Source organism: Rhodococcus sp. 320_ES (assembly GCF_059691855.1).
Map to the genome: position 1 here is coordinate 570,113 of NZ_JCAWAG010000002.1, position 115,343 is coordinate 685,455.

Here is a 115,343-nt window from a genome sequence, read left to right on the forward strand (position 1 = left end):
CTACCAAGCACTTGCTTTGTAAAGGAGGACGATGACAGCCCCCGGCGACACGGTTCCCGCAGCGCTCGCCCGCATCACGCACGCGCACCCGGACGCCGACGCGGTGAACGACGGTGCAACCGTCCTGTCCTGGTCGGACCTGTCCGGGCGCGTGCTGCGAGCAGCGGCGGGGCTCGCAGCCCTCGGCGTGGAACCAGGAGACTCGGTGGCGCTCTGGACGCCGAACACCTGGCACTGGATCGTCGGTGCGCTCGCCGCCCACCACGCGGGCGCCGCGGTCGTTCCGATCAACACCCGCTACACCGGGCCAGAAGCGCAGGACGTCCTCGCCCGGATCCGCGCACGCGTGCTGATCGTCGCGGGCCCCTTCCTCGGCACCGACCGACTGGCCACTCTCGAGGTGGGTTCTCTCCCCGATCTCCGTGCTGTCGTGCGTGTTCCGGTGGAGCCGGGCGACTCGACAGGCCCGAACGAAGACAGCACCGGCCCGAGGGTGTCGGGATGGGAGGCGCTCGACGACCCGGCACTCGACTCTCGTCTGACCGACGCTCGCGAGCGCGCCGCGGCTGTGACTCCCGAGTCGGTGGCCGACATCCTCTTCACCTCGGGCACCACCGGTCGCAGCAAGGCCGTGCCGTGCACGCACGCACAGTCCCTCGCCTCGTCCGCGGCCTGGGCCGAGTGCGCGGAACTCACCCACGCCGACAACTACCTCGTGGTGAATCCGTTCTTCCACTCCTTCGGATACAAGGCGGGCATCCTCGCCTGCCTTGCGACCGGGGCAACGATTTACCCGCACAAGGTCTTCGACGCCGGCGCCGTACTGTCCGCCATCGACGAGCATCGCATCACGGTGCTGCCCGGCCCGCCGACGATCTACCGATCCCTTCTCGATCATCCCGACCGCGATTCCCACTCGCTCGAGTCGCTGCGCATCGCGGTCACCGGCGCCGCGACGGTTCCGGTGCCGCTGATCGAGGACATGCGAACCACGCTGTCGTTCGGCACGGTTCTGACGGCCTACGGTCTCACCGAGAGTGGCGGTTTCGCCACCATGTGCCGCTCCGGCGACGACGTCCTGACGGTGTCCACCACGTCCGGACGCGCGATGGCGGACTACGAGGTCGCCATAGACGACAGCGGGGAAATCCTGGTTCGCGGATCCGGCGTGATGCGGGGCTACCTCGACGACGATGCCGCGACCGCGGCCACGCTCGACGCGGACGGATGGCTGCACACCGGCGACATCGGCTCACTCGACGAGCGCGGCAACCTCCGGATCACCGACCGCCTCAAGGACATGTACATCTGCGGCGGCTTCAACGTCTACCCCGCCGAGGTGGAACAACGCATCCTGACTCTGAGCGCAGTGCGCGAGTGCGCCGTCGTCGGGATTCCCGACGCTCGCCTCGGCGAGGTGGGAGCTGCGTGCGTCGTGCTCGATCCCGACGTGGAGCCGCTCACCGAGGCGTCGATCATCGACCACTGCCGCGGCGCCTTGGCCAACTTCAAAGTGCCACGCTCCGTCGTGTTCTCGTCGGCTCTACCCCGAAATGCCTCCGGAAAAATCCTGAAGACCACACTGCGCAGGGAGCTGTCGTGAACGACACCGTGACCTACCGAGTCGAGGGGTCCATCGCCTTCGTGACGATGAACCGCCCGGACTTCCGAAACGCCCAGAACTCCGCCATGACGTATGCGTTGGACGCGGCCTTCGTCCGGGCGGTCGACGACGACGAGGTGTCGGTGATCGTCCTGTGCGGGGAAGGTCGGCACTTCTCCGCCGGGCACGACATCGGCACTCCCGGTCGAGACGTCGACACGCACTTCGAGAACAAGGCCTCGCTGTGGTGGGACCACGTCGGCCGCGCCGGCGGAGACCAGCGCTTCGCTCGCGAGATCGAGGTCTACCTCGGCATGTGTCGGCGGTGGCGCGAGATTCCCAAACCCACCATCGCGATGGTGCACGGCGCCTGCATCGCGGGCGGCATGATGCTGGCCTGGGTGTGCGACATGATCGTCGCGAGCGACGACGCGTTCTTCTCGGATCCCGTCGTACGCATGGGAATTCCCGGCGTCGAGTACTTCGCGCACCCGTGGGCGCTGGGGCCCCGCCGAGCCAAGGAGGCCTTGTTCACCGGCCGCCGTTTCAGCGCCGCCGAGGCCTACGAATGGGGAATGATCAACCGCGTCGTGCCCCGCGACGAGCTGACGGCGGCGACGACCGAACTCGCCGAGTCCGTGGCCACGATGCCGCGCATGGGCCTCGCCCTCGCCAAGAAGGCAGTCAACCAGTGCGAGGACCAGATGGGGATGCGCGCCGGGATGGATTCCGTCTTCGGCCTGCACCATTTCGCGCACTCGCACAACGCCGAGGTCCAGTCGGACTCGTTGGGCGGCATGGACGCTCGATCGATGAAAGGCAGTGCCACATGACGGTGTCCGAAGAAACCACCCTCGCCGTCGACGAGGCCACCGAGGCATTTCGCGCCGAGGTACGGGCGTACCTCGCCGACCGCGTTCCCAGCACTCCCCTGTCCTCGATGGACACCGAGGAGGGATTCGCCGCACACCGCGAGTGGGAACGCACTCTGTTCGACGACCGCTGGGCCGTCGTGTCGTGGCCGCCCGAGTTCGGAGGCCGGGACGCGACGCTCGAACAATGGCTGATCTTCGAAGAGGAGTACTACGCGTCGGGCGCTCCGGGTCGGGTCAGCCAGAACGGAATCTTTCTTCTGGCCCCCACCCTGTTCTCCTTCGGCACCGACGAACAACGTGAGCGCATCCTGCCCAAAATGGCCTCGGCCGAGCAGATCTGGGCGCAGGCGTGGTCCGAGCCGGGAGCCGGCAGCGATCTGGCCGGAATCACATCGACGGCCACCCGCACCGACGGCGGCTGGCTGCTCAACGGACAGAAGACGTGGAGTTCGCGGGCATCGTTCGCCGACATGGGATTCGGCCTTTTCCGCAGTGACAAGAACGCCTCACGTCACGCAGGGCTGACCTACCTGATGTTCTCGTTGAAAGCCGACGGCGTCACCGTCCGGCCGATCGCGCAGCTCGACGGTGAAGCGGGCTTCGCCGAGGTGTATTTCGACGACGTGTTCGTCCCCGACCACGACGTTCTCGGAGAACCAGGCCAGGGGTGGAAGGTGGCCATGAGTACCACCGGGAGCGAGCGCGGTATGTCGCTGCGCAGTCCCGGCCGCTTCCTCGGCACCGCCGCGAAGCTGGTCGATCTGTGGGCACAGCAACGTGATCCGCGTTTCGAGGCAGCCGTGGTCGATTCCTGGATCGCCGCCCGCGCCTACCAACTGCACACCTACGGCACCGTCACGCGTCTGCAGGCCGGAGGAAGCGTCGGCGCCGAATCGTCCGTGACCAAGGTGTTCTGGTCCGAGCTCGACGTCCGGATGCACGAGACGGCTCTGGACATTCTCGGACTCGACGCCGAGGTCGCAGCCGACTGGAACGACGGTTATCTGTTCTCGCTGTCCGGCCCGATCTACGCCGGCACCAACGAAATACAACGATCGGTGATCGCCGAGCGGCTATTGGGACTTCCGAGGGCGGGACGATGAGATTCGAGATCGGCGACGAGCGGCGTGCGTTCGCCGCGAGTATCGACAAGCTGACCGCGTCGGCAGACATGCCGGCGTCGGTCCGGTCGTGGGCTCGGGGGGAGCACCACGACGGTATGGAGCTAGTCCAGCGGCTGGGCGAGATGGGTGTGACCGGGTTGCTCGTGGACACCGCCGTCGGAGGGGTCGGCGGTGACACGGTGGACGTGGTCGTGGCGCTGGAGCGTCTCGGCTACGCCTGCGTTCCCGGCCCGCTGGTCGACACCGTCGCGGTCGCGCCCGGCCTTCTGGGCACCGGCGACCGCGCCGCTGCGCTGGCGGCCGGGACTGCGCTCGCCTCCGTCGCGTCGCCTTCCCACATGCCGCGGGCGGTGGACGCGGAGCAGTGCGACACCGTGCTGTATCTCGGGGACGACCACGCCGCGCTGGCCGAGGTGGTTGCGTCACACCCGTCGGTCGATCCGGCTCGCACGCTCTGCGACGTGGTGGAGGGCGAGCGCCTCGACGTGAGTGCCGCGCAAGTGCGCACCGCACGCGACCTCGGAGCCTTGGGCACCGCCGCGTATCTGCTGGGAGCAGGACTGCGGCTGCTCGACACGACCGTCGAATACGCCACGTTGCGTACGCAGTTCGGGAAACCGATCGGGTCGTTCCAGTCCGTGGCGCACATGCTCGCCGACACCAAGATCGCGCTCGACCTCGCCCACCCGCTCGTTCTGGGCGCGGCCCTGGCGATGGACACCGGTTCAGCGGCCTCCGCCCGCGACGTCTCGGCCGCCCGCGTCGCGTGCGCCGCGGCAGCGAACCGGGCGGCGCGGAGCGCCCTCCAGGTGCACGGCGCCCTGGGATACACGGCGGAGTACGACGTGTCGCTCTATCTCACACGGATACGGGCACTGGGCTCGGCGTGGGGAACGGTGAGCTGGCATCGCGGACGTATCGCGGATGCCCTGATCACGGAGCGTGCCTCGTGATCGGCTCCGACGGTTCGTACGAGTCGGAGGAACGCGCAATGCTCCGGGCGAGCGTTCGCGCGCTCGTCGGCAAGCATGCGATGTCCCCGGCAGCGTGGGTCGACTCGAAGGGAGATGCCGTCTACGACACCGCGCTGTGGACCCGTCTCGTGGAACAGATCGGTGGGGCGGCGGTGGCCGTGCCGGAGGAATTCGGCGGCGCTGGCGGCCGGATCGACGACACCGTGATCATGCTCGAAGAACTCGGCGGCGCCCTGGCGCCGACGCCGATGCTGGGCACCGCGATCGCGGCGGCAGCGGTCGATCTGTGCGGGGACGACCCCTCGCGTGCGCGGTTGCTCCCCCGATTCGCGGAGGGGGCCACCGGCACCGTCGTCGTCGACTCCGCGGCGGTGGTGGACCTTGCGGACGCGGACATCGTTCTCGGCGCGGTCGACGGCCGGCTCGTCGAATACGACCCGGCGTCGCTGTCGATCCTGCCGCTCGAATCCCTGGATCCGTCGAGGTCACTCGGTGCGATCGAACTGTCCGGGGCTGACGGCGTCGATCTCGGCCCGGCCGGGGAAGTGCTGAACATCGCGTGCCTGCTCGCCGCCGCGGAGCAGGTGGGGGCTGCGAAGCGCTGCCTCGAACGCACCATCGAATACACCTCGGCGCGTGTGCAATTCGGCCGCGCCATCGGCAGCTTCCAAGCACTCAAGCACCGGATGGCCGATCTCCACGTCGAGGTCGAGGCCGCGCGCGCTCTGGTCCACGACGCGTCGTCCTCGTTCCGCGGTACAGGCTGCGACGCCGGCGCCGTGGCCGCGGCGTCCGTCGCAGCGTCCGAGGCGCTCACCGCGGTGGCGGGCGAGGCGGTGCAGATGCACGGCGGCATCGGCGTCACCTGGGAACACGACGTCTCGTGGTACTTCAAGCGCGCCCACGGAAGCCGGTACCTCTTCGGTACGCCCCGCGACCGGATGAGCCGGCTCGTCTCGGTCGCGCTGGCGGATCGAAGCGCTTAGGCGTCGGCGCGCTCTCGGACGAGTTCGAGAGCGATGTCGATGAGCTGATCTTCCTGCCCGCCCACCAGCTTTCGCTTGCCGGCGCGCACGAGAAGCTCGGCGGCGGGGACTCCGTACCGCACGGCGTGACGCTCGGCGTGACGCAGGAAGCTGGAGTAGACCCCCGCGTACCCCATCATCAGCGACGAGCGGTCGAGCAGGCATTCGGTGGGCATCACGGGACGGACGACGTCCTCGGCCGCGTCCGCGATGGCGTAGAAGTCGACTCCGGTCTCGATCCCCAGTTTGTCGCAGACACCGACGAGCGCTTCGACGGGCGTGTTGCCCGCGCCCGCACCGAAACGTCGTGCGCTACCGTCGATCTGCGTGGCTCCGGCCCGGATTGCCGCGATCGAGTTGGCCACTCCCAGACCGAGGTTCTCGTGACCGTGGAAGCCGACGGCCGCGTCGTCCCCGAGCTCGGCGACCAGAGCCGACACCCGGTCGGACACCTGCTCGAGCACCAGAGCGCCCGCGGAGTCGACCACGTACACGCATTGGCATCCCGCATCTGCCATGATGCGGGCCTGCTTCGCCAGCGCCTCGGGCGGCGTCGAGTGCGCCATCATGAGGAACCCCACCGTCTCGAGGCCGCGCTCGCGGGCGAGTCCGAAATGCTGCACCGACACATCCGCCTCGGTGCAATGCGTTGCCACACGGCAGATCTCGGCGCCGCGGTCGTGCGCTGCGATGATGTCGTCCTTGATGCCGAGACCGGGAAGCATCAAGAAAGCGATGCGGGCCGACGTCGCGGTGTCCACGGCAGCGGAGATCAGATCGAGCTCCGGAGTGTGCGAGAAGCCGTAGTTGAACGACGATCCGCCCAATCCGTCACCGTGCGTCACCTCGATCACCGGAACGCCGGCCGCATCCAGTGCCGCGACGATGGACCGAACGTCCTCGACGGTGAACTGGTGGCGCTTGTGGTGTGACCCGTCGCGCAGGCAGGTGTCGGTGATGCGAATGTCGCGTGTCCCGTTCTCGGTCATACCGTCGTCCCCAATCGTGCGCGTGCCATGACGTCACCGACCGCGGTGGCCGCGGCGGTCATGATGTCGAGATTTCCCGCGTAGGGAGGTAGATAGTCACCGGCGCCCTCCACCTCGAGGAACACCGTCACCGTCGAATGCCCGCCGGACACGACCGAGGGGTCGTCGAACTGGGGGTCACCGAGCAGCCGGTAGCCGGGAACGAACGCCGCGGTCTGTGCGACCACCGCGCGGATGGATTGGGCGATCGCGTCGCGATCCGCGTCCTCGGGTATCGAGCAGAACACCGTGTCGCGCATGATCATCGGTGGATCGGCGGGGTTGAGAATCATGATCGCCTTGCCCCGCGCGGCGCCGCCGATGGTCTCCACTCCTCGGCGCGTGGTCTTGGTGAACTCGTCGATGTTGGCACGTGTTCCCGGTCCGGCGGACTTCGAGGCGACGGACGCCACGATCTCCGCGTACTCGACGGGAACGACGCGCGAGACGGCGTGCACGATCGGGATGGTTGCCTGGCCACCACACGTGATCATGTTGACGTTCTCGGCGTCGAGATGCTCGTGCAGGTTCGCGGCCGGCACGACGGCCGGACCCACGGCCGCGGGCGTGAGGTCGATGGCGGTGATGCCTGCGGCGGCGTAGCGGGGCGCAGCATCGCGGTGGATGTACGCCGAGGTGGCTTCGAACACGAAGTCGGGCTGCTCGCTCGACGCCAGCAGCGTGTCGACGCCGGTGTCGACGATCTCGAGGCCGGCCTTGCGCGCCAACGCCAAACCTTCGCTCTGCGGGTCGATTCCGACCATCCAGCGCGGCTCGATCACCTCCGAGCGCAGCAACTTGTACATCAGATCCGTTCCGATGTTGCCGCTGCCGACGATCGCAGCCTGTAGTTTCTGTTCACTGCTCATGACGTCGAACCTCCGGAGAAACGTAGGGACACCGAACCGAGAGGACCGAAGTCTGCTCGAACGTGCTGTCCGGCAGCGATATCGAGGGCCCGGGTGCACGACCCGGGCAGGACGATGTCGCCGGCACGGAGACGGACACCGTGACGGGCGACGGTGCGAGCGAGCCACGACACCGCATGGATGGGGTCACCGAGCACGGCGTCTCCGCGGCCCTGCGCCATGACGGTCCCGTCGATGGACAGGACGGCCTCCACGTCCTTCGGCTCGACCTCGGACAACGTCGCCCGGTCTCGGCCCAGAACGAAGCCGGCCGACGATGCGTTGTCGGCGATGGTGTCGCAGATTCCGATGCGCCAGTCGGCAATTCGGCTGTCGATCAACTCCAGCGATGCCGACACCGCGGCGGTGCTCGCCCTGACGTCGTCGTCGGTGCAGTCCTCTCCCGGCAGGTCGGCCCCCAGCACGAACGCGATCTCGACCTCGATACGCGGGCGGCAGAACCGGCCGATGTCCACGGGTTCGTCCTCGCGGAGTTCCATGTCGTCGAGGAGGTGGCCGTAGTCGGGCTCGTTGACGCCCATCATCTGCTGCATGGCGGGTGAGGACAGACCGACCTTGTGGCCGACGACGCGTGCGCCGTCGGCGACGCGGCGCCGTATGCCCAGCAGCGCGATCTCGTACGCGTCTGTCACGTCGAGAGACGGGTAGGTCTCGATCAGCGGCGGGATGGGCTGCCGAATCCGTTCGGCCACGGCCAGCGAGTGCGCGATTTCCTCGCGAACGGTCGTGGTCACCATCGTCAACTCCCGGTCCGTCGTCGTGAATACAAAAGTTCAGCGACGCTCACTATAGCGCCGGATGCCCCCATTTCTATAACGTGTTCTACATGGCAACCCCGATGGATTCAGGCAGTTCGGTGAAGGACGACACGTACGACGTCGTCGTGGTCGGCAGTGGAGCGGGCGGCATGACCGCAGCGCTCACGGCCGCGAACGAGGGATTGAGCGTCATCGTGGTCGAGAAAGCGGACCACTACGGCGGGTCGACCGCTCGATCCGGTGGGGCGATCTGGGTGCCGGGCAACCGCGCCCTGATCAAGGCAGGTCAACGCGACGAGCCGGGGGAAGCGCGCACGTACGTCCGGGCCATCGTCGACGACGGCGTCCCGGACGACCGGATCGACGCGTTCCTCGACAACGGTCCCGACATGATCGACCTGGTTCTGCGCAAGACCCGGCTGAACCTGAAGTGGATCAAGGGCTACTCGGACTACTACCCCGAAGCCCCCGGCGGTCGGGCACTCGGACGGTCCCTCGAAGCCGCACCGTTCGACGCCTCGGTCGAGGGCGCCGACCGTGCGTCGATGGAACCCGACTACTCGTCCGCGCCGCTCGGCGTGGTGGTCACCAGCGCAGATTACAAGTGGCTCAACCTGATGCGGGTCAACCCGAAGGGCCCGCTGCGCATCCTGCGCATCGGGGGTCGGTGGATCGTCGGCAAGGCGCTGCGCCGCGAGCTCGTCGGACGCGGACAGGCTTTGGTGGCCGGACTGCGCGAGGGGCTGGCACAGGCCGGCGTTCCGCTTCTGCTGTCCACTCCCATGACCGACCTCGTGATGGAGCAGGGCCGCGCCGTCGGAGTCGAGATCGAATCGGAGGGTCGGCCGCGGACGCTTCGAGCCCGCCACGGCGTGATCATCACCAGCGGAGGGTTCGAGCACAACGAGCCCATGCGCACGAAGTACCAACGGCAGCCCATCGGGACCCAGTGGACCGTCGGCGCCGTGGGCAACACCGGTGACGGCATTCGCATCGGCGAATCGGCTGGGGCCGCACTCGAATACATGGACGACGCGTGGTGGGGTCCGTCCATTCCGCTGCCGCGGGGACCGTGGTTCGCGCTCGCCGAGCGCTCGCTTCCGGGCTCGTTGATGATCAACGGTCGCGGCGCACGCTTCTTCAACGAATCCGCGCCCTACGTCGACGCCGTTCACTCCATGTACGGCGGGCCGCGCGGACAGGGAGAAGGCCCTGCCGAGAACATGCCCTGCTGGCTGGTCTTCGATCAGCGTTACCGCGACCGCTACATGTTCGCAGCCGTCTACCCGGGTGCGAAGCTCCCGCGCCGCTGGGTGGAGTCCGGAGTCATCAGCATCGCACCGACTGTGGAGGAACTCGCGGGAAAGATCGGCGTCTCGGCGGAGTCTCTGAGAAGCACGGTGGAGAGGTTCAACGAATTCGCACGAACCGGAGTGGACGAGGATTTCCACCGCGGTGACAGCGCCTACGACCACTACTACGGCGATCCGCGCAACAAGCCGAACCCGTCGCTGGCACCGCTGAGCAAGGGCCCGTTCTACGCGGTCAAGATGGTGCCCGGCGATCTCGGCACCAAGGGCGGCATCCGCGCGGACGCCAAGGGGCGGGCGCTGCGCGACGACTACTCCGTCATCGACGGGCTCTACGCCGCCGGAAACGCCTCGAGCCCGGTCATGGGTCACACGTACGCAGGCCCCGGGGCCACCATCGGACCCGCCATGACCTACGGATACATCGCGGCCCGCGACATCGCCGAGCGCCAACGCGCCGAGGTCGATCGCTGATCGACAGACAACGATCGGGTGCAGGAACTTTCGTTCCTGCACCCGATTGTCGTTGTTGCCCTTGAACTTCGGAGGTCAGCGTGGAACGCGCGGTTGTCCGAGACCGGCCGTGGCGATCAGTTCGCGCATGACCTCGTTGACGCCACCGCCGAACGTGATGACCAGATTGCGCTTGTTCTGCCCGTCGAGCCACGCCGCCAGCTCCGCGGTCTCGGGGTCGGACGGATCTCCGTAGCTGCCCACGACGTCGTCGGCGATGCGACCCACTCGCTGGACACGCTCGGTGGCGAACACCTTGGTGGCCGACGCATCCGCCACTCCGAGAGCGTCGTCGCCGCTCGAGGAGATCTGCCAGTTCAGCAACTCGTTCACGCGGTGCACGGCCCAGATCTCGGCCAGTGACCGCTTGACGTCCGGCCGGTCGGCAACGCCGACCTTCTCCGCCCATTCCCGCACGCGCGCATGAATTCCCGCGATTCGGCCCGACGGCCCGAGCATGACGCGTTCGTGGTTGAGCTGGGTGGTGATGAGCCTCCATCCGGCGTTCTCCTCGCCGACGCGCATGCTCGCGGGAACTCGCACACCCTGGTAGTAGGTGGTGTTGATGTGGTGCGCACCGTCCGGAGTGATGATGGGCGTCCACGAGAACCCGGGGTCGCGGGTGTCGACGATGAGCATCGAGATGCCCTTGTGCTTGGGAGCGTCCTTGTCGGTGCGCACCGCGAGCCACACGTAGTCCGCGTCGTGGCCACCGGTGGTGTAGATCTTCTGACCGTCGACGATGTAGTCGTCGCCGTCGCGCACCGCTCGGGTGGTCAGCGACGCGAGGTCGGTGCCCGCACCGGGTTCGGTGTAGCCGATGGCGAAGTGGACGTCACCGCGCAGGATGGCGGGAAGGAACTTGGCTTTCTGTTCCTCGGTACCGTAGGTCTGCAACGTGGGACCCACGGTCTGCAGCGTGACCGCCGGCAGCGGAACATCCGCTCTCGCAGCCTCGTTGACGAAGATCTGCTGTTCGATCTCCCCGAAGCCGCGGCCCCCGTACTCCGTGGGCCAGCCGACGCCGAGCCACCCGTCGGCCCCGAGCCGCGAGATCACGCGGCGGTAGGTCGGGCCGTGCCGCTCGGTGGCCAGCACCGCACGCTCCTGCGCACTCATCACCGTGCGGAAGTAGGTGCGCAGTTCGGTCTGTAGTGCGCGCTGCTCGTCGGTCAGATCGATGTACATAGCGCTCCGAGGGATTCGAGGGTGTCGGACGGGCCGCCCAGGTACCGGGCGATGTCTCTGGCCGAGGAAAAGAATCGATGCATCGGGTACGTGACGTCAGCGCCGGTACCGCCGTGGAGGTGGTGGCACTGCTGCATCATCTTCGGCAGCTCCGTCGATACCCAGTACGCGGCGAGCGCCGTGTCCACACGCGCATCCAGACCTTCCGAGACCCGCCAGGTGGCCGACACCGCCACCAGGTGAACGGTGCGGGCCACCACGTAGGCGTCGGCGATCTGCTGGGACACCGCCTGGAAGGTTCCGAGAGGTCGACCGAACTGCTCTCGCGCCGCGAGGTGGTCGGCGGTCAGCCGCAGCGCACCGGCAGCGAGACCGTCCGCGAAAGACGCAGTCGCGCAGCGCAGATGGTCGTTCACGACCGTGCAGTCGTCGCCGACCACGGCCGACGCGGGCAGGTGGACCTCGTCGAAGACGACCGTGGCCTCGGGCGCGCCGGTGGACGACCGCACCGCCGTGACGGACATCCCCGGTGTGTCTCGGGGTACCACCACCACCCCGGCATTCGTGGTGACCAGAATGGCCCGCGCCTGCTCGGCGTACGGCACAGCAATCTTCCTGCCGTGCAGCACGACTCCGTCTCCGGAGCGTTCCAGAGTGGTGCCGGGCCGATCGGGAACGGCGTCACCGACCTCGGCGACGGCGGCGGTGAGAATGTCACCGTCGCCGACCGCACGCAGGTCCGCCTCGTGCGACTGCGACGCCCCGTACGCCAGAAGCGGCAGCACCCCGCACGCCACGGTGGCCAGGCACGGTGTCCGTTCGGCGCGGCGGCCGAGGACGGTCAACACGGACGCGTAGGGAGCCAGGCCCAAGCCGTCACCGCCGAATTTCTCCGGAAGTGCGGAGCGGACGAGTCCGTGGTCGACGAGAGCCTTCCAGACGGACTCGTCGTACCCGTCCAATCCCGATGGGTCGGACGCTCCGAGTTTGGCAAGCACGCTCTCGGTCATCGCCGCGAGCGTCGTTTGATCCTCCGTGTCGGTGAAGTCCACGACTCAGCGGCTCTTCTCGAGCCGGTTCATCGTGTCCTCGTACTCGCTGACGAGGTCGGCCATCACCTCGGCCACCGGACGCACCGAATTCATGCGTCCGACGATCTGTCCTACCGGCATCGCGACGACGTCCGGATCCATGGAGGCATTGATCCGCTGGTGCGCCTGGCTGACGAGCAGGTTCTGCAGCGGCATCGGCAGGGGGGACGGCGCGCCGGGCTGATCCCAGGCGTCCGTCCACTTGGTCTTGAGGAGCCGAGCGGGCTTGCCGGAGTAGATCTTCCGGCGCACGGTGTCGCTCGAGGTTGCCCCGAGCATCGCCTCCTGGAACGCGGAGATTCCGTCGCGACGGATGCCGAGATCGTATTCGGACGTCGTGAGCCAGTAGGAGCCCATCCACACGCCCTCGGCGCCGAGCGCCAACGCTGCCGCGATCTGACGCCCGCTGCCGATCCCGCCGGCTCCGAGGACAGCCGCGCGGCCGTCCAGAGCGTCCACGATCTCCGGAATCAACACCATCGACGCGATCTCACCCGTGTGGCCACCGGCCTCGTACCCCTGGGCGATCACGATGTCGATGCCCTTGTCCGCGTGCCGCGTCGCGTGCTCCGGCTTGCCGGCGAGCGCTGCAACCGGGACTCCGTGATCGTGCGCCGCATCGACGACGTCGGCCGGGGGCGATCCCAGGGCGTTCGCGATCAGCTTGATGGGATGCCGAAACGCGACCTCCGCGTGCGACTTCGCCACCGAGTGCAGCCAGCCGAGAACACCGCCCGCCTCCGCCGGATCGTTCGACAGCGGTGGCACACCGAGCTCGCTCAGGGTGCGGTCCACAAAAGCACGGTGTTCGGCGGGAATCAGCGCATCGAGGTCGACGGCCGTGCCCTCCTGCGGCACGGTGGCGGGCATGACGATGTCCACGCCGTAGGGCTTGCCGTCGGTGTTGGCGTCCATCCAGTCGAGGGTGCGGTCGAGTTCCTCGGGATCGTTGAAGCGGACGCAGCCCAGGACTCCCATGCCCCCCGCCCGCGTGATGGCCGCAGCAACCTTCTCCGACGGCGTGAAACCGACGATGGGGTACTCGATGCCCAGCCGGCGTGCAAGATCGGTGTTCACAGCCATGATCAGCCTTTCGATGCCATGGTGGCCGACGCGAGATGCGCTCGTGCCGGGGTGGACTCGGTGACCTCGTGCGCCCAGCGGTAATCGGGCTTGCCCGAGGGTGATCGCTCGATGCGGTCGACCACCCACATGCTCCGGGGCACCTTGTAGCCGGCGATGTGGCCTCTGGCCTCGGCCACGAGCTCCTCGAAGTCCACCTCGACGCCCGGTCGAGGTTGCACCACGGCGACCACGCGTTGCCCGTACCGCTCGTCGGCCACTCCGACCACGAGGCAGTCCATGACACCGGGGTGCGCCTTGAGTGCGCCCTCGACCTCTTCCGGGAATACCTTCTCGCCGCCGGTGTTGATGGAGACGGATCCGCGGCCGAGCATCGTCACGGTGCCGTCGCTCTCGACGCGCGCGTAGTCACCGGGGATCGCGTACCGGACACCGTCGTACTCCCGAAACGACGCCTTCGTCTTCGCCTCGTCCTTGTAGTACCCGAGTGGAATGTGTCCGCGCCGAGCGAGAAGACCGATCTTCTCCGAACCGGGTTCGATCGGTTTGCCGTCTTCGTCGATGACCGAGTTGGCATCGTCGATGCGTACGCGAGGGCCGCCGTTGTCGACGGATCCCTTGGTGACGATGCCCATTCCGGCGAAACCGGTCTCGGACGACCCGATCGAATCGGTGAACATCGTGTTGGGGAACCGTTCGAGGTATTGCTCCTTGACCGACGGCGAGAACAGGGCCGCACTGCTGGCCACCGCGTAGAGCACCGACGTGTCGTACTTGCTGTCGTGGTGGTCGATCATCGGCCGGGCCATGGCGTCACCGACGAGCAGCACCACGTTCACCTTGTGCTCGGAGATGATCTCCCAGATGCGTACCGGGTCGAACTCCGCTGCCATGACGACCTTCCCGCAGGTGAACAGCGACTGCATCGACGCCCAGAACGTCGCGCCGTGGATCATCGGCGGAATCGGGAACCGGGTCAGGGCGGGGCTGCCCGCGCCGACACGGGCGAGCTCGTACTCGTCCGGAACCCGCTCCCCCGTCATGAAGTTGATGCCGCCGCCGAGCACGCGCCAGACGTCTTCCTGCCGCCACACCACGCCCTTGGGCATTCCCGTGGTACCGCCGGTGTAGACCATGAAATGGTCGTCGTTGCTGCGCGGCCCGAAATCGCGTTCCGGTGAGCCCTGCGCGGACGCGTCGTCATACGTGAACGCACCGAAGGAGTCGGTCTCGAGGTCGGTGCCGTCCTCGATGACGATCGCCGTGGTCAACTTGGGGCAGTCGACCATGCTCTGCTCGACGAGCCGGGCGTAGCGACGTTCGAAGAACACCGCCACCGAATCGGAGTTGTCGAAGAGGTACGCGAGTTCCTTGCCGACGTATCGGTAGTTCACGTTGACCGAGACGGCGCGAATCTTGTAGATCGCCAGTACGGCTTCGATGGACTCGATGTTGTTGCGGCTGTACAACGCAACCTTGTCGCCGGGTCCGACACCACGCGAAGCGAGGAAATGCGCCAGTCGGTTGGCGCGTTCCTCGAGCTGCGCGAAGGTGATCTCGCGACCGGTGTCCGCCGACACCACCGCGGTGCGTTCGGGTACCAGGTCCACGGTGTGTTCGATCAGGTCTGCGATTGTGAAGGCCATGATACTAAACTAGAACGTGTTCTCTTTTCTGTAAAGACCCGATTACGGCCTATCGGCCGGCGTTCATCAGGCCGTCCAGAGTCGGCGGCGAACCGGGAGCCGCGTTGTTCATCGGCTCCACCGCATACGTCCGTCCGTCCGGCCCCACGTACGTGCCCGACGGCGGCTCGTACGTCGTCGCGCCGACTCGCGGCTGCGGGGCCGGTGTCAACGAATTCGGATCTCCCACAGGCGGATTGGTCCCGAGGGGAACGTATCCCTCCTCGCTGCGGCAGATCTCCGGCGTAGGAGCTCGCCGCCCCGGAACCTCCATGCACGGGAAGTTTCGGACGCCACGAGTGAGAGTGTCCGTGTCCTGTGGGATCTTGCAGTACAGATCGGGCGGCGTGTCCAGCACTTCCAACTCGTTCGGACTACGGCGCTGATCGGCCGGTAGGTAGCCGGTGGTACAGGCAGGCGGCGCGTTGAACTGGAGGAGGAAGTCCACGTTCGCCGCACCGACGTCCTTGCCGCCGCCGACGACCGTGGTCTGAGCCGCCTCGAGTGGTGGCAACAACACCAGAAGTTGTTCCACGCCAGGGTTGTAGGTCAACAGCACGTCACTGACCGAGGAGAGATTCGCCAGCAGCAACGGCAGGGTCGGTCGCACCTGCTGGAACAGGTTGGTCGCCACCGCCGCTGCGCGAGGAGCTCGGTCCAGTACCGAGCGGATCGTCGGGTCGATGTCGTTCAATCTGGCGGTGAGGCCGTTCACGTCGGCGGCCCATTCTCGAATGGAGTCGCCCGTGCGGGCCTGCGTCTGCAGGACGGTTCCACCGTCTCGCAACAGATCGCGCGTCTGCGATTCGTTCTCCACCGCGCTGTCGACAAGGTCGGCGGTGGAATCGAGAATCGTGCGCATGTCCTCACCGCGCCCGCCGAAGGCTTGGGCGGACTCGTCGAGCAGACTGCTGAGCTTCTCACGTGGAACCGACGCCAGCAGCGCGTCCGCATCGTCGAGCAGCGGGCCCACCGGCACCGGCTGATTCGCGGCCTCGATCCGCACCACGTCGCCGTCCTTCAGGACGTCGGACGTATCGGAGTCGGCGGCCGGGACGAAGTCGACGTACTGCTCACCGACCGCCGACACACTGCGGACGTAGACCGTCGAATCCTTCGGAATGTCTGCGCCACTGTCGATCCGCAGCGTGGCGTGTACCGAGTCCGACGTCAGGTCCACGTCCCGGATACGACCGACCGTGGACCCGCGAACGGTCACGTTGCCACCCACGTAGATACCTGCGGCGGTGTCCATCTCGGCAACGACGTCGATGGTGCCGATCCCGAACATGGCCGGGAGCCGAACGATCCCGACGCCCATGATGGTCAACGAGATCACGGTGAGAATCGCGAAGAGGGTCAGCTGCACTCGAACGAACGGCGTCAAGGTCATGGGGTCGGTCCTGCCGGTGGCGGGGGCGGCGGGGGCAGAAGGGATCCGACCGCATCGGATATTCCTCGACCGATGGCGTCGCTCAGCTGTCCGAGCGGATCGATCAGCGGATCCGTGTTCACCGGCATCGGCACCGGCGGCGCACCGATCATCGCTTCCGGACCCACGGCCGCGGGACCCAACGGCGTGCCGGCGAGGAACCCGCTCTCGAGCCGGTCGACGGTGAGATCGAGGACCAGGAAGAGGTTGGTGTAGTCACCGCGAACGCCCTTGGGGATAGCCGACTGCGGTATGGGGAACGTTGCGAGGGTGTCCACGGCGTCCGGCAGGTTCTGGCCCGAATCGGCCAGATACTTCAGCGTGGTGCGCAACGCGGTCAGGTTGTCGATGAGGCTCTGACGCGAGGCGTCGCTGAAAGACTCTGCTGCCGAACCGAATCGAGCCGTCGCAGCCAGCGCCGCGGTGATCTCGGCCCGATCGTCGGCGAGCACGGTCAGGGCGGGCGCGATGCGATCGAGAGCGTTCTGCAGCGTCTGCTCCTCGCCCGCGAAGGTTGCCGACAGTCGATCCAGACCGTCGATCGTCCCGACGATGCGTGCACGTTGCGCATCGAGGGTGCCGACCAGGGTGTCGAGACCGGCGATCAGCGATCGCGCCTGCGCCGAGGTGCCGTCGAGTGCGTTCGACAGTTCCCGGGTGACGGTGTCGAGCTGATCGATGCCGCCGCCGTTCAACACGACCGACAGCGAGGACAGGGTCTGTTCCGTCGTGGGGTAGATCGCGGCGCGCTCGAGAGGGATCACGTCGCCGTCGGACAGTCTGCCGGTGGACGGCGTACCCGAATCCGGAGGCGCGAGTGCGATGTGTTGAGAGCCGAGGACGCTCGTCTGTCCGATCTTCGCGGTGGCGTCCGCCGGCAGAACCACGTCACCGTCGATTCGCACCGTCACCTTTGCGTGCCACCCGTCCAGTTCGATCTTGTCGATGGTGCCGACCGTGACGTCGTCGACCTGCACCGGAGAGTTCGGGGTGATCGTGCCGACGTTCGGCATCATGATGGTGACGGCGTACGAGCCGGCGTCGCGGCCTTCGGTGCCGGGCAGCGGGAGATCGACCAATCCCCCTCCGCCGCAAGCCCCGAGCAGCAACATGGCTGCGCTACCCATGGCGATGGAACCGGCCACCCGAGCGCGAGCGCCGATCACGGTGCACCCGGCATCAGGAGTTCGGCCAGACCGCCCGGCGGAGGAGGTGACGTCCGTGCCGTCCCCACCGGCATCTTTCCGTCGTCCGCGCGGGCCCCGCCGGGAGCCAGATCCGGTTCGCTGTAGAACAGCTGGTTCTCGTCCGCTCGCACCCCGGTGAATCCCGCGGTCGAGATCGGCGGGTAGTTCACCGCGAGATTGGACAGCACCGGGCCGAGGTACTGGGCACACAGATTCGCTCCCTGATCGGACGTCGCATTGGCCAGGCCGGTGATCGCACCGCACGCGAAGTCGATGGGGTTGGCGAAGTTCTGCAGAGCGAGCGAGCCCGCGAACGTTCCCTGCAGCGGCGAATAGATGTTGTAGTAGTTCGACAACGCCGTCGGCGCCGTGTGCAGAATTCTCTCGATCTCGTTCCGACGGTCGGTGAGCACCGTCGTGACGTCACCCAGAGTCGAGACCTGCTTGCTCAGCGCGTCCGTGTTCTCCGCGACGAAACGACGCACCTCCTCGAGCGCCGTGTCGAGGTCGGCGAGCGACGAGCCCAGCACCTCACCGCTGTCGTTCAGCGTGGAGGACACCGATGCGAGTCGGGTCTGGAAATCCTCGATCTGCTGCGAACTCTGCGCGAGAGTCGAGGTGAAGGTCTGCAGGTTTCGCACCGTCTCGAAGATGTCGCCACGATTCGCCGCGAGAGTGCGGGTGGACGCGGCGAGCGCGGTGATGGTGTCGCCGAGCTCGCGCCCCTTGCCGTCGAGCGTGTCACCCGCCGAGTCGATGAACTGCTCGAAGGCGCCGCGGGCTCCGTCGGCCGCAGGCCCGAGCGATTCGGTCAGCCGCTCCAACTGAGTCTTGAGGTCGTCCCATTCGAGCGGTACCGCCGTGCGGTCGAGCGGGATGTGGCTGCCGTGCGCCAGAGTCGGCTCACCGTCCTTCGCGGACGGAGTCAACTGGATGAACCGCGACGACACCAGCGAGGTCGCGACGATCACGGCTTTCGCGTCGGCCGACACGTCGACCGATCTGGCGACCTTCAGTTCGACATCGCTTCCGTCGCTGCCCTGGGTGATCGATGCGACCCGGCCGATGGCGACGCCGGCGACCCGCACCTCGTCGCCCTCGTACAGACCGGTCGTGGACGCGAACGTCGCGGTCAACGTGTAGTACCGGATGTACGGGATCGCGTACGTCCACACGGCGGCCACGGCGATGCATACGACGAGTACGGCCACCGCCACCGTGACACGAAAGCGGGTGATCATGGCGTACCGCCGTTCGGGACGATCTCGGGAATGGGCAGCGGCGGTTGAGGCAGTCCGAAGCCGGCGTTCAGCAAGGGCTGAAGATATTGCCCCGGAACCAGATTGGCCACGTACGCGTAGTAGAAGGGACCACTGGCCACCACGTCGGCAAGTTCTCCGGCGTAGATGCTCAGACCCGTCAGCGATGCGTCGATGTTGCTCTTCTTCTGCTGCAGGAGATCGGTGACACGGTTGAGGCGATCGAGGGCGGGAGCCAGCGTCGCCTCGTTGTCGGCCACCAGACCGGTGAGTTGCTGTGACAGACCCCCGACCTGCTCGATCAGAGCGGCGATCTGGGTTCTGCGGCCGTCGAGTTCTCCCAGCAGTGCGGCACCCTGCACGAACAGCGAGTCGATGCGATCGCTGCGCTTCGCGAGAATTGCCGTGACTTCCTTCGCGCGCTGCAGCAGGCGCGTCAGGTCGTCGTCGCGCGAGTCGATCGTGGTCGACAGTCGGGTGAGTCCGTCGAGGACTCCGGAGAGTTGTGGGTCGACCTGCTTCACCACGTCCGAGACCGCGTTCAGCGACTGCCCTACCCGGTCCGTGTCGATCCCCTGGGTCGCCGCCGTCAGGCCTTCGAGGGCATCGGTGAGCGAGTACGGAGATTCGGTGCGCTCCAAAGGAATTGTCTCACCGGCGCGAAGGCGGTCGTTGCCGTACGAGGACAGGACCACCGCGCGTCGGCCCAGCAGCGAGTCCGTGGCGATCTCGGCGGTGGTCGCATCGCCGAGTCGAACGTTCGAGTCGACGGCGAAGGTGACGTCGGCATTGCCGTCGACCAAGTCGATAGACGTCACCGAGCCGACGTTCACACCGGCCACGACCACCCGATCACCCACGATCAGACCACCGGCCTCCGCGAACACCGCATCGTGACGCGGATCGATGTCGAGATAGGGCAGCCGAGCGAGGTCCAGCCCCACCAGGACTGCACACACGCACAACGAGACTCCGATGACACCCATCCGCAGCGCACTGCTCGCCGCGATCTCCGCAGCACTTCTCATGGCGAACACCGCCCGCCGTACTGCCCGATCAGCTTGGCCAACACGGGTTTTCCGTCGAGACCGGTGAACTTGATGGAGATCTCGCACAGGTAGAACTGGAAGAAGCTGCCGTACACACCCGTTCGCGCCATCTTGCGGTAGTTCTCCGGCATGTCGTTCAGTTGCCGCTCCAACGTGGGGCGAGCGATGTCGAGTTGCTCCGCGAGGCGGTTCAGCTCGGAGACCGTCCCCGCGGCGGACGGGCGCACTCCGGTGAGGAGGTTCGTCAACTCCGCGGTGGCGGAGTCGAGTGTGCCGACGGACGCGCCGAGCGACTGCCTGTCCGCGGACAGACCGTCCACCAATCGGGTCAGCTCGTCGACCGTGCCCTGGAAGCGATCTCCGCGGTCGGCGACGGTCCCGAGAACCTTCTCGAGATTGTCGATCACCCGACCGATGACCTCGTCGCGGTCCGCGAGGGTTCCGGTGAGCGCGCCGGTGCTGGCGAAGAGACTTTCGACCGTGCCGCCCTGTCCCTGCAGAATCTCGAGCAGTGACGAGGCGATGACGTTGACACGGTCGGGTTGAATGGAACGCAGCAGCGGCTCGAACCCTCCGATCAGCGCGTCGAGATCGAGGGCGGGCGTCGTGCGATCGAGCGGAATGGTGGACCCGGGTGCGAGCGTGGCTGCCGACCCCGGCGCATCGAGCAGTTCGAGGTATCGATCGCCGGTGAGGTTCTGGTAACGGACGGTCGCGCGGGTGCTCTGGAGTAGCAGCGCCGAGCGGTCGACGTCGAAACCCACTGTCGCGGAGGTGGAACCGTCGTCCACCTTCACGCTTTTCACTTTCCCCACCGGCACCCCGGCGATGCGTACCGCTGATCCCGGGATCAGGCCCGACGCATCGGTGAACTCCGCGTTGTACGTCGTGGTCGATCCGAACGAGAACTGACCGAGCACGGTGGCCACCGCAGCGGAAATCATCACCATGACGACGGTGAACACGGTGAACTTGACGGCGGTGGAACGGCCGCGCCTCATTGGCCACCACCCGCCGGTATCACGCCGTAGAGGATGTCGAGCAGCGAGTTCGTGTTCACCTGCGGGGTGCGCTGGAGAGGATTGAACGGGTTGGCGTTGACGTCGGTGACGTAGTACGGCGCATGGTCCTCGAGATTCGGGTTGTCCAGACCGACACACTGGGGTCCACCGGTGGCCGCAACGCGCGGAAGGTTGTTCGCGGCGGTGTACGTCGATGTTCCCGGCAGCAGACCCGCTTGCAGTTTGATACCCGGCTGGCCGACGTAGGACGGTGCGCCCTCCTTGCCACTGAACGCGAATCCGTTGAACAGGCAGGGGAATTCGGGCGAATACTCGGCCAGGATCGCCGTCGTGGGCTCGAGTGTCCTCAATGTCTTGCTCAACGTGGGCGAGTTCTCCTCGAAGAGTGCGCCGCCCTCGTCGCCGAGACCGTGCAGTTTTGCGAGCGTCTCAGCGAGAGGCACCTTCTGATCGACGACGGTGTCGGCGACCCGTGTGGTGCTCGCGAGCAGCTGCACGAGATCCGGTGCCGCGTCGGCGTAGATGTTCGATGCCTTGTCGGCGCCGTCGAGTGCGGTCACCAGGTCACCCTGACTGGCGTTGATGTCGCGCACGTAGCGGTCCGCGGCCACGAGCGTCTCGCCCAGTCGGTCACCGCGCCCCCGCAGGGCTGTGGAGAAGGACGCGAGCACCTCTTTCAGCTTCTGCGGCTGCACCGATTGCAGGACCGAGGTCAGGTTCTCGAAGACGGTGTTCAGCTCGACGGTGACGTTGGTCGACTGCACGCGGGCGCCGGCGCGGATCGCGGTGGAGTCGGGCACCTGAGGGGGTACGAACGAGACGAACTTGGCGCCGAACACCGTCGTCGAGTCGATTCGAACCGGCGAGTTGGCGGGGATCTCCCGTGCGCGATCCTTGTCCAGCGCGAGGTACAGCTGCGCCCCGGACGGATCCTGCTCGATCCGCGTGACACGCCCCACGACGACGCCGCGCATCCGGACGTCGGCGTCCTCGTCGAGGACCAGTCCGACGCGGTCGGTGGAGACGACCACCTCGAACGTGCTGGTCGTGCCGCCCGTGTAGAGGAAAATTGCACCGGCGAAGACGAGGACCGTTCCGATCAGAACTGCGAGAGCCGCGAGCGTGCGAGACATGGGTCGGACCTCACCCCGCCAGATTGAAGTTGCCGGACCGGCCGTACACGGCCAGTGAGGTGAGCAGCGTGATCGTCACGACGACGATCAAGGACGTGCGCACGGCGTTGCCGACCGCGCGGCCCACACCGGCCGGGCCACCCGCGGCGTTGTACCCGTAATAGGTGTGGATCAGCATCACGGCGACAGCCATCGCCACGGCCTGAACGAAGGACCACAGAACGTCGGTGGGACTGAGGAACGTGGAGAAGTAGTGGTCGTACGTGCCCGCGGATTGCCCGTACAGCACGACGGTCGCGAACCGGCTCGCGTAGAACGAGGCGAGCAGCGCGAGCGAGTAGAGCGGAACGATCGCGAGCATTCCGGCGACCAGACGGGTGGACACCAGATAGGTCATGGATTCGATGGCCATGACCTCGAGTGCATCGACCTCCTCGGACACCCGCATGGCGCCGAGTTGCGCGGTCGCGCCGGCTCCGATGGTGGCGGCGAGTCCGATGCCGGAGATGACGGGGGCGGCGATACGCACGTTGATGAACGCGGCGAAGAAGCCGGTGAGAGCCTCGATTCCGACGTTGCCGAGCGAGTTGTATCCCTGCACCGCAATCGTTCCGCCGGTGAACAGCGTCAGGAAGCCGACGATGATCACCGAGCCACCGATGACCGCCAAAGCTCCGGTGCCCATGCTGATCTCGGCGATGAGTCGCAGGGTCTCCTTGCGGTAGCCCAACAGCGCGCGCGGCACCAGCCACACGGCGCGGGCGTCGAAGATGGCCTGATCACCGATCGAGTCGATCGCGCGCCGGGCGTTTCTGCCGGCGCGGACGGTCCGAGGAAAGCGCGCGGTGATGATCGCCACGTCAGTTGCCCGTCACTTGGATACCGATGGCGGTGATGATGACGTTGACCACGAACAGTGCCATGAACGAGTAGACGACCGTCTCGTTGACGGCTTCGCCGACCGCCTTCGCCCCGCCCTTGACGGACAGTCCGCGATGACATGCGACAAGGCCCGCGATGATGCCGAAACAGCCGGCTTTGATGATGGCCGTCACGAACTCTCCCACGCCGGTGAGCAGCGTGATGCCCGAGACGAACGCGCCCGGGTTCACGCCCTGCAGGAACACCGAGAAGATGTAACCGCCCAGAATTCCGATGGTGCACACCAGACCGTTGAGCATGATCGCCACGACGGCGGACGCCAGCACGCGCGGCACGGCGAGGCGCTCGACGGGGTCGATTCCCAGCACGCGCATCGCGTCGATTTCCTCGCGGATGGTGCGCGAGCCGAGGTCCGCACAAATGGCGGTGGCACCCGCACCGGCGACGATGAGCACCGTCACGATGGGTCCGACCTGTGTCACGGCGCCCAGCGCGGCTCCGGCCCCAGAGAGATCCGCCGCACCGATCTCGCGGAGAAGAATGTTGAGCGTGAAGCTCACCAACACGGTGAACGGAATGGCGACGAGGACGGCGGGCAGCGTCGAGACACGGGCCACGAACCACGCCTGATCGATGAACTCGCGCACGTTCAGCGGTCGGGTCACTGCGATCCGGAGAACATCACCCGCCAGTGCGAAGAATCCCCCAGTGCTACGCAGTGGTGTCACCAGTAGCGACTTCATCGGCATGAACAGACTTCCGTTTCGGCTGTCCCGCGGAACAGTCACGTCGAAGGGGTGTGGTCCGCGCCACACTATCGAGAACATGTTTTCGATGTCAATATGCGCTTCAACTGCATCATCGCGTGATTTTCTAGCACGTGTTCCAGTATGGTTGGAATGCACGGTTCGGAGACTTCCCCCTGTCTGCGACTGCCGTACGCGACTGTAACGCGTGTCATATCTTCGGTGGTACCGAACGCAGTCGATCCTCAGCTTCAGCACTCTCCACTTCAGACGGGAGCACCTCGTTATGGACGACGTCGTGTCCACACCCCAGCCTCGTGCGCAGCAATCCGGCATCCGCGAGATCGACTCAGGGACTCCGCTCTCCCGGTATGCGCGCGGATGGCACTGCCTCGGCTTGGCCGACCGCTTCCACGACGGCAAGCCGCACGCCGTCTCCGCGTTCGGAACGAAGCTCGTCGTCTTCGAGATCGACGGCCGGTTGCAGGTCCTCGACGCGTACTGCCGGCACATGGGAGGCGATCTGTCCCGCGGCGAGATCAAGGGCGACTCCATCGCATGCCCGTTCCACGACTGGCGATGGAACGGTGCCGGAAAGTGCACCGAGATCCCTTACGCCAAGCGGGTTCCGCGTCGCGCTCGAACCCGGTCGTGGATATGCGAGGAGCGCAACAAGCAGCTGTTCGTGTGGCACGACCCGGAAGGCATCGCGCCGACGGACGACGTGGCCATCCCGGTGATCGAGGAGGCCCTGTCCGACGAGTGGAGCGACTGGCGCTGGAGTGAAATCCTCATCGAGAACTCGACGCCACGCGAAGTGATCGACAACGTCGTCGACATGGCGCACTTCTTCTACGTCCACTTCGCGTTCCCCACGCGCTTCCGCAACGTCTTCGACGGGCATCTCGCGACGCAGTACCTGACCTCGAAAGGCCGAGCCGACGTGACGTCCGCCGGGAACTACTCCGGGGACAACACGACTCTGGATTCCGTTGCGACATACCACGGTCCGTCCTACATGATCAACACGCTGCATTCCGACATCGGCGGCTTCGCCATCGAGGCGATCCTGGTGAACTGCCACTACCCGGTATCGCCCGATTCGTTCCATCTCCAGGTCGGTGTCATCGTCAAGAAGATTCCGGGGCTCGAACCCGCGCATCAGGACAAGATCGCAGCGAAGATCGCGGACAGCTTCTCCACCGGGTTCTTCCAGGACGTCGAGGTATGGAAGACCAAGACGAAGATGGACAACCCGCTCCTGTGCGAGGAGGACGGTCCCGTCTACCAGCTGCGTCGTTGGTACGAACAGTTCTACGTGGACCGGGCCGACGTGACGGACGAGATGGTGAATCGCTTCGAATTCGAGGTCGACGTCTCCACGGCACTGGAGAACTGGGAACGCGAGGTGGCGGCCAACGTGGCGGCCGCGGCGGCAGCAAGCACGTGAACGACGACCGGTACGTCTACCTCGAGGAGGGATTTCGCGAGGTGCGGTGCCGCCGTTGCGCCACCGCCGTATCGGTGCGCAAGAGCACGGACGTGCAGACGTCCGTGCAGTGGAGCGGCTCCGCAGCCGAGGACTGCCCCGAGATCAGAGCCGAGGTGGCGCGCGGGCGACACCCCGGCCTGGTCGACGGGTGCGCGGAGATCCGCGCCACCGTGGCCGATGCGGTCGCGAACGGACGGATCGTGGTCACCGGACCGCTGTGACATCCGGACCGCAGTGACATCCGGACCGCAGTGACATCCGGACCACAGTGACATCCGGACCGCAGTGACATCCGGACCGCAGTGACCGTCAGCTCAGGGTCAGAGCAGCTTTCGGGCACGCCGCGACGGCACGCTTGACGCGATCTTCTTCCTCGGGGCTGTCCACCGACGCCGCGACCACCAGTTCGTCGTCGTCGTTCAGCGAGAAGGTGTCGGGCGCGAACTGCTCGCACACCCCGTTCGCCTCGCACAGATCCCAGTTCACCGTGATGTTCATCGAGAACCCACCTTCCGTCCGTCGTTGTCGCCATGACCGCTCGGTAGCGGATGACCAAGTGTCGCACCGGTTCTGCGACCCGAGAATATGCAGTCGGCGATCGAGAGGCCACTGACGTAGGACTCGGAGCAAATTCCCACCGCGCTGCGTCCCACCGCGTACAGACCGGGGATGCTCGCACCGCTCTCGTCCAGCACCGAGCCGTCCCGTTCGGACACCGACAGCCCGCCCAAAGTGATGACGGGACAGGGATATCCGGGCCGCACTCGTATCGAACAGTCGATCGCGTGCATCCGGCCCGGCCGCAGGGCAACGACGTAATCGGGGCTCTTGCCGAACGCGTCCGGGCGTCCGGCCGCGGCGTCGGCGCTGTACGTGTCGACCGCCGACTCGAGGACGTCGGGATCCATGCCGCACGACCGCGCGAGGTTGCGTACATCGTCGGCCGACCGCGCACCCACGGTCAGCATGTACACCGCCTGCAGCGCCTGGAACCACAAGCATTGTCCGAAAATCTGCGTTGCCGCCCGCCGCCTGATCGCCTCGTCGACGATCAGGTACGCCGTCGAATCCGGCTGTTCGGCGATGACGGATCCGATGGTTGCTCCGTACAGCGACTCGTTGCACAGTCTGCGCCCGGTCGCGTCGACCAGGATCCCGCCGACGAGGGCGAGCGGCGGATTGTAGAAGCGCCACGCGGACATTCGATTCATCCGGGCGACCGCTCCGCCGACCGACCGCCCCAAGGCGATGCCCGATCCGTCGTCCGCCATCGTGCCCAACGGCGATCCGCGACGGAAGGCCGGCGCAAGCTCGGTGACCGCCTTGCGGTCGAACGCGAATCCGCCGGCGGCGACGACCACGCCGCGGCGTGCGCCGTATCGCCTCGTGGTCGAGTGCGCCCGTTCGATTCCCTTGACCAGTATCTCGATCTTGCGGCCGAACGGTCGGTAGTAGAGGTTCCACTTTCGTGCGAACCCGGCGAGCCGGCGGTGAATCAACCGCCACGGCACGATCGAATCCTGTACCGCTCGGCACTCGAGGCCGATGACGCGACCGGAGTCGTCACGCACCAGCGCGGTCGCGACGGTGCTGCTGCGGAACTCGACCGGGCGCCGTGCGACAGCACTGCGCAAGCCGGCGAACAACGTCTTTCCCGATACGCCACGGCCTTTGCTCCGATGTCCGCGTGCGGCGGGGGGATGCTCGGACCGGTACGCGGGCACCGTCTCGTTGCCGGAGTAGTAGAGGAAGGTGTCGTTCGTGGGATACGACGTCTTGCGTGGATCGAACGATGCCTCGAAGGGAACACCCTCGGCGCGAAGCCATTCGAACTGTTCGACGCTGCCGTTGCAGAACGCCTCGAGAGTGTCCGGCGAGACGGCGTCGCCGACTTCGCGGCGCAGGTAGTCGAGCATCGCTTCGGGCGAATCCGCAACCCCCGCCGCACGCTGGATCGACGTTCCGCCGCCGGCGTAGACGACACCACCGCTGATCTCCGTGGCACCTCCCCCGCCGAACCGGTCCACGAGGAGCACCGCGGCGCCGCGGTCGCTCGCCTCGATGGCGGCACACGCTCCTGCGGCGCCGAACCCGACGACGACGACGTCGAATTCCTGGTCCCACGTCGGATCGACCATCTGTTGCTCCCTCCCGGGTCGGTTACGGAGGAGACATCCGATCGCTGGACCGCACCACCGCAAAAATGTAACGTGTTCTATATATGATTGCACGGATCTCCCCGCGCACGACCGGAACAGACGAAGGGACCAGCCGCCGATGACCGGGCTGAATTTCCACACGCTTCAGATCGCGGATGTCATCGCGGAAACGCCCGACGCCACATCCTTCGTGTTCTCCCTGACCGAACCGCAGCGGGCCCGGTTCGACTACCGGCCGGGTCAGTTCCTGACCCTGCGCATTCCCAGCGACCGAGGTCAGGTCGCACGCTGCTACTCGCTGTCGAGTTCCCCGCACACCGACACCGATCTCAAGATCACCGTCAAGAGAACTGCCGACGGGTATGGATCGAACTGGTTGTGCGACAACATCACCGACGGCGCGTCGATCGACGTGCTCGAACCGTCGGGCACGTTCACCCCTGCGTCGCTCGACGCCGACTTCGTGTTGTTCGCCGGTGGGTCCGGCATCACGCCGGTGATGTCGATCGTGAAGTCCGTCCTGGCGGCCGGTCAGGGGACCGTCACGCTCGTCTACGCCAACCGCGACGAGAAGTCTGTGGTCTTCGCCGAGGAGCTGGCCGCCATGGTCGCCGCCGACCCCGGCCGTATCACCGTTCTGCACTGGCTGGAATCCGTGCAGGGGCTGCCGACGCCGGACGCTCTCGACGCCCTGCTCGCCGGACGAAAAGTGGACACGGTCTTCGTGTGCGGTCCGAAACCGTTCATGAAGGTGGTGCGTGACACGCAGTGCTGGCGGTCGCTGCCGCGCGACGCGACCCGCATCGAACGATTCGCATCCCTCGGCGGCGACCCCTTCGAGGACGCGGTGGAATTCTCCTCGTCCGAGCCGGGTGATGCGGCACCGCAATCCGACGCAGCTACCACGCACGACGATGCTGTTGCACAGAACGATTCGACGGAACAGAGCGGCTCGACGACCGAGCTCACGGTCACGCTCGACGGCGAGACCCAGTCCCTCACCTGGCCACGCGAGAGCACCCTCTTGGCCTTCCTTCAGTCGAAGGGCATTTCCGCGCCCTTCTCGTGCACCGAAGGAATTTGTTCCGCATGCGAGTGCCGCGTCGTGGACGGCAAGGTGGAGATGGCAAACAATCAGGTCCTGGAGGAGGACGATCTCGCCGAGGGCTACGCGCTGGCGTGCCAGGCCCGACCGCTCACCGACGCGGTCACGGTCACCTACGACAACGAGTGAGTCGAGCGCGCCGACGGCTCACGCGGTAGTCCGAGAAGCTGTTCTCCCACCACGTTTCGAAGAATTTGGGTGCTGCCGCCGGCGATGCTGAGACAGCGCGTGAGCAGGTAGTCGTACATCTGCACGGACGATTCCCGCGTGGCTCCGATGCCGGCGGGTCCCAGCAGGTCCAGTCCGATGTCCGCCGTGTCCTGACGATGCTCGACACCCAGGAGTTTCTGCACGCTGGACTCCGCGCCCGGCCCATGACCGTGCACGCGGCGAAGCTGACTGCGACGCCCGAGCAGTGAGACGGACGTCCCCACGGCGACGGCTCTGCCCACACGCTCCGCCGTGACGGCGTCGCCGCGCTGCTCCGATGCGGCCCAGTCCTCGACGACGCGGCCGGCGTCGGCACCCATGGCGCGCGAATTGCCCATGGACACACGCTCGTTGGCCAACGTCGTGCGGGTCAGCGCCCACCCTCCGTCGACGTCACCCACGACGCACTCGTCGGGGACGATCACGTCGTCGAGGAACACCTCGTTGAACAAGGCATCACCGGTCATCTCCCGCAACGGCCGAACGGTGATTCCCGACGACGCCATGTCGACGAGGAAATAGGTGATACCGCGGCTCCCGGGACCACCCGTGCGAGCCAGGCACATGGCCCACTGCGCCGTGTGCGCGTTCGACGTCCACACCTTCTGCCCGTTCAGCGACCAGCCGCCGTCGACCCGCGTGGCGGTGGTGCGCAGCGACGCAAGGTCCGAACCGGCCTCGGGCTCGCTGAAGAGTTGGCACCACTCCATCTCCCCGCGCAGTGTCGGGGGTACGAAGCGCTCCCGCTGCCCATCGTCGCCGTGCACGATGATCGTGGGAAGTGCCCACGCAGCGATTCCCAGCTCAGGTCGATCGATTCCCGCGTCCACGAGCGCCTCGTCGATCGCCAACGCCGTCGCGGCATCGGCGCCCAGGCCGAAGGGCTCGGGCCACGCCGGCATCATCAGGCCCGCGTTGGTCAGCGCCGCGCGGCGATCCGACGGCGCGGCCTCCAGAACGTCGGCGATACCGCGGCGCGCACGGTCCAGAACCGCCTCGTCCACACCGACGTGGACGTCGGACGCGGTGCGCTCCACCGTGTCTGCTCCGCGGACGGCGAGATCCGCACAGAGCCGGGGCCAGGTCGACCCGTCGCCGTAGGGGGCAACGAGACCGAACATCTGCCGCAGCGCCGTTGCGCGCCGTAGGTAGCGGTGGGCGTCGTGCTCCCACGTGAAGCCGATACCGCCGAGCACCTGGATGCAGTCCTTGGCGGTCCGGATTGCGTTGTCGAAGACCAGCGCGGCGGCAGCGGCGACGGCAGCGCCGGCACCCTCGGAGTCACCCTCGGACGCCCGCGCGGCGTCCCAGGCCAGGGCAGCGGATTGCTCACGGAGACAGAGCATCTGAGCGCACAGGTGTTTGATCGCCTGGAACGACCCCACCGGTCGGCCGAACTGGATGCGCGTCGCGGCATAGCCGGCCGCGGTGGCGGTGCACCAGTCGGCGATACCGGCAGCCTCCGCCACCGCCATGGTCGTGGCGATGTTCCAGGGCACCCGAGGATCGACGTCCACCGCCCGATCCGCGGAGAGCCGCGCGTCGACGTGCACGGAACCGATCCTGCGGGTCGCGTCGTGCGATGCGACCGCCGTGACGACGGGTCCGTCGTCGCCGAGGTCCAGCACATACCAACGCGCAGTAGACGATCCATCCAGCAGAACGGGGAGCAGGACGGCGTGCGCTCCGGGCGCTCCGAGAACCGCCGGCACATCTGCGTCGACGTGTACCGTGCCGTCCGCCTGCGCGGTGCCGGTGACACCGGTGAGCGCGAGGGCGCACACCAGGTCGCCCGTCGTGATTCGTCGAGCCGCTTCGAGCAGCCCGTCCGAGAGTTCGCGGGCGCGAGCGAGAACCGCGCCGGCGATCACCGTCGGCAGCAGGGGTCCGGGTATCAGGGCCGACGCGCATCGTTCGATTGCCGTCGCCGCGTCGACCAGCGACCCACCGTCACCGCCCAGCTGATCCGGGACCGCGATGGAGAACAGACCCATCCCCGCCGCGCCCTTCCACATCTCGACGTGCGCCGTGTCCGGATTCGACTCGGCGGCTCGTCTCGACTCCGCGGCTTCCGTGGACACCGATCGCGTCCATGCCGTCACGGCATCGGCGAGATCGACCTGTTCGGTGGTCAGACCCAATGGCATGATTCTCCTGTCGTCAGCGCACCGAAAGGGGCTGCGAGACGGTGTGATCGGCGAGTGTGTGAAGTGCTGGGTTCTGGAATTACTGGGTTTTCGAATCAGACGGGCTCGAGGCCGGAGACTGCCCACGTACCGTCCACCCGAGTGAGGTCGACCGTGACACGAGATCCGGTGGTGGTGGGATCGGGCGTCTGAGCGCTCGTCGTCACCTGGTTCAGGAACAGAAGCACCGTCGCGGCGTCACCGTCGAGCGAGACGACGGAACCTCCGGCGACCGTGACCTCGGTATCGATGGACTTCTCCTTCGCCGACGGTGCCACCGCCTGCGCCACCAGCGTTTGGTACTCGTTGCGGAAGTCGCCGGTCAGACCGTCCGCCGCGGCGGCGAGCTGATCGTCGACGGTGTCGTGCTTGTAGGACAACATGGCCACGGCCTGATCCGACGCCACGCGCACCACGTCGCCGCGGCTGCTCTCGTCGGCGTCGAGACGCTGGTGCTGGAGCACCTGAAAGGTGAGGGCACCGGCGACGGCCAGCAGCAACAGAACGGCAGCGATGGTCACCAGCAGGGAACGACGCGGCTTCACGGCGATACGGGGGCTCACGGTACGAACTCCACTTTGTCGGCGGTGATTGCTCCGTCGACCTCGCACACCGTGATGCGGAAGCGGAAGCTGCGGGGCGCGGGTGTGGCCTCGTCCTTGTTGGACACTTCCGCGTCGGCGGCGACGAGGGCGGTGGCACAGTCGCCGTCGGTGGATTCGATGCCGGCGGAGACGACGGTGCCCGTCGAATTGACCCCGGCCTGACCCACCACGTCCACGAAGTCCGACTGCCGGTCCTGAAATTGGGCGAGGAAGTCGCCGGAAGCGCCGGCGAGGAGTCGATCCACGTCCGCGCGCGCGGTGTCGGCCTGCAGGGTGGTCATGTTGAGTGCGGTCTGGCGAGCACCGGCCAACAGTCGATCACGCAGTGCCGCAGCCTGTTCGGTCCGATGATCGATCACGAAGAGCCAGGCGGCTGCCCCGCCGACGACCAGCACGATCAGCACGTACACGGTCCACAGAACACCGCGACGAGTCGGCTTCCGACGACGCTTCGTCGGCGATTCCCCAGCGCTTTCGGATTTCCCAGCGCTCTCGGATTTCCCAGCGCTCTCGGATTCCCCAGCGTTCTCGGATTCTTCGTCCGTGGTCTCGTCGGCGTCAGGTGCCTCGACAACGAGATCCTCGGCAACGGTGTCTTCGGACGCCGAGTCTCCGGCCGATTCGGGCGCTCCGGCAGGCCGGGTCGCCCGTCGTCTCGTGCGCGCAGTCGCGGTGTCCATCACATCAATTCGTCGCCGGTGGGTAGGAGGACAGTCTTCAGTTCGGTGAACGCTTCGATCGAGCTCCGGCCGCCCTCACGACCGAGGCCCGAGGTCTTGAAGCCGCCGAACGGGGTGTTCGGCTCGACCTGGTACCCGTTGATCCCGATGTGCCCGGCACGAATGCCGCGGCTTATACGGAATGCGCGTTTGACGTCCGTGGTGAAGACAGTAGCTCCGAGACCGTACTCGGTAGCGTTCGCCAGCTCGAGTGCGTCCTGCTCGGTGTCGAACGGGATGACGGCGAGAACGGGGCCGAACACCTCTTCGCGGGCCAGTTCGGAGTTGTTGTCGACGTCGGCGAACACCGTCGGGCCGACGAAGTGCCCGTTCGCCAGATCACCCTGCAGGCGCTCTCCTCCGCAGACCAGGCGGGCACCGTCGTTCGCGGCGCGGTCGATCAGACCGGTGACCCGCTCGAGCTGACGTTCGTTGATCAAGGGAGCCGCCAGCGTGCCGGGCTCGAACGGGTCCCCGTAGCTGACCATGCCGGCGAACATCTGGGCGGAGGCGATGAACTGGTCGTACACGTCGCGCTGGACCAGTGCGCGCGTCTGGGCGACACAGGCCTGTCCGTTCAGGCCGACCGTGACGGTGCCCATGGTCGTCATGGCGGCGAGCCCCACGTCCGGGGCGTCCGAGAAGACGACGGCGGGCGACTTTCCGCCGAGTTCGAGGGAGACGCGCGTGAAGTGTTTTGCGGACGCTTCCACGATGCGCTGACCCACTCGCCGGCTGCCGGTGAAGGTGATCTTGTCGACGTCGGGATCGGTGATCAGCGCTTCGCCCGCGACCTCGCCGCGGCCGGTGACGACGTTGAGCACGCCTTCGGGTAGCCCTGCCTCCTGCAGCAGCTCGACCATGCGCAGAACCGCGAAGCTCGCGTACTCGGACGGCTTGAGCACCACCGTGCATCCGGTGGCGAGGGCGGGCGCGACCTTCTGCGCGTACAGCAGGAACGGTGCGTTCCACGGCAGGATGGCGGCCACGACTCCCACCGGCTCGCGGAACGTCATGGCCACGTGATCGCCGCCCTGGTATGCGGGCAGGGTCTCGCCGCCCAGCTTGTCGATCCAGCCGGCGTGGTGATCGAACGCGTCGGCAGCGACGTCGACCGAGCCCGCGTAGATCCCGCCGAAGCTGAGCGGTACTCCGTTGTCGAGGGCGAGGAGTTCGCGCAGGTTCTGAGCGTTGGCGCGCAGCAGTTCCGCGTAGCGATGCAGCAGCTTCCCACGCTCGCCCGCCTTCATCCGCGCCCAGCGGCCGTCGTCGAACGTCGCGCGTGCCGTGGCGACCGCCTGACGGACGTCGGATGCGTCCGCGTCGACGAACGAACCGATGGTCTCCCCCGTCGCGGGATGACGATGCGTCCACATTCCGCCCGAGGCGGATTCGTGCCATTTACCGCCCGTGAACAGGGCACCGTCGGTCAATCCTGCAGATTCGATTCGGGGAAGGAGTGTCAGAGTCATGGTTGTTCGAACGCGCCTCTCGACTGCAGGTGGACACGGCGTCGGAGTACGAATTCGACCGCCTGTGGTGACGCCGCTCACTGTAGAACCTGTTACTGTTTTGGGCAAGCACGCCGGCTCCGGAGGGAATTCGATGCACATCGCCTACACCCCAGAACAGAACCGTCTGCGCGGTGAACTGCGGCGGTATTTCGAGCAACTTCTGACACCCGAGCGACGCGAGGCACTGTCCTCTCAGACGGGTGAATACGGCACCGGAACCGTCTACCGGGACGTCGTCCGTGACATGGGCAAGGACGGCTGGCTGGCCCTCGGATGGCCCGAGAAGTACGGCGGCCGTGGACGACCCATGATGGATCAGCTGATCTTCGCCGACGAGGCGGCCGTGGCCGGCGCACCCGTCCCGTTCCTGACGCTGAACTCGGTCGCACCGACGATCATGCATCACGGAACCGAGGAGCAGCGGGAGTTCTTCCTGCCGCGCATCGCCGCCGGCGAGCTGCACTTCGCGATCGGCTACTCCGAGCCGGAGGCCGGCACGGACCTGGCGGCCCTGCGCACGACGGCGCGGATAGACGGAGACGACTTCGTCGTGAACGGCGCCAAGATGTGGACCAGCCTCATCGCCTACGCCGACTACATCTGGCTGGCGTGTCGCACCGACCCCGAGGCGAAGAAGCACCGAGGAATCTCGATGCTCGCGGTCCCGGCAGACACCGAGGGCGTCTCGTGGACCCCGGTCCACACCATGGCCGGGCCGGACACCAGCGCCACCTACTACAACGATGTACGTGTACCGCGCACGGCGCTGGTGGGCGAGCTGCACGGCGGCTGGGCGCTGATCACCGATCAGCTCAACGACGAACGGGTCGCGCTCACTCCGGCGGCCCCGGTGCAGCAGGCATACCGCGACGTTCTCCAGTGGGCCAAGGAGACTCGCCGCCCGGACGGGCGACGGGTCGCGGATTCGGAATGGGTCCAGATCGCCCTGGCCCGCGTCCACGCCAAGATCTCGTTTCTCGAAACCAAGAACTGGGAGCTGGCGTCGGCACCGGGACGCGTGCGCCCCGGTGAGGCGTCGGCATCGAAGGTGTTCGGGACGGAGCTGGCGATCGAGGCCTACCGATTGCTGATGGAGATTCTCGGGCCCACCTCGACGGTTCGGCAGGATTCCGCCGGCGCCCACCTGCGCGGCTCGATCGAGCGCCGTCACCGCGCCGCGCTGATTCTGACGTTCGGCGGCGGCACCAACGAAGTGCAGCGCGACATCATCGCTCGCGCCGAGCTGCGCCTGCCGGCGGCGCCGCGATGACCTACCGGAAGAGGGTGTCCTGACGTGGATTTCACGTTCGACGAGGCTCAGAACGACCTTGCCGCACTGACTCGTGACGTGGTCGCGAAAACGGTGGACGTCGGCCACCACGCGGCACTCGACGCCCTCCCCCACCGCATCGACAGACCGCTCATGACCGCGCTCGTCGACGCCGACGTCTGGGCGGCGTCGATCCCGACCGATGCCGGCGGCAGCGGTCTGGGCATCCTGCAGGAGTGCTCTGTCGCAATCGAATTGGGGCGCGGACTGGCCGCCGTTCCGTACACCACGTCGGCGGCGACGTGCGCCGGACTTCTCGTGCGGTACGGCGGTGATCAGCGGTTCCGGACGCTCGGTTCCGATGCGGCGCAGGGGCGTTGCGTGCTCGCACCCGCCACGGCCGAGGACGCGATGGAGGCCGACGACCGGCCCACCGTCACCGCGAGAGAAGTCGACGCCGGCTGGAGCGTCTCGGGCACCAAGGTCGCCGTACCGTTCGGCGCGGTCGCCGACGCATTCCTGGTGACGGTCCGCACCGACGACGCCGATCGCATCGTGGTCGTCTCCCGTACCGAACCCGGCGTGAGTGTCGTCCCGGTGCTGGCCACCGGGGCGGACAGCCCGGCGGTCGTGCACTTCGACGACGTCGTCGTTCCGACCGATGCGTTCCTGAACGCGGCCGCGCCGGTGGACCTTCCCGGGCTGATGCGTGAGAAGTCCACCGTCCTCGTCTGCGCAGTCCAACTGGGCGTTCTCGAGCGATCGTTGGAGATGGTGTCGGCCTACGCCGCGGAGCGTCACCAGTTCGGTCGACCGATCGGGTCGTTCCAGGCCGTCGGCCAGCGCCTGGCCGACGCGTACATCGACGTGGCAGCGGCGAGGTCGACGCTGTGGCGGGCGGCGTGGACGCTCGACGACACTGCGGACGATGCAACCGAGCGCCACGAGCTGACCCTGGCAATCGGTACCGCCAAGTTCTGGGCGGCCGAGGCAGGTCACCGCGTCGCGCACACGCTGGTCCACGTGCACGGCGGCGTCGGTATCGACACGTCGCACATCGCGCACCAGTACTTCCTCGCCGCGAAACACGGCGAATTCGCCCGCGGACACGCGACCGCCTCACTGCTCGAACTGGGACGTGAACTGGTCGCAGGTGGGTCGCGGTGACGGAGGCTCCCACGACGGTGGCCGACCTGCTCGCCCCGCTGCGAGAGGTGGAGGATCGCGGAGCATCGTTCGCCGACGGTCACCTCTCCTGGCGCGAACACCTCGACCGTGCGACAACCGCTGCGGCACTGCTTCTTTCGAAGATCCCGAATGACCGGCCGCCGCACGTCGGCGTGCTTCTGCCGAACGTCTCGTGGTTGTCCGTCCTGCTCGAGGTGGCGGCGATATCACCGCTCGTCCTCGTGGCGCTCAACCCCCTGCGCACTCCCGACGCGCTCGCGGCGGACGCCGCGGTCGGCGACTGCGCGGTGATCGTGACCGACAGCCATCATCGGCATCTGTTGTCGTCGATACCGGAGCACATCGAGATCGTCGACGCACCGACTCTGTCGGAATCGACGGAGCGAGCAGGCACCGAGTACCGGCCGCGCTCGGAGGATCTGTTCGCGTTGGTCTTCACATCCGGCACCAGCGGACACCCGAAAGCCGTGCGCTGCAGTCAGGGCAAGGTCGCCGGAGTCGGCCGCGTGCTCGCCGGGCGCTTCGGTCTCGGTGCGGGCGACACCGTGTACGTGAGCATGCCGCTGTTCCACTCGAACGCCATCCTCGCCGGGTGGGCCGTCGGCGTTGCCTCGACCGGCTCGCTCGCCGTCGCCCCGAAGTTCTCTGCGTCCGGGTTCCTGCCTGACATTCGACGGTACGGAGCCACGTACGCCAACTACGTCGGCACACCGCTGTCCTACGTCCTGGCGACACCGGAACGTCCGGACGACGCGGTCAACCCCCTGCGGCACGTCTACGGCAACGAGGGTCATCCGGACGACCTGGCGGCGTTCGCCGCTCGCTTCGACGTGACGGTCACCGACGGGTACGGCTCCACCGAGGGCGGCATCGCCATCCGCCGCACCGCCGACACCCCGCCGACAGCGCTGGGTCCGGCCGGACCGGAACTGGCGGTGGTCGACCCGGAGACCGACCAACGATGCGCCACAGCTCGATTCAACTCGTCCATGCGGCTGATCAACGCCGAGGACGCGGTCGGGGAACTGGTGAACACGTCCGGACCAGGCAGCTTCACCGGGTACTACGGCAACGACGCCGCAGACGCGGAACGGATGCGCGGCGGCTGGTACCGCAGCGGCGACCTCGCGTACATCGACGCCGACGGGTTCGTGTACTTCGCAGGACGCGTAGGTGATTGGCTGCGTGTCGGCGGCGAGAACCTCGGAACACGCCCCATCGTGTCGGCGCTGCGCGCGCATCCCGCCGTTCTCGACGCGGCCGTCTACGGCATCTCGGCCGAGCGCGTCGGCGACACCGTGATGGCAGCCATCGTCTCCGACGGCACCTTGACCGCGGCGGACCTGACCGACCTGGTGCACGACACCACACGGCTGTCGGCGAGGCAACGACCCGCCTACATCCGCCTCACGGAGCGGCTCCCTCGCACCGCCACGTTCAAGACGCTGACACGCCAGCTCGCAGCGGAGGCGCTCGACACCGACGACCCCGTGTTCCACCTCACCCCGGACGGATACCGGGCGCAACAGCCCGTTTCACAACACCCCGATTCACAACAGCACGACCACAGAAAGGCTCGACCATGACAGAGACTGCGACGACCGACACGGCGAACACGGAGACCGAGGAGCCGCATCTGCTGACGGAGCTGATCGGAAACACCCTCGTGGTCACCATGAATCGTCCCCGCTCGCGCAATGCCCTGTCCGCCGAGATGACGGAGCTGATGCGTCAGGCATGGGACCGCGCCGACTCGGACCCCGACGTACGCGTGGTGGTACTGACCGGTGCAGCCGGAACCTTCTGCGCCGGCGCCGATCTCAAGGCCATGACCTCGAATCATCCGGGCGACGGGTTCGGATCCGGTAACGACATGAGCGTCATCACCGCGTTGCTCAAGGGTCGCCGGCTGTCGGTTCCGCTGATCGCCGCCGTCGAAGGTGCTGCGATCGCCGGGGGCACGGAGATCCTCCAGGCCACCGACATTCGGGTCGCGGGCGAGAGCGCCAAGTTCGGTGTGTCGGAGGCTCGGTGGGGTCTGTTCCCGCTGGGCGGGTCGGCTGTGCGACTGGTGCGTCAGATCCCCTACACGGTTGCGATGGACCTTCTGCTGACCGGTCGGCACGTGACCGCCGAGGAGGCGTTGCGGATCGGCTTGATCGGGTACGTGGTGCCGGACGGTACTGCTCTCACGAAGGCGCTCGAGATTGCCGAAACCATCTGCGCCAACGGTCCTCTCGCGGTGAAGGCCATCGTGCAGACGGTGCGGGACACCGAGGGAATGCACGAGAACGACGCGTTCGCGATCGAAGCGAAGCTCGGAATCGAGGTCTTCAAGAGCGCCGACGCCAAGGAAGGCCCGCGCGCGTTCATGGAGAAGCGCAAGCCCAACTTCACCGGCAAGTAGCGGCCGCCCCTCACCGCGCAGCGTTTTTCGGTCGCTGCGCAGTGAGGCGGCCGCGTGTCAGATCGCGCGCTCGCGGTCCTTCCAGTACGGCTCCCGGAGCTTGCGTTTGTACAACTTGCCGTTGGGATCGCGCGGCATCGTGTCGATGTAGTCGATCGTCTTGGGCCGCTTGTAGGTGGCCAGACGCTCCGCCGCGTAGTCGAGGATCTCCCGCGTCAGGGTGTCGTCACCCGTGACACCGGGCACCGTCTCGACGACGGCCTTGATCTCCTCGCCCCAATCGGCGTGCGGGATACCGAACACGGCGACGTCGGCGACCTTCGGATGCAACGTGATCTCGTTCTCGATCTCGGCCGGGTAGATGTTGACCCCACCCGAGATGATCATGTCGTTCTTCCGGTCGCACAGGAAGAGATAACCGTCCTCGTCGAGGTACCCGATGTCGCCCAGGGTGAACAGCTCGCCGATGCGCGACGCCTCGGTCTTCGCCTTGTCCTTGTAGTACTCGAACGACGAGCCGTGCATCTTCATGTACACCTGACCGTGTTCTCCCACAGCGGCTTCCGTGCCGTCGTCACGGTAGACGGCCACGGTGGAGTTGGGCCACGGAAGTCCGACCGAGCCCTGCTTGTTCATCCAGTGCTCGGCGTCGATCACCGTGCCGCCGCCCTCGGTGGCGGCGTAGTACTCGGTGACCACCGGGCCCCACCACTCGATCATCCGGCGCTTCACCTCGTTGGGGCACGGCGCCGCGCCGTGGATCATCACTCGCAGCGATCCGACGTCGTACTTCGAGCGGACCTCCTCCGGCAGCGCGAGCAGTCGGGTGAACTGGGTCGGCACCATGTGGCTGTGCGTCACCTCGAGCTGATCGATGAGGCGCAGCATCTCCTCCGGGTCCCACTTGTCCATGAGAACCACGGTGTGCCCGAGCTGGATCGAGATCGTGACGAAGTTCAGCACTGCCGTGTGATACATCGGTGAGCCGCACAGGTGAACGTGACCGTCGTGCGGTGTGATGCCGAACAATGCGAAGAAGCCCTTGGAGGCGGCCGGCACATCGTGCGGATCGGCTCCGGTCATCGGCCGGCGAACGCCCTTGGGTTTGCCGGTGGTGCCGGAGGTGTAGAGCATCGGGGCGCCCAGCGTACGGGTGTCCGGACCGGTGGCCGGCTCGTCGGACCCGAGTTCTGCGAGCGGGGTGAATCCGTCGATGTCGCCGACGCTGTACCGGAATTCGGGAGCAGGGGCGATGTCGCCTCCGGCCGCCGCGACGATCGCGGCGTCCGCGAACCGTTCGTGTGCGAACACGATCCGCGCTCCGCTGTCCTGCACGATGTAGGCGAGTTCCGGACCGGTGAGATGCCAGTTGGCGGCCACCACGTACAGCCCGATCTGCATGGCCGCGAAGTGCACGGCCACCATCTCGATGCTGTTGGGCAGCACCAGGACCACCGCGTCACCCGGCGTCAGTCCCTTGGCCTGCATACCGCGCCCGTAACGGTTGGCTGCGGCGACGATCTCGCCGTACGTCGCGGTCCGACCCGACGGGTCGACCACGGCCACCCGATCGGGGCTGTGTTGCGCGATGTTCCACAGACCGAGCACATCGCTGTCCACCCCTGCTGTGCTCACTGCAGAACCGTCCACTACCGAACCGCTCATCTCGCTCCCTCCGTCCGCCGAGCGCTGCTGCACGGCCCTGCAAACATAGAACGCGTTACAGATATTGGGCAACCGTCATCGTGATCCGACGCAACAACGACCTCGGTCCGAACTACGGCCTTGCCCATAATTCTGCAACCTGTTCTACTTCAGAGATGACCTCGACAACGGATGTCGTACCCACAGTCGATCAACCGGTGCTTCGCGCGCCGCTGCGCAACGCATTCGACTACACCCGCTCCACCGGACCCGTGCTGGGTGCGTTCTTCACCGCGCTGCGCGAGCGGCGCGCGATCGGAGTCCGCGGATCGGACGGACGGGTGCATGCGCCCCCGGTGGAATTCGATCCGACCACCTACGACGCCCTCACCGAGATCGTCGACGTCGGTGACGCGGGGACGGTCGTCTCGTGGTCGTGGCAGCCCGATCCCCCACCCGGACAACCACTGTCGGCGCCGTTCGCGTGGTGTCTGATCCAGCTCGACGGTTCCGACACGACGATGATGCATGCGCTCGACGTCCCGTCGTCGGACGCGGTGTCCACCGGCATGCGAGTGCGCGCCCGATGGGCACAGAACACCACGGGCTCCATCCGCGACATCGAATGCTTCGAACCCGAGGCCGGCGCCCCCCGTGCAAAGCCGGAGAGTAGCGACTCGCAGCTCGAACCCGTCACCGGAATCATCACCCCGGTCGACGTCACGTTCGATCACTCCGCGTCGGAGCAGGAGAGCGCATACCTGCGGGGGTTGAAGGACGGCAAGGTCATCGGCGGTCGCACGCACGCGGGCGGCAAGGTCTACGTCCCGCCGCGCACCGTGAGTCCCGCCGACGGCAAGCCCACCACCGAGCTCGTCGAGTTGTCGGACCACGGAACCGTCACCACCTACTGCATCGTCAACGTGCCGTTCCTCGGCCAGCGCATCACCCCGCCCTACATCGCGGCCTACGTACTGCTCGACGGCGCCGACATCGCGTTCCTGCACCTCGTCCTCGAATGCACGCCCGAGGAGGTCCACATGGGAATGCGAGTGCAGGCCAAGTGGAAACCGCAGGAGGAGTGGGGTCACACCCTCGAGAACATCGAGTACTTCCGTCCCTCCGGCGAACCCGACGCCGACTACGAGTCCTTCCGACACCACCTGTGAGGCATGAATCGATGAGAGAAGTTGCGGTCGTCGGCTACGCCCACGCACCCCACGAGCGTCGCACCGCCGGAACCACCAACGGCGTCGAAATGCTCGTCCCCGTGTTCCAGTCCCTCTACGACCAACTGAACATCACCAAGTCCGACATCGGGTTCTGGTGCTCCGGATCGTCGGATTACCTGGCCGGCCGGGCATTTTCGTTCATCTCCGCGATCGACTCGATCGGAGCGGTGCCACCGGTCAACGAGTCGCACGTCGAGATGGACGCGGCGTGGGCGCTCTACGAAGCATGGGTCAAGATCGCCACCGGACAGGTGGACACGGCCCTCGTCTACGGCTTCGGAAAATCGTCGGCCGGTCCGCTGACGAGCATCCTCTCGTTGCAGACCGACCCCTACGTGGTCGCGCCGCTCTGGCCCGATTCCGTCTCGATGGCCGGCATGCAGGCTCGCCTCGGTATCGAGGCGGGACGCTGGGACGAACGCGCCATGGCCGACGTGGTGGCGGACAGTCGCCGCCAGGCTGCCCAGCGACCGGGAGCGCAGCTCGCCGGTGACGACGAGCGCGGCGGCGGATACTCGACGGATCCCGATGTGCTTCTGCAACAACCGCTTCTGAACGATCCGCTACGACGCCACGACTGCGCGCCCATCACCGACGGGGCCGCCGCCATCGTCCTCGCGGCCGGCGACCGGGCACGATCGCTCGCGTCGAATCCCGCGTGGATCACCGGCATGGAGCACCGCATCGATTCGGCCGAGATCGGTGGGCGCGACCTTCTCGCGTCCCCGTCGACGTCCGCGTCCGCCGCAGCGGCGACCGGTGGTGACATGGGATTCGATCTCGCCGAGCTCCATGGCCCGTTCAGTCACCAGCAGATCATCCTGCAGGAGGCCATCGGTCTCGATTCCACCACCGTGGTCAATCCGTCCGGCGGACCGCTGAGCGGGAATCCGATGTTCTCGGCGGGTCTGGACCGCATCGGGTACGCCGCACGTCCGATCCTGGACGGGTCGGCCGGCCGCACACTCGCGCACGCAACGGCGGGGCCGCTCCTGCAACAGAACCTCGTCGCAGTCCTGGAGGCACGCGCATGACCGACAAACACCTGGCCGCCGTTCTCGGAACGGGACAGACTCGCTACGTCGCCAAACGCCTCGACGTCTCGATGGCGGCACTGTGCCGCGAAGCAATCGACCGCGCGCTCGTCGACGCCGGTGTGACCATGGCCGACATCGACGCGGTCGTCATCGGCAAGGCGCCGGACCTGTTCGAGGGCGCCATGATGCCCGAACTCGCAATGGCGGACGCACTCGGCGCCGTGGGCAAGCCGCTGCTCCGTGTGCACACGGCGGGCTCGGTGGGTGGATCCACCGCCTGCGTGGCGACCTCGCTGGTCGAAGCCGGAATCCACCGCCGCGTCCTGACGCTGGCGTGGGAGAAACAGTCCGAGTCCAACGCCATGTGGGCACTGTCGCTTCCGGTTCCCTTCACGATGCCGGTCGGCGCCGGCGCAGGTGGCTACTTCGCTCCGCACGTGCGCTCCTACATCCGCAATTCGGGTGCGCCGCTTCACATCGGCGCCATGGTGGCCGCCAAGGATCGCGTCTGCGGCAGCAGGAATCCGTTGTCACACCTGCAGCAGCCCGAGGCCACCGTCGACAAGGTGATGGCGTCGCAGATGCTGTGGGACCCGATCCGGTACGACGAGACCTGCCCGTCCTCGGACGGCGCGTGTGCCATGGTCATCGGCGACGACGCCGCCGCGCAGGACGTACTCGATTCCGGCCGCAAGGTCGCGTGGATCCACGCGACCGCCATGCGGACGGAACCGACGACGTACTCCGGGCGTGACCAGGTCAACCCACAGGCCGGCCGGGACGCGTCGGCGGCGTTGTGGAAGGCCGCAGGCATCACCTCACCGATCGACGAGATCGACGTCATGGAGATCTACGTACCCTTCTCCTGGTTCGAGCCCATGTGGCTCGAGAACCTCGGATTCGCGGAACAGGGCTCGGGGTGGAAGCTCACCGAGTCCGGTGCCACGGGGCCGGACGGCTCGCTGCCGGTCAATCCGTCCGGCGGCGTGCTGTGTTCCAACCCCATCGGCGCGTCCGGCATGATCCGGTTCGCCGAATCTGCGCGCCAGGTCATGGACCGTGCCGACGATCACCAGGTCGCCGGAGCCAAGAAGGCTCTCGGACACGCCTACGGCGGTGGGTCGCAGTACTTCTCGATGTGGGTGGTCGGATCCGACCGACCCGCCACAGCTGTCTCCTCCTGAAGTCCCCACCCACTCGAAAGGTCCAGCATGGGAACGCCCGTCATCGTCGAGGCAGTCAGAACACCGATCACCAAACGTCGAGGCGGCATGTCCGGCCTCCACGCCACCGAGATCCTCGGACGTGTCCAACGCGGCATCGTCGACCGCGCCGGAATCGACCCGGCACTCGTCGAGCAGGTCTCCGGGGGTTGTGTCACCCAGGTCGGCGAGCAGGGCAACAACGTCACCCGCACTGCATGGCTGCACGCCGGACTACCCTGGACCACAGGCTGTTTCACCGTCGACGCCCAGTGCGGCTCGGCGCAGCAGGGTACGCACCTCATCGCCGGTCTCATCGCCACCGGCGCCATCGAGATCGGAATCTCCTGCGGAATCGAGTCGATGACACGAGTTCCCATGGGCTCCAACGTCGGTGAGAACGCCGGTCCTCGCCGGCCGGAGTCGTGGAACATCGACCTACCGAACCAGTTCGAAGCCGCCGAGCGTATCGCCCGCCGCCGCGGTCTCACGCGCGCCGACCTCGATGCCTTCGGACTCCGTTCGCAGCGCCTGGCCCAACAAGCATGGGCCGAAGGACGTTTCGACCGTGAGGTGCTGCCGGTCGAGGCTCCGGCGCTCGACGAGAACAAGAACCCGACGTCCGAGATGGTCACCGTGTCACGCGACGAAGGACTCCGCGAGACCACGGCGGAGGGACTGGCCAATCTGAAGCCGATCATGGACGGCGGTGTGCACACTGCGGGCACGTCGTCGCAGATCTCGGACGGCGCCGCCGCGGTGATGCTGATGGATCTCGACCGGGCGAAGGAGCTGGGGTTGACTCCGCGCGCTCGCATCGTCGCGCAGTGCCTCGTCGGAGCCGAACCCGAGTTCCATCTCGACGGTCCCGTGCAGTCCACCCAGCGGGTGCTCGAGCGCGCGGGGATGAAGATCGGCGATCTGGACCTGTTCGAGGTCAACGAGGCCTTCGCGTCGGTTCCCCTGTCGTGGAACCAGGTTCACCAGCCCGACTGGGACCTGGTCAACGTCAACGGGGGCGCCATGGCTCTGGGCCACCCGGTGGGCAGCACGGGCGCACGGTTGATCACCACCGCGCTGCACGAGCTCGAGCGTCGTGGCGGTTCCACCGCGTTGATCTCCATGTGTGCCGGCGGCGCCCTGTCGACCGGCACGATCATCGAACGAATCTGACGGTCGGTCAGAGCCAGGTGTCGGTGGACGCGGTGGTCAGGAAGTCCTGAAGATCACCGCGCCATCCGGCCGGCGTGTGCCGTCCCGGCTCCACCGCGGTGTACTGACCTCGGTAGAACAGCAACGGGCGGCCACCGGAGGTGTCCGTCATCGCGTGGACGCGGCCGATCACGATCACGTGGTCGCCGCCGTCCGCCGTGCGTTCGACCGTGCAGTCGATGTGAGCGAGGGCGCCGCCGAGTGCCGGTGATCCGAGGTCGGTGGGCGACCAGTCGACGCCGGCAAACTTGTCGGGCTCGGGAGATCCGAATCGCGCGCACAGAGACTGCTGTTCCTCGGCGAGGACATTGACGCAGAAATGACCCGTGCGCTCGATCGCCGCCCAGGACCGCGATTTCGCTCCCGGGCAGAACATGATCAGCGGCGGATCGAGCGACAGGGCCGAGAAGGACTGGCACGCGAAACCCACCGGGTTGCCGTCGTCGACGGTGGCGATGATCGTGATGCCGGTGCAGAACCGACCGAGGACCGATCGGAAGGTCCTCGGGTCGATGTCTGCTGTCATCCGCGGCTGAGGCTGAAGTCGTGGCCCCACAGGCTCACGGCCGTCGACTCGCGAGCAGTCCACTGATCGTCGTCCACTTGCCTGCCCTCGCAACCGAATTCGATGTCGAAGCCGCCGGGCGTCTTCATGTAGAACGAGAGCATCAGATCGTTGACGTGCCGACCGAGCGTGGCCGACATCGGCACCTTCTTGCGCAGCGCACGGTCGAGGCCGAGTCCTACGTCGTCGGAGTTCTCGACCTCGATCATCAGGTGCACGATGCCGCTGCTGGTCGGCATCGGCAGGAACGCCAGGGAGTGATGGCGCGGATTGCATCCGAAGAAGCGCAACCACGGCGTGGGTCCGTCGGCTGGACGGCCGAGCGCCTGCGGCGGCAGCCGCATCGAGTCACGTAGCCGGAACCCGAGGACGTCTCGATAGAACGTCAGGGACGCCTCGTCGTCGTCGGTCGACAGAACCACGTGGCCGAGACCCTGCTCCCCGGTGACGAACCGGTGACCGTACGGACTGACGAGGCGGCGATGCTCGAGCGCGGCTCCGTGGAACGCCTCGAGCACGTTGCCCGACGGATCCTCGAAACTGATCAGTTCGTCGACACGACGGTCGGCGAGCACCTCGGATGTGGCTTCCTTGTAGGGCACTCCGGCGTCGTCGAGCCGGCGTCGAACGTCTTGCAGTTCGGCCTTGTTCGCCGTTTCCCACCCGGACTGCACGAGGCGATCCCTCTCGCCGGGAACGATGACGAGGCGGGCCGGAAAATCGTCCATCCGCAGATACAGCGCACCGGGTACGGAGCCCTTGCCCTCGACCATGCCCAGAACCTTCAGACCGTACTGACGCCATGCGTCCATGTCGGTGGCCTCGATACGGAGGTACCCGAGGGAGGAGATGGTCATCGCTTGCCTTCCAGGTAGTTCAGGGTGAGAGCGTTGAACTCGTCGGTCTTCTCGATCATGGCCCAGTGCCCGCACCCGCCGAACACGTGCAGTTGCGCCTTCGGAATGGTCTTGAGCGCCACCATCGCACCGTCGAGCGGGTTGACGCGATCTTCGCGACCCCAGACGAGCAGCACGTGCGAGCGGAGGTTGTGTAGCTCACGCCACAGCATCCCCTTCTCCCAGTCCGGTCCGGCGAACGACGCGCCCATCGCTGCCATGGCACCCAGCGACTCGGGCGTCGACGCGATGGCGAAGCGCTCGTCGATCAGGTCGTCGGTCACGATCTTCTGATCGAAAACCATGGTGCGGACGAACTTCTCGAGCTTCTCGCGGGTGGGATTGCGCACGAAGGAGCCGAGTTCGCGCACGCCTTCGGTCGGATCGGCGTGGAACAGGTTGAGGCCGACGCCGCCCGGACCCATGAGCACCAGGGCGCCGGCCCGTTCCGGGTACGACAGCGCGAACCGCACGGCGACACCGCCGCCGAGCGAGTTGCCGACGATGTGCACGCGCTCGATCTCGAGCACGTCGAGCAGATCACGCAGCGCATCGGCACTGTGCGAGAAGTACTGCGGGTGTTTCGTGGGCTTGTCGGAGAGCCCGAAGCCCGGTTGATCCACGGCCAGAACGTGATACCGCTCGGCCAGGACGTCGATGTTCTTCCGGAAATTCGACCAGGCCGACGCGCCCGGCCCGCCGCCGTGCAGGAGCACCACGGTCTGCGCGTCCGCTTGTCCCGCCTCGTGCAGGTGCAGCGTCAGATCCTCCCGCACCTTCACGTAGCGCGACGTGGACTCGTGCGTACTGCCTGCCTTCTCGGCCACGGCTGTCATCGACGCCCGCCTCAGACCATCGTGTCGGTGATGGGCAGGCCGAACTGGCCCGAACCGTACATCGTGTAGGCCCGCTCGGGATCGTTGGCCGCGTGGACCCGGCCCGCGTGCGCGTCACGCCAGAACCGTTGCAGCGGAGCGTGATCCTCCAGCGCCGTAGCTCCCGCGCTCTCGAAAAGCAGGTCGATGCTCGCCACCGCGCGACCGGTGGCACGCACCTGATCTCGACGCGTACGCAGGCGCAGATCCATGGACACCTCGCCGCCTCTGCGAATGATGTCGTATTCCTCGCGGATGTTGCCGGAGAGCTGACGCCACGCCGCGTCGATGTCGCTGGCCGCCTCGGCGAGACGGACCTTGGCGAACGGATCGTCCTTGCCCTTCTCCCCGGCAAAGGCCGCACGCACTCGGGCGCCCTGATGGGCGACGTGCGCGTCGTAGGCGCCGTACGCCATGCCGACGATCGGCGCCGAGATGGTGGTGGGATGCATGCTTCCCCAGGGCATCTTGTACACGGGGGCGGTGTTCTTCTCGAGACCCGGCGCGGTGAGGCCGCTCATGTCCCGGAAACTCAGGGCGCGGTGGCGCGGAACGAAAGCGTCCTTGACCACGACGGTGTTCGATCCCGTTCCGCGGAGTCCGACCACGCGCCACACGTCGTCGATCCGGTAGTCCTCGCGGGGGATCAGGAAGCTCACGAAATCGACGGGGCGACCGTCCTTGATGACGGGACCGCCGAGCACCGCCCAGTCCGCGTGGTCGCAGCCCGAGGACCACTGCCACGCACCGTTGACGGTGTAGCCGCCGTCGACGACCACTCCGGCGCCCATCGGGGCGTACGACGAGGAGATGCGGACATCGGTGTCGTTACCCCACACGTCGTTCTGCGCTTCTTCGGAGAACAGCGCCATGTGCCAGTTGTGGACGCCGATGATGGACGACACCCACCCCGTGGAACCGCAAGCGGAACCGATCTTGCGCACGGTGTCGAAGAAGACTTCCGGATCGGCCTCGAACCCGTTCCACCGGGACGGTTGCAGCAGACGGAAGAACCCGGCCTCCTGCAGCTCCTTGATGTTCTCGGCGGGAATGCGCCGTGCAGCCTCGGTGTCGCCTGCACGATCGCGTAGTCCTGGCAGAAGTGCCTCCACCGCCGCAACGACGGACTGCGGATCCTTCTCGCTCATCTCGACTCCTGTTCGATGTACGGGGCCCGGCTCGAGGCGGCATGCCCTCGTTGCGGTTTAGTATAACGTGTTCCAGTTTTACCCGATAGTGCGGTTTTTCTCGTCACGCCGCCTCGACCCTTCAGGGAGCACAGGAATGCCCATCGATCCCCACGTCGCCGTCGGTGCCGAACTACCGCCGGTCGAGTTCTCCTGGACCGAGTCGGACGTCCTCCTCTACCACCTAGCAGTGGGCGCCGGGCGAGCAAGCACCGACCGCGACGAACTGCGATGGGTCACGGAAGGCGGCGACCGCGTGCTGCCGACGTTCGCCACCGTCGCCGCCACGTTCCACGCCGACGAGCCGCCGCGGGTGTCGTTTCCCGGAGTCGACATCGACCTCGCCGCCGTCGTGCACGGGTCGCAGCAGGTAGAGGTCCACGCGCCGATCCCGCGCTCCGGCGCCGGCGTCACCGTCACCCGCATCGCCGAGGTGATGGACAAGGGCTCGGCGGCGGTCATCGTGCAGGAGTCGACGACGACCACACCCGACGGCGCACCCCTGTGGACCGCGCGGTCGTCCATCTTCGCCAAGGGCGAAGGAGGTTTCGGCGGAGAGCGCGGCACCTCCCGTCCGGCGTGGACGCCCGATCGCGAACCCGACCACACGGTGGAAGTCCCGACCTTGCCCCAGCAGGCATTGCTCTACCGGTTGTGCGGCGACCGGAACCCGTTGCACTCGGACCCCGACTTCGCCGCTCGCGCCGGCTACGACGCACCGATCCTCCACGGCCTGTGCACGTACGGCATCACGTGCAAGGCCGTCTCCGACACGTTCTCCGATGCCGGCGCGGTGGAGTCCTTCGAGGCGAAGTTCGCCGGCATTCTGACTCCCGGTGAGACCCTCCGGATTCGCCTGTGGCGCAACGGATCCACTGTTCACGGACAGGTCACGTCCGTGGAGCGGGCCGACGCGCCCGTGCTGTCCGGCGTGTCGGCCCGCTTGTCGAACTAGCTGTCCGTCGAGTCAGCTGCCGAGGATCAGTCCGGAGGTGGGGACACCGGTTCCCGCGGTGACCAGAACGGTGCTCGCACCGGCGATCTGGTTCACCGCGGTTCCCCGGATCTGACGGACACCCTCGGCGATGCCGTTCATGCCGTGGATGTACGCCTCGCCCAACTGCCCGCCGTGCGGGTTCAACGGCAATCGTCCGGTCAGGCCGAGGGATCCACCCGAGACGAAGTCCTTGGCCTCGCCGCGGCCACAGAATCCCAGTTCCTCGAGCTGCATCAGCACGAACGGCGTGAAGTGGTCGTAGAGGATCGCGGTGTCGACATCTGCAGGCGTGCGGCCGGATTGATCCCACAGTTGACGCCCCACGACGCTCATCTCCGGCAGCGCCGCCACGTCGTCGCGGTAGTAGCTGGTCATGACGAACTGGTCGGCCGCACTCCCCTGCGCTGCCGCAACGATCGACACCGCGGGATGCGGCAGATCCGCGGCGCGCTCGGCACTGGTGACCACGATCGCGACACCACCGTCGCTCTCCTGGCAGCAATCGAAGAGCCGCAACGGTTCCGCGACCCACCGCGACGACTGGTGCTGCTCGAGCGTCAGCGGTTTGCCGTAGAACCACGCCTTCGGATTCGTGGCGGCGTGGGCGCGGTCCGCGACGGCGACAGCCCCGAAATCTTCGCTGGTGGCGCCGTATTCGTGCATGTATCGGCGTGCGGCCATGGCGACCCACGCCGCGGGAGTGCCCAGACCCATGGGATACGACCACCCCGCGTCGACGCCGGACGACGTGGGCGCCGCGGCGACGCCGGTCATGACCTGCCCGAATCTCTGACCGGACCGCTCGTTGAACGCGCGGTAGCACACGACGACGTCGGCAACTCCCGTCGCGACCGCCATCGCGGCGTGCTGGACGGTGGCGCACGCGGCGCCGCCGCCGTAGTTCACGCGGGAGAAAAAGGTGAGTTCGTCGATGCCGGCGGCCCGCGCCACCGCGATCTCCATGCTCGTGTCCTGGGTGAAGGACACGAGGCCGTTCACGTCGGACATCTGCAGTCCGGCATCGGCCACGGCGGCCGTCACGGCCTCGGCGGCCAGTCGGAGTTCGCTCCGACCGGAATTCTTCGAGAAGTCCGTCGCGCCGATTCCGACGATCGCGGCGCGGCCGGACAGGCCCTGCGATGCGGTGCTCATGCGACGTCCTCCTGATTCAGGGTGACGGTGACCGTCCCCACGATGTGCCGGCCGAGCGAGTTGGACCCGATCACGCGCAGAGTCACGTCGTCACCGTCCACGGCGACGATCTCGCCGGTGAACGTGACCGTGTCGTACGCGTACCAGGGCACCCCGAGCCGCAGCGAAATCGAGGTGAAGACCGTTCCCGCGCCGGCCCACTCCTCGACGAACCGTTGCACCAGACCGGTGTCGGTCAGAATGTTGACGAAGATGTCGCGGGACCCACGCGCGACGGCGCTGTCGCGATCGTGGTGGACGTCCTGAAAGTCGCGGGTGGCCAGCGCCGACGCCACGACGAATGTCGGATCCGCGTGAACCACCATCGGCGCGAGCAACTCTCCCACCACCGGAGCCGCACTCCGGTCCCGAAGCCTGGATGCGCGCGGCACGTCGGCCACGCGCCAGAACGGGACGGTCAGCGTGTCGTCGACGCGGTCGTAGTCGACGCTTACGGCCATGCCGATTCGCACCAGATCACCGTCGATGCCTCGCAACTCCCCCAGCATGCGCGGCCCCTCGTCCAGCTGCACCAGAGCGACCACGAACGGCGTCCGGCGTCCGGGCACCGCCGGATGGTGATGCACCACGTAGCTGTGCACGGTCCCGGTGCCCGACATGACGGAGTAGTCCACCGGCGCCGCCGGGTCCGTGTCCACCCTCGGCACGGGAGGGTGGCGCAGCGATCCGTCGCCCAGGCGTTGGACACGGAGCTCCCGCGCCGATGTTCCCTGCCAGAAGAATTCGGTGTCCTGACTGACCACCGGTCTGAGCACGTCGGCAGGGACAGCGGTGGCCGGGGTCGCGGTGGACGCGCCGGCGGTGGACGAGCTGGAGTCGGCCGCGGGGGGCGCGAACTTCAGCACGCGGAAGGTCATCTCGGCGACGGGCTCGTCCGCCCGGAACCATGTGTTCCGCGTGGTGACGAACCATCCCTCGCCCACGGAAGTCTTCTTCGGACCGACCACCGATTCGAGCACGGTCGACACCGTCAGCTCGTCCCCTGTGTGAAGCGGCCGGTGATAGGTCTGGCCGCAGTCGGTCGCGACCACCGAGGTGTACCCGGCGTCGTCGAGAACGGCCATCATCGCGCCCAGCGGATCGTCGGGGGCGCGTCTGCCGCGCAGACCACCCATGGTCCACATCTGGAGCGTCGCCGCCGGAACGTCGCGAGTGGTGTCCGGCTCGAAACCCAGCGCCTCGAGCCATGTGTTGACCATGGGCCGATTCACCGGGTCGCGGCCCGCTCTGCGGGCGCTGGCTCCGGCGGCCGCGATGTCCGCAGCGCGCTGGGTGATGGTGTCGTTCACGCGACTCCCCTCGTGTCGGTCGGTGACCTGATTTCTGCAACACGTTACAGTCTGGTGCGCGATCCGACCGCGGGATCGCGTAACGAGGAATGCGGCTGCAATTTTGGCAACTGCACCTGTCGCTTCCTCCGCATGAGCTATAACGTGTTCTACAAACACGGCCCCGCCAACCCGGGGCCGGAAGACGAATCCCCCGGAGGAACCATCGTGAATCGAGTTGCAGGCAAGATCGCCTTCGTCACCGGCGCAGCGCGCGGGCAGGGACGAAGCCACGCAGTGCACCTGGCCGACGAGGGCGCAGACATCATCGCGTTCGACATCTGCGACAACATCGCCACCAACGAGTACGACCTCGCCACCGAAGCCGATCTCGACGAGACACGCTCCCTGGTGGAGAAGTCCGGGCGTCGCATCGTCACGGCCAAGGTCGACGTGCGCGATCGCGCATCGATGGACCGTGAACTTGCCGCCGCGATCGCCGAGATGGGCGGATCCCTCGACATCGTCGTGGCGAACGCCGGGATCTGTCCCCTGGGCAACGGAGTTCCCAAGGAAGGCTTCGTCGACGCCTTCGACGTGGACTTCGTCGGTGTCGTCAACACCATCCACGCCGCGATGCCGCACCTCGAGTCGGGCGCCTCCATCATCGCCATCGGCAGCGTCGCGGGTCTCGTTCCCCAGATCGGCATCAACGGCATGCAGGCACTGCAGGGACCGGGCGGAGACGGATACGGGCTGGCGAAGAAGATGATCCAGACCTACACCGCGTCACTGGCACTGACTCTCGGCCCCAGCATGATTCGCGTCAATGCGGTTCACCCCACCAACGTCAGCACCGACATGCTGCACAGCAAGGTCATGTACAAGACCTTCCGCCCGGACCTCGAGAACCCGACCCGTGAAGACGCCGAGGTCACGTTCCCCTTCATGCAGTCGATGCCGATTCCGTACGTCCAGCCGGACGACATCTCGCACGCCGTCGTGTACCTCGCGTCGGACGAGTCGCGCTACGTCACCGGCCAGCAGCTGCGCGTCGACGCCGGGGCGGGTCAGAAACTCGGGGTCTGATCACCCGCCGTCAGCGTGGAACGTGTTCCCTGCGGCCCACCGTTCGCCGGCTGCCCGGGTGCAGTGTGAGATGTCACCAGCTCGAGTAGAATTAGCGTCTCAGCGAAACGGAGGGTCCTGTGACACGTCCAGTTGCAGATGCCGAAAGCGGAACTCGTTCTCAGCGGGAACGCCGCAAGCGAATTCTCGATGCCACGTTGGCATTGGCGTCCAAGGGCGGATACGACGCCGTTCAGATGCGCGACGTCGCGGAGAAAGCCGACGTGGCCGTCGGCACGCTGTACCGCTACTTCCCGTCGAAGGTCCATCTCCTGGTCACCGCACTCGGCCGCGAGATGGAGCGCTTCGACGGGCGGAACGCGCGCGCCAAGTACAAGGCACTTCCCGCCGAGAAGCGGCTGCACATGATGATCGGCGGCATCACACGCGCGATGCAGAAGGATCCACTTCTCACCGAAGCGATGACGCGGGCATTCATGTTCGCGGACGCCTCGGCGGCCGCCGAGGTGGATCACGTGGGGCGCCTGATGGACAGCGTCTTCGCCGCCGCGATGGCCGACGGCGAGCCGACGTCCACCCAGCTCGACATGGCCCGCGTCATCAGTGACGTCTGGCTGTCCAACCTGGTCGCCTGGGTCACGCGCCGGGCGTCCGCCCAGGACGTCGCGCGTCGCATGGACACCACCGTTGCTCTACTGCTGCAAGAAAATTCGATAGATCAGTGAAGAGCTCGGGTCGACCCCGAGCCGACCCGAGGAGATTTGCTGTGCAGGACCGACTGCTCGACCGACGCATCGTGATAACCGGTGCAGGATCTGGGATAGGCGCGGGAACAACACTGCGACTGCTGTCGGAGGGCGCGCACGTCGTCGCTGTCGACGTCGACAGCCGTGGGCTGGAGGCAACCCGCACGGCTGCGGAAGGCCAGGGCGGCGGCAAACTCGTCACCGCGATCTGCGACATCTCCGACGAACACAGCGTCGCATCGCTGTACGCGGAAGTCGACGAGACTCTCGGCGGCCTCGATGCCGTCGTCAACGCCGCCGGCATTCTCGTTCCCGCGCACACCCACGAGATGTCACTCGCACTGTGGAACAAAGTGATCGCGGTCAACCTCACCGGAACGTTCCTCATGTGCCGCGCTGCGATACCGCGCCTGCTGGCGTCCCCCCGCGACGGGGTGATCGTGAACTTCTCGTCGACGTCGGCCACATTCGCGCACCCGTACATGGCTGCGTACGCCGCCACCAAGGGCGCGATCGCGTCGATGACTCACACCATCGCGCTCGAATACACGAAGCAGCGCCTGCGAGCGGTGTGCGTGAGTCCCGGCGGAATCACCAGCAAGATCACCACCGAGTCGATCCTGACCCTCCCCTCCGATGCGGACGGCACTCTGTTCGCGAAGCTCACGTCGCCGTTCGGCGGTGGCAGCTTCGGCGAACCCGCCGACGTTGCCGGAGTGGTCGCCATGCTGGTCTCGGACGACGGAAAGTTCATCAACGGCACCGAGATTCGCATCGACGGTGGCGCTCACATGTAGCGGTTCATCCGTGCTCGGGCCGTCGCGGCGGAGAGCTCAACCCGGTGAACAGGGCGGTGGACGCCTCCGTCAGGAGACGAGAGAGGTCGGCGTCCTCGTCGTCCAGCCACTGCTCGTACGCCGAGATCGCCACGCCGAGCGCGAGCCAGCCCGCCGTCCGCGGATACAGGTCGTCCGTCGCGACATGTGTTCGCGCAGCCACGAATTCGCCGATGACCTGACGCCACCCCTGATACATCACCATCGAGTACGCCTGCAGTGCAGGGACTTCGAAGATCAGACGCATCCGGGTTCGGTGGATGTCCCGTTCCTCGTCGGGGAACGAGTTGAACCGAACCAGCGCGGACACGAGCGCGTCGGGGATCGAACTCTCTGTCGGCATGTCCGCGAGCAGGTTTCGGAGAACGTCCAATCCGGCGTCGAAGTCTCCCCACGGAACGGCGCTCTTGGACGGGAAGTAACGGAAGAAGGTGCGGCGCGCGATGCCGGCCGCCTCGGCGATGTCGTCGACACTGGTGGCGTCGAAACCGCGTTCGGCAAAAAGGGCAATTGCCACGTCGCTGATACCGCCTCTCGTCGTCGACGGCGGACGGCCCACGGCAGCGGGCACTTCCTGGTCCACACCTTCTCCTCGTCGATGTCGTCGATTTTCGTACTTTATGCACTCGGTGCCACTATCGTGTGGTGTGCGCCACTACTCGGTGAAACGCACACGTTGTCGTCTCAGGAGGTTGCCATGTCGGATCAGTCGTCGCCCACGTTCGAAGCTTCGCAGTCGGAGGAGTCCTTGGTGGAGGAATCGTTGGTGGAGGAAGTCTCCATCGACGGCATGTGCGGCGTGTACTGAGCAGCCCGATGACGACCGGCCTCCGGCCTTCCCGCGAGATGAATCTCGATCTCGGGTGGCGGTTGAACCCGAAGGTGGCGCTTCGCCCCGAGCCGTTCGGGGCGTTGCTCTACCACTTCGGTACCCGCAAGCTCTCGTTCCTCAAGAACACCACCATCGTGACCATCGTGCAGTCACTGCCGGACCATCCGACTGCGCGCTCGGCCGTTCTCGCCGCCGGAGTCACGGAAGCAGCGTTGCCGAAATACGCTGACGCGCTGCGTGTTCTGGCCGAGTCGACCATGATCGTTCCCGCCGACGCACAGGAAGACGCAGCATGACCTCCACACTCTCCCGTCCTGAGCAGCCCGTGGGGCGTTTGGTCGATCAGTTCGAACTCGGCCTCGACGCCCCGATCTGCCTGACGTGGGAACTGACGTACGCCTGCAACCTGTCCTGCGTGCACTGCCTGTCCTCCTCCGGCCGCCGCGACCCCCGCGAACTGTCCACCCAGCAGTGCAAATCGATCATCGACGAGCTCCAACGCATGCAGGTGTTCTACGTCAACATCGGCGGCGGCGAACCCACCGTCCGCAGTGACTTCTGGGAACTCGTCGACTACGCCACCGCCCACCAGGTCGGGGTGAAGTTCTCCACCAACGGCGTCAAGATCGACCAGACGGCCGCCGCCCGGCTCGCCGCGTCCGATTACGTGGACGTGCAGATCTCCCTCGACGGCGCCACCGCCGAGGTCAACGACGCCGTCCGCGGACCCGGCTCGTTCGACATGGCCGTCCGCGCGCTGCGCAACCTCAAAGACGCCGGATTCCGGGATGCGAAGATCTCTGTGGTCGTCACCCGCCACAACGTCTCCCAGCTCGACGACTTCAAAGCCCTCGCCGACGACTACGACGCCACGTTGCGGATCACCCGGTTGCGCCCGTCCGGACGTGGTGCGGACGTGTGGGACGACCTGCACCCCACCGCCGGGCAGCAACGCCAGCTCTACGACTGGCTCGTCGCCAACGGTGAGGGGGTGCTGACGGGGGATTCGTTCTTCCACCTCTCCGCCTACGGTGACGCCCTACCGGGCTTGAACTTGTGTGGTGCGGGGCGGGTGGTGTGCCTGATCGACCCCATCGGGGATGTGTACGCGTGCCCGTTCGCCATTCACGAGCAGTTCCTCGCCGGCAACATCGTCACCGATCACGGGTTCCAGTCGGTGTGGCAGACCTCGGAGCTGTTCCAGGAGTTGCGGTCTCCGCAGACCGGTGGGGCGTGCACGAAGTGCCAGCATTTCGATTCGTGCCGGGGTGGGTGCATGGCGGCGAAGTTCTTCACCGGCCTGCCCATGGACGGCCCGGACCCCGAATGCGTGCAGGGGTACGGGGAATCGGCGTTGGCCGCCGACCGCGGCGCCGTCCCGAAGTCCAGTGTCGATCACTCCCGCAGCGGCACGAGGGCCACCCCCAAAGCATCGGTGCCGCTGACACTGCTCGTGGGGCAAGGCGGAGCACCAGTGAAGATCTGCGACGAAAACCCGCTCGCAGGAATGGCTTCGAGCAAGGACGACCGGTGAAACTCCGCGACCTGCAGGCCCACAACCCGTGGGCGAGAAACCCGTGGATGGAGACCGTCGCCGAAGCGCAGCGACGAGCCAAGAAACGGCTACCCCCGTCGGTGTACTCGGCGCTGATCGCCGGCTCCGAGCGCGGCAGCACCTACGACGACAACATGGCAGCGTTCGGCGAACTCGGTTTCGCCCCGCACGTCGCCGGCCACGCCGCCGTCCGTGATCAGTCCACAACGGTTATGGGACAACACATCTCCATGCCGGTGATCATCTCCCCCACCGGCGTCCAGGCCGTCGACCCGGACGGGGAGGTCGCCGTCGCACGCGCTGCCGCCGCCCGCGGCACCATCATGGGTTTGTCGTCGTTCGCGTCCAAGTCCGTCGAAGAAGTCGCTGCGGTCAACCCTCAGACACTGTTTCAGGTGTACTGGCTCGGGACCCGCGACGAGATGGTCGCCCGTATGGAACGGGCGAAAGCCGCCGGCGCCGTAGGCATCATCCTGACGCTCGACTGGTCGTTCTCGTACGGCCGCGACTGGGGCAGCCCCTCCATTCCCGAGACCATGAACCTGGCCGCCATGGCGAAGTTCGCACCGGAGGGCCTCATTCGGCCGGCGTGGTTGTACAAGTTCGCCAAGTCGGGACGCATCCCCGCCCTGACGACGCCGAACATCCTCCCCGCCGGCGCACCACAGCCGCCGACGTTCTTCGGGGCCTATGGAATGTGGCAGCAGACCCCGCCACCGTCGTGGGAGGACGTCGCCTGGCTCCGCGCACAGTGGGACGGCCCGTTCATGCTCAAGGGCATCTCCCGGGTCGACGACGCCCGCCGCGCCATCGATGCCGGCTTCTCCGCCATTTCCGTCTCGAACCACGGCGGCAACAACCTCGACGGCACACCCGCCACCATCCGCATGCTCCCGGCCGTCGCCGAGGCCGTCGGCGATCAGATCGAGGTTCTCCTCGACGGCGGCATCCGGCGGGGCAGCGACGTCGTCAAGGCCGTCGCCCTCGGCGCCCGCGCCGTGATGATCGGCCGTGCCTACCTGTGGGGTCTCGCCGCGAACGGGCAGGCCGGTGTGGAGAACGTTCTCGACGTCCTCCGAATGGGCGCCGACAGCGCGCTGCTCGGCATGGGCAAGAGCTCGCTCGCCGATCTCGGACCGGACGACATCGTCGTGCCCGACGGGTTCGTCAGGGCCCTCGGGGTGACGCGGGAGGCGGTAGTTCAGACGTCCTGACCGTCGCCGGCGTCGATCGCGTCGGCGAGTAGTTGCGCGAGGTGTTCACCCCGCCGATCGGTCAGGTCGGACAGTTGGGTTCGGCACGAGTACCCGTCGGCCAGGATGACGGTGTCCGCGGCCGCGGCGTCCACCGCGGGGATCAACTGTTGCTCGGCGACGGCCACCGACACCTCGTAGTGACCCCGCTCGACCCCGAAGTTGCCCGCGAGTCCACAGCACCCGCCCAGCCTGTCGACCTGCGCGCCTGCCCGATCCAGCAGTGCGGCATCCACACTCCACCCCATCACGGCGTGATGGTGGCAATGCGGTTGCGCCACAACCTTCTTGCCGGACATCGACGATGGTTGCCAGCCGCGATCGGTCAGCAACTCGGCGAGGGTGCGGGTGGCGTCGGCCACCTGTTTCGCGTTGTCGTCGTTCACGAGTTGCACAGCGTCGGAGCGAAGCACACCGGTGCACGACGGCTCCATCCCCACGATCGGGACGCCCTCCTCCGCGGAGCGAGCCAGCGCCTCGACGGTCCGACCCAAAATTTTCTTCGCGGCGTCCAGTTGACCCGTCGAGATCCAGGTCAGCCCACAGCACTGCTGCTTCTCGGTCAAACGCGGACTGAAGCCCGCCTCCTCGAGCACCCGCACGGTCGCCACCCCCACCTCGGGGGTGAAGTAGTTGGTGAACGAATCGACGAACAACGTGACCGGGTCTCCGCCGGTCGTGCGCTCGCCGGCCGTGGAGGCGAACCAGGATCGAAAGGTCGTGTCGGCGAACGGCGGGATCGTGCGGCGACCGTCCACACCGGCCGCGGCGAGAGCCAAGGGGCCTATCCCGCGAATCCGCATGGCGGCGTTGACCGATCGGGGTGCCTTGCTCGCCAGCTTGGCCCAACGCGGCAACCACCCGAGCGAGTAGTGCGAGGCCGGCCTCTTCCTGCCCTTGTAGCTCTGGTGAAGGACCTCGGATTTGTAGGCCGCCATGTCGACGCCGGTCGGGCAGTCGGAGGCGCAGCCCTTGCAGGACAGGCAGAGATCGAGCGCCTCGTGCACCTCCGGTGATCGCCATCCACCCGACACCTCGGTCCCGTTGATCATCTCCTGCAGCACACGGGCCCGCCCGCGGGTCGAGTCCTTCTCGTCTCGGGTGGCCAGGAACGACGGGCACATCACCCCACCGGTCGCGGTGTTGTCCGCCCGGCACTTGCCCACCCCGGTGCAGCGGTGAACGGCTTGGGAAAAGTCGCCTCCGTCATCGTGATACGCCAAGGCAAGGTTGCGACGAAACGGCACCGCAGCGGGCACACGCAGATCCGCGTCGACGGGACGCGGGTCCACCACCACTCCGGGATTGAAAATGTTGTCGGGGTCGAAGGCGTCCTTGACCGCCGCGAACAGAGCCTGTGCGTCCTTCGAATACATCAGCGGCAGAAGCTCACTGCGAGCTCGGCCGTCCCCGTGCTCGCCCGAAAGCGAGCCCCCGTATCCGGCCACGAGGGTTCCGGCCGCAACCAGAAATTTTCTGAACACCTCTGTCCCACCGGGCTTGTCGAGGGGAAGATCGACCCGAATGTGCAGGCACCCGTCGCCGAAATGGCCGTAAGGAAGTCCTGTCACCCCGAAGTCGGTCATCAACCTGTCGAAGTCCCGAAGGTAGTCACCCAGGCGATCCGGCGGGACAGCCGCGTCCTCCCATCCCGCGTGCGCGGGCAACCCGGAAGGGCTGCGGCCGGCGAGGCCGGCGCCGTCGGCCCGAATGCGCCACAGCGCGGCGGTCTGCCCCGGATCGGTCACGATCAGCGAATCGTCCGCACCACACTGGGCAGCAACATGATTCGCGCGTTCGAGGGCTTCGCCTGCCGACGCGCCGACGACCTCGACGAACAGCCACGCCGACCCTCGCGGCAAGGGGGGCACGGCATTAGGCCCGCGCCGCGTCCTGACGACGTCGACGATTCGGGAATCGATACCCTCGCACGCGGTGGGCGAGAACCGGAGAACCGACGGCGAGGCATCTCCGGCTGCGGCGATATCGGAATAGCCGAGCACGACCAGCACCGACGACTCGGGTTCGTTCACGAGACGAACCGTCGCTTCGGTCACGAGGCCCAGCGTTCCCTCGCTGCCGACCAACATCCGCGCCACGTCGAATCGGTTCTCCGGCAGCAGATGCTCGAGGGCGTACCCCGACACCTGCCGACCGAACTGGCCGAACTCGGTCCGCATCGTTGCCAAGCCACCGGCCGAAATCGTCTGCAGGCGTTCGAGGACGGGAGAATCCGACGGGTGTTCGACGCGGCCTGTGACGACCGCGGAGCCCAGACGGATGTGCTCGCCCGATCCGGTCAGGACTTCGAGGGCGGTGACGTTGTCCGAAGTCCGCCCGTAGCCGAGCGTGCGGGTGCCGCACGCGTTGTTTCCGATCATCCCGCCGATGGTGCACCGGGTGTGAGTCGAGGGGTCCGGGCCGAACCGAAGCCCGCGCTGAGCAGCCGCGGCCTGCAGAGAGGCCTGCACGACTCCGGGTTGGACCACCGCCGTGCGCTCGTCCGGGTCGAGCGAGAGAACATGATTCATGTGTCGGCTGAAGTCCACGACCAGCCCGGTGCCCACAGCGTTGCCTGCGACGGAGGTTCCGGCCCCGCGGGCGGTGATGGGCACCCCGAGCGCCCGCGCCACGGACACGAGTGCCGACACCTCGCCGGAGTCTCGGGGACAGACCACCGCGGTCGGGGTCACCCGATAGAGCGACGCATCCGAGGAGTACGAATGTCGTTGTGCGCCATCGGTGTACACGTCGGTGACACCGCACGCGCGGAGTTCCTCGACCAGACGACTCACTGACACCATGCGTAGCATGTTACAGAGCGTGGCATGTCAGGGGCCCTCGACCGCACGATCCGATTGTTAAAGTCCGTACGTGCCCGCAAGCGACCTTCGCCTCGAGCCGCTCCCCCGCGCACCCGGTCGACGAGTCGAGCAGGTTGCCACCGCGATACGAGCGGCGATCGACGCCGGTGTCATGTCGCCGGGAGTGAAATATTCGGCTTACCAGCTGTCTGACCTTCTCGGCGTCTCCCGCACGCCCGTCCGGGACGCGCTGCTCCGACTGGAGGAAGTCGGGCTCATCCAGTTCGAGGCCCGGCAGGGTTTTCGCATCGTTCTGCCCCACCCCAAGGAGATCGCCGACATCTTCGCGGTGCGCATCGCACTCGAGGTACCCGCGGTCAGACGGGCAGCGTCGACGGCCGACCCGAACACAGTCCGCGCCCTCGAGAAACAACTTGCGCGGATGCACACAGCAGTCGCCGACGACGACGAACCCGGCCTGGCCCGCCACGACCTGTCGTTCCACGACGCGATTCTCGGTGTCGCCGGCAACCACAGCGCACGAAAGATTGTCGCGACACTCCGAGAGTCGACCCGGTTGCTCGGGGCCACTACCGGGCACCGCTCGCGCACCCTGGCCGACATCGACAACGAGCACACGCCCATTCTCGCGGCGATCGCCGCGAACGACGCCGATGCTGCCGAAGCCGCAATGCGTGAGCACTTGGAGGTCACCGGCCGCCTACTGGTCGAGCAGGCCATCAAGGAACAGCAGCTCGAGCTAGACGCAGACTCCATCTGGGCGAACGCAGTGGCCGACTGACATCCGAGAGACCGGTCGCGGCGGGTCATCTATTTCTCGAACTCTCGAGGGGGTGGCGGGCGCGCTGCGATATTGCACCCAGATCGACGGAATACGCGGGATCCCGCGCATGTGACCGACTTGGGTGCAGTCACGGTCGGGCGGACTACGGCTATGCCCTCGACATGACAATCGTGTTCCGCAGTACTCCCAACCCGTCGACCTCGACTTCGACGGTGTCACCGGGATGCAACAGCCACGCAGGTGTGCGCGCGTAGCCCACGCCGGACGGCGTTCCGGTGGCCAGGAGGTCACCGGGGTTGACGGTGAAGGTGCGCGATATGTGGGCGAGGGTGTCGCCGACGGTATAGATCATCTGGTCGGTGCTCGCGTCCTGCACCGTCTCGCCGTTGACCCGAGTCGAAATTCGCAGCCCGCGTCGGAGGTCACCCACTTCCCCGGCGGGCACGAGTGGACCGAGCGGCCCGGAACGATCCGCGTTCTTCCCCAGAATCCATTGCGACGTGAGCTTCTGGGCCCGGCGAGCCGTGATGTCGTTGAAGGTGGAGTAGCCGACCACCGCGTTCAGCGCGTCGTCCGGGGTGGCGTTCGAGATCGGGGAGCCGACCCAGGCCATCACCTCGCCCTCCCAGTCGAGGCCGTCCTCGTCGATCGGCACCGAGACCTCGTCCCCACCGACGGTGAGCGACGCCGGCCAGCGGGCGAACAGGGTCGGATGCTCCGGCACAGGCTCGGCGCGGTAGCTCCCCTCGGCCACATGATCGCGATAGTTCAGACCGATGCAGATGACGCGCGCGCCGGGAAGGACCGGCGGCACGAAGGTTACGTCGTCGCTCGACACCGTCTCGCGTCCGGCGCGCGTCATGAAAGCGGCTGCATCCGACCAGAACTCGTGGAGGCCGGCCACGACGGTCACCCTGGAACCGTCACCTCCGAGGTCGGCGACCTCCACGGCGTCGCTCCCGTGGCGTTTGATCCCGACTAGTCGCATGGTCCTTCTCCGTTCAGCCTCATCCAGGAAAACCTTCCAAACCTTCGGAGGTTTATGGTCTGATGAGAACTATGCCAACACGGACCCCGTCAGAGCAAGGCCCCGGTCGACCATCGATGGTCTTCGGCCGCCGAACACGCGCGGAGGACTTGGCCGCGGCCCTGGACGAGCGCATCCGCGACAGCGGACTCGAAGCCGGCGATGCGGTCGGCACATTCGAATCGCTGCGCGCAGAAACAGGTTTCGCGTACTCGACTGTCAGTGAAGCAGTGCGGCTTCTGCGCGACCGCGGTGTTCTCGAGATCCGTCCCGGCAGAAACGGCGGACTGTTCGTCGCCGAATCCGGACCGGTGGTCAGGATGAGACACACCCTTCTCGCGGTGGCCGACGATCCCACCGCAGTGGCGGACGCCATCGAACTTCGAGAGCAACTCGAACCGCTGATCGACGTGTCCGCGGCCCGGCACTGCACCGATCGTGACGCTGTCGAACTTCGTCACGCCCTGAACGCGATGGATTCGGCACGAACGTGGGCAGGCTTCATGCGCGCGAACTGGGCTCTGCACGAACGTATTGCTGCGATCTGCCCCAACGAGATGGCCCGGGCGGTGTACGTCGGGACGCTCGGGTACCTGAACTCGGCGACTCCGAGTGTCGACGACACCGACGCCGACGCCTATCGGGGCGAGCGCTACCGAATTCACGTCGATCTGGTGAACGCAATCATCGATGGCAGCGAGGACGCCGTACGAGCGATCGTCCTCCGGCACAACAACACACCAACCGGAAGGACGACGCCATGACCGGAGAATTCCGTCAGTACCTGTTCCCGGAGGACCACCCGCGCCTTGCCGACGTTCGCGGGATGGACCCGTACACGTACGCCAAGGCAGCACGTGAACCGGGAACGTTCACCGGGGACCTGGTTGCGGGCTGGACTCCGTTGTATCTGAACGAGTTCCGAGGAGTCACCGAGAACGGCGTTCTGCGTGCCGATGTTCACCGGTGGGAGCCGGCACTGCCCGGCGAAGCTGCGCCGGTGGCAGCGATGGTGGCAGCCGCAGAGGATTTCCTGGCCGCGTTGGAACCTGACTCACGAGCGGCGGTGATGTTTCCGGTCGATGCCCCCGAGTGGCAGACGTGGGCCAACCCGGAATTCATGCAGTTCGACACCGGCCTTCGACTGGAGTTCCAGCCCGAGGAGGTGCGAGCCAAGGCGCTCGCGCTGATGGCCGCGTCTCTGAGTCCGGAGGGCTACGAGTTGGCGCACAACATGATGCTGATCAACGGGTTCCTGGGTGAGGTGGTCGGACTGCAGAGCGTGCTGGGCGAGTTCAGCTACAACATCGCGGTCTACGGCACGCCGGATCCGGTTGCCCCGTGGGGCTGGCACGTGTTCGGACACCACATGGCCGTCAACTGCCTGGTGGTGGACGGCCGAATGGTGATCAGCCCGACCTTCCTGGGCGCAGAGCCGAACGAGATCGACGACGGCGAGCACGCCGGAATCGAATCGTTCACTCCCCGGATCGACCTGGGGATCGACCTGATGTCCAGGCTGACACCCGAGCAGCGTTCCAGGGCAACGATATACGAGAAAATGGTGGACCCCGCGATGCCCGCCGGCCGCGTCCATCCCGGCGACGAACGGCACCTGGCCGGCGCGTTTCAGGACAACCGGCAGATCCCGTTCGAGGGAATCTGCGCCACCGAGATGTCACCGGACTCGCGACGGGTGCTGCTGGACATCGTCGAACAGTTCGTCCTTCTGCTGCCGACCGGCCCTCGCAGAGCAGCGATGCGCCAGGTAGCGCGATGGCTACCCGAGACGTGGTTCTCGTGGATCGGTGGACACGAACGCGGAGACGTCTTCTACTACCGCATCCAGTCGCCTGTCGTCATTGCCGAACTGGATCATCACTGCGGCGTCTTCCTCGACTACGACACACCCAAACCGTTCCACATCCACACCGTTCTACGGACACCGCACGGCAACGACTACGGGCGCGCCTTCGTCCGTCAGTGGCAGAAGCGGTCTCGATGACGACCAGGGGGTGAGGACATGGCCGACATCGGTCGTGCCACCGTGGTTCTCGATGCCATCGCGGAAAGCAGCGGCTCCCTCACCCTGACCGAACTCGCGTTGCGCACCGGGCTGCCCCGCTCCACGGTTCACCGGATCGTGCAGTCCCTCGAGCAAGAGTTGTTCGTCGTTCGGTTACCGGATCGTCAGGGCTACTCGCTGGGCCCCGGTCTGCTCAAGTTCGGCATGGGTGCCCACCTGAAGCTGTTGTCCGCCAACCGGCCACAGCTCGCGCAGCTGGCACGGGTCATGAACGAGCACGTGGAACTTGCCGTCTTCTCCGGGCGGGAGGTCGTGGTGGTCGATCAATTGGCGTCTCCGGACCGCCTCCGAGGAGTGACCAAGGTAGGAAAGAGCTTCTCGCTGCACGCGAGTTGTATCGGTACGGCTCTGCTTGCTCATCTTCCGGCGGATCGAGTGTCGGACCTCGTTCGCGAGCCGTTGACGCGCTTCACGGCGAACACGATCGTCGATCCAGCGGAGCTGACTGCGCGATTGGACCGAATTCGTCTGTCCCACATTGCGATCGACAACGAAGAGCACGACGTGGGAATTTCGGCCGTCGCGACGGGATTCGTCGGACCTACGGGAGCGTTGCAAGCGGTGAGCATCGTGATGCCGACCTCGCGCTTCGCCGACAAACGCGATCGTGCGATCGATGGTTTGAAAGTTCTCAACCCTGCGGTGAACCTGCGCGCGCTGTAGCCGTAGAGGTGGTCGACGCCGGGCGCCCGTTCGAACGACCGGCGACATACAGACCGGCCACAGCAACCAGGCACAGACCCGCGGATGCGGCGAACACCGAGAACAAGCCGTGCGCCCCGCCGACGGCGATCGCCGAACCGCCGAGGACCGGTCCGAGGAACGCGCCGATGAACGAGGTGCTGTTGGACCACCCCAGCGCCTGCGCGCGAACCGGAAGCGGAAACACGTCGGCGGTCGTCGTGTGGACCAGATTCATGGTGGAGTGCCCTCCGATTCCCATGAACGCCACGCACACGATGGTGGTCGAGGGTGTCACGGGGAGCGTCAGCATGCCCACCAGACCACCGAGCGTGCACGCTGCGGTGATGATCGAAACCGGTGCCGAGCCCCGCCGGTCGGCAGCGCGGGCAGTGAGGAAGGACCCGAGAACCGCGGCTCCGGTGAGGGTGAACGAGAGCAGCAACGCCGCTCTCAGCGAGTATCCCAGATCGATCATCGCCTGTGTGCCCCACACGTTGAGGCCCTGCCACGCAACCATGTTGGCCACGGCGCAGCCGGCGATGATCACGGTGATCACCAAGCCCCGGCCCGTGAACATGGTGCGCACCTTCTGCCGAGTCGACCATGCCCTCCCTGCGATCTCCTGTGGTGTGTCCGTCGGAATCGTCATCCGGGACACCGCTGCGGCGATCGCGAGTGCGGCGGTCGCGCCGACGAAGAACATGGGTCGCCAGCCGAACGCCGGAAGGATCGGTACCGCCAGCAACGCGGCAACGACACCTCCGAGGGGGATGCCCGCCATCGTGACAGTCACAACGAACGAGGCGTGCTTGGACGCGGAACTGTTGCGCGCGGTGGTCATTGCAGTGGTCAGCGATCCCCCGATGCCGAAGCCGGTGACGAGTCGTGCAGCGGCGAGAACCGTCACGCCGGTCGCAGAACCGGTCAGGACAGCGCCGAGCGCAAACAACCCGATCGCGATCAACAAGACCTTCTTGCGGCCGATCCGATCCGCGACCTGCGGCGCCAGGATGGCACCGCAGATCGCTCCGATGTAGACCAACCCACCGACCAAACCCGCTGTCCGATCGGTCAAACCGAGCGAGGGATCCTTCAACAGAAGGGGAACCACAGAGCCGTACACGATGAGGTTGAAGCCCTCGATCACCGTGATGAACATGCAGAGCGCGATCACGCGCGGGTGCGATCGAGTTTCGGCGGCGGCCGCGCCCTCGAAAGGAATGGTCGGTTGCATCTGATTCTCCAGGTCGTGGGAACGACACCCGAATCGGGCGGTGCGAGTCATCGTGAGCTGTCGAGTGTGACCTGGGTAACCCGAGAGTCCCGGAATTCGGGACAGAAACACATGGGTTCACGTGTCCCGGAAAGTGGGACTGTCGTGGTGACTGGCACCCATGAACGGGCGCACTCTCGTCGGGTCGCAACGCATTCCAACGCCAGAACGGACTCACCATGAACACCAGCCACGACATCGCGGACCAGGAGAAGACCGACGTGCTGATCGTCGGCTTCGGTCCCGTCGGAAAACTGCTGGCCATCAAATTGGGGACCAGCGGTCACGACGTCGTGGTGATCGACAAGAACGCCGCGGGCTATCCGTTGCCGCGCGCGGTGACTCATTGCTCGGACTTCGCGAGGATTCTGCAGTCCGTCGGCCTTGCTCCCGACACGATCCCGCAGATCACCGAGCCGTACGACGACATGTACGTCTGGCGGAACGGTGCCGGCCGGACGCTGGTCGAGGTCGACTGGACCGGGCGTGGTGAGTCCGGTTGGTACAACACGTATTTCTTCAATCAACCCGACCTCGAGGACGCACTCGACGCGATCGTGGCGGGCATACCGAACGTTCGCGTGAGGAGAGGGTGGGAAGCCAGGTCACTGTCGCTGGACGAGGATCGGGTGACCGTCGACGTCACAGCTGTGACCGACGGTGCCACGTCGGAAATTGCCGCGCAGTGGGTCATCGGAGCCGACGGAGCCAACAGCACCGTCCGCTCCCTCGTCGACATCGAATGGCACGACGACGGCTACTTCTACGACTGGCTCGTGGTGGACGTCAAACCTTCTGCCGACGTGAGCTTTCCACATGTCGCGGCGCAGACGTGCGACGTCGAACGGCCCTCGACGATGGTTCCGGGCGGACCCGGTCGCAGGCGATGGGAATTCATGCGCCTACCGCACGAGACCAAGGAGGAATTGAACAGAACGGCCACGGCATGGTCGCTCCTGGAACCGTACGGCCTCACCGCGGACAACTCCGATCTCGAACGGCATTCGGTGTACACGTTCCAGGCGTGCTGGGCCACGGAGTGGCGAAAGGGAAGGGTCCTGATCGCCGGAGACGCCGCGCACCTCATGCCCCCTTTCGCCGGGCAGGGTCTCGGCGCAGGCGTACGCGACGTGATGAATCTGAGCTGGAAACTCGACGCCGTCCTGCGGGGCCAAGCCCCGCACAGCCTGCTCGACACCTACGGAGCCGAACGCCTCCACCACGCACAGGAATTCGTGAAGTTCTCGACATCGCTGGGGCAGGTCATCTGCATTACCGACCCCGACGAAGCAGCGGAGCGTGACAGCCGCATGATCGAGGAGTGGGAGCGAGGGACGACCCCGCCCACCCCCCCACGTCCGGGTCTCGGGGTCGGCCTGCACACCGGTCCGCACGGAGGTTCGTTGGCGCGACAAGGGCGGGTTTCCCTGGGCGGCGAGATGACCTTGTTCGACGACGCGTTCGGCGGACCCGGAGCGGTCATCACCCGTCGAGCGTCCACGTTCGAAGACCTTCCGACAGCCACGCGTGACCGTCTGAACACGCTCGGCATGAGTTTGGTGGCGCTCACCGGCGCGGCCGACCGAGCCGTTGCGGTGGTCGACGACCTCGACGACACCTACGGCACGTGGCTGGACGAACTCGACGCCGACACGGTCATCGTCCGGCCCGATTTCCATCTCTACGGGGCGTTTTCGGTATCGATGACGGCCTCGGCCATCGACGACTTCGTCAGCCGCGTCACCGGTTCGGCGCCTGCATTCGTTCGCAGCTGAGCGGGGAGGCAGGCTCACGCGCCGTCGACCTTCCGCTCACGCCGGCTAGGCCAGTGGGTCCAATCGGTCGCCCCTCGAGAACGACGCTATCGGGCCGATGGTGCCGGTTCGTCGAACTCGTCGTGCCGCCGCATCCAGAACGCCGTCTCTTCCTGCGGCCACCCCGGAGGAACGTCTTCGCCTTCGATCTGTCCGCCATACGGTGTCAGGTCGACGAGGCTCATCACGCTCCCGATGCGACTGACCATCGACCCGTTCTGGAGGAAATATGTGCGGTAGATGTCGTCGCCGTCGCGAAGAAAGACGTTGAGCGCGAACCACTTCTCGGCGCCGAAGTCCTGGATGAACGAGTCGGTGCGGATCGTGTACCACGGCAGGTCCGTCCAACCCATCCGCTCGGCATAGGCGCGCAGTTGCGGTTGCGGGGCGGGCGACACCATCGCGAAGCTGATATCCCTGGCGTGCAGCAAACCGAGGTCGGCGACGCCGTCGGCCCAGGACGAGCAGCCCACGCACCCCGCATCCGGCCAACCGCCGACTCCCTCCTCGAAGAAGAAGCGGTAGAGGACGAGCTGAGTGCGGCCCTCGAAGAGGTCGGCCAGAGACAGTTCACCCTCAGGCCCTTCGAAGAGGTACTGGGTTCTCCACCTTGGTCATCGGCATGCGTTTGCGAGCTGCAGCAAGCTCGTCCAATTGCGCCGCGACCGCGACTTCCAACTCGGCCATGCGCTCCACAGCCGCGGTCCACTCCTCCGCGGAAACGATCGGTGGTCTCGCGATATTCATAACGCACTGTAACTACACCTCGGCGGGATGGTCTACCGCTGTTCGAAGCGAACTCGCGCAGAGTACGGCGTTCCACGTCTCGTCGTTCTGCAATTACGCAGCGGGCAGCGTCTACCTCGGCTTGGCGAGTGTCGTTGCAGCGCAGACACTCCTGACCTAGCAAAGCTGCTCAATTGCTCCGGTCGGCGAAACCTTCCGGGAGATCACCTGGCGCAGTCTCGATCACGGTCTCGTCGTCGATACCGACGAACTCGAACAGCGTGATGTGCGCGAACTCCGGTACGACGTAGATCGGGTACGTGGGTCCCTCGTCGCGGAGCTTCTGCATCCGGTCGAGGTGATCGTTCTGGTAGAGAACTGTTTTGGACCCGTCGAGTTCGACCCAGTGCGGAAAGAAGATGGTGCCGTGCAGAACTCGGTCTTCGGGAACGACGTTGACGACGACGTTTGTGCCGGTGGGTTCGTTCCACGAGACCTTGTAGACGCCGCGGCCGAGCCCGACCAGGTCGACCTCCTGATCCTTGACCCACCTGCCTCCGACCATTCCGGAGTGAATCCGGTAGTCGATCGTGGTGGCGTTCTTGACGTACATCTCGTACTGCCACCCGTTGGCGTAGGTGTAGATGAACCGATGGCCGACGATTGCGTCGAGGGCCTGATCGGGAGTCGGGTCGCTGACACCGGTGCGAATACTCATAGCACCATCATCACCTCGAATTGCGTTTGTTGCAAACCTAAATATTGCTCACTAATCTGTTGCGATGCACAACGGAGCACCCGGTCTCGCCGATATCGCGCGCAGGTTGAGCGCCGAGATCGGCCCTTTCCGCCGCGTTCTCCTCAACACCTCGCGCTCCCGCGCAGGACTCGAATCCCTGCCCGACGCCCAGATCGAAATTCTGCGGCGACTCTCCCCCGACAGATGGGAGAGCCCCACAACCCTCGGTCGCCGATTGGGCTTGGCTCGCCCTACGATCAGCAATCTCGTCCGCACCATGGAGCAGGACGGCCTCGTCGTACGCCGACCCGATGGCTCGGACGCTCGGAGCATGCTCGTCGGTCTCACGGAGCTCGCCCGGACACAACTGCACGTGTACGACATCGCGGCAGAGGGACTTCTCCTCGAAGTGCTGAACGACCTGACGTCGGACGAACAACGCATCCTGCGCGACACCGTGCCACTGCTCACCCAGATTCGCGGCGCGCTCGAGAGGATCGAGGGTCCGGCCGGCCGGCCGCAGCTTCTCGAGTAGTTTCCCCCTTATGCCGACGGTGTCGTGTCGGCGAGGCTTGGGCAATGAAGCGCAAACACTGGGCCGCCGACGCTGGTGCGATCGCGCTGCTGATCGTCTGGACGGCAACAGCCGGCGTGGTCGAGTGGTGGGGAATCTGGACACTCAACGTCGACACCTCGTGCGACGGCCCCCCGATGCGCACTTTCGGCGGAGGAGGATGGCTGGCATTCGCGGTGCCGCCGGTCTGGGCGGCAGCCTTCGCGGCAGTGGCTGTGTGGCGGCGCGGGACATGGTGGTGGGTGGCCGCGGGATTGGCGGCCGTCTCGGCGCTCGGCCTGGTGCTGAAGGTCGCGACGGTAGGACCGACTCAACTGTGCTTCTGAGTTCGCCGAACGACCTCGTAGCGAGTCACATTGCAGCGCAATAGTTATCGTTATTCGGGCAGCATTTTCGGGGCCAGCAGACCGACGCGATCAGCGTTCTCGCATCACGGTTTCGACGAATGTCGTGACGTGTTCGGCGACTACGACAGGCATCTCGTACGGGGCCATATGACCGCATCGGTCCAGGACATGAATCCGTCGGGGGTTCAGGATCGTCGTCACTTCGTCGAGGCGGTCGATCGGTGTCACGTCGTCCTCCGCGCCCCAGGCCAACATGGTGGGGAGACCTGATGTGGAGTGGTGCCGGTAGAGATCGTGGCGACCGAAGAGTGGAAAGTCGACCAGGGTCGAGACCAGGGAGTACATGCTTCCTTCGACGCGGTAGCACTCCTTGACCATGGACGTCAATTGCGCGGACAACCGCGCATCGCGCACGTTGTGACTCAGATGGTGATCGAGGAACAGCCCGCCGAAGCGTTTGGCCAGCGCTCTCCCGATCGAGCGAGTTCGCAACAGGTGCAACGGTAGCGGGCGGGACGAGTCGAGCCCAGCAGGACCCACCAACGAAAGAGATGCAACACCGCGGGAATGTTCGCGCAGGTATGCCATGGCGATCAGCGCACCCATCGACGTACCCACCAGATGTGCAGGAGTAACTCCGATTTCGCCGCAGAGGGCGGTGACCTGATCGATGAACAGCGGCTCGTCGTAAGTGCCGCGCACTCGATCCGAGTATCCCCGACCGAATGTGCTGTATGCCAGCGTTCGATAGCCCCTCTGGTGCAGGGCTGTCGCGAAACCGTCCCAGTAGTAGTACGGGATCGTCAGTCCACCGACGAGAAGGACCACGTCTCCGTCCTCTGGCCCAGCAAGTTCGTAGTGTGTGACACCCGGCTCGGTCACTGCGAAGTCTCCGCGTACGCGCGCTCGGAAGGCGGCGTCGAGCCGGATGTCCTCGTCGCCGGTGGTGAAGTACTTCATGATGGGTTCCCGTCCTGGCCGACAATGCGAGCGGAGTCGATGAACTCCCGTGTTCGATCTGCAACCCACAGGGGGTCTTCGTCCGGAACCAGATGTCCGGTAACGGGATTGACGACTTCTCGTGCGCAGGTCATATCGGTTTCGAACCCTTGCGAGCCCACCGCTGCGCTGGTGAGAACGAGTGTGGGCGCCGTGATGAAACGCAGCTGCTCGGTGCGGTCGATCTGATCCACCCGCGAGAAGTCGATGAACGCCTGTTGATTTCCGGGGCGCGTCATCATCGTGTGAACCCGCTCGACGAGCTCCGCAGTCACGATGGACCGGGCTGCCGGTCCCACCGTGGCCCGAAGACTTCGTCGGACGGTGCCGCGGGTGGTAGCTCGTCGCAGCAACATTCTGCCGATCGGGCTGCGGGCGAGGTGCATGGCCGCGGGCAGCTTCTTCTCGGGGTAGCCGGTGGCGTTGATCAACACGAGGGCGGCCACGCGCTCCGGTGCGTCCAGGGCCGTATTCCATGCGATGTTGCCGCCGAGCGAGTTGCCGACGATCACCGCGGGCTGCACCGCAAGGTCGCGGAGAAAGTCGACTACCACGTTCACGAAGGCGGCGATCGTGTAGTCGCGGTCGGCCCTCGGGCCGGTGAGTCCGAAGCCGGGAAGGTCCAAGCGTATGACGTCGTAGTCCCCTGCCAGGGACTCCGCGACGCGGTCCCACGTTCCCAGCGACGACCCGGTGCCGTGGAGCAGCAGAATCGGCGGGCCGGCGCCGGCGCGCTTGTAGTGGAGACGGATGCCTTGGACAACGTGAAAGCGTGAGTCGAGGTCTCCTGAGTTCATAGTGGTAACACTGTTACCGATATCGAGCGAAAGCGCAAGATCTCGATTCTTCGCACGCACCGATGGACCCGTGGTTTCTCACCGCGAATACTGGGTTGGTGAATACTGCAGGAACAGGTTCGGACGCGCCGAAATCACCTGGCCGACCGCGCGTTCCATTGGATCGCATCATCGGCCAGGCGCGCGAGATCGTACGGTCCGAGGGCGCCGCTGCGCTCACTATGCGAACGCTGGCCAGTCGGCTGCAAACGAGCCCAACGGTCCTGTACCGGGCCGTGCAGGACCGAGCGGATCTGCTCGATCGAGTGGTCGACGCAACGCTCGACGAGATCGACATCGAGTTCGACCCGGAGAGCAACGCGTGGCTCGACGAGTGTCGATCTGCTGCGATGACCATGTTCCGGGTGCTCTGCAAGAACGACGGGGTGGCACCGCTGATGATCGAACGCGTGCCCACCGGCCCGCGATCGATTGTGTTGCGCGAGAACCTGTTGTCGATGCTGTTGGGCCACGGGCTTTCTCCCGAGGACGCGTCACGCGTCTACGCGACGATGGTACGGACGGTCGTCGGCTTCGCAGCCCAGCGCGTCGGCTCCCCCGAAGCTGCCGCGCGAGAGTCGGAACGACTCAGTGCCGCCTACCAGAATTTCGACGCGTCCCAACTTCCCGCAACCGTGGCGGTCGCCCAGATCCTGCCGTTCCAAACGATCGAAGAAGAATTCGAGTTCGGCCTCGATCTGATGCTCAGCGGCTTGGAGCGCTACGTGAATCGCCAGGACTGAGCCTCGTCCTTGCCAAGGTGGCCCAATTCGGTAACACTGTTACCGAATTGACCGCGACCGGAACGGGACCTCATGACAGCGATACAGACCATCGACGTACTCGTGATCGGTGCGGGGCCTACCGGCTCCACCTTGGCTATCGATCTGGCACGCCGGGGCCATGTCGTGCGAGTCGTCGATCGATCGCCGTTGGCGTTCGACGGCTCCCGAGCAAAGGGCGTTCAACCGAGGACACTCGAGGTTTTCGGTGACCTCGGCGTTCTCGGCGAGGTCATCGCCGGCGGCGACACCTACCCGCCGATGGGAATTCACCTGGGCCCGCTGACGGTGCCGTTCCGCATGATCAAGAACTCCGAGGCAACCGATTCGGTACCTCACCCGAACACGTGGCTGATACCGCAGAACCGGATCATCCGAGCACTGCACGACCGCATGGCGGCTCTCGGGATCCAGGTCGAGGCCGACACCGAGTTCCGCTCCGTGAGTCAGAACGACGATCATGTCGTTGTCGTGCTCGACCGCGACGGAGTCGAGTCGGTCGTGCACGCCCGGTACCTCGTCGGGGCCGACGGCGGTGCCAGCGCAGTTCGACGTTCGCAGAACATCTCGTTCGAGGGATCCACCGACGAGGCCGATCGCATGATCATCGCCGATTTCGAGACCAGCGGGCTCTCTCGAAATCGGTGGCACATCTGGCCTGCATTGGGGGGTAGATTCACGGGCGCGTGCCCTCTGCCGCATTCCAATGTTTTTCAGTGGATGATTCGGCTGCGTGAGTCCGACGAGTCGGTCACCGACCGCGAGAGCATCGTCGAACTCGTTCACGACCGCGTGGGTCATCGGAACGTCACCCTGGGCGCCATGACGTGGACCTCACTGTTTCGGCCCAATATCCGTTTGGCACAACGCTATCGGCAAAACCGAGTGTTCATCGCCGGCGACGCCGCGCACGTTCATCCCCCGGCCGGAGCGCAGGGACTGAACACTGGTGTCCAGGACGCGTACAACCTGGGGTGGAAACTTTCCAGGGTTCTCGAGGGCGCACCGGACGACCTGCTGGACACCTACGAAATCGAGCGGCGCCCCATAGCCGCGGCCGTGCTGGGACTGTCGAGCGCCAAGTATCGAGGCATCGGCACACTCGATCGCAAGGCTCTACAGCGAGGGAACGACGAGAAGCAGCTGGCCCTGACGTATCGCGGTGGACCATTGTGCCTTTCGACCGAATCGACGTCCACGCTCCATGCAGGTGACCGGGCACCCGACGCTGCGCTCGTTCGCGCCAACGGTTCACCCGTCCGTCTGTTCGATCTCCTCCGAGGTGGCGCCTTCACACTGGTGACCTACGGTGCCGCAGCCGTGGGGCGGGCGCACAGCATCACATGGCCGTCCAGCGGAGCCGGTTTTCGTATCGTGGCCGTCGACTCCGATCAGGTGACCGACGTCGGCGAAGTCATCTCTACCGCGGACCCGTTCGGGAGTTTCCGGAGGGCCTACGGAATGTCACGCGACACGTACGTTCTCGTGCGACCGGACGGGTACATCGCCGCGATCACGACGAACGACGTCGTATCTATCGTGGACCGAGCCCGACGAGACATGACCGGAGTCGGCACCGAATCTTCACTGCAGAAGAAGGATTCGCGTTCATGACTCGGATGCGCCTCACCGGCGCCGACGTAATCACCATGGCATCGAAAAGGCCTCGCGTCGAGACCGTGGACATCGTCGTCGACGGCGAGGCAATTCACCGCGTCGGGAACTCACCGCGCGGCCCGGCAGCCGAAGAGGATACCGAGGTCATCGACCTCACCGGCAAGATCGTCATGCCCGGCCTCGTCAACGCACACATCCATACATGGCAGTCCGCCCTTCGGCTGGTGGGTGCGGACTGGTCGTTACCCGAGTACCTCGCACGCACTCACGGCGACATTGCAGGCGAATTCACCCCTGACGACATGCGCGTCGGCACCCTTCTCGGTGCCCTCACCCAGATCGACGCCGGTGTCACCACGATCGGAGACTGGTGCCACAACTGCTCGCACTACGACCACGCCGCAGCCGCCATCGAGGGTCTGACCCTGGCGGGCATACGAGCCTCCTTCCTTCATGGGACGCCACACGGATTCAGAGATCGCCCACACGACACCTCGATGTTCGACGCACTGGCGGCAGGACCCATCGCCTCGTCACCGCTTCTCACGGCAGGAATGGCAATCAAAGGGCCGACGCTGTCGTCCGAACGAACCGCAATCGCCGATTTGACAGCAGCCCGGGAACGTGGAGTGGTGGCGACCATGCACCAGAGTTCGGGTACACCCGGAAAGGCCTGGGACGCAGTGACAAGACGAGCGCTGTGGGGACCCCACGTCAACCTCGTTCACGGTACATCGATGCCCGACGATCTGGTGCGTCGTCTGAACGACCACGGGGTAACCTTCACCGCGACACCGGAGAACGAGCATAACCAGGGGCACTGCACTCGTGCCGTCGAATCGGTTCTTCGCCACTCGGGAAGCCTGTCGTTGGGGACCGACAGCGACGCGTTCGTCTCCGGCGACGTTCGAATTGCCGCGCGCTTCGCCCTGAGTCGCACTCGCGCAACAGATCACGACGCTTCTCGGGCGAGAACAGGTTCTGCCGTCCACACCCTTGCGAGCAGCCAGTGGCAAGCGTTGTCGTGGCTGACGCGCGAGGGCGCGAACGCGTTGGGGCTCGCGAACCGAACCGGTGCCCTCGCTCCAGGCATGGCCGCGGATCTGATCGTGATCGACGCCCGAGACATCAGCACATGGCCCCACCACGACGCCACCGCCGTCGCTCTTCACGCTCACCCGGGCGTAGTCGATTCGGTCATGATCGGCGGCAGGTGGCGCAAGCGACACGGTGTCCTCGTCGATGTCGATCTAACGACAGTCCAGGAGGACGCATGGCGGTCGGGGTCGCACCTCGTGAAACATCTCGAAGCGGATGGTCTGCGTCGACGTGTTCGTCGACGCATCGCACAGAAGGTCGTCGAACGTTCGTTGGCACAGCCCACCTCACCAGGCACCGAGTGACGCCACGGATTCGGCACACTATCGGAGCTGTCGGGGTGCCAACCGCTACCCGGACTTCGCGGCGGGTTGGAACGCCACCGTGAATTCTCGGCGCTCGAACTTCCAGAGTCCGTGGGCGTCTCGCCGGACGACGTCGGTGTAGTCGGCGACCATCACCGGCGGAAGAGGCAGCGGGGGCAGGCCGTCGGCAGCGTGCAGAGTCAGGACACTGGTCGCGAGGACCGTGTCTTCGGCCTCCACGGAGCCGATGTGGATATTGCCGAACAGATGACGGGACGTCCGGGGTCCGCGGCTGCGACGGAGCTCGTAGAGCGCGCGAATAGCGTCGCGGCCTTCCACGGCGTGCCCGAAGAGCACGTACTCACCGTCTTCCGTGAAGAGCTCGTCGACACCGTGGCCCTCGTGATGGTCTATGCGATAGGCGAATTCACCGATCAGGTCGACGATGGCATCGCGGGTCGCGGTGTCGACGCGGCGTTGGGGGCAGGAGTTGTCATTCACTCGTATCTCCAGGGGTGGCAGGTTCGGTGCCGGCCAGCATGGCGGGCAGTTGAGAGAGGGCGAGTTCGGCGACGCCGGTGACCACCGCGAGCGTGGTGTCGAGGTCCGCGTGTTCGCTGTCGAGTTGGTGTGAGACGAAGACACCGTCGAGAAGGATCAGCGCGATCCGACCGACCAGGCTTCTCGCATCGTCCCGTACCTGCGGGTCCACGGTCTCCAGAACCGGGTCGAGGGCCGACGCGACGACGGTCCGGGCGCGGTCACGAACGCGCTCGACCGTCGCCCGGACGCCGGCGTCCTCACTTTTCTCGAGCGCGAGGAGAAGGAAGAGTCGAAGAAAATCGGGGTCGGACACCAGCACGCGGGCGGTTGCGGTCAATCGCGTGGTCAGGGGCGAGTCCGTTTCGGACACAATCGAATCGACGGCGGCAAAGGTGCGGTCGGCGACCGTGTTCATCACGGTGTCGAGGAGTAGCTGCTTACTACCGAAGGCGTGGTAGATCGACCCCGAGTGGACGCCTGCGGCGCTCGCGATCGCCGAGATTCCGGTGGCGGAATATCCGCGGGCGCAGAACAGGGTGGTGGCCGCGTCGAGAATCGCGGATCGAGATGCATCACCCCGCGCACGACGCCCGTCGGACGCAGAGTCGTTGTCCGTCACGGGCTGCCCCTGCCGGCCGAGACCGCGGAGGTGCGGTCGATGCCGTTGTCCAACAGTCCGATTCCGTCGATCTCGATCGACACCCGATCGCCGTGACGGGTGAGGTCGATGGCGCGGATGGTGGGATAGACGTCGGGTTTGCTGGGCCGTGCCGCGGTGCCGGAGTGGACGATGTCGCCGGGCAGAAGCGTCATCGACTGCGACAGGTGCGAGAGCACGTCCTGCACGGGAAAGGTCAGGTTGGCGGTGGAGTCCTCGAGCACCAACTCTCCGTCGAGGTAGGACCGCACTCCCAGTGCGTTCGGATCGCCGATGTCGGCGCGTGCTGTCACCCACGGACCGACGGGGGTGAAAGTGTCGGTGCCTTTCGAGCGTGCGTGGTAGGTCAGATAAAGCGACCTGTCGTCGTCGCCGCGACTGCGACGCCAGGGCTCGTCGACCGAGAACCCCTCCGGCATGACGAGTTCGACGCTGTCGTCCGACTTGATGCCCGGCGACGTGATGTCGTTGACGATCGTGTAACCGAAGACTCCCGCGAGAGCGTCGGCGGGACTCACCCGCCGGAGGCGTCGACCGATGACGGCGCCCAGTTCCGGCTCCGGGTGCACGACACCCCACGCAGGATCGACTTCGATCAAACCGCCGTGCCCGAGCAGCGACGACGGCGGTGCCAGAAAGTACATGGGCGCCCGCATCTTTCGCACCGCAAGATGATCGAACACATCGTTGTTCAAGGCCACGCCCACGATCTTCGACGGTGCCGGAACCGGCGGCAGCCACGTCGCGTCCGCCAGCTCGAACCCGTCGGACCGGTCGGACTGGACACGTCGCATCAGGTCGTCGAACTCGACCGGCTCGAGGTCGATCACCTCCTGCAGGGTGATCGAGACGACGGACAGCAGGGCCGCAAGGTCGACGACCTGACGGCCGTCCCCGCGGTCGACGATGACGGTCCGACGACCTCCGGTCGTTTCGATGCTTGCAAATCGCACGGTCACACACCTCCGTTGATGATGATGAGTATCGCAGCCGACGCCAGGACCGACGATCCGACGGCGAAGAGAATGACGTTCAAATCCAGCGTGATTCGCCTGCGGCGGACACGCGCCACGATCGGGCGGTATCCGTTGGGGTCGGCGAGCTCGCCGCCGTAAAGCCTCATGGTCGCCCATGCGAGAAAGAACCCGCTCAGAACGATCACGGAGATCCCGAATGCAACCCACACCCGAATGCCGATGGGGCCGAGAGGAACCCACGTCAGCACAAGCGCAAGCACCCCGACACCGATGTGTGTGACCACCTGCCACACGACGTGAAACCGGGCGTGGGCAACCCATCGTGGATTGGTCGCGTGAGTGCGGTTCAGGTCCGCAGCCGAGGCCACCGCAGCGAAAGACAGAACGCTGACGGTGACCAACACCTGTATCGCAATGATCACAACTTCCCCCGGATTTAGTTTATCGATCGTTCAAGTAACATCTTGGCACGATAGGACGGCCACCCACAAGACCCGTCCACGAACCCCCACCTCCGGAGAGGACCCCTTAGTCATGACCGAGTACGTGCTCGACCCGACAACTGCCGACCTTCGTTTTCATGCCCGCGGACTGTGGGGCGCCGTCCCGGTGACCGGCACGTTCGGCCGCGCAAGTGGACACCTGACGTGGCACGCGGGAGCGACCGGCAGCGTCGACATCCGAGTCGACGCGGACAGCATCGACACCGGAATCGCACTGCGTGACAGACACTTACGCGGCACAGAATTCCTGGACACCGATCGTCACCCCAGTATTACCTACCGCGGCGACGTCTCGGTCGCGCCGGGTGGGCTGCGACTGGACGGTTCGTTGACGGTGCGCGGACTCGAGTCCACGCAGGTCGTGGACGTCAGCACCTCCGAGGACGGTCGGAACATCACGGGCCTTGTCAGGGCGACCATCGACCTGAACGCGTTCGAGATCATGCCGCCGTTCAAGATGACCCGCCGCGAGGTGCGACTCGTTCTGCGTGGGTCGTTCCGGCCACGGTGACCGGCATTGTTTTTCGGTCCTTGGACGTTCTCGCGCGTACGCGCGAGGCGAGTGCAACCTGACGACGGGCACTGTTCGACGATCCCTGTGGTTTGCGGGTCGTAACCCCCGACTGAACGATCGATCATGGGTGACGATATCGGCAGTACGAGAGGACGACGCACCCGCCGTGAGACCGATGACGAAGATGTTGGTCGATGCCGGGGTGGCTTGTGCCCGTATGTACAACCGATTGGAAGTCCGTAATCACTGCGCGCTCCCGACGGGCCCGGTGCTGTTCGTGGCCAACCATGGGTTCGGCGGGATCGTCGATCTGAACTTGCTGGCGGTCGCAGCCGCCTACGACGAACTCGGCGACGACCGCGACATCGTGACTCTCACGCATGCGATGGCGTGGAAGCTCGGGATCGGACGTGTTGTCGAGGAATTCGATGCACGGCCCGCCGGTCACGACACGGCCATGAAGGCCTTCGCCGAGGACAAGCACGTGCTCGTCTTTCCGGGCGGAGACATCGACGCGATGAAGCCGTGGTCCGACCGCAACAAGGTGTTGTTCTCGGGCAGAAGTGGTTTCGCGCGCCTCGCGATCGAAGCCGGTGTGCCCGTCCTACCTGTCGTCACAGCCGGCGCTGGAGAGTCACTGTACGTGCTGAGCAACGGAAAACGGCTCGCCCAGATGATCGGCGCGACGAAACTGCTGCGGCTGCACTCATTTCCAGTGTCGGTCTCGTTGCCATGGGGATGGAGCGTGGGACTTGCCGGGCTGCTGCCGTACGTCCCCCTGCCGACGAAACTCGTCACCACGATCCTGTCGACGATGGTCCTGAAGGAAGACGAGAGCCCCGAGTCGTTCGCGGACCGCGTGCATAATGCGATGCAAGACGAGATGACCGACATGACGAGTGGTCGACGGCCCGTCATCGGGTGACACGCGCGAACGGGGGAAGCGGTGCCGCGGACGATTTCGGGCACGACCAGTGGGGATCTCGTCGTCGCCGAAGTCGACGGGATGATTCACGCACGGGGTGTTCCCTACGCGACGGCAACACGATTTCGAAAGCCCGTACCGATGCACACGCCCGGGTCCACACGGGACGCCACCCGGCGCGGCGCCGCGTGCGTTCAGCTCCCCTCCCGCCTCGACAACGTCACCGGTCCTGTCGTCGACGGCTTGGAGCAGAGCGAGGATTGCCTGGTGCTGTCGGTGACCGCTCCGGTCGACGCGCAGGCCCTCCCCGTCATGGTGTGGCTGCACGGCGGCGGCTACGTCTCGGGCAGCGGTGAATCCCCGATGTACGACGCCGACCTCCTCTCCCGGGAAGGGGTGGTGGTGATTCGCATCAGCTTCCGCCTCGGTGGGTTCGGGTATCTGACCCCGGAAGGGCAGGGGGACAGCAACGTCGGCGTCCTCGATCAGATCGAGGCACTTCGGTGGGTGGCGGCGAACATCGCGCTTTTCGGCGGTGACCCGACCAACGTGACGCTCTTCGGCCAGTCCGCCGGGGGTGACGCCATCCTCGCGCTGCTGGCGTGTCCGAGCGCCGACGGCTTGTTCGGGCGGGCGATAGTGCAGAGTGCCCCACTGGGTTTGCGGTCGGGCCGAGCCGCGCTGACGGACACAGCGCAATCGGCGTTCTCCGCGCGTCTGCGCAGGGCCCCTGCTGCCGCACCGGCGTCGGATGTTCTCGATGCGGAATCTGCGGTGACCCGAGCGGTCCGACGGTTCGGACCGGCGGGTGGAATGCCGTTCGGACCGATCGACGGTCGCCCGCCCATCGCGTCCGACCCCGGTGCGGCGTTGCGAGCGAGAGCCGGCCACGTCGAACTTCTCATCGGTCATACCAAGAACGACGCCGCGCCGTTCGTGGACATCGTCCTCGACGTGTTGCGACTCAACCGAATTCCGGTCGTCGGCCGCCTGATCGGGGCGCCTGTCTCGGAGGTGGTCACCAAGCTCCTGTTCGGGGTGGACGACGTGGTGTCGTTGTGGCGTCGCGCGGGTGGCCGAGTCGCGACGTATCGCGTCGACTGGTCGCCGAAGGGTGGCCCATTGGGCGCCTGCCATTGCATCGAGCTGCCGATGCTGTTCGGCGAACAGTGGGCGGGCGCCCCGATGCTCGCGGGTCACATGCCGCCGGATGCCGTGGCCGCACGATTGCGCAGGACCTGGGCGGACTTCGCCTCCCGTGGGGTGGCCGCGCTGCCATCACGAACGGTCGTGTTCACCGGGGATGAATGATGTGCTCACGTGAGTTTCTTCTGCTCCACGACGTGCAACACGTCGGCGAGTGTTCCGGCGATCACGAAGCCGCCTGCAATCGCACACCCGGCGACCCTCGTTCGTCGCGGTAAGTGGGCCGTCAGCGCGAACGCGCCCGTGTCCCACACATCGACGGCGACGCCGGCGCGCAGAAGGGTGGGCACTGCCTTCGGAGCAACCCGTGTAGCCGCGTAGAGCCCACCGCCGATGTAAATTTCACGAATCCCGAAGGTGCGGGCGGCAGCTCGCGTGGTGGCCACGGCCGCACCGGGTCCGGCGAGCAGTTCGTTGGCGCGGGTGGGGGCGATCATGTGGGCGATTCCTATGCCTGCGCGGGCCAGGCCGACTGCCGCGGGAAGCAGCCGGGCCAGGGTGGATGTGGACGCGAATGTCATTGTTTCCCTCGACTAGTGGAGTCTGATATGTCGCGAGCGAGCCGTCGGAGCACCCCGACGGCCTTCTTCATGCCGTAGGCGACGACGGTGGTGCGGCCGTCCTCGTGACTCCACCTCAGCAACGCGGACCCGTCGTCGACCGATCCGTCGAGCACGGTGGGCTCACCGGAAAGGGGTAGCGGGCCGACGACTTTGATGGAAAGACCCAGTACTTCCGTCCAGAAGTAGTCGTCGGTGGGCTCGCACGTGGGATCGAGTTCGAGAGCGGACGCGGCAGCTACTCTCGCCTGGGCGACGGCGTTGGACCAGAACGGTGCGCGTCGCGCCGTGCTCCGAGAGTAGGTGCAATCGCCGGCGGCGACGACACCGGGTACCGCTGTGCGGCAACGCTCGTCGATTCCGACACCTCGGTCGTCCGCGACTCCGGCGCCGTCGAGCCAGTCGATGTCGGGTGTATCGCCGGCACAGGTGATCACGACGTCGGCACGAATGGTTCTGTCGTCGACGCGGACACCCGACACGGGGTCACCCACCAACGACACCGGGCTGTGGGCCTGGACGAACTCGACCGACGTGGCATGGGCCCGGCTGATTATCGCCGCGGACAGAAACGAACCCAGAAGGCGTTGCAACGGCGGGTCGATGTCGACGACGGTGACCGCGATGCCCCGCGCCGCGCACGCGCTCGCGACCTCCATACCGAGGAAACCGGCGCCGACCACGACAGCCGTTGTGCCTTTGTGGAGTTCGGGGCGCAGAGCGCGAACGTCGGCGAAGGTGCGGACCACCAACTCCCCCGACTGACCGGGACCGGCGAGGCGACGCGCTGCCGCACCGGTCGCCACGACCAACGCGTCGTACTCGATGGTCCTGCCGGTCGCGGTCGTGACGGTTCGACTCGAGGTGTCCGCCGACACCGCCCGATCGCACATCAGGGTGATATCGAGGTCCTCCAGGTTCCACGTCTCCGGCTGTGCTGCATCGCCTTTCAGGACATGCTTCGACAACGGCGGCCGGGCGTAGCAGCCGTCGGGGTCGGCACCGATCATCACCAAGGGTCCGTCGTGCCCACGGGCGCGGAGCTCGCGGGCCGCGGTGCACCCGGCGACGGAGTCACCGACGACGACGATCCGGCGACCGTCTCCGCTCACGCCTGTTCTCGGAGAGCCGCGACCGGGCATACACCGATGGCCGAGCGCGCGGACGGCTCGAGGTCGTCGGGGATGTCGGTGCCGTCGAAAGCGAGGTGCAGCTCGCCCTCGTCGTCGAGGCTGAACACCTTCGGTGCCTGCTCGGCGCACACTCCGTGACCCTCGCACCTGTCCCAGTCGACGTCGATCTTCATTGCGAATTCCTCTCTGCGGCCACCAGTTCCAGTGGCAGGTGATCGTATCGGTGAATGACGTTGTTGACGGCGCGCGTCGGCGGGCCGGCGGGTACGAATCGGTCGACTCGACGTGCCAGTACTCGGAGCATGGTCTGCGCCTCCAGTCGTGCGAGTCCTTGACCGGCGCACCCGTGGACGCCGGATCCGAAGCCGAGTTGGCGGGCGGCGTCGCGCGTGACGTCGAACTCGTCGGACCTGTCCCATTCGCGTTCGTCACGGTTGGCAGATGCGTACAACACCAGTACCCGTGAACCTTTCGGCACCATCGCCCCGGATACGTCGACATCCCTAATCGCAAGACGAGAGAAGCCTCTGATCGGCGATTCGTAGCGCACCACCTCGTTGACGGCGTTGGGGATCAGGTCGGGGTTCTGCCGCACCGCCTGCCACTGCTCGGGGTGGCGAGCGAAGAGGTCGAGCGCACCGGAGATGGCTCCGATGGTGGTGTCGAGCGAAGGTCCGAGATAGTCGATCATCAATGCGGGGCAGTCGGATCGGTCGATTCGGTTCTCGTCGGCGGCGATGAGAACGTCGTCCCCCATGCTGCCCGGGAGCACCGACCGCTCTCGCGCGACACGTTTGGCGAAGGCGAGCATTTCCGCAGTGGCCTTCACCGAGGTGATCGAGTGCTGGTTGACGGGGCCGAGGGAGTCGAATGTTGCTCCGGCCCAACGAAGAAGATCGTCGCGCCCGTCTTCCGGCCATCCCACGAGGTCGGGCACGATCGACATCGGCAGCGCCGTCGCCACGTCGTCGACCCCGTCGACGATGCGCTTCTTCAGCGCCGCGTCGACGATGTCCTCCGCTTTCTCCTCGACGGTTGCGGTCATCGTGCGCACGGCCTTGGGGGTGAGTCGGTGCGCGAGCACCGACCGCTTGGTCGCGTGCTCCTGACCGTCGCTGATCAGAGTGGTGCCGCGGCCGAGCCGATTGGCGACAGGATTGAGTGCGACGCCCTTGCCGGAGACGAACGTGTCGGGGTCCAGCAGTACCGACTTGCAGTCTGCATATCGGGACACAGCAAAGACCTGCTGCCGCGACAGCCACACGACAGGGCCGAGACGTCGCAGCCGGGTGTAGTGCGGGTACGGATCGAGAATGGCGCTCGTGGAATAGATGTCGGTGCGGTACTCGGGTATCGCGAAGTTCGGTGGGGTCGAGCAGTCGATTGTCATGGAGGGCCTCCAGCCAACTTTATTGACGATATCGTCACTCATGACTGATCAGTCAGTCAAGCGTTTTGACGAATTCGTCATAGACGGGGGAGAATCAGCAGGTCCTGCCGGTGTCCAACAGGAGCAGACCTTGACCGAAGCGAACCGCGTGGAGCGGCGCAAGGCACGCACCAAAGCAGCCTTGATCGACGCTGCCCAGGGCCTGCTCGCAGGGGGCAAGACCGGCGCGTCCGTCCTGGAAATCACGCAGGCCGCGGACGTCAGCAACGGGTCGTTCTACAACTACTTCGACAGCAAGGACGAGCTGTGGCAGGCCGCCATCGACGCCGCACTGCGGTCGGCCGGCGACTATCTGGATTCGCTCACCGTCGGACTCGACGACCCTGTCGAGAAGTTCACCCAGTCGTTTCGGTTGTCGGGGCGCCAGTTTCGCCTCGCGCCTCGACTGAGCCGTGTGCTGCTCAACTCCGAGGCCGCCGCGTTCGCCGCAGACGGAGGTCTGGCGCCCAGAGCGCGGCGTGACATCGAAGCAGCCGCCGCAATCGGGCGATTCGATGTCGACGACGTCGATGTGGCGCTGGCCGTGGTCGCGGGTTCGCTGATGACGATGGGCCGACTGCTGCTCTCCGATCCTGATCGCGACGAGGCGTCGACGGTGGACGGCACAACCGAGCGAGTGCTCAGAGCGCTCGGGATATCTGCGGACGAAGCACGATCGTTGTGCGGCCGAGTGTTGCCGGGTGCGTGAGGGCCTCTGGCCCCCGTGCGCGAATTCCGCCCCTATAGGGCACTAATTCGCGCACAGGTGCGAAGCGCCTTCGGTCGCCGGCCGTGTCCGTTCTTTTGTGCCGCGCCCCTGGATTCCGTATCCAATTGTGATGCAACGACTTTCGTTACTTACGCTTCAGCGGACCTACACCACTTGATCGACAGTCGGCTTCAGGTCGGGCGAGTTGTCGACGCGGTTCGGAGGCAGTGCTCGATGAGGATGTCGAGCTCGTACTCGATGTCCTGTAGTGGCTCGAGCGATTGCTGAGCAAGCGCCATCACAACCGCGCCCTCGACGGCGGCAACGATCGTGGTGGCCAACGACCGCGATCGCGATGCGGCGATCCCGTGTTCGGTCAGCGCGCCGGTGAGAATCTCGTGCCATCGCCCGAACGCCTCACCGGCGAGACTCGCCGCCTCGGGCGCCACCGATCGCGCGGTGGCCGCCGCGGCTACCGGGCATCCAGCCTCGAAATCGGTACTGCTCAGCATCGTCGTCCAGTGCTCGACGAACCGTGCCAAGGCTTCGCGAGGTGGCCGGCCCGCACACGCCTCCGAGATCTGGTCTGCGATCCACTGGCCGCTCCACCGCGTCGCCTCGGCCACGAGTTCAGACTTCCCGCCTGCGAAGTTGAGGTAGATCGACCGCCTCGAGATGCCGCTCCGCTCAAGGATGTCGGTCACGCCGGCCGCGGCCACGCCTCGTCGCTGCATCAAATCCACGGTGCTGAGGATCAGTTTGTCGCGCGCTGACACACCTGTTCCTTCCGTCGCTTGTCGAACCGATCGTTGCACTACACCAATCAGTCTAGTAACTTTCGACGCTATAACGATCGGTATAGATGGAGGGGCATACATGCCGGAAGTGGACAATCGTCAGCAGTGGGACGCGGTAGTGGTGGGGGCAGGACTGGGCGGACTGTCTGCGGCCGCCTATCTCGCCGCGACCGGGCATAAGGTGCTGCTGCTCGAGCGGTACACCGCGCTGGGTGGGTCGTCGCACGTGTTTCGGCGCCAGAACAAATGGGAGTTCGACTGCGGTGTGCACTACGTCGGCGAGTGTGGACCCGGTGGTGTCGTGTCGGACATCTTCGCCGGACTCGGACTCGACGAGCGGATCGAATGGCTGCCGATGGATCAAGGCGGCTTCGACCGGGTGATCGGACCCGAGTTCGAGCTCGCGACCCCGGTCGGGTGGGACAGGTACCGCGACAACCTCGTAGCCGCCTTCCCCGACGAGCGCAAGGCGGTACTCCGCTTTCACTCGATCATGCGCAAGATCGCCGAGTCGGGCGGTCGCAACGACCTCGCTTCCTTCGGTGGACTGACTCGGTGGACGACGCGCGCCGGCTGGGCGGCACCGTTCATGCTCTTGCCGCATGCCGTCACCCTCGCGACCTGTGGGTTGTCACCCCGGGCAGTGCTCGCGCTCTCGGTGCAGTGCGGCGCCCTGGCGAGCACACCGGACGTCCTCCCGACCGCCGCGATGGCGACTTTCCTCGGCGACTACGTCGGCACCGGGTCGTTCTACCCCAAAGGCGGCGGCCAGATGCTCGCCGCGGGATTCGCCGAGGTCGTCACCGCACACGGAGGGTCGATCCGCACCCACGCCGACGTCTCCAAGATTCTCGTCGAGGGAGGCAAGGTCGTCGGCTTACGGCTCGCCGACGGTGAGATCATCCGATCCTCGATCGTGGTGTCCGACGCCGACATCATCAAGACGTACACCGATCTCGTTGGACTGGAACACCTTCCGCGTGTCCTGCGCGCGCGCATTCGGCGATGGAAGATGTCCCAGCCCTTGATCAACGGTTTCATGGGAGTCGACCTCGACCTGTCGGACCGACCCAACAGCAACTACTTCGCCATCCCGTCCTGGGACGACGCGACATCGTTGCGCTCGCTGGCGTCGTTCGGTTCTCACATCGGCGGCGGCAAAGGATTCGACAGCGGCGCGGACTGGGCTCGCGCGATGGCGTCACGCCAACCGATGTTCGTACAGTCGTCGTCGCGACGCGACCCGTCGTATACGCGGGCGGCTCCCGAGGGTCACTCGACCATCGAGGTCCAGACCATCACCCCGAGTCACCCCGCCATGTGGGGATATTCGGGATACGACATCGAATCCGGTGAGTACCGCAAGAGCCCGCAGTACGCCGAGATCAAGAAGATCGTCCTCGACGGGATGTACGAACGGATGGAGCAGGCGTTTCCGGGATCGTCGTCGAAGGTCGTCCTGTCCGAGCTGGGCACGCCGGCCACACAGATCCGGTTCGTGAACAACACGCGCGGCGCGCCGTTCGGGCTCCAGACCCGCACAACACAACTCGGCCCGCTGCGCCCGACCAGCGAGACACCGGTTGCGGGTCTGTTCACCGTCGGGACGAGCACAGCGTGGGGTCCCGGAACCGTGGGCGCGATGTACTCCGGTGTGATGGCGGCCGGCGTGATCACCGGACGCGACCTCATGGCCGAAATCCGGTCCGGACGGGTTCTCGTCGACCCGACGATCCTCGGCTCGTGGGCCGACGATTTCGACGCGCTCGCGGCCACCCGCGGCCTGAAGAGCCAATCGTGACACCGAGTTTCGCAGCGACTCGCGCACCCGAACGGCCGGAAACGATCGCGCCAGGCTCAGCGCTGTACTCGATGCTCAGTGACGCGACGCTGATGTTCTATCCGCTGCCGGCGTTCCTGCTCCCGCTACTGCACCCCGCGACGTCGGACTCGACGGCTCGCTACGACTATGCCCTAGAGGAAGACGCGCACGTCGGGCATCTGCTCAAACGCGTGACCGACACCTTCGACATGGTCGGTGGGGTCGTCTACGGCGGCGGCGAGGCCGACGACGTCGCGCGATCCATCCGCGAACTGCATCGCGATCTCGGCGGCTCGATCGAGGGCACGACCTACCATCCGTGGTCGCGTGATCTGTGGACATGGAACTGGGCCGCCATCACGTCTGCGGTGATGGACGTCTACGGCGCCATTCGAGGATGGCCGTCCGAGCAGTTTCGCGCAGACTGCTACCTCGGCCTCGTCGAGGTCGGTCGGCGATTCGGCGTACTCGGGATGCCCGCCACCATCACCGATTTCGACCACATCTGGCCCGTGGAGCGCGACCTGATCGCCGATACCGACAGCTACGCGGTACGGCATGTCGCGTCGACCATCTGGGCCAGGAACATGGCTCCGCCTCCACGGCTCCGGTCGGTTCCATTTCTCGTCTGGGCGGTCCTGTCGGCGCCCTTGCGGCACATGTACCGGGTCTCCATCCGCGCCGCCGTCCCACGTCATCACCGATCGGCCTTGGGGATGCCCGTGGGGAGGAAGGACGACGTCTACCTTGCTCTCCACAGGGCATTCTGGCGAGCAGTCCCGCGGTCGTTCACGCACCGCCTCGGTGTGCGCTATTTCGACCGGCTGCTGAACCACGGAGAACCTGCGTGGCGGACGAAGTTCTCCGCGCGCGCACTGCAGAAGGCCCGTGACGCGGTGTCGACATGACGATCACGAAAAGCAGTGTCCTGCAACGGAGACCGCCACCCGGCCCGCGTGTGCGCGAGACACGGTACTGGCTGCAACGAATGCGGTCCGGGATACTCGTCGCGATGGACGAATTGGCCGAAGAATACGGAGACATCTGTCGTCTGCGGTTCGGGGTCGCCGATCTCGTATTCGTCCGTGGCGGTGAGGCTGTCAATCGGATCCTCGTGACCAATCAGAACAACTACGTCAAGTCCCGTCAGTTCGACCTGTTCCGGCCGATCCTCGGAGACGGGATGGTGACGAGCTCGGGCGCGACCTGGAAGCGGTCACGCCGGCTCGTCGGACCGCTTTTCGCAAAACGTCACCTCGGCGCCTACGCCGACCACATGTCCTCTGCCGCAACCGATGCCGTCGACCGTTGGGACGCCGCCGCAGTCGACGGGTCCGTTGTCGACCTCGACCGGGAGATGCTCCGCATCGGTCTCGACACGGTGTTCCGGGCACTGGTCAGCCACGATGTTGCAGACGTCTCCGACGACCTCGGATCAGCTTTCGGGGCAGCTCTGCACGAGATCGGCCGTATCAGCCGAAGTCCGGGACCGATGCTGCTGCAGGATGTCTCGGCGGTCGGCATCGTCCGCGCGGCCGTGCTGTTCACCCCGCGGAGGTGGCGGCGCTACACCGCTCTCGCGCACCGTGTCGACACTGTAATCGGGTCTCTCGTCGACGAACGGCTTCGTGCCGGTCATGCCGGTCGCGACGACCTGCTGACTCTGCTCGTCGACGGTGTCGACCCCGACACAGGTGAACGCCTGTCCCGACAGCAGATCGTGGACGAAGTGAAGACGCTCATCGCCGCGGGCCACGAGACCACCGCTCACGGACTGGCATGGATGTTCCGGCTCGTCGGGGAACAGCCAGCCGTCCGCGATCGACTCGAGGAGGAACTGAATCGGGTCCTTGCCGGGCGACGGCCGGGCATCAGCGACGTCGACGATCTGCGCTGGCTGACGGCGTGCTTCTGCGAGGCGATGAGGCTGTACCCGCCGGTCTGGCACATCCCTCGCGTCGCGATGGCCGACGATGTGATCGACGGGCGCCGCATCGCCGCCGGGTCGCGAGTCATGGTCAACGTCTGGAGCACTCACCGGGACGAGCGCATCTACCCGAACGCCACGGAATTCCGACCGCAACGTTGGCTCGACGACGGTGTGCCGCGTCATCCTCGAAACGGTTACCTGCCGTTCGGCGCGGGCCGTCGCGCGTGCGTCGGCCAGTCGTTCGCCATGGTGAATGCAGTCCTGCTCGGTGCCGTCGTGGCGCAGCGCTATCACTTCGAGGCCGTGCCCGGCAGTCGAATCTCCCTCGAACCCACCATCACACTCCGGCCCTACCCGGGCATTCCTGCCACGGCGCGCCGCCGAGTCAGCTGATCAGAAAGGACCCATCAGTGTCTTCCACCTCGTCGCGCGATCGCACCCTCGCAGCGCTGTTCGTCGCCGGATTCGTCGGCCAGAACGCGATTGCCATCCCCTACGTACGTTCCCGCGGGTGGCGCTCGGCCGCGGACTTCTTCGTCGGCGACATCATGAAGACGGTGCCGGGGCGGTTCGCCATGTTCGATCTGGCGCTCGTCGTCCTCTCCTTCCACGTGTGGGCGTTCACGGAAGCCAGACGGCTTCGCATGACCGGCCTGTGGGCGGTGTCGCTGGTGATGACCTTCAGCGTCGGGATCGCAACGGCAATTCCGTTCTTCCTCCTCGCTCGCGAGCGTCGGATTCGCCGCACGGAGGGCATGTCCGAGCAGCGAAGTGCACTAGTCCACTCCCGCAACACCAGTCATGTGCAGTGACGTGGATCCTCGAGGAGAATCGGTGGAAACCAGTTCGAACACCGGGCCAACCAGCCTGGCCACACCGCTACGACTTCCCAACGGACAGGTCCTTCCCAACCGCATCATGAAATCTGCTCTGTCGGAGGGCCTTGCCACGCCGGGACTCCTGCCCGGCGAACGCCTGACTCGTCTGTACGAGCAGTGGTCGGACGGTGGGTACGGCCTGATCGTGACCGGGAATGTCATGGTCGACAGACGCCATCTCGGTGAACCGGGAAACGTCGTGCTGGAGAACGGCACCGATCTGGAAGGCTTCCGGCGGTGGGCCAAGACCGGACAGGACGGCGGCTCGCCGGTCTGGGTGCAGCTCAATCACCCCGGGCGGCAGGCGAATCCGATGGCGTCGGCATCGCGGCCGGTCGCCCCGTCGGCGAAGGGCCTCGCCATCGCCGGCCTTCCTGCTCCGAGAGCACTCTCCGACAAGGAGATTCACGAGATCGTGGACCGGTTCGCAGCCGCAGCGGCTCGGGCCGACGAAGCCGGCTTCGACGGCGTGCAGTTGCACGCCGCTCACGGCTACCTCATCTCGCAGTTCCTCTCCCCCATCAGCAACGAACGCACGGACCGGTGGGGTGGCAGCATCGACGGGCGGATGCGATTCTTGCGCGAGGTGCTGCAGGCCGTGCGCAACGCCGTTCGCCCGGGGTTCGCCGTGGGAATCAAACTGAACTCCGCGGACTTCCAGCGTGGCGGATTCACCGAGGGTGAATCGCAGATCGTCGTCGGTGCGGTGGTCGAGCACAACGTCGACCTCATCGAGATCAGCGGTGGCACCTATGAATCGCCCGCCATGATGGGACGACCGCAGGCCGAGAGCACACGGCGCCGAGAGGCGTACTTCCTGGATTACGCCGAGACGGTTCGTGAGACTGCGCGGGCAGTGCCCCTCGCCGTCACCGGGGGCTTCCGTACGAGGACGGCAATGCTCGATGCTGTGGAACAGGGAATCTGCGACGTCGTGGGAATCGGACGCCCTGCGACGATCGCGCCCTCCGCGGCCGGGTCGGTCCTCGACGGCACCACGGAGACTCTTCCGACGCGCGAGTTGAAACTCCCTCTTCCCCGGCGTCTCGCGATGTCACCGGTCGCGCGATCGCTCGAGGGCGCGCTCGACCTGCAGTGGCACACGGATCAGTTGCACCGAATGGGCGACGGTCGCGCGCCCGACCCCGGGCGGTCGGTGGCGCGCACGTTATTCGTGGCCGTACGTCGAAACGGTATCGATGCCATCAGGGGACGCCGACGCGGCTGACCCGCCTCATCGCTGCAGATCAACGAGCAGCACAACATCATCAAGCAACCACACAGCGTTCGACGAGGAGCAGACCACCATGCCCACATTCCAAGCCCACCATCCGGCCGATCCACTCGGCAGCGGGCAGTCGGACCCGAAAGCGCGACGCTGGGAGGCACGGCAATTCAGGGTCATCAGAGCGTTCGGACGGTATCTACTGAATCCCTTCATGCGTCGACTGGTCAAGCTGGGCGTTGTGGGAGACAACCTGGTGTGCGAACTCGAAACCACCGGAAGGCAGACAGGCCAGCTTCGACGAGTTCCGGTGTCCCCCATGTTCGACGAGAAGGGCGCCTGGGTCGTATGCGGCCACGGGACTCGTTCCGGATGGGGGGCCAACATCACGGCAAATCCGCGTGTGCGGCTAAAACGTGGCCACGTATGGTTCTCGGGCACAGCGCGATTCGTACCCGACGACGATTTGGCGAAGCGGCTGGCGGCCTACGAGGGCATCGGGCCGAAGGTCGCAGCCAAGGGGACGCGGCCGGTCTCGGTCCGCATCGATTTCGACGGTCGTTGATTCGGCGGGCGCGCGGGCGATGACTTTCGATCGACCGTGAGTCCGATCGGAGGACCATCGACACTTCATCGCTAGGAGGCGACCGAGATGACCGCCAAGGCCGACGACACCTACGTAGAGATCATGACGCGCGAACAGCGAAGTGCGACAGTCGATCTACTGACGGATCTGACGGACAAGGAGTGGAGCGGGCCTACGATGTGCAGCGGGTGGACCGTTGCACACCTGGCTGCGCACCTGTCGATGCCGTTCCGGACATCCCTGCCGAGAATGTTGATCTCGGTCGTTGCCGCACGTGGGGACTTCGATCGAGTCGCCAACCGAATGGCCACACGCGACATCGAACGAATGGGCCGATCGGAGCTGCTGGATGCCCTTCGGGGCAACGTCACGACCCGTTGGAAAGTGCCGGGCGGCGATCTCACCGATTCGCTCTGCCACGATGTCATCCACGGACTGGATCTGACCGTGGGCCTTGGCCGACCGTCCACAGCGACACCGCAGCAGCTCCTGACCGTCCTCGAAACCATCGAAGCCAAAGGACGCGCACGCCACTTCGGCGTCGACATCGGCGACAGAACCCTGTCCGCCGACGACGTGGACTTCGCCACGGGCGACGGACCGACGACGACAATGCCGGCAGCGACACTGATCATGACTCTCACCGGTCGAATCGCAGTGCCGGAGTAGGTCTCTGTGAACGGCGGCGAACCTGGGGGCGTCCAGCAGGTGCTGCGAAGGTGCCGGAAGCGTCTCCGCGACAACCGGGATCACGAACTGCTGTCAGCGCTCTACCCGGCGCAATGTGTGTCCGACCAGGGTCCGGTTCGAAGCCTTGCCCGCCACGTCCGTTCTTAATTGCACCCAAGTCGCGTTAATGCGCGGGATCCCGCGAGTTCTGCCGAGTTGGGTGCAGAAATGCTCGGCGAGAGCCCCACTGGAGCCTCCTTTCGGGATTGAACCGAAGACCGCTCGCTTACAAGGCTATGCAGACCAGTACAAGTGCGTTCACCTGAACCCACCATGAGGCGCCTGAGCAGGCGTTTTCGTCCGTGGACGTCCGTTCCGATTCACCCCCGTTCGTACCGACTTGTGACACTCTCGTGACACCGAGCCTCGGCTGTGATGCTTCCAGTGTGCTTGTATCTGATTGTGGTGCAGCATCTCTCGCATCTTAACCCCCGTTCGGACCGGGCGTGCAGTTCTGCAGTCACTCGCGACTGGACAATGTTGTTCGATCCAGCCGGGGGCGTGTATGCACGCCAACCTCGGGCAGGGCCACCGGCCAACCCGGCCATCGGCGTGAGAATGTAGGGTATCCGATCAGATACCTACGGTCGAGAACGGAGCGCTCTTCATGGACGGACCCAACCTCCTCGAACGCGCCTGACGCGACGCCGGACTCAGCCAAGACGAACTCGCCCGCCGCGCCCACACCTCGAGGCCCACACTCTCCGCCTACGAGAACGGCCGCAAATCACCCTCGCTCGCCACAGCCCAACGACTGCTCACCGAAGCTGGATTCGACCTCGATGCCACCCCGCGCATCACCTTCTGCTCCGTCCCTAGCTCGGGCGGGCGGGATCATCTCGTCCCGAACGTCCTACCCCGACTCCCACTTCACCGAGCCGTCGCCACCGTCGAACTTCCACTGACCCTCAACTGGTCCAATCCCGGCCGCACCTACCGACTCGCGGACCGACCCGACCGCGCCCTGCTCTACGAGATCGTGCTCCGCGAAGGCACACCCACCGACGTCCTCACCTACATCGACGGAGCACTCCTGCTCGACCTCTGGACCGACCTCGTCCTTCCCCTCAGCCTCCGAATTGCGTGGGCGCCGGTCATGCAGCAGTATTTTTCGGCTGAACGCAGCGTCTGATCAAAGAGGCTGCAGCGCACGATGGACCGTACGTTCGAAATGATGGTGGAGGGTATCGAATTTCGACAGTAGATGCGGTTGGGCAAGCATTTGTCGGATCTCTCCCGGATTCTGAATTCGCGCAGTCGGTCGAGTCAATCTTCTGCCCTGATCGGCATGTCGGAATGTCTTCATCTCACTGCAGGTCCGCGGCGCCGTGGCGGCCGACGGAGTCACCGTCACCCGGGCACCTGTCGACGGAACCTTCACCCCGCGTTCACCGTCGCCGATCCCGACGGCCATGCCATCACTCTGCACGACAAGGCTTGATCCATGACTCGACTCGAGAGCGTTCACGAGATCGTCGAACCCTGGTCGCTCGCCACCAGCAAGCAATTCTGGGAAGGTTTCACCCCCGGCAGACTCGCATCCCTGACGCAGGCTGCGGGCATCCACACCGCCTTCCTCTGCGATACCGACTGGCAGCGAGTCGATGCCGTCATCACCCAGGACGGTCCCACCGACGCTGCGAGTCGTCGACCGTGACCTGCCAGATGGGATCGTCACCGCGCGGCTCCAGACGCACCCGTACCCGAACACCATCCGGCTCGTCCGCAAGGAGTTCATACAATCGCGGTGCCCCGGTCAGGACGTACCCGACCACCGGTGGGTCGATCTCACCGTCACCGATGACCGACGCGGATACATGCACCACCATTGTTCGACGTCGGGTCATCTGCCGGACCCGGCGCCGCTCCGCGTCCCGACACCACGCTCGGCGTGACCGATCAACCGGGGGACTATCAGAGAAGGTACAAATCGGGAATCAAAGGATGGGGTTTCTCGGTAGTCCCTCGACCAGTTCGAAACGCTTGTCTGCGTGACCACTGACTGCTGCAGATTTTTCTCCGGCAAAAACCATGGTCTCGCGAGTTTGCTGGACCCACCGGGGCCACTCGAGGGTGTTGGTCGACGGGTTGCCTGTTCGCGCGAACGCAGCCCACGCTGCCATCATCTCTCGAGAGAGCCGCGCTTGATTGTTCTCCGGATCGGCCGCTGCACGCGCGGCGTCGCTGTCGAGACCATCCCACGCGGACTCATACGACAAGATTCCGAAAACCAACGGGATCTCACCGGCATGCACCGCCCACTGTCCGCCGAAACACGGGGTTTCCCAAGTGAACTCGTACAGGAACACATCCCCCGCGTTCTGGGCGGCTTTGAAATCTGCTTGCTGCCGCGCGTCCCGGAAGAACGCTGGATCCGATGTCATGGCGGCCAACAGCTGGTGTCGGTCGGCCGTCGGCTGTAGCGCCCGGTGCCCTTCCAAGAACCCGCGGTACTGCTCCGGGGTGAGTACGGGCAGAAGGCTCACCGCCCGAAATCGCTGCTCCAACTGTGCGTCGTCCGCAATCGGGTCGGCGAAATCGGGCTGGAAAAGCACAATCTCGTGTGTGTTGTTGCCGATCATCATCGCGACTCCGGCGCTCTCCTGGGGCGCACTACCGTCCCACGTCTGGTGCGGCATGAAGTCACCGTCGAGTACAGGTCCGTACGGGGCCCCGAGGTCAGCCGATGCCGCCTTCAGCTCTGCGGCCCCGATCTGCTGCAATCTATTCACATCGAAGGTCCCGTCACCCAGCTTCGCCAGCGTGGCACGCGCCGCTTCCGTCGCTTGCTCCCTGGTCTGAACAGCGAGAGCGGAACCGGATTGCACGATCGCCCGATGGAACAATCCGCGCGCGGACGGCGTAGCGAGCAGAGAGCTGACCTTGCCGCCGCCACCCGATTCACCGAACACCGTCACGTTCGACGGGTCACCCCCGAACGCCGCAACATTGTCGCGGACCCAGCCCAGCGCAGCGACCAAGTCGCGCTGCCCGAGGTTGCCGTCGCCGGCCAGTTCCGGGATCAGATCGCCGAGCCACATGTAGCCGAACGCGTTGAGTCGGTGGTTGACCCCGACCACCACGACATCCTCCGCACGCGCCAGGTTGGCGCCGTCGTACAGAGGAGCGCCGGCGGAACCGACCTGATATCCGCCACCGTGTATCCAGAACATGACGGGCTTGCCCGCGCTGCCCGACGCAGGTGCCCAGACATTGAGAACCAAGCAGTCCTCGGACTCTGGTTGCGGATCCAGCCAGGGCGGAAGGTCGGCGTTGGTCTGCACAGCCGGGTGACCCAAGGTACGGGCATCTCGCTCGCCCGCCCAAGGAACCACCGCGCGAGGTGCCTTGAAACGTAGACCGCCCACCGGCGGTGCTGCATACGGAACGCCCTTGAACACGCTCAAGCCGTCGGAGGTAGCGCCGCGCAGAGCGCCCGCGGCAACCGTAACGAGTGGCCCTTCATCGGTAGTCGCGGACTGCTCGACCGTGCTGACCGAGGCATTGTGCTCGAGCCCCCTCGAACAACCGGATGCGACCAACACACTAGCCGCCGCAATCTTGAAAAAGTCTCTACGAGAACCTCTAAGATCGTCGCTCATACTTCGCCTTTGTGATTGATGTTCCCAACACGGACAAGAACAGCTCATGGAGCGGACGTGCAGTTGTGCTGACGTTGTGCACCGACCCTGCGAGAATGCTGACCTGCATGCCATCGAACGCGTACGCACTGCGTCCTCCGACTGCAACGGCTTCCATGAAGCGACCCAGGTCGGCATAGCGGTGTCTGCGTCCGACTACAAGGACCAGAGCAACTACAGTCCGGCTGGACTGCAGGCGTAACTGCAAGTGAAAACCTCTACGCCCACACGGACGTTACGAGCACCGCACGCTGGCTACCATTGGCAGTAGGCCAAACCGCACGGCCGCGATTGGTATTCCGACCGAGCCACAGACCGCGAGTCAGAGCATCGAAGTCTCGAGCAACAACGCGGTAGGAGCCAGATGCACAGCGCCGGGTCGAACTCCATTGGGAACCACGGATCCGACACGACAGTCCTGGCCATGCCAGGGGATATGCCCGAGATGCTGCACCTTCCGGCATAGACCCATCCCCGCCGGTGACAACGATCCGCACCGCCGCCCAGGATGACATCCGGAATTCCCCGGCGGCTGTGCACGATGTCCGATCGCGTTCCGACACAACACTGATATCGAGATTTTTCAGCTCGAGCGAGGCCACGAACGCCCGATCAAGACGAAAGTACCGCGGACCCTGAGAGGCGAAGCAGAACGGCACGATATGTCCTGGGCACTTCGAGATCCGCAAGCTGAATCCTCGCCCGGTTCCCAAGCCCTGCCTGACCGCGACCGCACAGCCGAGCGCCTGATCGATCAAGCTCCCGGTGGAGGGGTGTGCCAGGCGCGGGTCGAGCTCCCCGGAATGTCCGTCTCGCAGTCAGTTCGGCGTTCCCGCATCCTGCTCGTCGCGTCCGATGCGCGCATACACCGTGGGATTATTTTTGCGATACACGACCGCCGTGATCATGCCCAACGCCACGACCCCGTAGATGATCACCAGCATGGCAACCGTTGCCGCCCCGGTGGTTCCGGTCAACAGCGTGAAATTCATGGTTGCGAGGTAGAGGACCACGGCCACGGCGACAGCCGAGATGGCAGTCAGGACCGGTGGGACCAGACTCTCGCCGGGTGCGCGGTTCTTGATCAGGTAATTGACGATGGCCAGCGCGACCATCAGCAGCAGGATCAGGAACGTGTAGGAGTAGAGGCCGGCAAGGCGCCCGTACATCAGTCCCTCGTCCAGTTTGAGAACCACGATCACGAGCAGTCCCACCAGCGAGGCCACCGTCATCGCGACGGACGCCCGGTGCGGTGAAAAGTGCGTTCCGTGGACGCGACTGAGCGACCGATGCAGGATGCCGTCGGCGCTGAGGTTGAACAGGTACCGAGTGGTGATGTTGTGCGATGCCAGCATCAACGCGAAGGCGCTGGTGAGCAGCAGCAGTGCAGCGATGTCGTATCCGACGGTTCCGATGTACTCCTTGACACTGGCGGTGGCCGCGCTCGCAGGATCCTCGGTCACGGCGGTCAGGACCGCCTGTGGACCGTACGAATTGACGAACATCCAGGCTGTGGCCCCGTAGAGAAGGGCGAGGAGACCCACCACCCCGTACGTGGCGCGGGGGATCGTCTTGCTCGGATCGCGCACCTCGTCACGGAAGATGACGGTGGCCTCGAACCCACCGTAGAGGCCGAGCGCGAACATGAAACCGATGCCGATGGAGCCCGAGAAGATTGCCTCGCCACCGAATGACTCGACCCCGATTCCCTCCGCTCCGCCCCGTCCGAGCACCGCCACGTCGTAGACCACCAGGAACAGCAACTCGAGGGTGAGGAAGAGCGTGAGCACCTTCGCTGAGAGGTCGACTCGGAAGTACCCGAGAACGGAGACGACTGCGGAGAGCACGAGCGACCATACCCACCATGGCAGGTCGGGACCGTGAACGACGTCCGACATGAGGGCGCGGGCGGCGGTGCCGCCCAACGCATAAACGCTGAGACACGCGACGTAGTAACACATCATCGCCGTGAATCCGGCGGACAGGCCGACCACCTTCCCGAGCCCGGCACTGATGTAGGCGTAGAAGCCACCCGCAATGGGGAGTTTACGTGCAATTGCAATCAGCCCGGTGGCCAGGAAAGCGATGAACATTCCGGCCACCAGAATGGACACCGGGACTCCGATTCCATTGCCCAGCAGAACGGCGACTGGAATGAATCCTATGAAGACCACTACCGGGCCGTTGTAGGCCAACACGGTGCAGACGAGCTCGAAGGCTCCCATATTTCCGCCGAGTTTCGGTGCAGTCGCACCAGGTTCTCCGGTTACCGGTCGTCCGACCGATCCAGTTGACTCCATACCGATTTCTCCGATCATCTCTCGTACGTGACAGCGATCACGCCTCGGTTCGAAGTATGTAGCTCGGACAGATGACGGACTATCGGTGAACTCACGAATCCGGCAGCATGGCTTTGGTATTCGACCCGTCGCCAGACAGCATGTGTTACTTCGCGGTCAATTCGTTGGCAACGATCATGCGCAGCATCTCGTTGGCACCTTCACCGATCGGCATGAGGGCAGCGTCGCGCAAATAACGCTCCAGCGGGAACTCCTTGATGTACCCGTATCCGCCGTGAAGCCGAATGGCGTCGTAGGTGACTTCCATCGCCGCCTCGGTCGCAAATATCTTCGCCATTCCGGACTCTGCGCTCGCACGGCCTTCGGCATCGGTCTTGAGAGCGGCGTTGAGGTACAGCAGCCGCGACGCCTCCACTTTCGTCGCCATGTCCGCGAGCCTCATCTGGACGGCCTGATGCTCGGACAACTTCTTGCCGAACGTCTCTCTCTGCTTGACGTACTCGACGGAATGCTCGAGCGCCGCTCGCGACATGCCCGTCGATGCCGCCGCCATGTAGATACGGCCGCGATCGAGAGCCGCCATCATCTGGTAGAAGCCCTTGCCTTCCTCGCCGCCGAGGAGATTGGCCGCGGGCACGACGGCATTGTCGAAGTTGACCTCGCACAACTCCAGTCCGCGGTGACCGAGCTTTTTGTAATCGCTGCCGTAGCTCAGCCCCGGGGTGTCCTGCTCCACGAGCAGTTGGCTGATGCCACCGCGGTGCGCAGGTTCGATCGTGGGATCGGTCTTCACCAAGGTGACCAATGGATTCGCGTGACGGGCATGGGTGATGAAGATCTTGCTTCCGTTGACGATGTAGTTGTCACCGTCGCGTCGGGCGGACAGCGTGATCTTCTTCAGGTCGCTACCGGTGGAAGGCTCGGTGAGCGCGATCCCGCTCATTCGCCGTCCCGCCGCCATATCGGGGAGGAACCGGTTCTTCTGGTCCTCGGTTCCGAACTCACTGATCAGGTACCCACCCGAGCTGGTGGTGTAGACCAGACTTGCGAGCGCCATCCAGCCGCGCGCCAACTCCTCGAAGATCAGCCCGTAGCTGACGTAATCGAGGTCGGATCCGCCGTACTGCTCGGAGACGGTGATACCGAACAGACCGAGATCTGCGAGTTCGGGAATCAGGTCGTCCGGGTATTCGTCCTTGGCCTCGCGCTCCGAGGCAGTGGGTATCACGCGGGCATTCACGTAGTCGCGGACAAGCTTACGTAGTTGAACGTGATCGTCTGTGAGGCCGGCGGGCACGAAAGCGGATGACATGGTGTTTCTTCCTTGGGTTGGGGAATCGGGACGAAATCGGATCAGGCAGGCGAGTCGCTCCACGCGTCAGCGGCTTCGGAGATGGTGGGAAACCAGACCCCGTCGTGACCGACCACATGGTGCAGGAACCGTTCGAGCATGAGCAGGTTGAATCCGCGACCTATGGTCTGCGGGTGCAGCGTCCACGTCATCATTCCGCCAGGACATCTTTCGTAGGCGAAGTCGAACGCGTCCTTCCACCGTTGGAGCACAGTCTCGTTGGATTGCTGTGTAGCACTGCCTTTGAGCAGCTCGAGCTCGGGAAAGTCGTCCAGTCCCCACGACACCGGAAACTCCAGAAGCGGCGACGGCTCCCCGAAACTGTTTGCTTTCTCGAGATCGATCGTGGTCACCATTCGGGGGTGATAGGGGGTGAAGTCTCGGCCCATCAGCGATGAGTCCCAGTCGAATCCGAACTCCTCGAGTACCGCCAAAGTGTTGTCCGTGACGTCGAGCGCCGGTGACCGATACCCTCGCGGACGACGCCCGATGAGCTCCTCGTGCAGATGCACTTGCAGCTCCATGAGCCGCCGTTCCTCGTCGAGCTCGAGTTTGGGAACGAATTCGTGGTACACACCATGCGCCGCAATTTCGTGTCCTCGGTCCACGACGGCGGCGACTGCGTGCGGAAACGTCTGCATGGTGTGCGTGGGTATACACCAGGTGGTCGTGATTCCGAAGCGCTCGAACGTGTCCAGCAAGCGTGGAGCGCCCACTTCCGCACCGAATTCTCCTCGCGAGAGGTTCGATTGGGAGGTCGACCTGAATGTTCCGATCCACACGCTCTGTGCATCAAAGTCCGGGCTCAGAGATACGGCCAGACGCTTGCCTTCAGGGAGTTGCAAGGGCATGAAAGGACCTTTCGGAATGTCGGAAAGGACAGGGTGTCGACTACGTGGCTATCCAGCCGCCGTCGACGTGGATGACATCACCGCTGATGTAGGCAGCGCCATCGCCGGCGAGGAAGTACACGGTCGCGGCCACCTCGGAAGCGAGGCCGCCTCGCTGCATCGGGATGAGCATCTTCATCAAATCGGGATTCGTGCCGACTCCTACCTTCGTGTCGGGCACCATGTCGCCGAGTATTTCCTCGGACGTGGCACGAATGCCGGTCTCGACAACCCCGGGCGCGACGAGATTGGCATTGATGCCGTACCGGCCGAGATCGACTGCGAGACGACGCGTCATGCCCTCGAGGGCAGCCTTGGAGGTGTCGTAGGCCAGCCCGTCGGGCAGCGCACGCGACGCAGCAATGGATCCGATAAGCACGATAGAGCCGGATCTTTGTGAAATCATTTGCTGTGCAACTGGTTTGACGACATTGAAAGTACCGGTGAGGTTGATGTCGATCACCCGATCCCACAGTTCGCGGCTGGTCTGCTCGATGCCCGCCAAACCGTCGAAGACACCCGCGCAGCCGGCGAGCACGTCGATCGATCCCGCGGCGGCGATGGACTCGACCACGCCGGCAACGCCGTAGTAGTCCGTGACGTCAACGACATGCGCCTGCGCGCTCCCCTCGGGCAGCGAGGCAACCACCGACTCGAGCCGAGACTCGGAGATATCCAGTAGATGGACGCGATCACCCTGTGCTGCAAAGATTGCGGCCACAGCGGCGCCGATACCGCTGCCCGCTCCGGTGATCAGGACGTTGCGCGGTGCTGTCGTCATGTTTTGCTCTCTCGCTGACGGTGGGACAGGTTCAGAAACACGGGTTGTTGGGCCGGAGCATCGAGAAGGAAGTCGTCATCTCCGCCGCCGATGATGCGACGCTCGCGGATGAACGGAAGTGGGCGGGCGGGATCAAAGCTGTCGATTTCGCGCGCCAACCGGTGTCCGGAGAAAATGGCGTCGGCTATGAAGTGCGGGCGCACGCAATCGCCGACTCGGTACACCGCGGAGACCTCGTTGGCGTGCCAGTCGTCTCGCCGAGCCATCAGTCCGTGGTACATCTCATCGTCCGCTGCTCGGGTGCCGACGAGGACGACCGTATCGACTGCGATCACCTCGTCGTCACGGTCCGGTGAGCTGAGCCGCACACTGTCCGGGCCGACCGCGGTCACCGTGGTCTCGACGCGCAGTCCCACCTTCAGGTGGCGAAGATCCCGCAGCGTCGGGGTGATCTCACGGGTGTAGCGCTGGTACTCGCCGATGTGTTCGCCGCGTGCGGCAAGGATGACCTCGTGTCCTCGCTGGGCCAGCATCTCGGCGATGCCGGGACCCATGAAGTAGCCGTCGGAATCGACGACCACGACTCGCTGCCCTATCGCGGCGCCGTCACGCACCACCTGCTCGGGGGTCAGCAAACGTTCTCCGAGAACAGCTTCGAGTCCGAATGCCGTCCGATCATGCGGATTGATTCCGTCGCGAGTGTAATGCGACCCGGTCGCGGTGACGATGATTCCGGCGCCGTAGTCGAGGATGTCCTCGACCGTCATCGGTGTGTTGAGGATGACCTCGACGTTGCCCAACTTGCGCAACTGATGCTCGCGATATTCGATCAAGCGTCGCCACTCGTGTCGCCCAGGAAGCTTGGCTACCCAGTCGATACTTCCGCCGAGGTGATCGGCTGCGTCGATCAGGTGGACATTGCGCATACCGCGCTTGCCCAACACGGTCGCACACTCCATGCCGGCCGGGCCTGCGCCGACGATGAGTACGTCGTTCTCGTGGTTGGCGGCTTGAGTGAACCGCTCGGGATGCCACCCACGACGGAATTCCTCGCCTGTGGTGGCGTTCTGGGTACACCCGATTGGCATGGTGCCGATATCGCGCGACACGCAGTAGTTACAGCCGATGCATTCTCGGATGTCCTCGATGCTTCCGGAATGGATCTTGTTCGGAAGAAATGGATCCGAAATTCCCGCTCGCGCGGCGCCGATGAAGTCGCACTGGCCGGACTTGACGATGTCGACCATCGTGTCCGGGCTGTTCAGACGGCCGACGTTGACGACGGGTTTCGTCGTGAACTTCTTGAGCCCACCCACCCACGGCTTCTCGAAGTTCTCGGCGGCAGTGCGCGATGATTGCGCGTCCTGCGCCCAGTCGAAACCGCCGATGACGAAATCCCAGTAGTCGACGAGATCGTCCATGTGCTCGATGAAGCGCGGGGTATCGGCGTCGGCGCGCAGTCCACGGTCGCCGAGACCGAGCGGGGCATCGAGTGTGTCGACGCCCAGCCGCAACCCGACAGCCACGTCGGATCCCACTGCTTCGCGGACAGCAGTGAGTACCTCGCGATGGAACCGGGCGCGGTTCTCGAGAGGGCCGCCGTACTCGTCGGTTCGCGTGTTGTAGTACGGGATCAGCAGGTGAGCCAGAATCGACGCAGCGTGTCCGCAGTGCAGAGTGATCAAATCGAAGCCGGCCTTCTTCGCCCGAAGTGCGGCCGCAACGTAGATGTCACGAATCTCGCCCAGAGCCGAAGTGTCGGCTTCGATGAGGCCACCGGCATAGGGCACCGCCAGCGAGGATTCTCCCGGTGTCGCCACGACGGCACGCGGGGTCAACCCGCGTCCCTCGGTCATCGGACCGACGGCGGCGTTGTATTCGAGTTCGATACCGGCGAGCGCGCCGTGGCGCTGAATCTCGGACGCGACATGGGCAAGGTTGCGTACGTCCCCTTCGTCCCACAGCCGCGACATCCGGTGCGGGGACTTGTCCATCTCGGGAGTGATGGTTGTCGCTTCGGTGAAGACGACGCCCCACCCTCCCTCGGCGCGCATGCTGCGGTAACCGGCGGCAGAACCCGAATGGTCCGAGCCGAAACCGATGGCGTGGGGAGTGGCCCAGAAGCGGTTCTTCGATTCCTTGGGACCGATGCGCACGGCGTCGAACAACACCGAGTACCGGTGGGAAAGCGACATGTCCGATTCCTCTTCGTTAACGGTTATATGTGTCGTGACATCACGGTAGGTCCGTGACCGACGCGCTGTATCTAGTGGAATTCACCACTGCACGTGGTGCGGGTTGGTGATCCGTACAACGACCGTGTCCGCGCCGGCCACGTCATACCGCGGCGAGCTGCCGCTCAAGATCTGCGCTGTCCCAGTAGAAGCGTTCGCTCGCGACGCTTCCGTCGCGGATCTCCTCGGCCACGCAGTAACGCAGACGAACGGGCCGTGGTGTCTGCTCGGTGAACGGCTCACCGACGTAGTTCGCCGTCACGTCGAGCTCCCCGATGACACTGTCCGTCCCCGTGGTCCCTGTGGTCCCCGTGGTCACCGTCGTCACGTCGACGACGACGTCGCGCAGGGTGGCGAAATAGTCGCGGAGAAATCCGCGCACGGCATCGGTGCCGACGAAAGGGTGTTCCACGTCGGCCATGTCCACCAGGACGCAGTCATCGGTGAAGGTCGCGACGAGAGCCTCGACGTCGCGGTCGGCGTAGGCCGCCATCTGGGTGCGAAAGATGGTTTCGAGGGCGTTCTCACTCACGGGTGATCCACTCCTTGATCGGTGACGGGTCGTGTCGGTGCGCCGACGTAGATCGCCCCGCGTGATCGGACGGGGGCGAGAAGCTCCTCCGAGTACTTCTCGTCCTCGGTCGCCTGTTTGATCGGCCGGGGCCCGGGAAGCGGAATCTTCAGCGCTTTGTAGACAGCGGACGACATGTAGTACGCCGCGGTCAGTGCGAAGACGGCGGGCTCGCGGGTCTCGGCATCCCAGATCTGGACGTCGTCGAGGGTGAGTGAGATCGTGTCGCCGGCCCGTCGGCCGGCGGCGATCACCGGTGTCGCCAGTGCGCAATCGGCGGCCAACACCTGATCGAGCAAGTGGTCGTGGGCGCCCACCTGGCGTCCGGAAGGCAGAGTGTCGGTGCCGGGCAGTAGCACGTCGGTGAGAAGGGCCAGGCCTTCGCGAACGGCGTCCATCTCGGCGCTATTGGTGTCGGTCGTGGTCATGCGGGCACTTTCTGCGCGGAAGCGGTCTCGGCCAGATGCATCGCCGCTCGCGCGGCGAATGCGGTGATGGTCGGGGTCGGGTTCACCGAGGACGAGGTGACGAACACGCTGCCATCCATGACGAACAGATTGGGCACGTCGTGTGAGCGCCCGTACTGGTCGACGACCGAGTTCGTGGGATCGTCGCCGCAGCGCGCGGTACCCAACAGGTGCCATCCGACCGACGGCAGCCAGTCGACTCGTCTGGTCTCGACGGCACCGGACGCCTCGTGCGCCTCGCGCATGCGGGCGACGTTGAAGTCGATGTTCCGACGCGTGTCCTCGGAGATCTTGTACGTCAACTTGGGCGCAGGAAGCCCGGACCCGTCCACCATCTCGGTGCTGAGCGTGACTCTGTTCGACTCGTCCGGGAGGTCCTCGATGATGGCGCCCCATTCGAAGGATCGGCCGAGGACCCGCTCGACGAGCCGCTGTCCCGCGGCGCCGGACCGTTCGGGAAGCGGGAGCTCGGAGTAGCGGTGCAGCACCTCCATCGGGCTGTTGATCGGCTGGCACGACCACTTGGCTCCACGCGCGAAACCGCGGGAGAGATCGGTCTCTGCGAACTGCATCGAGGTCAAGGATGCGCCGAAGGGTCCGAGCCAACTTTCGAGGTCACGTTCGTAGACCCCCATCACGCCGACGAAGGGGTGCATCATGAGACGACGCCCGACTAGTCCCGACGAGTTCGCCAATCCGTCCGGGAAGAGCGACGATGTGGACATCTGCAGTAGTCGCGGGGTTCCCACGCCGTTCCCACACACGATGACCACCTGCGCTGAGGTGTGGTGCTCGGCGCCACCTTCGTCGAGCCAGGTCGCCCCGGTCGCGAGGCCAGCCTTGTCGACGGTGATCTCCCGGACCCGGGCGCCCGTGACCAGCGTGACGCCGGCGCCGAGAGCGGCCGGCCACATGGCGACATCGAAGGATCCTTTGGCGCCCTCGGGGCAGCCCGACATGCAGGTACCCCAGCGTGCGCAGGCACCCCTGTCCCCCTCGCTGTGGGTCATGATGGCGTTCGTTCCCGGCCACCAGTGCCAGCCGAGCTTGTTCATCCCCTGAGCGGCGGTGATGCCGGCGCGACCGATGGGGACGCCTGGCTGGGGGAGATCCCAGCCAGGCGGGAACGCGGTGTCGCCGTCGACTCCCGAGACTCCCACCATCTCGTCGCACAGCGAGTAGTACGGCTCGAGGTCCTCGTACGTCAGTGGCCAGTCGTCGGCGACGCCGTAGAGACTGTTCACTCGAAAATCCGAGGGGACGAAACGTGGCCACTCGGCACCGTAGTAGACGGTGCTACCGCCGACTCCGTTGAAGTTCAGCGGGTGGACATCGGAGTCGATGCAATCGACCGGGTAGTCCCAGCTCATCTTGCGCACGTTGGGGTCCGGTGACAACGGACCGGCCAGCAGCACGTCCCGCTCCCGCTTGTCGCTGGCGTACTGCTCGCGGGTGAACCAGCCACCTTGCTCGAGCACGGTGACACTGAAACCGTCTTCGGCGAGGATGCGGGCTGCGGTGGCACCTGACGGGCCCGACCCGACGATCAGAACGTCCGGAGTCTCAGTGGCTCCGCCGAATTTGCCTGACATGACACTCCCTCGGCCGTGACTGTGTTTGCTGTCACCCTCAAGCTAGGAGTCGAGCCCGGAGGCCGGCATCGGAATTACGACAACGATCGCGCCAGGTTCTCGTTGCATCTACAGCCTCGGCAGGTCACCCATAGGTGTCGAGGAGGTCAGGGAGGGGCGATCTGCGCGCAGACGGTCGGCGAACTCGTCGTGCTCGCCGGCGATCAAACACGCCAAGGTCCTACCCGCCACCGGCCCGGTGGCCATACCCGAAGCGTGACCGATGGTGGCGTACGCGCCGTCCACCCTGTCGACCACCGGCAGCAGATCGGCTGTGGTGCTGTGTAATCCGGCCCACAATGACGTCACACCGAAGGTGCTGTACTCCGCGTACCGGTCGATGGTGGTGGAAATCATGGACTGCGTGGCGCGCATGCTGATGTGCGGGTTGAGCGAACCGGTGATGTCGATACTGGATCCGATGTGAAGCGAGCCATCCGAGAACTGAGTGATCGAGTCGTCGTAATCCCAGTCCGCCGGGACCGCTCCCGGGTCGTCGCCGACACCACCGAGGGGGTTGGGTGCGGCGAAGACCTCGCGGCGAAACGCAGGAAGGTCGGTGAGCGCACCGCACGACGCGACTCCGCGTGGCCCGTGCATGACCACGCTCGGTCGTCGGGCCAGCGGCTGGGTGACGATCTGACCCATCCTGCTCGTGGTCAACGCAACGGAAACACCCTCGGTATCGAGGCCTCGCGCCCACGCACCGGTCGCCCACACGACGCCAGGACCGTGGACGTCACCGCGGGTGGTTCGAACCCCGGTGATGGTGTCTCCGCGGCGGATTGTCGACAGGACCGGAGTGTTGTCGAACCGTTTCACACCCGCCTCGGTGCAGCTGGTCGCAAGGGCGCGCACGAAACGCTGAGAGTCGATCTGCGCGTCCTCGGGGCAGTACACGGCTCCGATCGCAGTCGAGGGGAGCATGGGCGCGTGCGCAAGTGCATCTGCGCGCGAGACGAATTCGACATCGAGCCCGTGGAGACGCCTGTCGTCCACGTAATCGGCGAGGATTTCCTGCTGCTCGTCGGTTTCGTAGAAGAACAGTCCACCGCGGGTGCGGAGGTCGAATCCACCCCCGATCCGCTCCGCGTACTCGGCGTAGAGGGCCGACCCTGCGCGTGCCAAATCCAGTTCGAGGCCGCCCCGCTGCAGTTGCATCCACACGGCGCCGGGATTGCGGCCCGATCCGCCGAACGCAGCGAACCTCTGGTCGAGGACGGCGACGTCGTACCCTCTGGCTCGCAATTCGTACGCCGTGCACATCCCGGCGATACCTGCGCCGACCACGATGACGTCGGCGGTGGTGAGCGGTTCCGAGGCGACCATGATGGGTCTCCTTCCCGAGCATGCGGCGTTGACCGGACACTACGTCAGCCGACCTGCGATCTGCGACAGTAGAACACCAATACAGGGGCGTCGTTCGTTGGAGCTTTTCCATCGGTGAAGTAGTCGACTGTCGGTAAAGTGCTGCGCACCCGGAAAGAGAGGCCGTGATGTCCAGCACGACGGCGGAGTGCACGTTGGGCATTGTTCTGACCGAAATGGGTTCTGCGGCATCGCTTATCGGCAACAGTGAGGCCTGGCTCAATCGGGTCGTCGACGGAGCCCTCATCTGGCTGGCCGCGGACCCGGTTCCCGAGAACACCGATCAGCTCGTGGTGTGCCCGGAGACCCTGACCGACGTGACGGCTGTTAACGCGCTGCTGGACAGCCCGCAGTCGCGCGCGGTGGTGGTTCGCGCCCCAGCGGACCCGACGATCGTCGAATATCTCATCGATCGCAGCCGCAGCCACGCGATCATCGTCCTCGAGGCGGGCGGAACACCGGCCGACGCCGTCTCGGCCACCGAGCGAGCCGCACAGAGTGTCGACGAATCGGTTTCTCGTCGTCTTGCGTCCCTCCAGCGCACCCTGAGCCGTGCCCTGGCGGACCGCTCCACCATCGAGGGCCTGGCCTCTCGGCTGAAAAAATTGTGCAACGCGACGATAGTCCTGCTCGACCGCAACGGTGAAGTTCTGCACGCCACCGGTCCGGTCCCGCTGTCACTTCTGTTCGGGGAGATTTCCAAAACCAAGTCGGAGTCGCAGATCATCGACATCGACGGTTGGCACGGAGTGGCGACACGCCTCGAGGACTTCGACGAGTCCGACGAGCATCTCGGTTGGTTGCTCGCGGCGTCCCGTCGGCAGCCTTTCCCGGACCCGTACGTCATCGCGGCGGTGCACATGGCCGCGACGCTCGTCGAGGTCGATCGCCGCATGACCACGATCTCGCGCGCACAGGAGCGGGCAATCCGGGCCACCGTCCTCGAGCAAACTCTGGCGCTACGACCGAAGCGTGACGATCCCGAGCTGGCTGGGAGACTGGCAGGCCTGGGCGTCACCTTCACCAGTCCGGTGCGGGTACTCGTAGTGCAACCGGTTCGCTCGACGCGAAAGGCACGGCTGGCCGAGACCCTCGAGCACCTCGCGGCCACCACCGCCGCGACGTTCGTCGCCGCCGGTGTTCCGCACCTGATCACGCTCCGCAACAAGGCTGTGGTGGTGCTGGTACAGGCCGATACCGTCGAGATCACAGGGCTGCTGACACACCAGTCCGGTGCGCCCGGGTTGCACTGCGGAATCGGTCGTCGGATTGTGGTCGTTGCAGATGCAGCGGACTCGTATCACGATGCCCAACTTGCCGTTCAATCTCTGCGCCGCAACGGATCGCAGACAACGACGATGAGCTACGAGGACTTCGATCTCGCCACCGCCTTGTTTTCCGACGTGGGCCTGGACCGGATGGCCGACCGGGCCGAGGTGTACTTCGCCAGCATTCGGGACCGCGATGCGTTGATCGATGGGCTACGAGCGTATTTCGACCATGGCCAGAACATCATTGCCGCCGCGGCTGAACTCGACATTCACCACAATTCGCTGCGATACCGACTGTCGAAAATCGAAGAGGCACTGGGCGTCCACTTGAAGGATGCCGGCGACATCGCGTCCGTGTATCTGGCCTTGACTGCGCTGGAACTCAGCGGAAAGCTCGAGGCTCGACTGACCCGCCGCAGTACCGGCCATGCTCGGGCCGCCGACATCGCGGCCACCGGCACCCCCACCGACTACCTCGCCACCGAACCCGCCCCCGGCGTCGTCGAAGGCGACAGCTGAGCGAACAGAGTCAGACGTCGATATTGGACATGACGTGCTTGACCCGGGTGTAATCCTCGAATCCGTACATCGACAGGTCTTTTCCGTACCCGGAGTGCTTGAAACCTCCGTGCGGCATTTCCGTGACGGTCGTCAGATGGGTGTTGATCCACACGGTCCCGAAGTCGAGGTCCCGCGATGCGCGGAGAGCCCGCCCGTGGTTCGAGGTCCACACACTTGCCGCCAGTCCGTAGTCGACCTCGTTGGACCACGTCATGGCCTCCGCCTCTGTGTCGAACGCCTGGACGGTAATCACGGGTCCGAAGATCTCCGTCTGCACTTGCTCGTCGTTCTGGCGCAGACCCGAGACGATCGTCGGCTCGACGAAGTACCCGCTGTCGCCCTGCCTCGATCCCCCCAATTCCACTCGCGCATGCGAAGGCACCCGGTCGAGGAGGCCAGTGACATGTCGCAGCTGGTTCTCGCTGTTCAACGGCCCGAAGGTCACACCTTTGTCGAAGGAGGAACCCGTCCGCACCCCCGCGGTCGCCTCGACGAGGGCCGCGACGAATTCTGCGTGAACCCTCTTGGACACCAGGACTCGGGTGGCCGCAGTGCAGTCCTGACCGGCATTGACGAAACCGCCGACCGATACGGCCGCTGCCGCAGCAGCGATATCGGCATCGTCGAAGATCAGCACGGGCGCATTGCCACCCAGCTCGAGATGAACCCGCTTGAGATCGGAGGCTGCCGACGTGGCCACCTCGATCCCCGCCCGAACCGAACCGGTGATCGCCACCAACTCGGGCGTCCTGTGGGCAACCAACGCTCGGCCCGTGTCCCGCCCTCCGCACACGACGTTCAGCACGCCGGCGGGAAGGATGTCCTGACACATGCGGCCGAACACGGTCGAACTGGCCGGGGTGGTATCGCCAGGCTTGAGCACGACGGTGTTGCCCGCGGCGAGGGCAGGGGCGATCTTCCACGCCATCATCATCAGCGGATAGTTCCAGGCAGCAACCTGCCCGACCACGCCGATGGGCTCACGCCGGATCCACGAGGTGTGCCCGGCCATGTACTCCCCGGCCGAACGTCCCTCCAAGATTCGGGCGGCGCCGGCGAAGAATCGGAACACGTCCGACGATGCCGGGATCTCCTCGGCGAGGGTCTGTGCGTACGGCTTGCCGGTGTCACGGACCTCGAGGTCGGTGAGTTCGGCAGCGTGCGCATCCATGGCGTCGGCGATCCGAAGCAGGGCCGTGGATCGGTCCTGCGGCGTCGTCCGTGCCCATGCGCTCTGCGCGGCCGCTGCCGCGGAGTAGGCACGGTCGATGTCGACCTCGTCCGACAGGGGGGCCTGCGCGTAGACGTCGCCCGTGCAGGGGTCGTACACGTCGTAGGTCCGACCCGATGCACTGCCGACCTCGCGGCCGCCGATCACGTTGTGAAATTCGGTCATCATGGATATCTCCTAGTCGCTGGTGATGTCGGCCAGTCGCGCGTCGGCGTAGTCGGCGGCAAAGCGTGCACTGTTGAGTGCGCCCTCCATCCAGGTACGCCACACGGAATCGTCGACATCCGTTCCCGCGAGGACGATTCGATCTTCCGGCCGGTTGAGAACGGCCAACGAGTCCAAACTTTCGTGAGCGCGGTCCACGCGATAGGTGCCGTCGAAAAGAGGATCGGCGTTCCAGTCGTGGTGGTCCACGGCGAGGACCTCGACATCCGGGTAGTACTGGCGGACCGCAGTCTGCACCGCCGCCCGATCGTTCAAGTCGATGTCGTTGTCGCCGCCCTCACAGCCGAAGGCGTAGAGGATGTCGCGATCATCGTCGACCTGGTAGGCATGCGAGATCATCTGGAATGTTCCCGTGCCCAGTGCGAAGGGTCGGCCTCCGAGATTTCGAACAAGGATGCTGGGTTTGGTGGCCCGGCTCACGTGATTGTGCGCGAGTACCCTCTGTTTCGCGGGGTCGAGTCCCGGGACGATGTCGATGTGACGCATGACGTTGGTCGGTGTCGCGAGAATGCAGACTCGCGCGTCGACATGCTGCCCGTCAACGGTGGATACCGTGATGCCATCGGAATCCTGCGCGATCCGGGCCACTGTGTGCCTCAGCCGCACCTCCAGTCGCGATCGGTCGATCATCGCGTCCAGCAGGCTGACACTACCGCCGACGAAACGCTCGGACAGCGCAGTGACGAAGCCCGTCGTGGAGTGGCCGTAGGCGGCCACCTGAGCGACGATGTGCAACATCGACATCTCTGAGCACGGTGCACCGGCGTAGCAGGAGATCATCCCGTACAGCAGTTCGCGGGTCAGATCCGGCAGTTCCAATCCGGCGAAGAACTCGTCGGGAGTGACGTCGATGTCCCCGATCGGTTGTTCACTGAGCGGTCGGTTGGTCGCCACCCGATGAGAGGCATCTCGCAAAAACGCCAGGGCACGTTCGAGATCGGACAGCTCGTCCGCGGGCACAGGCATGAACCGTCGGCGGCCGCCGGTATAGAAGGATGCTCCGGTGACGGAAGGATCCTCCTTCACCGTGATCGCATATCGCTGCGTCTCCCGCCTCATGTGCGGTTGCAGCGATCGGTTGATCCAACTCCCCCCGAAGTCGACGGTGAGATCGAGTCCGGCGAAGGGGCGGTTGTACGTCCTCCCGCCTATCCGGTCCCCCGCCTCGAGCACCACCACGGAACGACCGCGGTCGGTGAGATCGCGGGCGGCGGTGATACCCGCGATACCGGCACCGATGACTACGGCGTCGTAGCGTTCGTTCGACATGAGTTCTCCTGATATCTCGGTGCTGGTCAGAATGTAATGAGAGGTTTGATCACTCCGCGACGAGCTCGGAGGTCGGCCACGGCCTGGTCGACCTCGTCGAACCGGTAGCGGTGAGTGATCATGGGCGCCGGATCGAGGCGACCCGTCGACACGAGCCGCAGCACACGACCCAGTCGTTCGTTACCGGTTCTCGCGAAGCTCGACAGCACGGTCTTGTCACCGACACCCCATCCCCAGTGAGCCAACGGAATCGACAGCTCGGCGTCGGGTGGACCGTTGTACGAGCTGAGCACCGAGATGACGCCGCCCAAGCGAGTCACCTCGACAGCCCGTGGAAAAGACTCACGAACGCCACTCGCCTCGACGGCGACGTCGACGCCGTGACCCTCCGTGAGCCGGTCGATCTCGGCGACGACGTCGTGTTCGGCAAGGTTGAGGCACACGTCCGCGCCCATCGCCCGAGAGACGTCCTCGCCGCCGGCACGGGCCTTGACGGTGACCACCAGCCCGGCTCCCGACACCCGACCGCCGGCCGTGGCGCCGAGCCCGACGTGGCCTTGACCGAACACGGCGACCACGCCCCCGAGCGGCAGGGCGGCCTGCTCGTATGCGGACGTACCGGTACACAGGGAATCAGCCGCGCACACCGCAGCCCAGTCCTCCACTCCATCCGGAATCGGAGCGAGGTTTCGACGCGCGTCGGGCACGGTGAAGAACTCTGCGAGGCTGCCGTCGCGGCTCACTCCGGAGCTGTACGCACCCCACTCGCGTCCACCGCAATGTCCGTCGTAGCCCCGCTGACAGTTCCGGCAGCGTCCACAGCTGGTTCCGGAGGACACCGCTACCCGGTCACCGATCTCGAAACCGTCGACGTCATGTCCCAGTGCGTGCACAGTGCCGACCGCCTCGTGTCCCAACACTCTTCCGTCGGGGACATCGATGTCACCGACGAGTGCTGCGATATCGGCGGAACACATCGACGCTGCGGTCGTCCTCACAATGGCATCGGTCGGACCCGGGACCGGTACGGGTCGTGTCTCGAGGATCGCCGACGCCCCCCGCCTCACCAGTGCACGCATCATGATCGGGTCAGGGCCGGCGCTTGAACATGACCATCCACTGGCCGTCCTGGCACACCTCGTCACGCTGGTTCATCACCTTCACCTCGAACGTGATGATGCCGCGATCGGGCTTGGACGACGACGGCCTGACCTCACCGACCGATTGCTCGACGCGGATGGTGTCACCGATCTTGACGGCGCCCTTGAGTGACCAGTTCATGCCGAGGAATGCGATCGCGGTGCCCTCTTTGATACCGAGGCGCGATTCCAGACCTGTCGCGATGGCGAACACGCCGGGCCCGTGGAAGATTCGACCACCGAACTGCGTCCGAGAGGCGAACTCCTCGTCCGTGTGCAACGGGTTGTAATCACCGGAGATCCCGGCGAAGTTGACCAGATCGGCTTCACCGATGGTGCGGGCGGGTGATGTCCAGCTTTGCCCGATCTCGAAGTCGTCGAAGA

The 115,343-nt window shown here is 65.7% G+C and carries 108 protein-coding genes and 2 pseudogenes (1 of these 110 cut by a window edge); 50 read left to right on the forward strand and 60 right to left on the reverse strand.

Annotation, left to right across the window (positions count from 1 at the left end):
• Positions 1-31 precede the first annotated feature (31 nt).
• The 5 genes from AC59JP_RS09400 to AC59JP_RS09420 are packed head-to-tail and all read left to right on the forward strand — an operon-like array spanning position 32 to position 5,562.
• Positions 32-1,603 (forward strand): FadD3 family acyl-CoA ligase, encoded by a 1,572-nt coding sequence (locus AC59JP_RS09400; RefSeq protein WP_497325489.1) that lies wholly within the window; start codon positions 32-34, stop codon positions 1,601-1,603.
• The gene (locus AC59JP_RS09405) at positions 1,600-2,436 is read left to right on the forward strand and encodes an enoyl-CoA hydratase (RefSeq protein WP_497325490.1); all 837 of its coding nucleotides are present in this window, start codon (positions 1,600-1,602) and stop codon (positions 2,434-2,436) included. Before AC59JP_RS09400 ends, AC59JP_RS09405 begins: the two co-directional genes overlap by 4 nt.
• On the forward strand, positions 2,433-3,581 hold the full coding sequence (locus tag AC59JP_RS09410; RefSeq protein ID WP_497325491.1) for an acyl-CoA dehydrogenase family protein: 1,149 nt from the start codon (positions 2,433-2,435) through the stop codon (positions 3,579-3,581). The genes AC59JP_RS09405 and AC59JP_RS09410 overlap by 4 nt, the downstream gene beginning before the upstream one ends.
• Positions 3,578-4,555 (forward strand): acyl-CoA dehydrogenase family protein, encoded by a 978-nt coding sequence (locus tag AC59JP_RS09415; RefSeq protein WP_497325492.1) that lies wholly within the window; start codon positions 3,578-3,580, stop codon positions 4,553-4,555. Before AC59JP_RS09410 ends, AC59JP_RS09415 begins: the two co-directional genes overlap by 4 nt.
• Complete coding sequence (locus AC59JP_RS09420) at positions 4,552-5,562, forward strand: acyl-CoA dehydrogenase family protein (protein WP_497325493.1); 1,011 nt, start codon at positions 4,552-4,554, stop codon at positions 5,560-5,562. Before AC59JP_RS09415 ends, AC59JP_RS09420 begins: the two co-directional genes overlap by 4 nt.
• Here AC59JP_RS09420 and dmpG read toward each other — a convergent pair.
• From dmpG to AC59JP_RS09435, 3 genes are read right to left on the reverse strand one after another with little or no spacing between them, the layout of a single operon-like run.
• Positions 5,559-6,590, reverse strand: a complete 1,032-nt coding sequence (dmpG, locus tag AC59JP_RS09425; protein WP_497325494.1) for a 4-hydroxy-2-oxovalerate aldolase — start codon at positions 6,588-6,590, stop codon at positions 5,559-5,561. The genes AC59JP_RS09420 and dmpG overlap by 4 nt on opposite strands.
• Positions 6,587-7,498: an acetaldehyde dehydrogenase (acetylating) gene (locus tag AC59JP_RS09430; protein WP_497325495.1), complete on the reverse strand. Its 912-nt coding sequence runs from the start codon at positions 7,496-7,498 to the stop codon at positions 6,587-6,589. Before AC59JP_RS09430 ends, dmpG begins: the two co-directional genes overlap by 4 nt.
• Positions 7,495-8,295 carry a 2-keto-4-pentenoate hydratase gene (locus AC59JP_RS09435; RefSeq protein WP_497325496.1) on the reverse strand — a complete coding sequence of 267 codons (801 nt, stop codon included), beginning with the start codon at positions 8,293-8,295 and terminating at the stop codon, positions 7,495-7,497. Before AC59JP_RS09435 ends, AC59JP_RS09430 begins: the two co-directional genes overlap by 4 nt.
• 89 nt (positions 8,296-8,384) lie before the next feature.
• On the opposite strand from AC59JP_RS09435, the gene kstD reads away from it, so the two are divergent.
• Entirely contained in the window at positions 8,385-10,100 is a 1,716-nt protein-coding gene (kstD, locus tag AC59JP_RS09440; protein WP_497325497.1) for a 3-oxosteroid 1-dehydrogenase, read from the forward strand.
• A 75-nt stretch (positions 10,101-10,175) separates the two neighbouring features.
• On the opposite strand, the gene AC59JP_RS09445 is transcribed toward kstD, so the two are convergent.
• From AC59JP_RS09445 to AC59JP_RS09500, 12 genes are read right to left on the reverse strand one after another with little or no spacing between them, the layout of a single operon-like run.
• Complete coding sequence (locus tag AC59JP_RS09445; protein WP_497325498.1) at positions 10,176-11,327, reverse strand: acyl-CoA dehydrogenase family protein; 1,152 nt, start codon at positions 11,325-11,327, stop codon at positions 10,176-10,178.
• Complete coding sequence (locus AC59JP_RS09450; protein WP_497325499.1) at positions 11,312-12,379, reverse strand: acyl-CoA dehydrogenase family protein; 1,068 nt, start codon at positions 12,377-12,379, stop codon at positions 11,312-11,314. The genes AC59JP_RS09445 and AC59JP_RS09450 overlap by 16 nt, the downstream gene beginning before the upstream one ends.
• Before the next feature lie 3 nt (positions 12,380-12,382).
• Positions 12,383-13,495, reverse strand: a complete 1,113-nt coding sequence (locus AC59JP_RS09455; RefSeq protein WP_497325743.1) for an NAD(P)H-dependent flavin oxidoreductase — start codon at positions 13,493-13,495, stop codon at positions 12,383-12,385.
• Between the two features lie 8 nt (positions 13,496-13,503).
• Positions 13,504-15,147, reverse strand: coding sequence for an acyl-CoA synthetase (locus AC59JP_RS09460; RefSeq protein WP_497325500.1), 1,644 nt, complete (start codon positions 15,145-15,147; stop codon positions 13,504-13,506).
• Between the two features lie 49 nt (positions 15,148-15,196).
• Positions 15,197-16,579 carry an MCE family protein gene (locus tag AC59JP_RS09465; RefSeq protein WP_497325501.1) on the reverse strand — a complete coding sequence of 461 codons (1,383 nt, stop codon included), beginning with the start codon at positions 16,577-16,579 and terminating at the stop codon, positions 15,197-15,199.
• Positions 16,576-17,784, reverse strand: a complete 1,209-nt coding sequence (locus tag AC59JP_RS09470) for an MCE family protein (RefSeq protein WP_497325502.1) — start codon at positions 17,782-17,784, stop codon at positions 16,576-16,578. The genes AC59JP_RS09465 and AC59JP_RS09470 overlap by 4 nt, the downstream gene beginning before the upstream one ends.
• The gene (locus AC59JP_RS09475) at positions 17,781-19,046 is read right to left on the reverse strand and encodes an MCE family protein (RefSeq protein ID WP_497325503.1); all 1,266 of its coding nucleotides are present in this window, start codon (positions 19,044-19,046) and stop codon (positions 17,781-17,783) included. The genes AC59JP_RS09470 and AC59JP_RS09475 overlap by 4 nt, the downstream gene beginning before the upstream one ends.
• Positions 19,043-20,092, reverse strand: a complete 1,050-nt coding sequence (locus tag AC59JP_RS09480; protein WP_497325504.1) for an MCE family protein — start codon at positions 20,090-20,092, stop codon at positions 19,043-19,045. Before AC59JP_RS09480 ends, AC59JP_RS09475 begins: the two co-directional genes overlap by 4 nt.
• Entirely contained in the window at positions 20,089-21,114 is a 1,026-nt protein-coding gene (locus AC59JP_RS09485; protein ID WP_497325505.1) for an MCE family protein, read from the reverse strand. The genes AC59JP_RS09480 and AC59JP_RS09485 overlap by 4 nt, the downstream gene beginning before the upstream one ends.
• On the reverse strand, positions 21,111-22,268 hold the full coding sequence (locus tag AC59JP_RS09490) for an MCE family protein (protein ID WP_497325506.1): 1,158 nt from the start codon (positions 22,266-22,268) through the stop codon (positions 21,111-21,113). The genes AC59JP_RS09485 and AC59JP_RS09490 overlap by 4 nt, the downstream gene beginning before the upstream one ends.
• Positions 22,269-22,278: 10 nt before the next feature.
• A complete protein-coding gene (locus AC59JP_RS09495) occupies positions 22,279-23,121 on the reverse strand; it encodes an MlaE family ABC transporter permease (RefSeq protein ID WP_497325744.1) in 843 nt (280 codons plus the stop codon).
• 7 nt (positions 23,122-23,128) lie between these two features.
• A complete protein-coding gene (locus AC59JP_RS09500) occupies positions 23,129-23,893 on the reverse strand; it encodes an MlaE family ABC transporter permease (RefSeq protein ID WP_497325745.1) in 765 nt (254 codons plus the stop codon).
• A gap of 301 nt (positions 23,894-24,194) precedes the next feature.
• On the opposite strand from AC59JP_RS09500, the gene AC59JP_RS09505 reads away from it, so the two are divergent.
• Positions 24,195-25,346 carry a 3-ketosteroid-9-alpha-monooxygenase, oxygenase component gene (locus tag AC59JP_RS09505; RefSeq protein WP_497325507.1) on the forward strand — a complete coding sequence of 384 codons (1,152 nt, stop codon included), beginning with the start codon at positions 24,195-24,197 and terminating at the stop codon, positions 25,344-25,346.
• The gene (locus AC59JP_RS09510) at positions 25,343-25,609 is read left to right on the forward strand and encodes a hypothetical protein (RefSeq protein WP_497325508.1); all 267 of its coding nucleotides are present in this window, start codon (positions 25,343-25,345) and stop codon (positions 25,607-25,609) included. Before AC59JP_RS09505 ends, AC59JP_RS09510 begins: the two co-directional genes overlap by 4 nt.
• 88 nt (positions 25,610-25,697) lie before the next feature.
• Here AC59JP_RS09510 and AC59JP_RS09515 read toward each other — a convergent pair whose 3' ends face one another.
• Entirely contained in the window at positions 25,698-25,886 is a 189-nt protein-coding gene (locus AC59JP_RS09515; protein ID WP_497325509.1) for a ferredoxin, read from the reverse strand.
• Positions 25,883-27,526, reverse strand: coding sequence for an FAD-binding protein (locus AC59JP_RS09520; protein ID WP_497325510.1), 1,644 nt, complete (start codon positions 27,524-27,526; stop codon positions 25,883-25,885). Before AC59JP_RS09520 ends, AC59JP_RS09515 begins: the two co-directional genes overlap by 4 nt.
• A 139-nt stretch (positions 27,527-27,665) precedes the next feature.
• On the opposite strand from AC59JP_RS09520, the gene AC59JP_RS09525 reads away from it, so the two are divergent.
• Positions 27,666-28,781, forward strand: a complete 1,116-nt coding sequence (locus AC59JP_RS09525; protein ID WP_497325511.1) for a 2Fe-2S iron-sulfur cluster-binding protein — start codon at positions 27,666-27,668, stop codon at positions 28,779-28,781.
• On the opposite strand, the gene AC59JP_RS09530 is transcribed toward AC59JP_RS09525, so the two are convergent.
• The 4 genes from AC59JP_RS09530 to AC59JP_RS09545 form a co-directional block, all read right to left on the reverse strand.
• Positions 28,766-31,009 (reverse strand): acyl-CoA dehydrogenase family protein, encoded by a 2,244-nt coding sequence (locus tag AC59JP_RS09530; RefSeq protein ID WP_497325512.1) that lies wholly within the window; start codon positions 31,007-31,009, stop codon positions 28,766-28,768. The two genes, AC59JP_RS09525 and AC59JP_RS09530, sit on opposite strands and share 16 nt — an antisense overlap.
• 95 nt (positions 31,010-31,104) lie before the next feature.
• Entirely contained in the window at positions 31,105-31,611 is a 507-nt protein-coding gene (locus tag AC59JP_RS09535; protein WP_497325513.1) for an Rv1363c family protein, read from the reverse strand.
• A complete protein-coding gene (locus AC59JP_RS09540) occupies positions 31,608-32,333 on the reverse strand; it encodes an Rv1363c family protein (protein ID WP_497325514.1) in 726 nt (241 codons plus the stop codon). The genes AC59JP_RS09535 and AC59JP_RS09540 overlap by 4 nt, the downstream gene beginning before the upstream one ends.
• Positions 32,333-33,844: an aldehyde dehydrogenase family protein gene (locus AC59JP_RS09545; protein WP_497325515.1), complete on the reverse strand. Its 1,512-nt coding sequence runs from the start codon at positions 33,842-33,844 to the stop codon at positions 32,333-32,335. The genes AC59JP_RS09540 and AC59JP_RS09545 overlap by 1 nt, the downstream gene beginning before the upstream one ends.
• A 133-nt stretch (positions 33,845-33,977) precedes the next feature.
• Between AC59JP_RS09545 and AC59JP_RS09550 the strand changes: the two genes are divergently transcribed.
• The 4 genes from AC59JP_RS09550 to AC59JP_RS09565 are packed head-to-tail and all read left to right on the forward strand — an operon-like array spanning position 33,978 to position 38,751.
• A complete protein-coding gene (locus tag AC59JP_RS09550) occupies positions 33,978-35,156 on the forward strand; it encodes an acyl-CoA dehydrogenase family protein (protein WP_497325516.1) in 1,179 nt (392 codons plus the stop codon).
• A gap of 24 nt (positions 35,157-35,180) precedes the next feature.
• Positions 35,181-36,323, forward strand: a complete 1,143-nt coding sequence (locus AC59JP_RS09555) for an acyl-CoA dehydrogenase family protein (RefSeq protein ID WP_497325517.1) — start codon at positions 35,181-35,183, stop codon at positions 36,321-36,323.
• Positions 36,320-37,930 (forward strand): AMP-binding protein, encoded by a 1,611-nt coding sequence (locus tag AC59JP_RS09560; RefSeq protein WP_497325518.1) that lies wholly within the window; start codon positions 36,320-36,322, stop codon positions 37,928-37,930. Before AC59JP_RS09555 ends, AC59JP_RS09560 begins: the two co-directional genes overlap by 4 nt.
• On the forward strand, positions 37,927-38,751 hold the full coding sequence (locus tag AC59JP_RS09565; protein ID WP_497325519.1) for a crotonase/enoyl-CoA hydratase family protein: 825 nt from the start codon (positions 37,927-37,929) through the stop codon (positions 38,749-38,751). The genes AC59JP_RS09560 and AC59JP_RS09565 overlap by 4 nt, the downstream gene beginning before the upstream one ends.
• A gap of 57 nt (positions 38,752-38,808) precedes the next feature.
• On the opposite strand, the gene AC59JP_RS09570 is transcribed toward AC59JP_RS09565, so the two are convergent.
• A complete protein-coding gene (locus AC59JP_RS09570) occupies positions 38,809-40,416 on the reverse strand; it encodes an acyl-CoA synthetase (protein ID WP_497325520.1) in 1,608 nt (535 codons plus the stop codon).
• A 155-nt stretch (positions 40,417-40,571) separates the two neighbouring features.
• Here AC59JP_RS09570 and AC59JP_RS09575 point away from each other — a divergent pair, with 155 nt between their 5' ends.
• Genes AC59JP_RS09575 through AC59JP_RS09590 form a run of 4 tightly spaced genes read left to right on the forward strand, consistent with a single transcriptional unit; the run spans position 40,572 to position 45,039 of the window.
• Positions 40,572-41,564, forward strand: a complete 993-nt coding sequence (locus AC59JP_RS09575) for a Zn-ribbon domain-containing OB-fold protein (protein WP_497325521.1) — start codon at positions 40,572-40,574, stop codon at positions 41,562-41,564.
• Positions 41,565-41,575: 11 nt separating this feature from the next.
• Positions 41,576-42,661, forward strand: a complete 1,086-nt coding sequence (locus AC59JP_RS09580) for a thiolase family protein (RefSeq protein ID WP_497325522.1) — start codon at positions 41,576-41,578, stop codon at positions 42,659-42,661.
• Positions 42,658-43,848: a thiolase family protein gene (locus AC59JP_RS09585; protein ID WP_497325523.1), complete on the forward strand. Its 1,191-nt coding sequence runs from the start codon at positions 42,658-42,660 to the stop codon at positions 43,846-43,848. Before AC59JP_RS09580 ends, AC59JP_RS09585 begins: the two co-directional genes overlap by 4 nt.
• Before the next feature lie 27 nt (positions 43,849-43,875).
• Complete coding sequence (locus AC59JP_RS09590; protein WP_497325524.1) at positions 43,876-45,039, forward strand: steroid 3-ketoacyl-CoA thiolase; 1,164 nt, start codon at positions 43,876-43,878, stop codon at positions 45,037-45,039.
• Between the two features lie 7 nt (positions 45,040-45,046).
• Here AC59JP_RS09590 and hsaB read toward each other — a convergent pair whose 3' ends face one another.
• Genes hsaB through hsaA form a run of 4 tightly spaced genes read right to left on the reverse strand, consistent with a single transcriptional unit; the run spans position 45,047 to position 48,562 of the window.
• Positions 45,047-45,604 carry a 3-hydroxy-9,10-secoandrosta-1,3,5(10)-triene-9,17-dione monooxygenase reductase subunit gene (gene hsaB / locus AC59JP_RS09595; RefSeq protein ID WP_497325525.1) on the reverse strand — a complete coding sequence of 186 codons (558 nt, stop codon included), beginning with the start codon at positions 45,602-45,604 and terminating at the stop codon, positions 45,047-45,049.
• Positions 45,601-46,500 (reverse strand): iron-dependent extradiol dioxygenase HsaC, encoded by a 900-nt coding sequence (hsaC, locus tag AC59JP_RS09600; RefSeq protein WP_497325526.1) that lies wholly within the window; start codon positions 46,498-46,500, stop codon positions 45,601-45,603. Before hsaC ends, hsaB begins: the two co-directional genes overlap by 4 nt.
• Positions 46,497-47,375: a 4,5:9,10-diseco-3-hydroxy-5,9,17-trioxoandrosta-1(10),2-diene-4-oate hydrolase gene (gene hsaD / locus AC59JP_RS09605; protein WP_497325527.1), complete on the reverse strand. Its 879-nt coding sequence runs from the start codon at positions 47,373-47,375 to the stop codon at positions 46,497-46,499. The genes hsaC and hsaD overlap by 4 nt, the downstream gene beginning before the upstream one ends.
• 11 nt (positions 47,376-47,386) lie before the next feature.
• Entirely contained in the window at positions 47,387-48,562 is a 1,176-nt protein-coding gene (gene hsaA / locus AC59JP_RS09610) for a 3-hydroxy-9,10-secoandrosta-1,3,5(10)-triene-9,17-dione monooxygenase oxygenase subunit (RefSeq protein WP_497325528.1), read from the reverse strand.
• A gap of 136 nt (positions 48,563-48,698) precedes the next feature.
• Between hsaA and chsH3 the strand changes: the two genes are divergently transcribed.
• Positions 48,699-49,556 carry an enoyl-CoA hydratase ChsH3 gene (gene chsH3, locus AC59JP_RS09615; protein ID WP_497325529.1) on the forward strand — a complete coding sequence of 286 codons (858 nt, stop codon included), beginning with the start codon at positions 48,699-48,701 and terminating at the stop codon, positions 49,554-49,556.
• 12 nt (positions 49,557-49,568) lie between these two features.
• Here chsH3 and AC59JP_RS09620 read toward each other — a convergent pair whose 3' ends face one another.
• Both AC59JP_RS09620 and AC59JP_RS09625 read right to left on the reverse strand, forming a co-directional pair.
• On the reverse strand, positions 49,569-50,750 hold the full coding sequence (locus AC59JP_RS09620; protein ID WP_497325530.1) for a lipid-transfer protein: 1,182 nt from the start codon (positions 50,748-50,750) through the stop codon (positions 49,569-49,571).
• Positions 50,747-52,099, reverse strand: a complete 1,353-nt coding sequence (locus tag AC59JP_RS09625; RefSeq protein WP_497325531.1) for an OB-fold domain-containing protein — start codon at positions 52,097-52,099, stop codon at positions 50,747-50,749. The genes AC59JP_RS09620 and AC59JP_RS09625 overlap by 4 nt, the downstream gene beginning before the upstream one ends.
• 207 nt (positions 52,100-52,306) lie before the next feature.
• Here AC59JP_RS09625 and AC59JP_RS09630 point away from each other — a divergent pair, with 207 nt between their 5' ends.
• The 3 genes from AC59JP_RS09630 to AC59JP_RS09640 all read left to right on the forward strand — a co-directional run bounded on the left by AC59JP_RS09630 (position 52,307) and on the right by AC59JP_RS09640 (position 54,710).
• The gene (locus AC59JP_RS09630; protein ID WP_497325532.1) at positions 52,307-53,167 is read left to right on the forward strand and encodes a mycofactocin-coupled SDR family oxidoreductase; all 861 of its coding nucleotides are present in this window, start codon (positions 52,307-52,309) and stop codon (positions 53,165-53,167) included.
• 119 nt (positions 53,168-53,286) lie between these two features.
• Entirely contained in the window at positions 53,287-53,892 is a 606-nt protein-coding gene (gene kstR / locus AC59JP_RS09635) for a cholesterol catabolism transcriptional regulator KstR (RefSeq protein WP_497325533.1), read from the forward strand.
• A 41-nt stretch (positions 53,893-53,933) separates the two neighbouring features.
• Positions 53,934-54,710, forward strand: coding sequence for an SDR family NAD(P)-dependent oxidoreductase (locus tag AC59JP_RS09640; RefSeq protein WP_497325534.1), 777 nt, complete (start codon positions 53,934-53,936; stop codon positions 54,708-54,710).
• A gap of 4 nt (positions 54,711-54,714) precedes the next feature.
• Here the strand turns inward: AC59JP_RS09640 and mftR are convergent, their stop codons facing one another.
• Positions 54,715-55,332: a mycofactocin system transcriptional regulator MftR gene (mftR, locus tag AC59JP_RS09645; RefSeq protein ID WP_497325535.1), complete on the reverse strand. Its 618-nt coding sequence runs from the start codon at positions 55,330-55,332 to the stop codon at positions 54,715-54,717.
• A 114-nt stretch (positions 55,333-55,446) separates the two neighbouring features.
• Here mftR and mftA point away from each other — a divergent pair, with 114 nt between their 5' ends.
• The 4 genes from mftA to mftD are packed head-to-tail and all read left to right on the forward strand — an operon-like array spanning position 55,447 to position 58,350.
• Entirely contained in the window at positions 55,447-55,557 is a 111-nt protein-coding gene (mftA, locus tag AC59JP_RS09650; RefSeq protein ID WP_497325536.1) for a mycofactocin precursor MftA, read from the forward strand.
• A gap of 8 nt (positions 55,558-55,565) precedes the next feature.
• On the forward strand, positions 55,566-55,877 hold the full coding sequence (gene mftB / locus AC59JP_RS09655; RefSeq protein ID WP_497325537.1) for a mycofactocin biosynthesis chaperone MftB: 312 nt from the start codon (positions 55,566-55,568) through the stop codon (positions 55,875-55,877).
• Positions 55,874-57,115 (forward strand): mycofactocin radical SAM maturase, encoded by a 1,242-nt coding sequence (gene mftC / locus AC59JP_RS09660; protein ID WP_497325538.1) that lies wholly within the window; start codon positions 55,874-55,876, stop codon positions 57,113-57,115. The genes mftB and mftC overlap by 4 nt, the downstream gene beginning before the upstream one ends.
• A 47-nt stretch (positions 57,116-57,162) precedes the next feature.
• Positions 57,163-58,350 carry a pre-mycofactocin synthase MftD gene (mftD, locus tag AC59JP_RS09665; protein WP_497325746.1) on the forward strand — a complete coding sequence of 396 codons (1,188 nt, stop codon included), beginning with the start codon at positions 57,163-57,165 and terminating at the stop codon, positions 58,348-58,350.
• On the opposite strand, the gene AC59JP_RS09670 is transcribed toward mftD, so the two are convergent.
• Positions 58,338-61,202: an FAD-binding and (Fe-S)-binding domain-containing protein gene (locus tag AC59JP_RS09670; RefSeq protein ID WP_497325539.1), complete on the reverse strand. Its 2,865-nt coding sequence runs from the start codon at positions 61,200-61,202 to the stop codon at positions 58,338-58,340. The genes mftD and AC59JP_RS09670 overlap by 13 nt on opposite strands.
• Before the next feature lie 61 nt (positions 61,203-61,263).
• On the opposite strand from AC59JP_RS09670, the gene AC59JP_RS09675 reads away from it, so the two are divergent.
• Positions 61,264-61,995 (forward strand): GntR family transcriptional regulator, encoded by a 732-nt coding sequence (locus AC59JP_RS09675; RefSeq protein ID WP_497325540.1) that lies wholly within the window; start codon positions 61,264-61,266, stop codon positions 61,993-61,995.
• Between the two features lie 151 nt (positions 61,996-62,146).
• Here the strand turns inward: AC59JP_RS09675 and AC59JP_RS09680 are convergent, their stop codons facing one another.
• The gene (locus AC59JP_RS09680; protein ID WP_497325541.1) at positions 62,147-62,986 is read right to left on the reverse strand and encodes a fumarylacetoacetate hydrolase family protein; all 840 of its coding nucleotides are present in this window, start codon (positions 62,984-62,986) and stop codon (positions 62,147-62,149) included.
• Between the two features lie 116 nt (positions 62,987-63,102).
• Between AC59JP_RS09680 and AC59JP_RS09685 the strand changes: the two genes are divergently transcribed.
• Genes AC59JP_RS09685 through AC59JP_RS09695 form a run of 3 tightly spaced genes read left to right on the forward strand, consistent with a single transcriptional unit; the run spans position 63,103 to position 65,774 of the window.
• A complete protein-coding gene (locus AC59JP_RS09685; protein ID WP_497325542.1) occupies positions 63,103-63,789 on the forward strand; it encodes a FadR/GntR family transcriptional regulator in 687 nt (228 codons plus the stop codon).
• Entirely contained in the window at positions 63,786-65,030 is a 1,245-nt protein-coding gene (locus AC59JP_RS09690; protein ID WP_497325543.1) for a DUF3500 domain-containing protein, read from the forward strand. The genes AC59JP_RS09685 and AC59JP_RS09690 overlap by 4 nt, the downstream gene beginning before the upstream one ends.
• Before the next feature lie 18 nt (positions 65,031-65,048).
• Positions 65,049-65,774: an IclR family transcriptional regulator gene (locus tag AC59JP_RS09695; RefSeq protein ID WP_497325544.1), complete on the forward strand. Its 726-nt coding sequence runs from the start codon at positions 65,049-65,051 to the stop codon at positions 65,772-65,774.
• Here AC59JP_RS09695 and AC59JP_RS09700 read toward each other — a convergent pair.
• Positions 65,743-67,029: an MFS transporter gene (locus tag AC59JP_RS09700; RefSeq protein WP_497325545.1), complete on the reverse strand. Its 1,287-nt coding sequence runs from the start codon at positions 67,027-67,029 to the stop codon at positions 65,743-65,745. The genes AC59JP_RS09695 and AC59JP_RS09700 overlap by 32 nt on opposite strands.
• 218 nt (positions 67,030-67,247) lie before the next feature.
• Between AC59JP_RS09700 and mhpA the strand changes: the two genes are divergently transcribed.
• A complete protein-coding gene (gene mhpA / locus AC59JP_RS09705) occupies positions 67,248-68,843 on the forward strand; it encodes a bifunctional 3-(3-hydroxy-phenyl)propionate/3-hydroxycinnamic acid hydroxylase MhpA (protein WP_497325546.1) in 1,596 nt (531 codons plus the stop codon).
• A gap of 86 nt (positions 68,844-68,929) precedes the next feature.
• On the opposite strand, the pseudogene AC59JP_RS09710 reads toward mhpA, so the two are convergent.
• The 3 genes and pseudogenes from AC59JP_RS09710 to AC59JP_RS09720 all read right to left on the reverse strand — a co-directional run.
• A pseudogene (locus tag AC59JP_RS09710) lies at positions 68,930-69,466 on the reverse strand (DUF899 family protein); the annotation flags it as partial.
• Positions 69,459-69,629: a DUF899 family protein gene (locus AC59JP_RS09715; protein ID WP_497325547.1), complete on the reverse strand. Its 171-nt coding sequence runs from the start codon at positions 69,627-69,629 to the stop codon at positions 69,459-69,461. The pseudogene AC59JP_RS09710 and the gene AC59JP_RS09715, both read right to left, overlap by 8 nt.
• A gap of 169 nt (positions 69,630-69,798) precedes the next feature.
• Positions 69,799-70,326: a phenolic acid decarboxylase gene (locus AC59JP_RS09720; RefSeq protein ID WP_497325548.1), complete on the reverse strand. Its 528-nt coding sequence runs from the start codon at positions 70,324-70,326 to the stop codon at positions 69,799-69,801.
• 64 nt (positions 70,327-70,390) lie between these two features.
• Between AC59JP_RS09720 and AC59JP_RS09725 the strand changes: the two genes are divergently transcribed.
• Both AC59JP_RS09725 and AC59JP_RS09730 read left to right on the forward strand, forming a co-directional pair.
• Positions 70,391-70,882, forward strand: coding sequence for a MarR family winged helix-turn-helix transcriptional regulator (locus tag AC59JP_RS09725; RefSeq protein WP_497325549.1), 492 nt, complete (start codon positions 70,391-70,393; stop codon positions 70,880-70,882).
• A 44-nt stretch (positions 70,883-70,926) separates the two neighbouring features.
• On the forward strand, positions 70,927-71,247 hold the full coding sequence (locus AC59JP_RS09730) for a hypothetical protein (RefSeq protein ID WP_497325550.1): 321 nt from the start codon (positions 70,927-70,929) through the stop codon (positions 71,245-71,247).
• Positions 71,248-71,337: 90 nt separating this feature from the next.
• On the opposite strand, the gene AC59JP_RS09735 is transcribed toward AC59JP_RS09730, so the two are convergent.
• Both AC59JP_RS09735 and AC59JP_RS09740 read right to left on the reverse strand, forming a co-directional pair.
• Complete coding sequence (locus AC59JP_RS09735) at positions 71,338-72,228, reverse strand: alpha/beta fold hydrolase (RefSeq protein ID WP_497325551.1); 891 nt, start codon at positions 72,226-72,228, stop codon at positions 71,338-71,340.
• A complete protein-coding gene (locus AC59JP_RS09740; RefSeq protein ID WP_497325552.1) occupies positions 72,225-73,064 on the reverse strand; it encodes an alpha/beta fold hydrolase in 840 nt (279 codons plus the stop codon). The genes AC59JP_RS09735 and AC59JP_RS09740 overlap by 4 nt, the downstream gene beginning before the upstream one ends.
• Positions 73,065-73,339: 275 nt before the next feature.
• Here AC59JP_RS09740 and AC59JP_RS09745 point away from each other — a divergent pair, with 275 nt between their 5' ends.
• The 3 genes from AC59JP_RS09745 to AC59JP_RS09755 all read left to right on the forward strand — a co-directional run bounded on the left by AC59JP_RS09745 (position 73,340) and on the right by AC59JP_RS09755 (position 76,905).
• On the forward strand, positions 73,340-73,846 hold the full coding sequence (locus AC59JP_RS09745) for a TetR/AcrR family transcriptional regulator C-terminal domain-containing protein (RefSeq protein ID WP_497325553.1): 507 nt from the start codon (positions 73,340-73,342) through the stop codon (positions 73,844-73,846).
• A gap of 72 nt (positions 73,847-73,918) precedes the next feature.
• Positions 73,919-75,499 carry an FAD-dependent monooxygenase gene (locus AC59JP_RS09750; RefSeq protein WP_497325554.1) on the forward strand — a complete coding sequence of 527 codons (1,581 nt, stop codon included), beginning with the start codon at positions 73,919-73,921 and terminating at the stop codon, positions 75,497-75,499.
• Positions 75,496-76,905: an amidohydrolase family protein gene (locus tag AC59JP_RS09755; protein ID WP_497325555.1), complete on the forward strand. Its 1,410-nt coding sequence runs from the start codon at positions 75,496-75,498 to the stop codon at positions 76,903-76,905. The genes AC59JP_RS09750 and AC59JP_RS09755 overlap by 4 nt, the downstream gene beginning before the upstream one ends.
• A gap of 45 nt (positions 76,906-76,950) precedes the next feature.
• Here the strand turns inward: AC59JP_RS09755 and AC59JP_RS09760 are convergent, their stop codons facing one another.
• Genes AC59JP_RS09760 through AC59JP_RS09775 form a run of 4 tightly spaced genes read right to left on the reverse strand, consistent with a single transcriptional unit; the run spans position 76,951 to position 79,505 of the window.
• Positions 76,951-77,406, reverse strand: coding sequence for a nuclear transport factor 2 family protein (locus tag AC59JP_RS09760; RefSeq protein WP_497325556.1), 456 nt, complete (start codon positions 77,404-77,406; stop codon positions 76,951-76,953).
• Complete coding sequence (locus AC59JP_RS09765) at positions 77,399-78,067, reverse strand: TetR/AcrR family transcriptional regulator (RefSeq protein WP_497325557.1); 669 nt, start codon at positions 78,065-78,067, stop codon at positions 77,399-77,401. The genes AC59JP_RS09760 and AC59JP_RS09765 overlap by 8 nt, the downstream gene beginning before the upstream one ends.
• Positions 78,064-79,059, reverse strand: coding sequence for a fumarylacetoacetate hydrolase family protein (locus tag AC59JP_RS09770; protein WP_497325558.1), 996 nt, complete (start codon positions 79,057-79,059; stop codon positions 78,064-78,066). The genes AC59JP_RS09765 and AC59JP_RS09770 overlap by 4 nt, the downstream gene beginning before the upstream one ends.
• A 2-nt stretch (positions 79,060-79,061) precedes the next feature.
• Positions 79,062-79,505, reverse strand: a complete 444-nt coding sequence (locus tag AC59JP_RS09775) for a hypothetical protein (protein ID WP_497325559.1) — start codon at positions 79,503-79,505, stop codon at positions 79,062-79,064.
• 112 nt (positions 79,506-79,617) lie between these two features.
• On the opposite strand from AC59JP_RS09775, the gene AC59JP_RS09780 reads away from it, so the two are divergent.
• From AC59JP_RS09780 to AC59JP_RS09790, 3 genes are all read left to right on the forward strand, one after another.
• The gene (locus AC59JP_RS09780) at positions 79,618-80,097 is read left to right on the forward strand and encodes a YceI family protein (RefSeq protein ID WP_497325560.1); all 480 of its coding nucleotides are present in this window, start codon (positions 79,618-79,620) and stop codon (positions 80,095-80,097) included.
• A gap of 178 nt (positions 80,098-80,275) precedes the next feature.
• On the forward strand, positions 80,276-81,025 hold the full coding sequence (locus AC59JP_RS09785; protein ID WP_497325561.1) for a 1-acyl-sn-glycerol-3-phosphate acyltransferase: 750 nt from the start codon (positions 80,276-80,278) through the stop codon (positions 81,023-81,025).
• 21 nt (positions 81,026-81,046) lie between these two features.
• Positions 81,047-82,336 (forward strand): carboxylesterase family protein, encoded by a 1,290-nt coding sequence (locus AC59JP_RS09790; RefSeq protein WP_497325562.1) that lies wholly within the window; start codon positions 81,047-81,049, stop codon positions 82,334-82,336.
• 5 nt (positions 82,337-82,341) lie between these two features.
• Here the strand turns inward: AC59JP_RS09790 and AC59JP_RS09795 are convergent, their stop codons facing one another.
• The 4 genes from AC59JP_RS09795 to AC59JP_RS09810 are packed head-to-tail and all read right to left on the reverse strand — an operon-like array spanning position 82,342 to position 85,314.
• Complete coding sequence (locus tag AC59JP_RS09795; protein WP_497325563.1) at positions 82,342-82,752, reverse strand: hypothetical protein; 411 nt, start codon at positions 82,750-82,752, stop codon at positions 82,342-82,344.
• Positions 82,749-83,903 carry an NAD(P)/FAD-dependent oxidoreductase gene (locus AC59JP_RS09800; RefSeq protein WP_497325564.1) on the reverse strand — a complete coding sequence of 385 codons (1,155 nt, stop codon included), beginning with the start codon at positions 83,901-83,903 and terminating at the stop codon, positions 82,749-82,751. The genes AC59JP_RS09795 and AC59JP_RS09800 overlap by 4 nt, the downstream gene beginning before the upstream one ends.
• Entirely contained in the window at positions 83,900-84,097 is a 198-nt protein-coding gene (locus tag AC59JP_RS09805) for a ferredoxin (protein WP_497325565.1), read from the reverse strand. The genes AC59JP_RS09800 and AC59JP_RS09805 overlap by 4 nt, the downstream gene beginning before the upstream one ends.
• Positions 84,094-85,314 (reverse strand): cytochrome P450, encoded by a 1,221-nt coding sequence (locus AC59JP_RS09810; RefSeq protein ID WP_497325566.1) that lies wholly within the window; start codon positions 85,312-85,314, stop codon positions 84,094-84,096. The genes AC59JP_RS09805 and AC59JP_RS09810 overlap by 4 nt, the downstream gene beginning before the upstream one ends.
• A 130-nt stretch (positions 85,315-85,444) precedes the next feature.
• Between AC59JP_RS09810 and AC59JP_RS09815 the strand changes: the two genes are divergently transcribed.
• Positions 85,445-86,062 carry a TetR/AcrR family transcriptional regulator gene (locus AC59JP_RS09815; protein ID WP_497325567.1) on the forward strand — a complete coding sequence of 206 codons (618 nt, stop codon included), beginning with the start codon at positions 85,445-85,447 and terminating at the stop codon, positions 86,060-86,062.
• 191 nt (positions 86,063-86,253) lie between these two features.
• Here the strand turns inward: AC59JP_RS09815 and AC59JP_RS09820 are convergent, their stop codons facing one another.
• Positions 86,254-86,838, reverse strand: a complete 585-nt coding sequence (locus AC59JP_RS09820) for a TetR/AcrR family transcriptional regulator (RefSeq protein ID WP_497325568.1) — start codon at positions 86,836-86,838, stop codon at positions 86,254-86,256.
• A gap of 100 nt (positions 86,839-86,938) precedes the next feature.
• On the opposite strand from AC59JP_RS09820, the gene AC59JP_RS09825 reads away from it, so the two are divergent.
• The 10 genes and pseudogenes from AC59JP_RS09825 (at position 86,939) to AC59JP_RS09870 (ending at position 95,686) form a co-directional block, all read left to right on the forward strand.
• Positions 86,939-88,660 (forward strand): phytoene desaturase family protein, encoded by a 1,722-nt coding sequence (locus AC59JP_RS09825; RefSeq protein ID WP_497325569.1) that lies wholly within the window; start codon positions 86,939-86,941, stop codon positions 88,658-88,660.
• Positions 88,657-89,589, forward strand: a complete 933-nt coding sequence (locus tag AC59JP_RS09830) for an oxygenase MpaB family protein (RefSeq protein ID WP_497325570.1) — start codon at positions 88,657-88,659, stop codon at positions 89,587-89,589. The genes AC59JP_RS09825 and AC59JP_RS09830 overlap by 4 nt, the downstream gene beginning before the upstream one ends.
• Positions 89,586-91,004: a cytochrome P450 gene (locus AC59JP_RS09835; protein ID WP_497325571.1), complete on the forward strand. Its 1,419-nt coding sequence runs from the start codon at positions 89,586-89,588 to the stop codon at positions 91,002-91,004. The genes AC59JP_RS09830 and AC59JP_RS09835 overlap by 4 nt, the downstream gene beginning before the upstream one ends.
• 17 nt (positions 91,005-91,021) lie before the next feature.
• Positions 91,022-91,423 carry a DUF2834 domain-containing protein gene (locus AC59JP_RS09840; protein WP_497325572.1) on the forward strand — a complete coding sequence of 134 codons (402 nt, stop codon included), beginning with the start codon at positions 91,022-91,024 and terminating at the stop codon, positions 91,421-91,423.
• Positions 91,424-91,445: 22 nt separating this feature from the next.
• Positions 91,446-92,717, forward strand: coding sequence for an NADH:flavin oxidoreductase/NADH oxidase family protein (locus tag AC59JP_RS09845; protein ID WP_497325573.1), 1,272 nt, complete (start codon positions 91,446-91,448; stop codon positions 92,715-92,717).
• Between the two features lie 211 nt (positions 92,718-92,928).
• On the forward strand, positions 92,929-93,279 hold the full coding sequence (locus AC59JP_RS09850; protein ID WP_497325747.1) for a nitroreductase family deazaflavin-dependent oxidoreductase: 351 nt from the start codon (positions 92,929-92,931) through the stop codon (positions 93,277-93,279).
• 87 nt (positions 93,280-93,366) lie between these two features.
• On the forward strand, positions 93,367-93,969 hold the full coding sequence (locus AC59JP_RS09855; protein ID WP_497325574.1) for a maleylpyruvate isomerase family mycothiol-dependent enzyme: 603 nt from the start codon (positions 93,367-93,369) through the stop codon (positions 93,967-93,969).
• A gap of 715 nt (positions 93,970-94,684) precedes the next feature.
• Positions 94,685-94,804: pseudogene (locus tag AC59JP_RS09860) on the forward strand (helix-turn-helix transcriptional regulator); the annotation flags it as partial.
• Positions 94,805-95,008: 204 nt separating this feature from the next.
• Positions 95,009-95,161: a hypothetical protein gene (locus tag AC59JP_RS09865; RefSeq protein WP_497325575.1), complete on the forward strand. Its 153-nt coding sequence runs from the start codon at positions 95,009-95,011 to the stop codon at positions 95,159-95,161.
• A 312-nt stretch (positions 95,162-95,473) separates the two neighbouring features.
• The gene (locus AC59JP_RS09870) at positions 95,474-95,686 is read left to right on the forward strand and encodes a hypothetical protein (protein WP_497325576.1); all 213 of its coding nucleotides are present in this window, start codon (positions 95,474-95,476) and stop codon (positions 95,684-95,686) included.
• A 280-nt stretch (positions 95,687-95,966) separates the two neighbouring features.
• Here AC59JP_RS09870 and AC59JP_RS09875 read toward each other — a convergent pair whose 3' ends face one another.
• From AC59JP_RS09875 to AC59JP_RS09920, 10 genes are all read right to left on the reverse strand, one after another.
• Complete coding sequence (locus AC59JP_RS09875; protein WP_497325577.1) at positions 95,967-97,808, reverse strand: carboxylesterase/lipase family protein; 1,842 nt, start codon at positions 97,806-97,808, stop codon at positions 95,967-95,969.
• Positions 97,809-98,488: 680 nt separating this feature from the next.
• Positions 98,489-99,895: an APC family permease gene (locus tag AC59JP_RS09880; protein ID WP_497325578.1), complete on the reverse strand. Its 1,407-nt coding sequence runs from the start codon at positions 99,893-99,895 to the stop codon at positions 98,489-98,491.
• A gap of 220 nt (positions 99,896-100,115) precedes the next feature.
• Positions 100,116-101,282, reverse strand: a complete 1,167-nt coding sequence (locus AC59JP_RS09885) for an acyl-CoA dehydrogenase family protein (RefSeq protein ID WP_497325579.1) — start codon at positions 101,280-101,282, stop codon at positions 100,116-100,118.
• Between the two features lie 41 nt (positions 101,283-101,323).
• Positions 101,324-102,037, reverse strand: coding sequence for a polysaccharide deacetylase family protein (locus AC59JP_RS09890; protein WP_497325580.1), 714 nt, complete (start codon positions 102,035-102,037; stop codon positions 101,324-101,326).
• A gap of 175 nt (positions 102,038-102,212) precedes the next feature.
• The gene (locus AC59JP_RS09895; protein ID WP_497325581.1) at positions 102,213-102,992 is read right to left on the reverse strand and encodes an SDR family NAD(P)-dependent oxidoreductase; all 780 of its coding nucleotides are present in this window, start codon (positions 102,990-102,992) and stop codon (positions 102,213-102,215) included.
• Positions 102,989-105,187, reverse strand: a complete 2,199-nt coding sequence (locus AC59JP_RS09900; protein ID WP_497325582.1) for an oxidoreductase — start codon at positions 105,185-105,187, stop codon at positions 102,989-102,991. The genes AC59JP_RS09895 and AC59JP_RS09900 overlap by 4 nt, the downstream gene beginning before the upstream one ends.
• A gap of 142 nt (positions 105,188-105,329) precedes the next feature.
• Complete coding sequence (locus AC59JP_RS09905; RefSeq protein ID WP_497325583.1) at positions 105,330-105,758, reverse strand: nuclear transport factor 2 family protein; 429 nt, start codon at positions 105,756-105,758, stop codon at positions 105,330-105,332.
• Positions 105,755-106,225, reverse strand: coding sequence for a hypothetical protein (locus AC59JP_RS09910; protein ID WP_497325584.1), 471 nt, complete (start codon positions 106,223-106,225; stop codon positions 105,755-105,757). Before AC59JP_RS09910 ends, AC59JP_RS09905 begins: the two co-directional genes overlap by 4 nt.
• Entirely contained in the window at positions 106,222-107,856 is a 1,635-nt protein-coding gene (locus AC59JP_RS09915) for a GMC family oxidoreductase (RefSeq protein WP_497325585.1), read from the reverse strand. The genes AC59JP_RS09910 and AC59JP_RS09915 overlap by 4 nt, the downstream gene beginning before the upstream one ends.
• 108 nt (positions 107,857-107,964) lie before the next feature.
• On the reverse strand, positions 107,965-109,224 hold the full coding sequence (locus tag AC59JP_RS09920; RefSeq protein WP_497325586.1) for an NAD(P)/FAD-dependent oxidoreductase: 1,260 nt from the start codon (positions 109,222-109,224) through the stop codon (positions 107,965-107,967).
• Between the two features lie 167 nt (positions 109,225-109,391).
• On the opposite strand from AC59JP_RS09920, the gene AC59JP_RS09925 reads away from it, so the two are divergent.
• Positions 109,392-111,053: a PucR family transcriptional regulator gene (locus tag AC59JP_RS09925; RefSeq protein WP_497325587.1), complete on the forward strand. Its 1,662-nt coding sequence runs from the start codon at positions 109,392-109,394 to the stop codon at positions 111,051-111,053.
• A gap of 10 nt (positions 111,054-111,063) precedes the next feature.
• Here AC59JP_RS09925 and AC59JP_RS09930 read toward each other — a convergent pair whose 3' ends face one another.
• The 4 genes in view from AC59JP_RS09930 to AC59JP_RS09945 are tightly spaced (at most 26 nt apart) and all read right to left on the reverse strand, a layout consistent with a single transcriptional unit that may run on beyond the window.
• The gene (locus tag AC59JP_RS09930; RefSeq protein WP_497325748.1) at positions 111,064-112,491 is read right to left on the reverse strand and encodes an aminobutyraldehyde dehydrogenase; all 1,428 of its coding nucleotides are present in this window, start codon (positions 112,489-112,491) and stop codon (positions 111,064-111,066) included.
• Between the two features lie 12 nt (positions 112,492-112,503).
• Positions 112,504-113,820, reverse strand: coding sequence for a flavin monoamine oxidase family protein (locus tag AC59JP_RS09935; protein WP_497325588.1), 1,317 nt, complete (start codon positions 113,818-113,820; stop codon positions 112,504-112,506).
• A gap of 26 nt (positions 113,821-113,846) precedes the next feature.
• A complete protein-coding gene (locus AC59JP_RS09940; protein ID WP_497325589.1) occupies positions 113,847-114,902 on the reverse strand; it encodes an alcohol dehydrogenase catalytic domain-containing protein in 1,056 nt (351 codons plus the stop codon).
• Positions 114,903-114,909: 7 nt separating this feature from the next.
• Positions 114,910-115,343: the 3' portion of a MaoC/PaaZ C-terminal domain-containing protein gene (locus AC59JP_RS09945; RefSeq protein ID WP_497325590.1), read on the reverse strand. It continues 55 nt past the right edge of the window; the window shows 434 of its 489 coding nt (coding positions 56-489); its start codon lies beyond the right edge, outside the window; its stop codon occupies positions 114,910-114,912.

Coding starts and splice junctions, on each gene's coding strand:
- AC59JP_RS09400 (WP_497325489.1), top strand. CDS start 32: ATGACAGCCCCCGGCGACACGGTTCCCGCAGCGCTCGCCCGCATCACG.
- AC59JP_RS09410 (WP_497325491.1), top strand. CDS start 2,433: ATGACGGTGTCCGAAGAAACCACCCTCGCCGTCGACGAGGCCACCGAG.
- AC59JP_RS09415 (WP_497325492.1), top strand. CDS start 3,578: ATGAGATTCGAGATCGGCGACGAGCGGCGTGCGTTCGCCGCGAGTATC.
- dmpG (WP_497325494.1), bottom strand. CDS start 6,590: ATGACCGAGAACGGGACACGCGACATTCGCATCACCGACACCTGCCTG.
- AC59JP_RS09430 (WP_497325495.1), bottom strand. CDS start 7,498: ATGAGCAGTGAACAGAAACTACAGGCTGCGATCGTCGGCAGCGGCAAC.
- AC59JP_RS09435 (WP_497325496.1), bottom strand. CDS start 8,295: ATGGTGACCACGACCGTTCGCGAGGAAATCGCGCACTCGCTGGCCGTG.
- kstD (WP_497325497.1), top strand. CDS start 8,385: ATGGCAACCCCGATGGATTCAGGCAGTTCGGTGAAGGACGACACGTAC.
- AC59JP_RS09445 (WP_497325498.1), bottom strand. CDS start 11,327: ATGTACATCGATCTGACCGACGAGCAGCGCGCACTACAGACCGAACTG.
- AC59JP_RS09460 (WP_497325500.1), bottom strand. CDS start 15,147: ATGGCCTTCACAATCGCAGACCTGATCGAACACACCGTGGACCTGGTA.
- AC59JP_RS09465 (WP_497325501.1), bottom strand. CDS start 16,579: ATGACCTTGACGCCGTTCGTTCGAGTGCAGCTGACCCTCTTCGCGATT.
- AC59JP_RS09475 (WP_497325503.1), bottom strand. CDS start 19,046: ATGATCACCCGCTTTCGTGTCACGGTGGCGGTGGCCGTACTCGTCGTA.
- AC59JP_RS09480 (WP_497325504.1), bottom strand. CDS start 20,092: ATGAGAAGTGCTGCGGAGATCGCGGCGAGCAGTGCGCTGCGGATGGGT.
- AC59JP_RS09485 (WP_497325505.1), bottom strand. CDS start 21,114: ATGAGGCGCGGCCGTTCCACCGCCGTCAAGTTCACCGTGTTCACCGTC.
- AC59JP_RS09490 (WP_497325506.1), bottom strand. CDS start 22,268: ATGTCTCGCACGCTCGCGGCTCTCGCAGTTCTGATCGGAACGGTCCTC.
- AC59JP_RS09500 (WP_497325745.1), bottom strand. CDS start 23,893: ATGAAGTCGCTACTGGTGACACCACTGCGTAGCACTGGGGGATTCTTC.
- AC59JP_RS09515 (WP_497325509.1), bottom strand. CDS start 25,886: ATGAACATCACGGTGAACTGGGATCTGTGCGAGGCGAACGGGGTGTGC.
- AC59JP_RS09520 (WP_497325510.1), bottom strand. CDS start 27,526: ATGGTCGATCCGACGTGGGACCAGGAATTCGACGTCGTCGTCGTCGGG.
- AC59JP_RS09525 (WP_497325511.1), top strand. CDS start 27,666: ATGACCGGGCTGAATTTCCACACGCTTCAGATCGCGGATGTCATCGCG.
- AC59JP_RS09530 (WP_497325512.1), bottom strand. CDS start 31,009: ATGCCATTGGGTCTGACCACCGAACAGGTCGATCTCGCCGATGCCGTG.
- AC59JP_RS09540 (WP_497325514.1), bottom strand. CDS start 32,333: ATGGACACCGCGACTGCGCGCACGAGACGACGGGCGACCCGGCCTGCC.
- AC59JP_RS09545 (WP_497325515.1), bottom strand. CDS start 33,844: ATGACTCTGACACTCCTTCCCCGAATCGAATCTGCAGGATTGACCGAC.
- AC59JP_RS09550 (WP_497325516.1), top strand. CDS start 33,978: ATGCACATCGCCTACACCCCAGAACAGAACCGTCTGCGCGGTGAACTG.
- AC59JP_RS09565 (WP_497325519.1), top strand. CDS start 37,927: ATGACAGAGACTGCGACGACCGACACGGCGAACACGGAGACCGAGGAG.
- AC59JP_RS09570 (WP_497325520.1), bottom strand. CDS start 40,416: ATGAGCGGTTCGGTAGTGGACGGTTCTGCAGTGAGCACAGCAGGGGTG.
- AC59JP_RS09575 (WP_497325521.1), top strand. CDS start 40,572: ATGACCTCGACAACGGATGTCGTACCCACAGTCGATCAACCGGTGCTT.
- AC59JP_RS09580 (WP_497325522.1), top strand. CDS start 41,576: ATGAGAGAAGTTGCGGTCGTCGGCTACGCCCACGCACCCCACGAGCGT.
- AC59JP_RS09585 (WP_497325523.1), top strand. CDS start 42,658: ATGACCGACAAACACCTGGCCGCCGTTCTCGGAACGGGACAGACTCGC.
- AC59JP_RS09590 (WP_497325524.1), top strand. CDS start 43,876: ATGGGAACGCCCGTCATCGTCGAGGCAGTCAGAACACCGATCACCAAA.
- hsaB (WP_497325525.1), bottom strand. CDS start 45,604: ATGACAGCAGACATCGACCCGAGGACCTTCCGATCGGTCCTCGGTCGG.
- hsaC (WP_497325526.1), bottom strand. CDS start 46,500: ATGACCATCTCCTCCCTCGGGTACCTCCGTATCGAGGCCACCGACATG.
- hsaD (WP_497325527.1), bottom strand. CDS start 47,375: ATGACAGCCGTGGCCGAGAAGGCAGGCAGTACGCACGAGTCCACGTCG.
- hsaA (WP_497325528.1), bottom strand. CDS start 48,562: ATGAGCGAGAAGGATCCGCAGTCCGTCGTTGCGGCGGTGGAGGCACTT.
- chsH3 (WP_497325529.1), top strand. CDS start 48,699: ATGCCCATCGATCCCCACGTCGCCGTCGGTGCCGAACTACCGCCGGTC.
- AC59JP_RS09620 (WP_497325530.1), bottom strand. CDS start 50,750: ATGAGCACCGCATCGCAGGGCCTGTCCGGCCGCGCCGCGATCGTCGGA.
- mftA (WP_497325536.1), top strand. CDS start 55,447: ATGTCGGATCAGTCGTCGCCCACGTTCGAAGCTTCGCAGTCGGAGGAG.
- mftB (WP_497325537.1), top strand. CDS start 55,566: ATGACGACCGGCCTCCGGCCTTCCCGCGAGATGAATCTCGATCTCGGG.
- mftC (WP_497325538.1), top strand. CDS start 55,874: ATGACCTCCACACTCTCCCGTCCTGAGCAGCCCGTGGGGCGTTTGGTC.
- mftD (WP_497325746.1), top strand. CDS start 57,163: ATGGAGACCGTCGCCGAAGCGCAGCGACGAGCCAAGAAACGGCTACCC.
- AC59JP_RS09670 (WP_497325539.1), bottom strand. CDS start 61,202: ATGCTACGCATGGTGTCAGTGAGTCGTCTGGTCGAGGAACTCCGCGCG.
- AC59JP_RS09680 (WP_497325541.1), bottom strand. CDS start 62,986: ATGCGACTAGTCGGGATCAAACGCCACGGGAGCGACGCCGTGGAGGTC.
- AC59JP_RS09685 (WP_497325542.1), top strand. CDS start 63,103: ATGGTCTTCGGCCGCCGAACACGCGCGGAGGACTTGGCCGCGGCCCTG.
- AC59JP_RS09690 (WP_497325543.1), top strand. CDS start 63,786: ATGACCGGAGAATTCCGTCAGTACCTGTTCCCGGAGGACCACCCGCGC.
- AC59JP_RS09695 (WP_497325544.1), top strand. CDS start 65,049: ATGGCCGACATCGGTCGTGCCACCGTGGTTCTCGATGCCATCGCGGAA.
- AC59JP_RS09700 (WP_497325545.1), bottom strand. CDS start 67,029: ATGCAACCGACCATTCCTTTCGAGGGCGCGGCCGCCGCCGAAACTCGA.
- mhpA (WP_497325546.1), top strand. CDS start 67,248: ATGAACACCAGCCACGACATCGCGGACCAGGAGAAGACCGACGTGCTG.
- AC59JP_RS09715 (WP_497325547.1), bottom strand. CDS start 69,629: ATGAATATCGCGAGACCACCGATCGTTTCCGCGGAGGAGTGGACCGCG.
- AC59JP_RS09720 (WP_497325548.1), bottom strand. CDS start 70,326: ATGAGTATTCGCACCGGTGTCAGCGACCCGACTCCCGATCAGGCCCTC.
- AC59JP_RS09725 (WP_497325549.1), top strand. CDS start 70,391: ATGCACAACGGAGCACCCGGTCTCGCCGATATCGCGCGCAGGTTGAGC.
- AC59JP_RS09730 (WP_497325550.1), top strand. CDS start 70,927: ATGAAGCGCAAACACTGGGCCGCCGACGCTGGTGCGATCGCGCTGCTG.
- AC59JP_RS09735 (WP_497325551.1), bottom strand. CDS start 72,228: ATGAAGTACTTCACCACCGGCGACGAGGACATCCGGCTCGACGCCGCC.
- AC59JP_RS09740 (WP_497325552.1), bottom strand. CDS start 73,064: ATGAACTCAGGAGACCTCGACTCACGCTTTCACGTTGTCCAAGGCATC.
- AC59JP_RS09750 (WP_497325554.1), top strand. CDS start 73,919: ATGACAGCGATACAGACCATCGACGTACTCGTGATCGGTGCGGGGCCT.
- AC59JP_RS09755 (WP_497325555.1), top strand. CDS start 75,496: ATGACTCGGATGCGCCTCACCGGCGCCGACGTAATCACCATGGCATCG.
- AC59JP_RS09780 (WP_497325560.1), top strand. CDS start 79,618: ATGACCGAGTACGTGCTCGACCCGACAACTGCCGACCTTCGTTTTCAT.
- AC59JP_RS09785 (WP_497325561.1), top strand. CDS start 80,276: ATGACGAAGATGTTGGTCGATGCCGGGGTGGCTTGTGCCCGTATGTAC.
- AC59JP_RS09795 (WP_497325563.1), bottom strand. CDS start 82,752: ATGACATTCGCGTCCACATCCACCCTGGCCCGGCTGCTTCCCGCGGCA.
- AC59JP_RS09805 (WP_497325565.1), bottom strand. CDS start 84,097: ATGAAGATCGACGTCGACTGGGACAGGTGCGAGGGTCACGGAGTGTGC.
- AC59JP_RS09810 (WP_497325566.1), bottom strand. CDS start 85,314: ATGACAATCGACTGCTCGACCCCACCGAACTTCGCGATACCCGAGTAC.
- AC59JP_RS09825 (WP_497325569.1), top strand. CDS start 86,939: ATGCCGGAAGTGGACAATCGTCAGCAGTGGGACGCGGTAGTGGTGGGG.
- AC59JP_RS09835 (WP_497325571.1), top strand. CDS start 89,586: ATGACGATCACGAAAAGCAGTGTCCTGCAACGGAGACCGCCACCCGGC.
- AC59JP_RS09850 (WP_497325747.1), top strand. CDS start 92,929: ATGCGTCGACTGGTCAAGCTGGGCGTTGTGGGAGACAACCTGGTGTGC.
- AC59JP_RS09855 (WP_497325574.1), top strand. CDS start 93,367: ATGACCGCCAAGGCCGACGACACCTACGTAGAGATCATGACGCGCGAA.
- AC59JP_RS09870 (WP_497325576.1), top strand. CDS start 95,474: ATGACTCGACTCGAGAGCGTTCACGAGATCGTCGAACCCTGGTCGCTC.
- AC59JP_RS09875 (WP_497325577.1), bottom strand. CDS start 97,808: ATGCCGACCTGGGTCGCTTCATGGAAGCCGTTGCAGTCGGAGGACGCA.
- AC59JP_RS09880 (WP_497325578.1), bottom strand. CDS start 99,895: ATGGGAGCCTTCGAGCTCGTCTGCACCGTGTTGGCCTACAACGGCCCG.
- AC59JP_RS09885 (WP_497325579.1), bottom strand. CDS start 101,282: ATGTCATCCGCTTTCGTGCCCGCCGGCCTCACAGACGATCACGTTCAA.
- AC59JP_RS09895 (WP_497325581.1), bottom strand. CDS start 102,992: ATGACGACAGCACCGCGCAACGTCCTGATCACCGGAGCGGGCAGCGGT.
- AC59JP_RS09900 (WP_497325582.1), bottom strand. CDS start 105,187: ATGTCGCTTTCCCACCGGTACTCGGTGTTGTTCGACGCCGTGCGCATC.
- AC59JP_RS09910 (WP_497325584.1), bottom strand. CDS start 106,225: ATGACCACGACCGACACCAATAGCGCCGAGATGGACGCCGTTCGCGAA.
- AC59JP_RS09915 (WP_497325585.1), bottom strand. CDS start 107,856: ATGTCAGGCAAATTCGGCGGAGCCACTGAGACTCCGGACGTTCTGATC.
- AC59JP_RS09920 (WP_497325586.1), bottom strand. CDS start 109,224: ATGGTCGCCTCGGAACCGCTCACCACCGCCGACGTCATCGTGGTCGGC.
- AC59JP_RS09925 (WP_497325587.1), top strand. CDS start 109,392: ATGTCCAGCACGACGGCGGAGTGCACGTTGGGCATTGTTCTGACCGAA.
- AC59JP_RS09930 (WP_497325748.1), bottom strand. CDS start 112,491: ATGACCGAATTTCACAACGTGATCGGCGGCCGCGAGGTCGGCAGTGCA.
- AC59JP_RS09935 (WP_497325588.1), bottom strand. CDS start 113,820: ATGTCGAACGAACGCTACGACGCCGTAGTCATCGGTGCCGGTATCGCG.
- AC59JP_RS09940 (WP_497325589.1), bottom strand. CDS start 114,902: ATGATGCGTGCACTGGTGAGGCGGGGGGCGTCGGCGATCCTCGAGACA.